This is a genomic window from Streptomyces sp. NPDC020807 (genome assembly GCF_040641575.1).
Lineage (GTDB): Bacteria > Actinomycetota > Actinomycetes > Streptomycetales > Streptomycetaceae > Streptomyces.
The window spans coordinates 1-110,325 of the sequence record NZ_JBFADU010000002.1 but is presented as its reverse complement, the minus strand read 5'-3'; the positions used below and the strand labels follow the sequence as shown (position 1 = coordinate 110,325).

At 71.7% G+C, this 110,325-nt stretch carries 116 protein-coding genes, 1 tRNA gene and 1 rRNA gene (1 of these 118 only partly in view); 64 read left to right on the top strand and 54 right to left on the bottom strand.

The genetic code is table 11. The features are described from left to right. From AB0G79_RS03555 to AB0G79_RS03545, 3 genes are all read left to right on the top strand, one after another. On the top strand, positions 1-533 hold the 3' portion of the coding sequence (locus AB0G79_RS03555; protein ID WP_360799490.1) for an ROK family protein. 490 nt of this gene lie to the left of the window's left edge; the window shows 533 of its 1,023 coding nt (coding positions 491-1,023); the start codon falls outside the window, past its left edge; its stop codon occupies positions 531-533. Next, entirely contained in the window at positions 533-1,678 is a 1,146-nt protein-coding gene (gene nagA / locus AB0G79_RS03550; RefSeq protein WP_360799487.1) for an N-acetylglucosamine-6-phosphate deacetylase, read from the top strand. The genes AB0G79_RS03555 and nagA overlap by 1 nt, the downstream gene beginning before the upstream one ends. 101 nt (positions 1,679-1,779) lie before the next feature. Continuing rightward, positions 1,780-2,706, top strand: coding sequence for a 1-phosphofructokinase family hexose kinase (locus AB0G79_RS03545; RefSeq protein WP_360799484.1), 927 nt, complete (start codon positions 1,780-1,782; stop codon positions 2,704-2,706). Positions 2,707-3,317: 611 nt separating this feature from the next. On the opposite strand, the gene AB0G79_RS03540 is transcribed toward AB0G79_RS03545, so the two are convergent. After that, positions 3,318-4,316 carry a CBM35 domain-containing protein gene (locus AB0G79_RS03540; protein ID WP_360799481.1) on the bottom strand — a complete coding sequence of 333 codons (999 nt, stop codon included), beginning with the start codon at positions 4,314-4,316 and terminating at the stop codon, positions 3,318-3,320. A 108-nt stretch (positions 4,317-4,424) separates the two neighbouring features. Beyond that, positions 4,425-6,227, bottom strand: a complete 1,803-nt coding sequence (gene cdgB / locus AB0G79_RS03535) for a diguanylate cyclase CdgB (protein WP_360799478.1) — start codon at positions 6,225-6,227, stop codon at positions 4,425-4,427. A gap of 313 nt (positions 6,228-6,540) precedes the next feature. Between cdgB and AB0G79_RS03530 the strand changes: the two genes are divergently transcribed. Then, positions 6,541-7,119 carry a flavin reductase family protein gene (locus tag AB0G79_RS03530; protein WP_360799475.1) on the top strand — a complete coding sequence of 193 codons (579 nt, stop codon included), beginning with the start codon at positions 6,541-6,543 and terminating at the stop codon, positions 7,117-7,119. Positions 7,120-7,202: 83 nt separating this feature from the next. Here the strand turns inward: AB0G79_RS03530 and arfB are convergent, their stop codons facing one another. Beyond that, positions 7,203-7,649, bottom strand: a complete 447-nt coding sequence (arfB, locus tag AB0G79_RS03525) for an alternative ribosome rescue aminoacyl-tRNA hydrolase ArfB (RefSeq protein ID WP_360799472.1) — start codon at positions 7,647-7,649, stop codon at positions 7,203-7,205. Positions 7,650-7,774: 125 nt separating this feature from the next. On the opposite strand from arfB, the gene AB0G79_RS03520 reads away from it, so the two are divergent. After that, complete coding sequence (locus AB0G79_RS03520) at positions 7,775-8,350, top strand: TerD family protein (protein ID WP_360799469.1); 576 nt, start codon at positions 7,775-7,777, stop codon at positions 8,348-8,350. Positions 8,351-8,416: 66 nt separating this feature from the next. Continuing rightward, the gene (locus AB0G79_RS03515) at positions 8,417-8,941 is read left to right on the top strand and encodes a GNAT family N-acetyltransferase (protein WP_360799466.1); all 525 of its coding nucleotides are present in this window, start codon (positions 8,417-8,419) and stop codon (positions 8,939-8,941) included. 30 nt (positions 8,942-8,971) lie between these two features. Here the strand turns inward: AB0G79_RS03515 and AB0G79_RS03510 are convergent, their stop codons facing one another. Both AB0G79_RS03510 and AB0G79_RS03505 read right to left on the bottom strand, forming a co-directional pair. Next, positions 8,972-10,366: a M1 family metallopeptidase gene (locus tag AB0G79_RS03510; protein ID WP_360799463.1), complete on the bottom strand. Its 1,395-nt coding sequence runs from the start codon at positions 10,364-10,366 to the stop codon at positions 8,972-8,974. 125 nt (positions 10,367-10,491) lie between these two features. Further along, entirely contained in the window at positions 10,492-11,031 is a 540-nt protein-coding gene (locus tag AB0G79_RS03505; RefSeq protein WP_360799460.1) for a heme-binding protein, read from the bottom strand. A gap of 345 nt (positions 11,032-11,376) precedes the next feature. Between AB0G79_RS03505 and AB0G79_RS03500 the strand changes: the two genes are divergently transcribed. The 4 genes from AB0G79_RS03500 to AB0G79_RS03485 all read left to right on the top strand — a co-directional run bounded on the left by AB0G79_RS03500 (position 11,377) and on the right by AB0G79_RS03485 (position 14,960). Then, a complete protein-coding gene (locus AB0G79_RS03500; protein WP_360800557.1) occupies positions 11,377-12,525 on the top strand; it encodes a sensor histidine kinase in 1,149 nt (382 codons plus the stop codon). Beyond that, a complete protein-coding gene (locus AB0G79_RS03495) occupies positions 12,525-13,145 on the top strand; it encodes a response regulator transcription factor (protein WP_015035223.1) in 621 nt (206 codons plus the stop codon). The genes AB0G79_RS03500 and AB0G79_RS03495 overlap by 1 nt, the downstream gene beginning before the upstream one ends. Positions 13,146-13,216: 71 nt before the next feature. Beyond that, complete coding sequence (locus tag AB0G79_RS03490) at positions 13,217-14,425, top strand: FAD-dependent monooxygenase (protein ID WP_360799457.1); 1,209 nt, start codon at positions 13,217-13,219, stop codon at positions 14,423-14,425. A 34-nt stretch (positions 14,426-14,459) separates the two neighbouring features. Beyond that, positions 14,460-14,960, top strand: a complete 501-nt coding sequence (locus AB0G79_RS03485) for a hypothetical protein (RefSeq protein ID WP_360799454.1) — start codon at positions 14,460-14,462, stop codon at positions 14,958-14,960. 75 nt (positions 14,961-15,035) lie between these two features. On the opposite strand, the gene AB0G79_RS03480 is transcribed toward AB0G79_RS03485, so the two are convergent. Next, positions 15,036-15,698 carry a pentapeptide repeat-containing protein gene (locus AB0G79_RS03480; protein ID WP_360799451.1) on the bottom strand — a complete coding sequence of 221 codons (663 nt, stop codon included), beginning with the start codon at positions 15,696-15,698 and terminating at the stop codon, positions 15,036-15,038. Between the two features lie 116 nt (positions 15,699-15,814). On the opposite strand from AB0G79_RS03480, the gene AB0G79_RS03475 reads away from it, so the two are divergent. Continuing rightward, positions 15,815-16,987 (top strand): NAD(P)-binding protein, encoded by a 1,173-nt coding sequence (locus AB0G79_RS03475; protein WP_360799448.1) that lies wholly within the window; start codon positions 15,815-15,817, stop codon positions 16,985-16,987. A gap of 105 nt (positions 16,988-17,092) precedes the next feature. Next, positions 17,093-18,106: a zinc-binding dehydrogenase gene (locus AB0G79_RS03470; protein ID WP_360799445.1), complete on the top strand. Its 1,014-nt coding sequence runs from the start codon at positions 17,093-17,095 to the stop codon at positions 18,104-18,106. 32 nt (positions 18,107-18,138) lie between these two features. Here AB0G79_RS03470 and AB0G79_RS03465 read toward each other — a convergent pair whose 3' ends face one another. From AB0G79_RS03465 to AB0G79_RS03455, 3 genes are all read right to left on the bottom strand, one after another. Continuing rightward, a complete protein-coding gene (locus AB0G79_RS03465; RefSeq protein WP_360799442.1) occupies positions 18,139-18,468 on the bottom strand; it encodes a hypothetical protein in 330 nt (109 codons plus the stop codon). A gap of 23 nt (positions 18,469-18,491) precedes the next feature. Beyond that, positions 18,492-18,977 carry a GNAT family N-acetyltransferase gene (locus AB0G79_RS03460; protein ID WP_360799439.1) on the bottom strand — a complete coding sequence of 162 codons (486 nt, stop codon included), beginning with the start codon at positions 18,975-18,977 and terminating at the stop codon, positions 18,492-18,494. Between the two features lie 108 nt (positions 18,978-19,085). Then, positions 19,086-19,811: a thioredoxin domain-containing protein gene (locus tag AB0G79_RS03455; protein WP_360799436.1), complete on the bottom strand. Its 726-nt coding sequence runs from the start codon at positions 19,809-19,811 to the stop codon at positions 19,086-19,088. 175 nt (positions 19,812-19,986) lie between these two features. On the opposite strand from AB0G79_RS03455, the gene AB0G79_RS03450 reads away from it, so the two are divergent. Beyond that, positions 19,987-21,378 (top strand): FAD-binding oxidoreductase, encoded by a 1,392-nt coding sequence (locus tag AB0G79_RS03450; RefSeq protein WP_360799433.1) that lies wholly within the window; start codon positions 19,987-19,989, stop codon positions 21,376-21,378. 58 nt (positions 21,379-21,436) lie between these two features. On the opposite strand, the gene AB0G79_RS03445 is transcribed toward AB0G79_RS03450, so the two are convergent. Continuing rightward, positions 21,437-21,510, bottom strand: a tRNA-Thr gene (locus tag AB0G79_RS03445). A gap of 196 nt (positions 21,511-21,706) precedes the next feature. Between AB0G79_RS03445 and ugpC the strand changes: the two genes are divergently transcribed. The 3 genes from ugpC to AB0G79_RS03430 all read left to right on the top strand — a co-directional run bounded on the left by ugpC (position 21,707) and on the right by AB0G79_RS03430 (position 24,241). Next, a complete protein-coding gene (gene ugpC / locus AB0G79_RS03440) occupies positions 21,707-22,804 on the top strand; it encodes a sn-glycerol-3-phosphate ABC transporter ATP-binding protein UgpC (protein WP_360799430.1) in 1,098 nt (365 codons plus the stop codon). Between the two features lie 257 nt (positions 22,805-23,061). Continuing rightward, positions 23,062-23,472 (top strand): hypothetical protein, encoded by a 411-nt coding sequence (locus AB0G79_RS03435; protein WP_360799428.1) that lies wholly within the window; start codon positions 23,062-23,064, stop codon positions 23,470-23,472. A gap of 52 nt (positions 23,473-23,524) precedes the next feature. After that, on the top strand, positions 23,525-24,241 hold the full coding sequence (locus tag AB0G79_RS03430; protein WP_360799425.1) for a nucleotidyltransferase family protein: 717 nt from the start codon (positions 23,525-23,527) through the stop codon (positions 24,239-24,241). Positions 24,242-24,318: 77 nt separating this feature from the next. Here the strand turns inward: AB0G79_RS03430 and AB0G79_RS03425 are convergent, their stop codons facing one another. The 6 genes from AB0G79_RS03425 to AB0G79_RS03400 all read right to left on the bottom strand — a co-directional run bounded on the left by AB0G79_RS03425 (position 24,319) and on the right by AB0G79_RS03400 (position 30,657). Further along, a complete protein-coding gene (locus tag AB0G79_RS03425; RefSeq protein WP_360799422.1) occupies positions 24,319-25,974 on the bottom strand; it encodes a DoxX family membrane protein in 1,656 nt (551 codons plus the stop codon). Between the two features lie 95 nt (positions 25,975-26,069). Then, on the bottom strand, positions 26,070-27,026 hold the full coding sequence (rlmB, locus tag AB0G79_RS03420) for a 23S rRNA (guanosine(2251)-2'-O)-methyltransferase RlmB (protein WP_360799419.1): 957 nt from the start codon (positions 27,024-27,026) through the stop codon (positions 26,070-26,072). Positions 27,027-27,113: 87 nt separating this feature from the next. Continuing rightward, entirely contained in the window at positions 27,114-28,517 is a 1,404-nt protein-coding gene (gene cysS / locus AB0G79_RS03415) for a cysteine--tRNA ligase (protein ID WP_360799416.1), read from the bottom strand. Positions 28,518-28,632: 115 nt separating this feature from the next. Beyond that, a complete protein-coding gene (gene ispF, locus AB0G79_RS03410) occupies positions 28,633-29,133 on the bottom strand; it encodes a 2-C-methyl-D-erythritol 2,4-cyclodiphosphate synthase (RefSeq protein WP_360799413.1) in 501 nt (166 codons plus the stop codon). Then, positions 29,123-29,872 (bottom strand): 2-C-methyl-D-erythritol 4-phosphate cytidylyltransferase, encoded by a 750-nt coding sequence (gene ispD, locus AB0G79_RS03405; protein WP_360799410.1) that lies wholly within the window; start codon positions 29,870-29,872, stop codon positions 29,123-29,125. The genes ispF and ispD overlap by 11 nt, the downstream gene beginning before the upstream one ends. Before the next feature lie 302 nt (positions 29,873-30,174). Beyond that, positions 30,175-30,657 carry a CarD family transcriptional regulator gene (locus AB0G79_RS03400; RefSeq protein WP_003953493.1) on the bottom strand — a complete coding sequence of 161 codons (483 nt, stop codon included), beginning with the start codon at positions 30,655-30,657 and terminating at the stop codon, positions 30,175-30,177. 676 nt (positions 30,658-31,333) lie between these two features. Here AB0G79_RS03400 and AB0G79_RS03395 point away from each other — a divergent pair. Then, on the top strand, positions 31,334-31,978 hold the full coding sequence (locus tag AB0G79_RS03395) for a DUF461 domain-containing protein (RefSeq protein WP_360799407.1): 645 nt from the start codon (positions 31,334-31,336) through the stop codon (positions 31,976-31,978). A 78-nt stretch (positions 31,979-32,056) separates the two neighbouring features. Here the strand turns inward: AB0G79_RS03395 and AB0G79_RS03390 are convergent, their stop codons facing one another. Together AB0G79_RS03390 and AB0G79_RS03385 are read right to left on the bottom strand one after the other, a co-directional pair. Continuing rightward, positions 32,057-32,737, bottom strand: coding sequence for a response regulator transcription factor (locus tag AB0G79_RS03390; RefSeq protein ID WP_017242433.1), 681 nt, complete (start codon positions 32,735-32,737; stop codon positions 32,057-32,059). Then, positions 32,734-33,966: an ATP-binding protein gene (locus AB0G79_RS03385; protein WP_360799404.1), complete on the bottom strand. Its 1,233-nt coding sequence runs from the start codon at positions 33,964-33,966 to the stop codon at positions 32,734-32,736. The genes AB0G79_RS03390 and AB0G79_RS03385 overlap by 4 nt, the downstream gene beginning before the upstream one ends. 300 nt (positions 33,967-34,266) lie before the next feature. Here AB0G79_RS03385 and phoU point away from each other — a divergent pair, with 300 nt between their 5' ends. Continuing rightward, complete coding sequence (phoU, locus tag AB0G79_RS03380; RefSeq protein WP_360799401.1) at positions 34,267-34,947, top strand: phosphate signaling complex protein PhoU; 681 nt, start codon at positions 34,267-34,269, stop codon at positions 34,945-34,947. 125 nt (positions 34,948-35,072) lie between these two features. Beyond that, positions 35,073-35,216, top strand: a complete 144-nt coding sequence (locus AB0G79_RS03375; RefSeq protein ID WP_360799398.1) for a hypothetical protein — start codon at positions 35,073-35,075, stop codon at positions 35,214-35,216. Between the two features lie 119 nt (positions 35,217-35,335). On the opposite strand, the gene AB0G79_RS03370 is transcribed toward AB0G79_RS03375, so the two are convergent. Further along, a complete protein-coding gene (locus AB0G79_RS03370; protein WP_360800554.1) occupies positions 35,336-35,806 on the bottom strand; it encodes a GNAT family N-acetyltransferase in 471 nt (156 codons plus the stop codon). Positions 35,807-35,902: 96 nt separating this feature from the next. On the opposite strand from AB0G79_RS03370, the gene AB0G79_RS03365 reads away from it, so the two are divergent. Continuing rightward, a complete protein-coding gene (locus AB0G79_RS03365) occupies positions 35,903-36,427 on the top strand; it encodes a hypothetical protein (RefSeq protein WP_360799395.1) in 525 nt (174 codons plus the stop codon). Positions 36,428-36,451: 24 nt separating this feature from the next. Here the strand turns inward: AB0G79_RS03365 and AB0G79_RS03360 are convergent, their stop codons facing one another. The 3 genes from AB0G79_RS03360 to AB0G79_RS03350 all read right to left on the bottom strand — a co-directional run bounded on the left by AB0G79_RS03360 (position 36,452) and on the right by AB0G79_RS03350 (position 38,402). Beyond that, complete coding sequence (locus AB0G79_RS03360) at positions 36,452-36,805, bottom strand: hypothetical protein (RefSeq protein WP_360799392.1); 354 nt, start codon at positions 36,803-36,805, stop codon at positions 36,452-36,454. Between the two features lie 218 nt (positions 36,806-37,023). Next, the gene (locus AB0G79_RS03355; protein ID WP_360799389.1) at positions 37,024-37,512 is read right to left on the bottom strand and encodes a hypothetical protein; all 489 of its coding nucleotides are present in this window, start codon (positions 37,510-37,512) and stop codon (positions 37,024-37,026) included. A 131-nt stretch (positions 37,513-37,643) separates the two neighbouring features. Further along, positions 37,644-38,402: a phosphoglyceromutase gene (locus AB0G79_RS03350; RefSeq protein WP_360799386.1), complete on the bottom strand. Its 759-nt coding sequence runs from the start codon at positions 38,400-38,402 to the stop codon at positions 37,644-37,646. Positions 38,403-38,529: 127 nt separating this feature from the next. On the opposite strand from AB0G79_RS03350, the gene AB0G79_RS03345 reads away from it, so the two are divergent. Further along, complete coding sequence (locus AB0G79_RS03345; protein WP_360799383.1) at positions 38,530-39,975, top strand: MFS transporter; 1,446 nt, start codon at positions 38,530-38,532, stop codon at positions 39,973-39,975. On the opposite strand, the gene AB0G79_RS03340 is transcribed toward AB0G79_RS03345, so the two are convergent. Next, the gene (locus tag AB0G79_RS03340; RefSeq protein WP_360799380.1) at positions 39,965-40,906 is read right to left on the bottom strand and encodes an MBL fold metallo-hydrolase; all 942 of its coding nucleotides are present in this window, start codon (positions 40,904-40,906) and stop codon (positions 39,965-39,967) included. The two genes, AB0G79_RS03345 and AB0G79_RS03340, sit on opposite strands and share 11 nt — an antisense overlap. 77 nt (positions 40,907-40,983) lie before the next feature. On the opposite strand from AB0G79_RS03340, the gene AB0G79_RS03335 reads away from it, so the two are divergent. Next, positions 40,984-41,925: an AraC family transcriptional regulator gene (locus AB0G79_RS03335; protein WP_360800551.1), complete on the top strand. Its 942-nt coding sequence runs from the start codon at positions 40,984-40,986 to the stop codon at positions 41,923-41,925. 1 nt (position 41,926) lies between these two features. On the opposite strand, the gene AB0G79_RS03330 is transcribed toward AB0G79_RS03335, so the two are convergent. Next, entirely contained in the window at positions 41,927-42,418 is a 492-nt protein-coding gene (locus tag AB0G79_RS03330) for a YbjN domain-containing protein (RefSeq protein ID WP_360800548.1), read from the bottom strand. A 157-nt stretch (positions 42,419-42,575) separates the two neighbouring features. Then, positions 42,576-43,943: a D-inositol-3-phosphate glycosyltransferase gene (mshA, locus tag AB0G79_RS03325; RefSeq protein WP_360799377.1), complete on the bottom strand. Its 1,368-nt coding sequence runs from the start codon at positions 43,941-43,943 to the stop codon at positions 42,576-42,578. 327 nt (positions 43,944-44,270) lie between these two features. On the opposite strand from mshA, the gene AB0G79_RS03320 reads away from it, so the two are divergent. The 3 genes from AB0G79_RS03320 to AB0G79_RS03310 all read left to right on the top strand — a co-directional run bounded on the left by AB0G79_RS03320 (position 44,271) and on the right by AB0G79_RS03310 (position 48,024). Continuing rightward, positions 44,271-45,065 carry a class I SAM-dependent methyltransferase gene (locus AB0G79_RS03320; protein ID WP_360799374.1) on the top strand — a complete coding sequence of 265 codons (795 nt, stop codon included), beginning with the start codon at positions 44,271-44,273 and terminating at the stop codon, positions 45,063-45,065. A gap of 229 nt (positions 45,066-45,294) precedes the next feature. Then, entirely contained in the window at positions 45,295-46,344 is a 1,050-nt protein-coding gene (locus tag AB0G79_RS03315) for a C40 family peptidase (RefSeq protein WP_360799371.1), read from the top strand. A 438-nt stretch (positions 46,345-46,782) separates the two neighbouring features. Continuing rightward, on the top strand, positions 46,783-48,024 hold the full coding sequence (locus AB0G79_RS03310; RefSeq protein WP_360799368.1) for a fused response regulator/phosphatase: 1,242 nt from the start codon (positions 46,783-46,785) through the stop codon (positions 48,022-48,024). Between the two features lie 62 nt (positions 48,025-48,086). On the opposite strand, the gene AB0G79_RS03305 is transcribed toward AB0G79_RS03310, so the two are convergent. The 3 genes from AB0G79_RS03305 to AB0G79_RS03295 all read right to left on the bottom strand — a co-directional run bounded on the left by AB0G79_RS03305 (position 48,087) and on the right by AB0G79_RS03295 (position 49,548). Continuing rightward, a complete protein-coding gene (locus AB0G79_RS03305; RefSeq protein WP_360799365.1) occupies positions 48,087-48,434 on the bottom strand; it encodes a DUF2516 family protein in 348 nt (115 codons plus the stop codon). Positions 48,435-48,542: 108 nt separating this feature from the next. After that, a complete protein-coding gene (locus AB0G79_RS03300; protein ID WP_360799362.1) occupies positions 48,543-49,097 on the bottom strand; it encodes a hypothetical protein in 555 nt (184 codons plus the stop codon). A 34-nt stretch (positions 49,098-49,131) separates the two neighbouring features. Continuing rightward, on the bottom strand, positions 49,132-49,548 hold the full coding sequence (locus tag AB0G79_RS03295; RefSeq protein WP_360799359.1) for a helix-turn-helix transcriptional regulator: 417 nt from the start codon (positions 49,546-49,548) through the stop codon (positions 49,132-49,134). Between the two features lie 139 nt (positions 49,549-49,687). Between AB0G79_RS03295 and AB0G79_RS03290 the strand changes: the two genes are divergently transcribed. Next, positions 49,688-50,329 (top strand): zeta toxin family protein, encoded by a 642-nt coding sequence (locus tag AB0G79_RS03290; protein ID WP_360799356.1) that lies wholly within the window; start codon positions 49,688-49,690, stop codon positions 50,327-50,329. Between the two features lie 808 nt (positions 50,330-51,137). Then, a complete protein-coding gene (locus tag AB0G79_RS03285; RefSeq protein WP_360799353.1) occupies positions 51,138-52,541 on the top strand; it encodes a VanZ family protein in 1,404 nt (467 codons plus the stop codon). A gap of 535 nt (positions 52,542-53,076) precedes the next feature. Here the strand turns inward: AB0G79_RS03285 and AB0G79_RS03280 are convergent. Further along, on the bottom strand, positions 53,077-53,406 hold the full coding sequence (locus tag AB0G79_RS03280; protein WP_360799350.1) for a hypothetical protein: 330 nt from the start codon (positions 53,404-53,406) through the stop codon (positions 53,077-53,079). A 428-nt stretch (positions 53,407-53,834) separates the two neighbouring features. Between AB0G79_RS03280 and AB0G79_RS03275 the strand changes: the two genes are divergently transcribed. The 7 genes from AB0G79_RS03275 to AB0G79_RS03245 all read left to right on the top strand — a co-directional run bounded on the left by AB0G79_RS03275 (position 53,835) and on the right by AB0G79_RS03245 (position 58,993). Further along, positions 53,835-54,311 (top strand): hypothetical protein, encoded by a 477-nt coding sequence (locus tag AB0G79_RS03275; protein ID WP_360799347.1) that lies wholly within the window; start codon positions 53,835-53,837, stop codon positions 54,309-54,311. Positions 54,312-54,548: 237 nt separating this feature from the next. Then, positions 54,549-54,905 (top strand): helix-turn-helix transcriptional regulator, encoded by a 357-nt coding sequence (locus AB0G79_RS03270; protein WP_360800545.1) that lies wholly within the window; start codon positions 54,549-54,551, stop codon positions 54,903-54,905. 72 nt (positions 54,906-54,977) lie between these two features. Continuing rightward, positions 54,978-55,391 carry a VOC family protein gene (locus AB0G79_RS03265; protein WP_360800542.1) on the top strand — a complete coding sequence of 138 codons (414 nt, stop codon included), beginning with the start codon at positions 54,978-54,980 and terminating at the stop codon, positions 55,389-55,391. Between the two features lie 102 nt (positions 55,392-55,493). Continuing rightward, positions 55,494-56,225 carry a DUF5710 domain-containing protein gene (locus AB0G79_RS03260; RefSeq protein ID WP_360799344.1) on the top strand — a complete coding sequence of 244 codons (732 nt, stop codon included), beginning with the start codon at positions 55,494-55,496 and terminating at the stop codon, positions 56,223-56,225. Between the two features lie 122 nt (positions 56,226-56,347). After that, positions 56,348-56,812, top strand: a complete 465-nt coding sequence (locus tag AB0G79_RS03255; protein WP_360800540.1) for a DinB family protein — start codon at positions 56,348-56,350, stop codon at positions 56,810-56,812. A gap of 106 nt (positions 56,813-56,918) precedes the next feature. Continuing rightward, positions 56,919-57,404, top strand: a complete 486-nt coding sequence (locus AB0G79_RS03250) for a MarR family winged helix-turn-helix transcriptional regulator (RefSeq protein WP_360799341.1) — start codon at positions 56,919-56,921, stop codon at positions 57,402-57,404. 98 nt (positions 57,405-57,502) lie between these two features. Further along, positions 57,503-58,993, top strand: coding sequence for an MFS transporter (locus tag AB0G79_RS03245; RefSeq protein WP_360799338.1), 1,491 nt, complete (start codon positions 57,503-57,505; stop codon positions 58,991-58,993). Positions 58,994-59,021: 28 nt separating this feature from the next. On the opposite strand, the gene AB0G79_RS03240 is transcribed toward AB0G79_RS03245, so the two are convergent. Both AB0G79_RS03240 and AB0G79_RS03235 read right to left on the bottom strand, forming a co-directional pair. After that, the gene (locus AB0G79_RS03240) at positions 59,022-60,269 is read right to left on the bottom strand and encodes a GNAT family N-acetyltransferase (RefSeq protein ID WP_360799335.1); all 1,248 of its coding nucleotides are present in this window, start codon (positions 60,267-60,269) and stop codon (positions 59,022-59,024) included. A 180-nt stretch (positions 60,270-60,449) separates the two neighbouring features. Continuing rightward, a complete protein-coding gene (locus AB0G79_RS03235; protein WP_360799332.1) occupies positions 60,450-61,067 on the bottom strand; it encodes an ABC transporter substrate-binding protein in 618 nt (205 codons plus the stop codon). 129 nt (positions 61,068-61,196) lie between these two features. Here AB0G79_RS03235 and dtd point away from each other — a divergent pair, with 129 nt between their 5' ends. Beyond that, complete coding sequence (gene dtd, locus AB0G79_RS03230; RefSeq protein WP_360799329.1) at positions 61,197-61,622, top strand: D-aminoacyl-tRNA deacylase; 426 nt, start codon at positions 61,197-61,199, stop codon at positions 61,620-61,622. 14 nt (positions 61,623-61,636) lie between these two features. On the opposite strand, the gene AB0G79_RS03225 is transcribed toward dtd, so the two are convergent. The 6 genes from AB0G79_RS03225 to AB0G79_RS03200 all read right to left on the bottom strand — a co-directional run bounded on the left by AB0G79_RS03225 (position 61,637) and on the right by AB0G79_RS03200 (position 66,478). Continuing rightward, positions 61,637-62,602 (bottom strand): folate-binding protein, encoded by a 966-nt coding sequence (locus AB0G79_RS03225; protein ID WP_360799326.1) that lies wholly within the window; start codon positions 62,600-62,602, stop codon positions 61,637-61,639. A 10-nt stretch (positions 62,603-62,612) separates the two neighbouring features. Then, positions 62,613-63,074: a Fur family transcriptional regulator gene (locus AB0G79_RS03220; RefSeq protein WP_360799323.1), complete on the bottom strand. Its 462-nt coding sequence runs from the start codon at positions 63,072-63,074 to the stop codon at positions 62,613-62,615. A gap of 57 nt (positions 63,075-63,131) precedes the next feature. Continuing rightward, a complete protein-coding gene (locus tag AB0G79_RS03215; protein ID WP_360799320.1) occupies positions 63,132-63,704 on the bottom strand; it encodes an FABP family protein in 573 nt (190 codons plus the stop codon). Between the two features lie 253 nt (positions 63,705-63,957). Further along, on the bottom strand, positions 63,958-64,839 hold the full coding sequence (locus tag AB0G79_RS03210) for a hypothetical protein (RefSeq protein WP_360799317.1): 882 nt from the start codon (positions 64,837-64,839) through the stop codon (positions 63,958-63,960). Further along, positions 64,836-65,633 carry a hypothetical protein gene (locus AB0G79_RS03205; RefSeq protein ID WP_360799314.1) on the bottom strand — a complete coding sequence of 266 codons (798 nt, stop codon included), beginning with the start codon at positions 65,631-65,633 and terminating at the stop codon, positions 64,836-64,838. Before AB0G79_RS03205 ends, AB0G79_RS03210 begins: the two co-directional genes overlap by 4 nt. Then, complete coding sequence (locus AB0G79_RS03200) at positions 65,630-66,478, bottom strand: hypothetical protein (protein WP_360799311.1); 849 nt, start codon at positions 66,476-66,478, stop codon at positions 65,630-65,632. Before AB0G79_RS03200 ends, AB0G79_RS03205 begins: the two co-directional genes overlap by 4 nt. Positions 66,479-66,583: 105 nt before the next feature. Here AB0G79_RS03200 and AB0G79_RS03195 point away from each other — a divergent pair, with 105 nt between their 5' ends. Next, on the top strand, positions 66,584-66,946 hold the full coding sequence (locus tag AB0G79_RS03195) for a DsrE family protein (RefSeq protein WP_360799308.1): 363 nt from the start codon (positions 66,584-66,586) through the stop codon (positions 66,944-66,946). A 46-nt stretch (positions 66,947-66,992) separates the two neighbouring features. Here the strand turns inward: AB0G79_RS03195 and AB0G79_RS03190 are convergent, their stop codons facing one another. The 8 genes from AB0G79_RS03190 to AB0G79_RS03155 form a co-directional block, all read right to left on the bottom strand. Then, positions 66,993-67,262: a DUF3099 domain-containing protein gene (locus tag AB0G79_RS03190; RefSeq protein WP_360799305.1), complete on the bottom strand. Its 270-nt coding sequence runs from the start codon at positions 67,260-67,262 to the stop codon at positions 66,993-66,995. 123 nt (positions 67,263-67,385) lie between these two features. Continuing rightward, entirely contained in the window at positions 67,386-67,676 is a 291-nt protein-coding gene (locus AB0G79_RS03185; RefSeq protein ID WP_360799302.1) for a DUF1416 domain-containing protein, read from the bottom strand. Positions 67,677-67,708: 32 nt separating this feature from the next. Further along, positions 67,709-68,548, bottom strand: coding sequence for a sulfurtransferase (locus AB0G79_RS03180; protein ID WP_360799300.1), 840 nt, complete (start codon positions 68,546-68,548; stop codon positions 67,709-67,711). 181 nt (positions 68,549-68,729) lie between these two features. Next, complete coding sequence (locus AB0G79_RS03175) at positions 68,730-68,810, bottom strand: putative leader peptide (protein ID WP_352029015.1); 81 nt, start codon at positions 68,808-68,810, stop codon at positions 68,730-68,732. Between the two features lie 251 nt (positions 68,811-69,061). After that, on the bottom strand, positions 69,062-69,751 hold the full coding sequence (locus AB0G79_RS03170) for a DUF2993 domain-containing protein (RefSeq protein WP_360799298.1): 690 nt from the start codon (positions 69,749-69,751) through the stop codon (positions 69,062-69,064). A 103-nt stretch (positions 69,752-69,854) separates the two neighbouring features. Beyond that, a complete protein-coding gene (locus AB0G79_RS03165) occupies positions 69,855-71,045 on the bottom strand; it encodes a hypothetical protein (protein ID WP_360799296.1) in 1,191 nt (396 codons plus the stop codon). Positions 71,046-71,055: 10 nt separating this feature from the next. Continuing rightward, a complete protein-coding gene (locus AB0G79_RS03160; RefSeq protein ID WP_360799293.1) occupies positions 71,056-71,310 on the bottom strand; it encodes a MoaD/ThiS family protein in 255 nt (84 codons plus the stop codon). Positions 71,311-71,355: 45 nt separating this feature from the next. After that, on the bottom strand, positions 71,356-72,171 hold the full coding sequence (locus AB0G79_RS03155) for an alpha/beta fold hydrolase (RefSeq protein ID WP_360799290.1): 816 nt from the start codon (positions 72,169-72,171) through the stop codon (positions 71,356-71,358). A gap of 231 nt (positions 72,172-72,402) precedes the next feature. On the opposite strand from AB0G79_RS03155, the gene AB0G79_RS03150 reads away from it, so the two are divergent. From AB0G79_RS03150 to AB0G79_RS03125, 6 genes are all read left to right on the top strand, one after another. Beyond that, positions 72,403-73,227, top strand: coding sequence for a response regulator transcription factor (locus tag AB0G79_RS03150; protein ID WP_360799287.1), 825 nt, complete (start codon positions 72,403-72,405; stop codon positions 73,225-73,227). A 61-nt stretch (positions 73,228-73,288) separates the two neighbouring features. Further along, complete coding sequence (locus AB0G79_RS03145; protein WP_360799284.1) at positions 73,289-74,314, top strand: LacI family DNA-binding transcriptional regulator; 1,026 nt, start codon at positions 73,289-73,291, stop codon at positions 74,312-74,314. A 151-nt stretch (positions 74,315-74,465) separates the two neighbouring features. Further along, a complete protein-coding gene (locus tag AB0G79_RS03140) occupies positions 74,466-75,650 on the top strand; it encodes a trypsin-like peptidase domain-containing protein (RefSeq protein ID WP_360799281.1) in 1,185 nt (394 codons plus the stop codon). 32 nt (positions 75,651-75,682) lie between these two features. Then, positions 75,683-76,417, top strand: a complete 735-nt coding sequence (locus tag AB0G79_RS03135) for a response regulator transcription factor (protein ID WP_360799278.1) — start codon at positions 75,683-75,685, stop codon at positions 76,415-76,417. After that, positions 76,414-77,850 (top strand): HAMP domain-containing sensor histidine kinase, encoded by a 1,437-nt coding sequence (locus AB0G79_RS03130; protein WP_360799275.1) that lies wholly within the window; start codon positions 76,414-76,416, stop codon positions 77,848-77,850. Before AB0G79_RS03135 ends, AB0G79_RS03130 begins: the two co-directional genes overlap by 4 nt. Beyond that, positions 77,850-78,644, top strand: a complete 795-nt coding sequence (locus AB0G79_RS03125; protein ID WP_360799272.1) for a nucleotidyltransferase domain-containing protein — start codon at positions 77,850-77,852, stop codon at positions 78,642-78,644. Before AB0G79_RS03130 ends, AB0G79_RS03125 begins: the two co-directional genes overlap by 1 nt. A gap of 132 nt (positions 78,645-78,776) precedes the next feature. Here the strand turns inward: AB0G79_RS03125 and AB0G79_RS03120 are convergent, their stop codons facing one another. Next, the gene (locus tag AB0G79_RS03120) at positions 78,777-80,606 is read right to left on the bottom strand and encodes a bifunctional metallophosphatase/5'-nucleotidase (RefSeq protein ID WP_360799269.1); all 1,830 of its coding nucleotides are present in this window, start codon (positions 80,604-80,606) and stop codon (positions 78,777-78,779) included. A gap of 181 nt (positions 80,607-80,787) precedes the next feature. Between AB0G79_RS03120 and mshD the strand changes: the two genes are divergently transcribed. The 11 genes from mshD to pstB all read left to right on the top strand — a co-directional run bounded on the left by mshD (position 80,788) and on the right by pstB (position 92,497). After that, positions 80,788-81,714 (top strand): mycothiol synthase, encoded by a 927-nt coding sequence (mshD, locus tag AB0G79_RS03115; RefSeq protein WP_360799266.1) that lies wholly within the window; start codon positions 80,788-80,790, stop codon positions 81,712-81,714. Between the two features lie 105 nt (positions 81,715-81,819). Further along, positions 81,820-82,209 carry a GntR family transcriptional regulator gene (locus tag AB0G79_RS03110; protein ID WP_360799263.1) on the top strand — a complete coding sequence of 130 codons (390 nt, stop codon included), beginning with the start codon at positions 81,820-81,822 and terminating at the stop codon, positions 82,207-82,209. Then, positions 82,206-83,045: an ABC transporter ATP-binding protein gene (locus AB0G79_RS03105; protein ID WP_360799261.1), complete on the top strand. Its 840-nt coding sequence runs from the start codon at positions 82,206-82,208 to the stop codon at positions 83,043-83,045. The genes AB0G79_RS03110 and AB0G79_RS03105 overlap by 4 nt, the downstream gene beginning before the upstream one ends. Further along, on the top strand, positions 83,042-83,995 hold the full coding sequence (locus AB0G79_RS03100; protein WP_360799259.1) for an ABC transporter permease: 954 nt from the start codon (positions 83,042-83,044) through the stop codon (positions 83,993-83,995). Before AB0G79_RS03105 ends, AB0G79_RS03100 begins: the two co-directional genes overlap by 4 nt. Before the next feature lie 251 nt (positions 83,996-84,246). Continuing rightward, positions 84,247-86,664, top strand: coding sequence for an RNA degradosome polyphosphate kinase (locus AB0G79_RS03095; RefSeq protein ID WP_360799256.1), 2,418 nt, complete (start codon positions 84,247-84,249; stop codon positions 86,662-86,664). Next, positions 86,651-87,646 (top strand): CHAD domain-containing protein, encoded by a 996-nt coding sequence (locus tag AB0G79_RS03090; RefSeq protein WP_360799253.1) that lies wholly within the window; start codon positions 86,651-86,653, stop codon positions 87,644-87,646. The genes AB0G79_RS03095 and AB0G79_RS03090 overlap by 14 nt, the downstream gene beginning before the upstream one ends. Beyond that, positions 87,643-88,071, top strand: a complete 429-nt coding sequence (locus tag AB0G79_RS03085; protein WP_360799250.1) for an NUDIX hydrolase — start codon at positions 87,643-87,645, stop codon at positions 88,069-88,071. The genes AB0G79_RS03090 and AB0G79_RS03085 overlap by 4 nt, the downstream gene beginning before the upstream one ends. A 305-nt stretch (positions 88,072-88,376) precedes the next feature. Beyond that, the gene (gene pstS / locus AB0G79_RS03080; RefSeq protein WP_360799247.1) at positions 88,377-89,528 is read left to right on the top strand and encodes a phosphate ABC transporter substrate-binding protein PstS; all 1,152 of its coding nucleotides are present in this window, start codon (positions 88,377-88,379) and stop codon (positions 89,526-89,528) included. A 122-nt stretch (positions 89,529-89,650) separates the two neighbouring features. Then, a complete protein-coding gene (gene pstC / locus AB0G79_RS03075) occupies positions 89,651-90,625 on the top strand; it encodes a phosphate ABC transporter permease subunit PstC (RefSeq protein WP_360799244.1) in 975 nt (324 codons plus the stop codon). Then, positions 90,622-91,695: a phosphate ABC transporter permease PstA gene (gene pstA / locus AB0G79_RS03070; RefSeq protein ID WP_360799241.1), complete on the top strand. Its 1,074-nt coding sequence runs from the start codon at positions 90,622-90,624 to the stop codon at positions 91,693-91,695. Before pstC ends, pstA begins: the two co-directional genes overlap by 4 nt. A gap of 25 nt (positions 91,696-91,720) precedes the next feature. After that, positions 91,721-92,497: a phosphate ABC transporter ATP-binding protein PstB gene (gene pstB / locus AB0G79_RS03065; protein ID WP_360799238.1), complete on the top strand. Its 777-nt coding sequence runs from the start codon at positions 91,721-91,723 to the stop codon at positions 92,495-92,497. Positions 92,498-92,624: 127 nt separating this feature from the next. On the opposite strand, the gene AB0G79_RS03060 is transcribed toward pstB, so the two are convergent. Further along, positions 92,625-93,623 (bottom strand): inorganic phosphate transporter, encoded by a 999-nt coding sequence (locus AB0G79_RS03060; protein WP_360799235.1) that lies wholly within the window; start codon positions 93,621-93,623, stop codon positions 92,625-92,627. 5 nt (positions 93,624-93,628) lie between these two features. Beyond that, entirely contained in the window at positions 93,629-94,249 is a 621-nt protein-coding gene (locus AB0G79_RS03055; RefSeq protein WP_030495503.1) for a DUF47 family protein, read from the bottom strand. Between the two features lie 195 nt (positions 94,250-94,444). On the opposite strand from AB0G79_RS03055, the gene AB0G79_RS03050 reads away from it, so the two are divergent. Further along, entirely contained in the window at positions 94,445-94,834 is a 390-nt protein-coding gene (locus AB0G79_RS03050) for a metal-sensitive transcriptional regulator (protein ID WP_360799232.1), read from the top strand. A 58-nt stretch (positions 94,835-94,892) separates the two neighbouring features. Here the strand turns inward: AB0G79_RS03050 and AB0G79_RS03045 are convergent, their stop codons facing one another. From AB0G79_RS03045 to AB0G79_RS03030, 4 genes are all read right to left on the bottom strand, one after another. Then, a complete protein-coding gene (locus AB0G79_RS03045; protein WP_360799229.1) occupies positions 94,893-95,075 on the bottom strand; it encodes a hypothetical protein in 183 nt (60 codons plus the stop codon). 117 nt (positions 95,076-95,192) lie between these two features. Continuing rightward, positions 95,193-96,035 carry a hypothetical protein gene (locus AB0G79_RS03040; protein WP_360799227.1) on the bottom strand — a complete coding sequence of 281 codons (843 nt, stop codon included), beginning with the start codon at positions 96,033-96,035 and terminating at the stop codon, positions 95,193-95,195. 395 nt (positions 96,036-96,430) lie between these two features. After that, positions 96,431-97,153, bottom strand: coding sequence for a phosphatase PAP2 family protein (locus tag AB0G79_RS03035; RefSeq protein WP_360799224.1), 723 nt, complete (start codon positions 97,151-97,153; stop codon positions 96,431-96,433). Positions 97,154-97,367: 214 nt separating this feature from the next. Beyond that, positions 97,368-98,402, bottom strand: a complete 1,035-nt coding sequence (locus AB0G79_RS03030; protein WP_360799221.1) for a bifunctional lytic transglycosylase/C40 family peptidase — start codon at positions 98,400-98,402, stop codon at positions 97,368-97,370. 322 nt (positions 98,403-98,724) lie between these two features. Here AB0G79_RS03030 and AB0G79_RS03025 point away from each other — a divergent pair, with 322 nt between their 5' ends. From AB0G79_RS03025 to AB0G79_RS03000, 6 genes are all read left to right on the top strand, one after another. After that, on the top strand, positions 98,725-99,033 hold the full coding sequence (locus AB0G79_RS03025) for a hypothetical protein (RefSeq protein WP_024757447.1): 309 nt from the start codon (positions 98,725-98,727) through the stop codon (positions 99,031-99,033). Positions 99,034-99,145: 112 nt separating this feature from the next. Beyond that, the gene (locus tag AB0G79_RS03020) at positions 99,146-99,979 is read left to right on the top strand and encodes a hypothetical protein (RefSeq protein WP_360799217.1); all 834 of its coding nucleotides are present in this window, start codon (positions 99,146-99,148) and stop codon (positions 99,977-99,979) included. 25 nt (positions 99,980-100,004) lie between these two features. Next, on the top strand, positions 100,005-101,303 hold the full coding sequence (locus tag AB0G79_RS03015; RefSeq protein ID WP_360800537.1) for a hypothetical protein: 1,299 nt from the start codon (positions 100,005-100,007) through the stop codon (positions 101,301-101,303). Next, positions 101,300-102,853 carry an SCO6880 family protein gene (locus AB0G79_RS03010; protein WP_360799214.1) on the top strand — a complete coding sequence of 518 codons (1,554 nt, stop codon included), beginning with the start codon at positions 101,300-101,302 and terminating at the stop codon, positions 102,851-102,853. The genes AB0G79_RS03015 and AB0G79_RS03010 overlap by 4 nt, the downstream gene beginning before the upstream one ends. A gap of 20 nt (positions 102,854-102,873) precedes the next feature. Further along, positions 102,874-104,271, top strand: coding sequence for an ATP-binding protein (locus tag AB0G79_RS03005; protein WP_360799211.1), 1,398 nt, complete (start codon positions 102,874-102,876; stop codon positions 104,269-104,271). Further along, the gene (locus AB0G79_RS03000) at positions 104,272-105,738 is read left to right on the top strand and encodes a type VI secretion protein (protein ID WP_360799209.1); all 1,467 of its coding nucleotides are present in this window, start codon (positions 104,272-104,274) and stop codon (positions 105,736-105,738) included. It begins immediately after the preceding gene. Between the two features lie 6 nt (positions 105,739-105,744). On the opposite strand, the gene AB0G79_RS02995 is transcribed toward AB0G79_RS03000, so the two are convergent. After that, on the bottom strand, positions 105,745-106,311 hold the full coding sequence (locus AB0G79_RS02995) for a GNAT family N-acetyltransferase (RefSeq protein WP_360799206.1): 567 nt from the start codon (positions 106,309-106,311) through the stop codon (positions 105,745-105,747). 153 nt (positions 106,312-106,464) lie between these two features. Here AB0G79_RS02995 and AB0G79_RS02990 point away from each other — a divergent pair, with 153 nt between their 5' ends. Genes AB0G79_RS02990 through AB0G79_RS02975 form a run of 4 tightly spaced genes read left to right on the top strand, consistent with a single transcriptional unit; the run spans position 106,465 to position 110,027 of the window. Then, positions 106,465-107,367: an ATP-binding cassette domain-containing protein gene (locus AB0G79_RS02990; protein WP_360799203.1), complete on the top strand. Its 903-nt coding sequence runs from the start codon at positions 106,465-106,467 to the stop codon at positions 107,365-107,367. After that, on the top strand, positions 107,364-108,137 hold the full coding sequence (locus AB0G79_RS02985; RefSeq protein WP_360799200.1) for an ABC transporter permease: 774 nt from the start codon (positions 107,364-107,366) through the stop codon (positions 108,135-108,137). Before AB0G79_RS02990 ends, AB0G79_RS02985 begins: the two co-directional genes overlap by 4 nt. 13 nt (positions 108,138-108,150) lie before the next feature. Beyond that, complete coding sequence (locus AB0G79_RS02980; RefSeq protein WP_360799197.1) at positions 108,151-109,347, top strand: histidine kinase; 1,197 nt, start codon at positions 108,151-108,153, stop codon at positions 109,345-109,347. Then, complete coding sequence (locus AB0G79_RS02975; RefSeq protein ID WP_360799194.1) at positions 109,344-110,027, top strand: response regulator transcription factor; 684 nt, start codon at positions 109,344-109,346, stop codon at positions 110,025-110,027. Before AB0G79_RS02980 ends, AB0G79_RS02975 begins: the two co-directional genes overlap by 4 nt. 49 nt (positions 110,028-110,076) lie before the next feature. Here the strand turns inward: AB0G79_RS02975 and rrf are convergent. Then, positions 110,077-110,193 (bottom strand): 5S ribosomal RNA (rrf, locus tag AB0G79_RS02970). Positions 110,194-110,325 lie beyond the last annotated feature (132 nt).

Genomic DNA, 110,325 nt, shown 5'->3' with positions numbered 1-110,325 from the left:
TCGGCCACATCGTGGTCCGCCCCGGCGGCATCGAGTGCAGCTGCGGCCAGCGCGGCTGCCTGGAGCGGTACGCCTCCGCCTCCGCGGTCTCCCTCGCCTGGGCCACCGCCTGCGGCGACCCCGAGGCCGACGCCGCCGACTGCGCGAAGGCCGTCGTCTCCGGCGACCCGCTCGCCACCCGCATCTGGCAGGAGGCCGTCGACGCGCTCGCCGACGGGCTCGTCACCGCGCTCACCCTCCTCGACCCCCGCACCCTCATCATCGGTGGCGGACTGGCCGAAGCCGGGGAAACCTTGTTCACACCACTTCGGGCCGCGGTGGAGGAACGGGTCACGTTCCAGAAGCTGCCCGCCATCGTCCCGGCGGCCCTCGGGGACACCGCCGGATGCCTGGGAGCCGGCCTCCTCGCCTGGGACCTGCTCGCAGCCCGGCAAGGCGAGCACGACCGGCACGACCAGGCCGGTCAGCACGACCAGGCCGCCCGGGCCGACCAGCACGCCCAGCGCCCCACCGACTCGGAGGTTTCCGCCTGATGGCCGATCACAAGGTTCTCGCCGGCGCACACGTCGTGCTGCCCACAGGGATCGTCGAGAACGGACGCGTGATCGTCGACGGCGACCGCATCGCGGGCGCGGCACCCGAGAGCGCCGAGACGATCGACCTCACCGGCCACTGGCTCGTCCCCGGCTTCGTCGACATGCACAACCACGGCGGTGGCGGCGGCTCCTTCACCTCCGGCACGGTCGAGGACGTCCTCAAGGGCGTCCACACCCACCGCCTGCACGGCACCACCACCGTCGTCGCCTCCTTCGTCACCGGCGACATGGACTTCCTCGTCCAGCGCGCCGGGCTCCTCTCCGAGCTCGCCGAGCAGGGCGACATCGCCGGCCTCCACTTCGAGGGCCCGTTCATCTCCCCCTGCCGCAAGGGCGCCCACGACGAGACGCTGCTGCGCGACCCGCACCCCGCCGACGTCCGCAAGCTCGTCGAGGCCGGCCGCGGCCAGGCCAAGATGGTCACCCTCGCCACCGAGCTGCCGGGCGGCATCGACTCCGTGCGGCTCCTCGCCGAGCACGGCGTGATCGCCGCGATCGGACACACCGACGCGACGTACGAGCAGACGGTCGCCGCGATCGACGCGGGCGCCACCGTCGCCACCCACCTCTTCAACGCGATGCCCGGCCTCGGGCACCGCGCGCCCGGCCCCATCGCCGCGCTCCTGGAAGACCCGCGGATCACCGTCGAGCTCATCAACGACGGCACGCACCTCCACCCCGCCGCCCTGGAGCTCGCCTTCCACCACGCGGGCGCCGAGCGGGTCGCCTTCATCACCGACGCGATGGACGCGGCCGGCTTCGGCGACGGCACCTACATGCTCGGCCCGATGGAGGTCGAGGTGAAGGACAGCGTCGCCCGCCTCGTCGAGGGCGGCTCCATCGCGGGCTCGACCCTCACCCTCGACCGCGCCTTCAAGCGCGCCGCGACGATCGACGGCCTCCCCGTCGAGTCGGTCGTCCAGGCGATCTCCGCCAACCCGGCGCGGCTGCTCGGCGTGTACGACCGGGTCGGCTCCCTGGAGCCCGGCAAGGACGCGGACGTCGTCGTCCTGGACGCGGAGTTCACCCTGAAGGGCGTCATGCGCAAGGGCGAGTGGATCGTCGACCCGACGAAGGCGTGAACAGCGCGGGAACGGCAGGCGGTCACAGGTCTGGGCCGCCCGCCGTTCCTTTGGCATGATCGGTGCCCGTCACGTATCGGCACACGGAGGGTGGACAGCCCGTGATCCTCACCGTCACCCTCAACACGGCACTCGACCTGACCTACCGGGTCCCCGCCCTCACCCCGCACGCCTCCCACCGCGTCACCCAGGTGATCGAGCGCCCCGGCGGCAAGGGCCTCAACGTCGCCCGCGTCCTCGCCACCCTCGGGTACGAGACGGTCGCCACCGGCTTCGCGGGCGGCGCGACGGGCGCGACCCTCCGCGAGGCCCTCGCGGCCACCCCCGTACGCGACGAACTCGTGGAAACCGCGGGCGCCACCCGCCGTACGGTCGCGGTCGTCGACAACGCGACCGGCGACACGACCCAGCTGAACGAGCCGGGCCCGAGCATCACCCCCACGGAGTGGACGGCCTTCCGCACCCGCTTCGAGTCGCTCCTCGACGGAGCCGCGGCGGTCGCCCTCTGCGGCAGCCTCCCGCCGGGCGTCCACGTCGGCGCGTACGCGGAGCTGATCCGCCTCGCCCGGACGGCCCGGGTCCCCGTCCTCCTCGACACCAGCGGTGAACCGCTCCGCCGGGGCATCGCCGCCCGCCCCGACCTGGTCAAGCCGAACGCCGACGAACTGGCCCAGCTCACCGGCTCCCGCGAACCCCACCGCGCCACCCGCGACGCCCGCCGCCGCGGCGCCCACGCCGTGATCTCGTCCCTCGGCCCGGAGGGCCTCCTCGCCGCCACCCCCGAAGGCCTGTGGCGCGCGACCCCGCCGACGGCGGTGAAGGGCAACCCGACGGGAGCGGGCGACTCGGCCGTGGCCGGCCTCCTCGCGGGCCTCGTCGACAAAACCCCCTGGCCCGACCGCCTGGCCCGAGCCGTCGCCCTCGCAACGGCGACGGTCCTCTCCCCGGTGGCCGGAGAATTCGACGCGGTGGCTTACGAGAAGCTACTGCCGAAGGTGAGAGTGAGGGAAGAATTCGCCTCTCCGTAGATCATTGGAACTCTGCGATCCAATCCCCCCTCGCAAGCCCCTCACCGCCCACACAGAATCAATTTCAGCCATCCCCCGCACGCGCCCTGGACGACCCGCGAACGGGAAGGCGATAATCCAGGAACTCCACAATTCGATCAGGGGGAAATGCGCATGCGGCGAAACATCGCATCCATCGCGTCCATCATCACGGCATAGCTCGCTCTCGCCGTCTCGATGACCGGGTCCGCCCAAGCCACCGAGTCCGCTATAGACTACGGAATAAAAGGGTGCGGCACTACCGGCGCCTATGGGGACATGTCCTGGACCAACTACTGGGGACCTGGCTCCACGATCAACCTCAAATTCTCGGTGACCGATACCCAGTCCGATGGGTACGGCGCCGCCGTGCGTTTCCTCTCAAAGGACACCTGGGGCAAGGTTCACTACTGGACTTGGCGCAAGAACACCCAAGGTTATGGAAAGACAAGCTACTGGGAGACCACGGCTTCACACGAAAACGGGCTCTTCTATATCGGAATCCAGGTAGCCCGAATAAACAGCAGCACCGGGGCCGTCATTAGCTCCTGCACCAAGTGGTAATTAACGCGAGAGCCGAATCTGCGTGAGGGTCAGCGACCGGTCTCCCCCGCCTCCAGGTAGACCTGGTCGAGGATCGCCTCGCAGGCGTTGCCCGCCTCGCAGGAGAGCTTGAGGGCGTTGGCGCCCTTGTTCAGGTTCACGTAGGCGTACGTGTACGTCCAGCCCTTCTCCCAGTCGCCCTCGGCGGCCTTCGCGAAGTTGGACATGTTCACGTCGCGCGGCGCGGCGCCGTTCACCGTCAGGGACGTCTTGGCGTCCTTGCCGGGAACGCTGTACGTGATGCGGAGGGTGTACGCGCCGGAGTTCGGCACGTCGACCGACCAGCTCGCGGAACCGCCCTCGCCGTTGAACGCCACATAGGCGCCGTTCGTGCCCTTCGCGCCCTTGACGGCGTTGGCCGTGGTGGCCGGCCCGCCCAGCTTCAGCGTCGCCGCGTCCTGCTTCGGGAGTTCGAGTGGGGTCGGTTCCGTGCTCGGCTGGGTGCTGGGCTGGTCGGAGGGCTGCTGGGACGGGGCCGCCGAGGTGGGGCCGCCGGTCTGGCCGCCCGCGTCCGCCTTGTCGTCCTTGTTGCCCGAGTTGCTGATCACGGCCGCGGCGATGCCGACGACCACGACCGCGACGACCGCGACCGCGCCGATCAGCAGACCCCGGGTGTTGGGGCCGCGGCCGCCGCGCTGCGGCGGCAGGGGCTGCGGCGGGACGGGGCGCGTCGGCGGGCCGCCGTAGGTCTCGGGGGCCGCGTACTGCGCGTTCGGCTGGCCGTACGGGGGCTGCTGCTGGTTGCCGTACGGGGACTGCTGCGGCAGGTAGCCCTGCTGCTGCGCCGCGCCGCCGTACTGGCGCTCGCCGACCGTTCTGACCTGGTTGTACGAGGTCCGGGGCACCCCCGGCCGCGCGGGCGCGGGGCCTGGGTAGCCGTAGCCGCCGCCCTGCGGCGCCTGGGCGCCCGCTGCCTGACCATCCGCGTACAGGTAACCGAACGGATCGTCGTCCTCGGGCTTGTTCGCGCCGTCGTTACCGGCAGCCATCCGGGCCATCCTCTCCATGCTCGCCAGCCGTCGCCGACCGGGCCGAGCCTACCTCGAACGGATCAACGCACGGCGCGACCCTTGACAGGAGAGGGGCTGCGGAGCGCCTCAGCCGGCCCTGCGGTGGACCTTCGCGCGGGACCGCTTCTCGACGTACATGCGCTGGTCGGCGGAGTTCAGGACCTCTTCCACGGTCATCCCGCACTCGGCCCAGCCGATGCCGAAACTCGCCCCGACACGGACCGCCCGCCCGTCCACCCGGATCGGCGGAATGATCGCGTTCCGGAGCCGTACGGCCAGGTCGGCGGCGTCCGCCGAACCGAGCCCGTCGGCGAGGACGACGAACTCGTCACCGCCCAGCCGCGCCACCGTGTCCCCGTCCCGCACGCCGGTGGTGAGCCGCCGCGCGACCTCGACGAGGACCGCGTCGCCCGTGTGGTGCCCGAAGCGGTCGTTGATCGACTTGAAGCCGTCGAGGTCACAGAAGAGGACCGCGAGCCCCTTCGTCCCGTCGTCCGTCTCACCGCCCGTGGCGGGCGCGACGGTGTGGACGTGGTGGTCGTACGGCCCCGCGCCGTGCCCCGCGTCGAATCCGAAGCCGTGCTCGTGTTCGTGCTCGTACGGGGACTCGTAGCCCGCCTCGTACCCGGCGGAGTCGTAGCCGGAGGAGTCGTACCCGGAGGAGCCGTACCCGGAGCCGTAACCGGAGTCGTGACCCGGCTCGTAGCCCCCCTCGGGGACCTCCTCGCGCCGGGAGCCGTAGCCCCCGTCGTGGCCGCCGCCCTCGTACCCCGCGTACGCCCCGCCCGCGCCGACCGTCTGGGAGGCCGGGCGCTCGCAGAGCCGGGAGGAGAGCCGGGAGCGCAGCTCGGCGCTGTTGGGGAGGCCGGTGAGGGCGTCGTGCGAGGCCCGGTGGGCGAGCTGGAGCTCGTGGCGCTTGCGCTCCTCGATGTCCTCGACGTGGGTGAGGAGGAAGCGCGGGCCGTCGGCGGTGTCCGCGACGACCGAGTTCCGCAGGGAGACCCAGACGTACGTGCCGTCGCGCCGCCCGAGCCTCAGCTCGGCGCGCCCGCCCTCGGCGGAGGTCCGGAGCAGGGTGCCTATGTCCTCGGGGTGGACGAGGTCGGCGAAGGAGTACCGCCGCATGACGGACGCGGGCCGGCCGAGGAGGCGGCAGAGCGCGTCGTTGGTGCGGAGCAGCCGGCCGTGCTGGTCGCCGCCCATCTCGGCGATGGCCATGCCGGAGGGCGCGTACTCGAAGGCCTGGCGGAAGGACTCCTCGGAGGCCCTGAGGGCCTGCTGCTCGCGCTCCAGGCGGACGAGGGCGCGCTGCATGTTGGAGCGGAGCCGGGCGTTGCTGATGGCGATGGCGGACTGCGAGGCGTACATCTGGAGCGCCTCCTGCCCCCACGGGCCGGGGTGGCGGCCGTTGCGCGGGCGGTCGACGGATATGACGCCGAGCAGCTCGCGGCCGGAGCCGGAGGCGTACATGGGGGCGTAGAGGCGGTCGTGGGGGTGCCACTCGTCCTCGAAGCGCGGAGCGGGGCCGTCGGTGTGCCACTGGGGGACGTCGTCCTCCATGAGGACCCAGCCCTCGGTGTGCGGGATGAACCGCAGGTCGCCCCAGGCGTCACCCATGGCGAGGCGGCGGTCCCAGGAGGCGCGGGAGCCGACGCGGCCGGTGATCAGGGCCTCGGCGGCGGAGCTGCCGGCGAAGGCGGCGACGACGAGGTCACCGTCGGGGCGTACGAGGTTGACGCAGGCCAGCTCGTAGTTGAGGCCGCTCACGACACCGTCGGCGACGGTCTGCAGGGTGTCCGCAAGGCTGCGGGCTGTGTTGAGGTCCGCCACGACCTGATGCAGCTGCCGCAGGGTCGAGAGACGGACGTACGGCTCCGACTCGGTCTCCATCGCTCGCTCTCCCCGAGACCTCGACAGCAACTCCAGGGTTCTCATCGGCTTCGTGCTCACTGTCCCTGCCACTGAATCACAGTGAGCTGTGCACCCGGTACACAGGGTCAGCAAATACTGCCCTCTGTGACTCAAGTCACAGCAGGTCATGGCGGGTCGCGTGCAACCCCCGGGAGAGGTCTGGGCCTAGGGGGTGCCGGTCGCGCCCGGCTCGGGGGCGTCGCGGCCCCGGGGTCCTAGGACCGGCGGGGGATGCCGGACCTGGTCCCGGGGCCCGATGCGGCGCCCGCCGCGCTCGGACTAGCGTGCGGGTGTGCTCCAGACGACCCCTCACCCGCACCTCACCGCTCCGCCGGTCACCGACCTGGCCATCCCTCATGCTGAGGGGGTGAGCAACGACGAGTTCCGCGCGGCGATGTCCCGCCTCGCCGCGGGCGTGGTCCTGGTGACCGCGCACGCGCCCGACGAGGGCCCGCGCGGCGAGGACGTCGGCATGACGGCCACGGCCTTCATGTCGGTCTCGCTCGACCCCCCGCTCGTCCTGGTGAGCCTCCGCAACGGCTCCCGCATGGACGACCTGCTCGCCGAGGTGCCCGTCTGGGCGGTCTCGGTGCTCGCGGAGAGCCAGCGGCAGGTCGCCGGGTGGTTCTCCATGAAGAACCGCGTCAGCGACCGGCTGCTCTTCGACGGCGTGCCGCACACGCGGGGCGCGGCGAGCGGGGCGCCGCTGCTCGACGGGGCGCTGTCGGTCCTGGAGTGCCGGACGGAGAGCCGGGTCGTGGCCGGCGACCACACGCTGGTCGTGGGACGGGTCCTGACGGCCGGTCTGCCGGCGGCGGACGGCAGCGGCCCGCTCACGTACTTCCAGGGCAAGTACCGCCACCTCAGCTGACGGTCTCCCACGGCGGGCATCCACTACCCGAGCTGACGGACTCCCAGGGCGGACTCCCTGAGCCGGGCCGCCGCGCGGGCTCCTCAGCCCCAGTCCCCGCCACCGCGCGACTGGCGCGTGCGCTTCGTCTCCGAGCGCTGCTTCTTCTCCCGCAGCCGCCGCTCGTTGATCCCGCGCGGGATCTTCGTCGCCCTGCGGGGCTTCGGCGGCGGCGCCGTCGCCTCGGCGAGGAGCGCGGCGAGCCGGACGGCCGCCGTCTCGCGGTTGCGCCACTGGGAGCGGTGCTCCGAGGCCCGTACGGAGACGACGCCGTCGACCAGGCGGTCGGCGAGCCGCTCCAGGGCGCGGGCCTTCCACACCTCGGGGAGGGCCGTCGTGGCGGCGAGGTCGAAGCGGAGCTCCACCTTCGAGTCACTCGTGTTGACGTGCTGCCCGCCGGGCCCCGACGACCGCGAGAAACGCCACTGGAGCTCGGCCTCGGGAAGCGAGACGGAGCCGCGGATGGGATACGGACCGGACATGTCATCCATGTTCCCCGGAGGGGCCCCGGGGAGTCATCCTGTTTTCGCGACGCCGCATCCGGGAACCGTGGGCGGCGGAAGCGCGTTTCTCCAGGCGAGCGACGACATCACGTTCACGATGAAAGGGACTTTCCATGGCTGTGAGCCTGTCCAAGGGCGGCAACGTCTCCCTGACCAAGGAGGCCCCCGGCCTCACCGCCGTCACCGTGGGCCTCGGCTGGGACGTCCGCACCACCACCGGCACGGACTTCGACCTCGACGCCTCGGCGATCGGCGTGGACGCGGCCGGCAAGGTCGTCTCCGACGGCCACTTCGTCTTCTTCAACAACAAGTCGACGCCGGACCAGACCATCGTCCACACCGGTGACAACCGCACCGGCGAGGGCGGCGGCGACGACGAGCAGATCAACGTCAACCTCGCGGGCCTCCCGGCGAACGTCGACAAGATCGTCTTCCCGGTCTCCATCTACGACGCGGTCAGCCGCTCGCAGAACTTCGGCCAGGTGCGCAACGCGTACATCCGCATCGTGAACCAGGCCGGCGGCGCCGAGATCGCCCGCTACGACCTCTCCGAGGACGCGGCCGTCGAGACCGCCATGGTCTTCGGCGAGCTCTACCGCAACGGCGCCGAGTGGAAGTTCCGCGCGGTCGGCCAGGGCTACGCCTCGGGCCTGGAGGGCATCGCCCGCGACTTCGGCGTGAACCTGTAACACCCGCGGTCCCGCACCGTGTCGAGCCCCGGCCGGGTTTCCCGGCCGGGGCTCTACGCTGCCCGCGTGATCGTCGAAACGCTCGCCCCCAAGACCCGGGAGGACGGCGCCGCCCTCCCCGGCCCGCTGCTCACCGAACTCACCGCGCTCTACGCGTCGAACGTGGAGTTCCACGAACTCGGCGGCGACTTCCCCGACCCCGCCGACGTCCGCCCCGAGCAGGTCGCCGCCGCCCTCGCCGACGACCTCGCCGACCCGACCGCCGAGGTCCTGCTCGCCCGCTCCGAGGGCCGCCTCGTCGCCCTCGCCGTGACCCTCGGCCGCCACCCGGACCCGGCCGACCCGGACCCCTGGCTCGGCCTGCTCCTCGTCCACGCCGCCGAACACCGCGCGGGCCACGGCCGCCGCCTCGCCGCGTACGTCGAGGACCGCTTCCGCGGACGGGGCCGCACGGGCCTGCGCCTCGCGGTCCTGGAGAACAACCCGAAGGCGCTGGCCTTCTGGACGTCCCTGGGCTACGAGGAGATCGCCCGCCGACCGGACCTGGACCGCGGCCGCCCGTGCGTGGTGCTGCGGAAGGACCTCGCCTGACCGGCGCGGCACGCGCCGGGGCGCCTCCCCCTACGACTCGGCCGGTCGCCCGTCCCCGTACAGCCAGGTCTTCCACAGGGGCGCGAGGTCCTTCCCGGCCACGCTCTCCGCGTACGCCGTGAAGTCCTCCGTCGACGCGTTCGCGTGGCGGTACTTCGCGGGCCAGCCGCGGAGGATCTCGTCGAAGACCTCGTCCCCGACCGTCTCGCGCAGCTTGTGGAGGACCATCGCACCGCGCTGGTAGACGGGCGGGTCGAAGAGGTTCGCGGCCGCGGGCGGGGCGGCGGGCGGGAAGGCCCAGTTGGCGTCCTGGGCGTAGGCGCGGTCGAAGTGCGTCCGGGCGGGGACGTCCTCGTACTCCTCCGTGTACAGCCATTCGGCGTACGTGGCGAAGCCCTCGTTCAGCCACAGGTCCTGCCAGGTCTCCGGCGTGACCGAGTTGCCGAACCACTGGTGGGCCAGCTCGTGGACGAGGGTCGTGCGGTCGAAGGAGGCTGCCGGGAAGACGGGCCGGGTCTGGGTCTCCAGGGCGTACCCGAGGGTGCCGTCCTCGGTGACGATCGCCCCGGCGGCCGAGAACGGGTAGGCGCCGAAACGCTTCACCTGCCGGGAGACGATCTCCGGGATCTCGCCCCGCAGCGCCGCGCTGGCCGCGGCGACCGGCCGTTCGGCGGCGGTGAGGACGGGCAGCGCACCGGGGCCGGTCGCCGACGCCGTGTCGTACCGGCCGATGGCGACGGTCGCGAGATAGCTCGCCATCGGCTCGGCGGTGTGCCACACGGACGTCACCCGGCCGTCCGGGTCCTTCCGCAGCTCGCTCCGCACGCCGTTCGACAGCGCTTCGAGACCGGCGGGGACGGTGAGCCGGATGTCGTACGCGGCCTTGTCGGAAGGGTGGTGGTTGCCGGGGAACCAGGTCATCGACCCCTCGGGTTCGCCGACCGCGACCGCGCCGCCGTCGGTGCGCAGCCAGCCCTCCGTCGAGCCGTCCGCGTCGGTGATCGGCTCCGGTACACCCGAATAGGTGATGCCGACGGTGAACTCGTCGCCTTCGCGGAGGTCGTCGTGGGGACGGAGCGTCAGCTCGTCGCCCGCCCTGTTCCACGCGGCGGTGGCGCCGTCCACCTGCGCGCCGGTGACGGTGAGCCCGGCGAGGTCGAGGTTGAAGGCGCTCAGGTCCTGGGTGGCGCGCGCGGTGATCTCGGCGCTGCCGTCGAGCCGCCCGCTCGCCGGGTCGTAGGCGAGGGTCAGGTCGTAGTGGCGCACGTCGTAGCCGCCGTTGCCGAGCTTCGGGAAGTACGGGTCCCGCACCCCGGCGGACCCGGGAGTGCCCCGTACGCCGGTGGCCGCTTCGGCGCAGCCGCCCGCGAGGACGGCGAGGGCGAGGACGGCCGCCGCGGCGGCGGTGCGGTGGCTCTGGATCACGTACCGAATCCTAGGCAGTGCTCCCATCCCGTACGAAAACGGGCATGCGGAAACGGTGATGGCGCCCGACGGGGGAACCGGACGCCATCACCAGCTGTGAGGTGTTACCGCGGGAACGGGGCCGTTCAGTTGGCGAGGGCCGCGACGCCCGCCTGGGCGAACTTCTCGTCCAGGTCGCCCGACGGGGCACCCGCGACACCGATGCCCGCGATCGGCGCGCCCTTGGCGGTCACCGGGGCGCCACCGGCGAGGAAGAGGGTGCCGGGGATGTCCTTCAGGGTCGGCGCGCCCGCGAGACGGCCCGCGAGGACGGAGGTGGGGGCGTTCCAGGAGACGGCGGTGTACGCCTTGCGCTCGGCCGACTCGTAGGACTGCGGGCCGGCGCCGTCGCCGCGCAGGGTGACGATGGTGTTGCCGTTGCGGTCGACGACGGCGACGGAGACCCGCTGGTTCTCCTTCTCGGCGGCGTCCAGCGTGGCCTGCGCGGCCTTCGTGGCGGCCTCGATCGTGAGGTGCGTCGACTGCTGGAGGTTGTCGTTGCCGGCGTCGGCGCGGACGACGGCGGCGGGGGCGGCGGCCGGGGCGGAGGCGTTCGCGGAGACGGCGCCGAAGGTACCGGCGGCGACGACAGCGGCAGCGGTGGCACCGAAGAGGATCTTCTTCATGGGAGAACTCCGTGATGTTCCGTGAGGTGAGGGAGGAGGTGGAGGCGGGTGCCCCGTTCGCTCTGGTATCCATCCTGTGGCCGCGCCCGGGGCCATCCGGTCCACGGTCCGGCTGCCCTCCTCACGCACACTGGAGGACGGGCGGGTCAGCCGATCGGTTGATGCCGGTCTGGTCCCCTTGGGTCAGGATGGAGAGATAGCCCCAGGTCAGAGACGTACAGCAGGCACACCAGGGGCACACCGGAGCGAAGGGAAGGCCGGCAGGTGACCGTGACCCAGCCGCCCGCCGGCACCGCCGAGGGAACCGCCGACCAGGACCCCGACGCCCCCTGGCTCGCCCGCGTCATGCACATCGCGTTCTTCCTCCTCCTCGGCGCCTCCCTCGCCCGCTTCCTCCTCCGGCACCCCTGGGAAGCCCGCAGCCCCTGGATCATCGCCCTCTCCGGCGCGCTCGCCTCCCTCTACGTCCTCGGCCCCGTCCTCGGCACCCGCGCCGCCCCGCGCCGGATCGCCTGGCTCGGCACGGTCGTCGCCGTCTGGATCGTCCTCGTCGTCCTCGCGCCCAGCTTCGCCTGGTGCGCGGTGCCGCTCTTCTACACCGGCCTGCGCACCCTCCCGCCGCGCGCCGCACTCGGCCTCGTCGTCCTGCTCACCGCCTTCGTGGTCTTCGCGCAGGTGCAGCTCGCGCACGGCGGCTGGGACCCGAACCTGGTCGTCGCGCCGCCGGCCGTCGCCGCCATCGCGACGGGCGTGTTCGTGTACTCGGACCGGCAGGCCGCCCGGCAGCGGGCGCTCATCGACGACCTCATCCGCACCCGCCGCGAACTCGCCGCCATCGAGCGCCGCGAGGGCACGCTCGCCGAGCGCCAGCGCCTCTCCATGGAGATCCACGACACCCTCGCGCAGGGCCTGTCCAGCCAGCAGATGCTGCTCCAGGCGGCCGACCGCACGTGGGACAGCGACCCGGGGACCGCACGCCGCCACGTCCGTACGGCCGAGTCGATCGCCGAACGGAACCTCGCCGAGGCCCGCCGCTTCGTCCACGACCTCGCCCCCGCCGACCTCGCCGAGGGCGGCGGCCTCGAGGAGGCGCTGCGGGGCCTCGCGGCGCGGGAGTCCGCCGAGTTCCGGGTCGACGGGTCGCCGGTGCCGCTGCCCGACCGCGCGCAGTCGGCGCTCCTGCGGATCGCGCAGGGCGCCCTCGCGAACATCCGCGAGCACGCGGGCGCGACCTCCGCCGCCCTGACCCTGACCTACCTCGACGACCTCGTCGTCCTCGACATCGCCGACGACGGCCACGGCTTCGACCCTGCGCTCGCCCGCCCCGACCGGAGCGACCGCGGCCACGGGCTGCCCGCGATGCGGGTCCGCGCGCAGCAGCTCGGCGGCACGCTCACCGTCGAGTCCGCCCCCGGCGAGGGCACGGTCCTCTCGGCGTCCATCCCCCTGACCCCCGCCTCCGACCCCGCCTCCACCCCCACCCTGGAGTCCTGATGTCCGTACGGATCCTCCTCTGCGACGACCACGTCGTCGTCCGCGCCGGCCTGCTCGCCCTCCTCGGCAGCACCCCCGACATCGAGGTCGTCGGCGAGGCCGGCAGCGGCGAGGAGGCCGTCGCGATGGCCGCGAAGCTGAAGCCCGACGTCGTCCTGATGGACCTCCAGCTCGGGGCGGGCATCGACGGGGTGGAGGCCACCCGCAGGATCGCGCCCACCGGCGTCCACGTCCTCGTCCTCACCACGTACGACACGGACGCGGACATCACGCGCGCGATCGAGGCGGGCGCGACCGGCTACCTCCTCAAGGCCGAGCGGCCCGAGGAGCTGTTCGCCGCCATCCACTCCGCCGCACAGGGCCGCACCGCGCTGTCGCCGCCGGTCGCGAGCCGCGTCATGGACCGGATGCGGGGCGCGGCGGGCCCCTCGCTCACCGACCGGGAGCGGGACATCCTCGGCCAGCTCGGGCGCGGGCTCGGCAACCGGGAGATCGCGCGGGCGCTGTTCATCAGCGAGGCGACGGTGAAGACGCACCTGGGCCGGATCTACGCGAAGCTCGGCGTCGACACCCGGGCGGGCGCCGTGGCCGTGGCGAAGGAGCGCCGTCTCCTCCCGTAACTCCTGCTACCGTGCGTGGCCATCCGACCGCACCATGTGACGTGGCGGTCTCAGTCTCCGTGGGAGCGCACGTGAAGCTCGCCATCGTCGGCGGTGGCCCCGCCGGCCTGTACCTCTCGATCCTGCTGAAGCGGCAGGACCCGTCGCACGACATCACCGTGTACGAGCGGAACCCGGAGGGTTCCACGTACGGCTGGGGCGTCACCTACTGGGCCGGGCTCCTCGACAAGCTGCGCGCGGGCGACCCCGAGTCCGCGGCGGCCGTCGCGGAGGCGTCGGTGACGTGGAACGACGGGGTCGCGATCGTCCGCGACGAACGGACGGTGCACCGGGGCGACGCGGGCTTCGGCATCGGCCGCCGCAAGATGCTCATGCTGCTCGCCGACCGGGCCGAGGAGCTCGGGGTCACGGTCACCTTCGAGCACGACATCACCGGGCCCGACGCCCCGGAACTGGCCGACGCCGACCTGGTCGTGGCCGCCGACGGAGTGAACAGCGTGCTGCGGGAGGCGTACGCGGAACACTTCGGCAGCACGACGACGGCGGGCCGGAACCAGTACATCTGGCTCGGCACGACGAAGGTCTTCGACTCGTTCAGCTTCGCGTTCAAGGAGACGGAGCACGGCTGGATCTGGTGCTACGCGTACGGGTTCAGCGGCGAGCGGTCCACGTGCGTCGTCGAGTGCTCCCCCGCCACCTGGAAGGGCCTCGGCCTGGACACGGCCGACGAGCCCGACACCCTCACCCTCCTGGAGAAGCTCTTCCACGACCTCCTCGACGGCCACGAGCTGATCGGCCGGGCACAGGCGGACGGGGCCCCGCAGTGGCTCACCTTCCGCACGCTCACCAACCGGGTCTGGCACCGCGGCAACCTCGTCCTCCTCGGCGACGCCGCCCACACCACCCACTACTCGATCGGCGCGGGCACGACACTCGCCCTGGAGGACGCGCTCGCCCTGGCGGCGGCGCTCCGCGACCCCGCCGACGGCCTGGACGCGGCGCTCACCACGTACGGGAAGCGGCGCCGCGCCGAACTCGTCTCGGCGCAGAGCGCGGCCCGGTACAGCGCGCAGTGGTACGAGAACCTCCCCCGCTACATGCGTCTGGAGCCGTCCCGGATGTTCGCCCTCCTGGGCCAGCGCCACTCGCCGCTGCTGCCGCACATCCCGCCGCAGCTGTACTACCGCATCGACAGGGCGGCCGAGCAGCTGGAACCCCTGCGGCGCCTGAAGCGGTGGCTGGGCCCGCGGGTCGCGAAGGCGGTCCACGGCCGCCGCTGACGTCGGGCGGCCCCCGCCATGACACCATCGACAGGTGCTCGACATCGGCTACTCCCTCTCCCGACGCTTCCCCGACCCGCCGCAGACCGACTACCGGCGGGCGGACGTCCACGCGCTGCGGCACGACCTCTTCTGCGGGGACGTGTACCTCGCGGACACCGAGACGGACCGCGAGGTGTCCACAGCCTGGGGATGGGTGCCGGTGCTCGACTTCGCGTGGGCGCTGTGCGACATCGTCGAGCAGCTCGACAAGGACCCGCGCGGCAGCCGGGCGGCGCAGCCGCAGTACGCGGAGCTCGACTTCACCGAGTCCTCGGACCGGATGCTCTTCGAGCGGCGGTTCGGGTGGGTGGACGTCGAGGCGGACTGGATGCCGGGGGAGGAACCGCCGGTCACCTTCAACCACGCGGAGCTGCGCCGGGAGGCGCGGGACTTCCTCCACGACCTGATCGCCGACCTCACGGACATGCACGAGGGCCTGGCCGACAACCCCGCCGTCTGGACCCTCCAGTCCCGCTTCCCCCGAGTCGCCTAGACCGCCACCGGACGCGCCCGCCCACCTGCCCGCCCGCGCCCGTGGGCGGGCGCCCGGGTCCCCGGCGACGCGCCCTCAGTCCTCCACGTGGAGGCCGAAGTGGGCGGCCAACGTCGGCGCCAGGTCCAGAAGTTGCGTCGTGGAGATGCGCGCGCCCGCCAGCGCGTCGACCCCCCGCGCGACATCCAGCCGCCGCACCCCCCGCAGATCGACGTCCTTCATCCGCACCCCCGAGAAGTCCGCGCCCACCATCACGCAGTCCACGAACTCCACCCGCTCCAGCACCGCACCCCCGAAGTCCGGCTCACCCAGCACGCACCCCTCGAACACGACGTCCTTGAGCCGCGCCGCCCGCAGGTTCAGGTAGTCGCTCTTCCCTCCCCGCACCACCACCCGCTCCAGCACCGCCCCGTGCAGCTGCGCCCCGCCGAGCCGCGCCTCCACGAGCTCCACGTCCCGGAACTGCGCCCCCGACAGGTCGGTCCCCACTCCCCGTACCCCCGTGAGCGTCGAGTCGAGGAACCGCGCTCTCGTCAGCCGCGCCTCGTCGAGCCCGCAGTCGCGCAGCGCGCAGTCCAGGAAGCGGGCGCCTTCGCCGGACTGCCCGGTCAGGTCGAGGCCGGCCAGTTCCAGGCCGTCGTAGTCGCCGTCCGGTTCGAGACCGCCGACGTACTCCCGCAGCGGGGGCAGCCGCAGCTCCGGCCGTCGCGCACGCGTCGTCGTCTTCTTCTTCGCCATGCCCCCATCGTCGGGGACGGCACTGACACCCACCCGATGTCACAAACCCGGCCGTCCGATCCGTCCACTCCCTGACGACCGCGACCGCGGCCTCGACCGCGACCTCAGGAGACGACATGCGCAAGCTCACGATCATCGGCGCCGGCTTCGCCGGGCTCACCGCCGCCATCACGGCCGCCGAGGCCGGCGCCAGGGTGACCGTGTACGAGGCCCACCGGGCCCCCGGCGGCCGCGCCCGCACCGCCGAGGGCCCGTACCGCACCAACGAGGGCCCCCACGCCCTCTACAACGGCGGCCCCCACTGGACCTGGCTCACCCGGCGCGGACTGGTCCGCAAGGAGGACATCGCCACCCTCCCGCCCGCCGAACTCCTCCGCTTCCGCCTCCACCAGGACGGCGCCCTCCGCCGCGTCCCCCCGCTCGGCCTCCTCCGGCTCGCCCGCCGCGCCCCCGAGCAGGCCCCCGTGGACGTCGACTTCCACACCTGGGCCCGCGGCCTCGTCGGCGAGCGGGCGGCCCGTCAGGCCGCCGCGTACAGCGCCGTCGCGCTGTTCCACCACGACCCGGGCGCCCTCTCCGCCCGCTTCGTGCAGGAGCGCCTGCACCGCGCCGCCGCCCTCCCGCCCGAGGCGCAGTACCTCCGCGGCGGCTGGGGCGCGCTCATCGAGCGGATGGTGGCCCGCGCGTGGGAGGCGGGCGTGCGGATCGAGACCTCGGCCCGGGTCGACACGCTGCCGGCCGACGGCGGCGGCCCCGTCGTCGTCGCCACCGCCCTGCCCGCCGCCGCGCGTCTCCTCGGCGACCCGTCCCTGACCTGGGAGAGCGGTCGTACGGTCCTGTTCGACCTGGCCCTGCGCACCCGCAAGGGCGATCCCTTCGTCGTCTCCGACCTGGACGCGCCCGGCTGGATCGAGCGGTTCACGGCCCAGGACCCGTCCCTCGCCCCCGCCGGTCAGCAGTTGATCCAGGCGCAGCTGCCGGTCGGGCCGGACGCGGCCAAGGCGGACGGCGTCGCCCACGCCGAACGCCTCCTCGACCTCGCGTTCCCCGGCTGGCGCGAGCGGACCGTCTGGCGGCGCGAGGCCGTCTCCCAGGGCCGTACGGGCGCGGTCGACCGCCCCGGCACCACCTGGCGCGACCGGCCGGCCGTGGACCGGGGCGACGGGGTCTACCTGGTGGGCGACCAGGTGGCGGCGCCCGGGGTGCTGTCGGAGGTGTCGTTCACGAGCGCGATCGAGGCCGTCTCCCTGGCCATGAAGAGCGAGACGCTTGACCTCAAGCGCGCTTGAGGTCGCACGCTCGGCATCACGGGATCACGGGATCACGGGAGCACCGCCGGCCGTCCCACCGCCCACCGCCCACCGCCCACCGCCCACGAAAGCGAGTGTGCCCCCATGCACGCCATCCGGCTCCACGCCTTCGGCCCCGCCGAGAACCTCACCTACGAGCGGGCTCCCGACCCCGCCCCGGCCCCCGGCCAGGTCCGCGTCCGCGTCGCCGCGGCCGGCGTGCACCTCCTCGACACCGCGCTCCGCCAGGGCGCGCCGGGGCCCTTCCCGGCCCCCGCCGAACTCCCCACGATCCCCGGCCGCGAGGTCGCGGGCACGGTCGACGCCCTCGGCGAGGGCACCGACCCGTCCTGGCTGGGGAAACGGGTCGTCGCCCACCTCGGCATGAACCCGGGCGGGTACGCCGAACTCGCCGTCACCGACGCCGCCCGCCTCCACGAACTCCCCGACCACCTCGGCGAGGCGGAGGCCGTCGCGATGATCGGCACGGGCCGTACGACGTTCGGGATCCTCCAGTTCACCGAGCTGGGCCCCGGCTCGACGGCGATCGTCCCGGCCGCCGCGGGCGGCATCGGCACGCTCCTCGTCCAGTACGCGAAGAACGCGGGCGCCACCGTCATCGGCCTCGCGGGCGGCCCCGCCAAGGTCGCCCTCGTCGAGGCGAACGGCGCCGACCTCGCCGTCGACTACACGCTCCCCGGCTGGCCGGAGAAGGTCCGCGCCCACCTCGACGAGACGGGCCGCGGCGCCGCCACCGTCGTCTTCGACTCGGTCGGCGGCGACACCGGCCGCGCCGCCGTCGACCTCCTCGGCGCGGGCGGACAGCACGTCGTCTTCGGCTGGTCGGGCTCCGGCGGCGGACTCCACGACGGCGAGCCGCTGACCTTCACGCCCGAGGAGCTCGCCGGACGCGGCATCACCTCCGAGTCCGTCCTCGGACCCGTCATGCTCCAGAAGGCGGGCGGCGACATCCGTACGCTCGAACTCGCCGCCCTCGCCGCCGCGGCCGACGGCACCCTCCGCCCGGCGGTCCACCGCTTCCCGCTCGCGAAGGCGGCGGAGGCCCATCGCGCCCTGGAGAACCGGGGCACGACGGGCAAGGTCGTCCTGATCCCCTAGAGGGGCGCGGGCTCAGCCCGGGGCGCGCGGGCTCAGACCCCGACGACGTCCCACGAGTGCGCCTTGAACTCCTTCTGGAACTCCTCGTGGTCCTCCCACATCCGCGCCGCCGACCGCAGCACGTCCCAGTTGTGCTCAAGGGCCTGGTCCACGACGGGCCGCAGCTCCGGCGACGACTCCCGCTTCTCGACGAGGCCCTTCACCGCCGACGCGGCCTGCACGGTGTAGCGGAGGGCGCGCAGGGCGCGGGAGGTGTCGTCCATCCCGAAGCCGTGGTCCTTGCCGTTGGCCGGGTCGAAGAGGGGCGTGAGGCGTGCCTCGATGAAGTCGGTGATCCGCTGAAAACGCTGCTCGATATCCATGGCACCTTCCTACCGCACCCGCCCTACAGCACCCCCGCCCCGCCCCCGAGCTCCGCGAGCGCCTTGTCCGTCAGGCGGTAGACGGTCCACTCGTCCTGAGGGCGGGCGCCGAGGGACTCGTAGAAGTCGATCGCCGGCGTGTTCCAGTCGAGGACGGACCACTCCAGGCGCTCGTACCCCCGGTCGACGCAGATCCGGGCGAGCTCGCGCAGCAGCGCCTTGCCGTGGCCGCCGCCGCGCGCCTCCGGACGGACGTACAGGTCCTCCAGGTAGATGCCGTGGACTCCGCGCCAGGTCGAGAAGTTGAGGAACCAGAGCGCGAAGCCGGCGATCTCGCCGTCGTCGGTCTCGGCGATGTGCGCGAACGCGGCGGGGTGGGGCCCGAAGAGCGCCTCGTGGAGCTGGTCCGTGGTGGTGCGGACCTCGTGGAGCGCCTTCTCGTACGCGGCGAGGTCGCGGACCATGGCGAAGATGACGGGCACGTCGGCGGGGGTGGCGGTACGAATCATGGGGCCACTGTCCCACCTGGCATCCGCCGGCCCCCGCCCGAGCACGACCGAGCGCGACCGAGCACGCCCGAGCACGACGGAGCGCGACCAGGCCGGCCGGCGCCGGGATCAGACCCCGGCGTCCCGCAGCGCCGCCGCGAACCCGTCCGCGTCGTACAGCGCGTTCCCGGCCGGCAGCGCCGTCCCGTCGACCAGGACCGTCGGGGTGCCGCCCACGCCCGCGTCCTCGAAGGCCTTCCCGGCGTCCGCGACCCACTGCCTGTACGTGTCGTCCCGCACGGCCTTGTCGAAGGCGTCGCTCCGCAGCCCCTCCACCTGGTCGGCGATCCGGAGCAGGTGGTCGACGGAGAAGCCGTCCTCGGACTCGCCGGCCGGCTGGGAGGCGAACAGGGCCGCCTGGAACGCGGCGAACCCGCCGGTCCCCGCGTCCGCCGCCGCGCGCAGCGCGTTCGCGGCGCGCGCCGAGGCCGTGCCGCCGGTGCGGGCGTCCAGGAAGGAGGCGATGACGTACTCGACGCGCACGTTCCCCGCCGCCGCCTCGTCGGCGAGGACCGTCCCGGCGCTCGCCTCGAACTTCGCGCAGTAGCCGCACCGGGGGTCGACGTAGACGGTGACGGTGTGCGGGGCCTTCGCCCGCCCGACGACGATCTTCGTACCCTCCACGGCCGCCGGGAGCTTCGCGAGCACCTCCGCGTGGTCGTCGGGGACCACGGTCACGGCCGCCGCGGCCGCCGCCCCGCTCTCCGTACCGCCCGAACAGCCCACGGCCGCAAGCCCGATGAGCCCGGCCGCGAGGGCGGCGGCGACGACGCGGCGGGTCCTGCGTGCGGGCATGGCGGAGTCCTTCCGGAACAACGAAATCCGTGCGCGCCCACACGACGGAACGGACGCGGCACTCACCCCCGAACCTAGGCCGCCACCAGCCGCGGAGCCCTCGCCGAAAGCCCTGTATCCAGGGGACCAAGGCCCCCGGTAACGTCCCGCCCACGCACCCGGAAGAGGGATACACATGAGTACGGTCAACGGCGGCATTTCGTTCTGGTACGCGCAGGAGGGCGCCCCCGCACCCCGCGAACCGCTCCCCGGAGACACCACGGCCGACGTCTGCATCGTGGGCGGCGGCTACACAGGCCTGTGGACCGCCTACTACCTGAAGAAGGCCGTCCCCTTCCTGAACATCACGGTCCTGGAGGCCAAGTTCTGCGGGTACGGGGCCTCCGGCCGCAACGGCGGCTGGCTCTACAACGGCATCGCGGGCCGCGCCCGCTACGCCAAGCTCCACGGCCACGAGGCCGCCCTCCGCCTCCAGCAGGCGATGAACGCGACCGTCACCGAGGTCGTCGAGGTCTGCGAGGCGGAGAAGATCGACGCCGACCTCCACCGGGGCGGCGTCCTGGAGGTCGCCCTCTCCCCCGCGCAGCTCGCCCGCCTGAAGGAGTTCCACGAGACCGAGCTGTCGTACGGCGAGACCGACCGCACCTTCCACGGCGCCCGCGAGACCGCCGAACGCATCCGCGTCACCGGCGCCGTCGGCTCCTCCTGGACCCCGCACGGCGCCCGCCTGCACCCGGTCAAGCTGGTCAAGGGCCTCGCGGACGCCGTCGAGGCGCTCGGCGTCACCATCCACGAGTCGACCCCGGTCACCGAGATCAAGCCGAAGCACGCCATCACCCCGTACGGCACGGTCCGGGCCCCGTACGTACTGCGCTGCACCGAGGGCTTCACGGCCTCCCTGGCGGGCCAGCGCCGCACGTGGCTCCCCATGAACTCCTCGATGATCACCACCGAGCCGCTGACCGACGCCCAGTGGGAGTCGATCGGCTGGGAGGGCCGCGAGACCCTCGGCGACATGGCCCACGCCTACATGTACGCCCAGCGCACCGCCGACGGCCGCATCGCACTCGGCGGCCGGGGCGTCCCGTACCGCTACGGCTCGAAGACCGACAACGACGGCCGCACCCAGCCGCAGACCGTCGAGGCCCTCCGCGAGATCCTGATCCGCTTCTTCCCCCAGCTGGCGGGCGTACGGGTCGACCACGCCTGGTCCGGCGTCCTCGGCGTCCCCCGCGACTGGTGCGCCACCGTCACCCTCGACCGCTCCACGGGCCTCGGCTGGGCCGGCGGCTACGTCGGCTCGGGCGTCGCCACCGCCAACCTCGCGGCCCGCACCCTGCGCGACCTGATCCAGCAGGACTCGGGCCAGTCCGGCCCCACCGACCTGACGTCCCTCCCCTGGGTCAACCACAAGGTCCGCAAGTGGGAACCCGAGCCCCTGCGCTGGCTCGCCGTCCAGACGATGTACGCGGCCTTCCGCGGCGCCGACCGCCGAGAACTGACCAGCCACACGGCGACGACCGACCCGGTCGCGACGATCGCCGACAGGATCTCGGGCCGCCACTGACCGGGAAAGCCCGAGGGCCCCGGACGCATCCCGCGTCCGGGGCCCTCGGCACGTACAGAGCCGCCTGTCGGAATCGAACCGACGACCTCAAGATTACAAGTCAAGCGCTCTAGCCAACTGAGCTAAGGCGGCAGCGGAAGCAGTCTAACCAACCCGGCACGACCTGCGGTCGGAAATCTCACGCACCACGAATTCCCGGGCTTCGAACTACTGACAGAACGCGGCCCGCCGGGTAGCGTCGCCCGGAGTCCGCTTCGGTGGACTGGACCACATCCTTCCTTTACTCGGATCGTCCGGCACGTTCCTGCCGGTGAAGGGATACACCACCATGGCTTCCGTCACGTTCGACAAGGCGACCCGGATCTACCCCGGCGCCACCAAGCCGTCCGTCGACCAGCTCGACATCGAGATCGCCGACGGCGAGTTCCTCGTCCTCGTCGGCCCCTCCGGCTGCGGCAAGTCGACCTCGCTCCGCATGCTCGCGGGCCTCGAGGACGTCAACGCCGGCGCCATCCGCATCGGTGACCGCGACGTCACGCACCTGCCGCCGAAGGACCGGGACATCGCGATGGTGTTCCAGAACTACGCGCTGTACCCGCACATGACCGTCGCCGACAACATGGGCTTCGCGCTCAAGATCGCCGGCGTCAACAAGTCGGAGATCCGCGCCAAGGTCGAAGAGGCCGCGAAGATCCTCGACCTCACCGAGTACCTCGACCGCAAGCCGAAGGCGCTCTCCGGCGGTCAGCGCCAGCGTGTCGCCATGGGCCGCGCGATCGTCCGCGAGCCGCAGGTCTTCCTCATGGACGAGCCGCTGTCGAACCTCGACGCCAAGCTCCGCGTCTCGACCCGTACGCAGATCGCCGGTCTCCAGCGCCGTCTGGGCATCACCACGGTCTACGTCACCCACGACCAGACCGAGGCCCTCACGATGGGCGACCGCGTCGCCGTCCTGAAGGACGGTCTGCTCCAGCAGGTCGACACCCCGCGCAACATGTACGACAGGCCCGCGAACCTCTTCGTCGCCGGCTTCATCGGCTCCCCCGCCATGAACCTCGTCGAGGTCCCGATCACCGACGGCGGCGTGAAGTTCGGCAACAGCGTCGTCCCGGTCTCCCGTGACGCCATCGCCGCCGCCTCCGCCAAGGGCGACACCACCGTCACCGTCGGCGTCCGCCCCGAGCACTTCGACGTCGCCGGCGCCGACAGCGACCAGGGCCTCGCCGTCACGGTCAACGTCGTCGAGGAGCTCGGCTCCGACGGCTTCATCTACGGCTCCACCCGCGTCGGCGGCGAGGACAAGGACCTGGTCGTCCGCGTCGGCGGCCGTGACGTCCCCGCCAAGGGCTCCACGCTCCACGTCGTCCCGCGCGCGGCCGAGCTGCACGTCTTCTCGACGTCCACGGGCGCCCGCCTCAGCGACTGACGTCCCGCACCGGACCCACTCGCACCAAGGTCTGACTGAACGGCCCCGCATCCCTTGCAGATGCGGGGCCGTTGGCCTAAGTGGCGGCAAGCCGGGGTTTACCCCGGAAAACCCCGGCATTCAGGGCCCTCCACCTGGTCGTTCGCGGCCGGCCGAGGCCCCCGCGTCAACACGTAATTCGAAAAGCCGCCTCGAACCATCCCCCGCGAGAGTGACTAAATGTCGCCATATCACTACCGGCCGCTACGCTCGCCTGCGTGACGCACACTGCCCGCCGTATCGGCCGCTCTCTCGCCCTCGTCCTGCCCGTCGTCCTGGTGCTCTCGGGAACGCTCGCGGTGTCCGCCGTCCCGTGGGCCGGACAGGACTCCACGACCCAGCTGACGGCGTCCTCCTCCGAGGTCTCCACCCGCGCCAAGTCCCGCGCCCCGCAGGACGTCCTCCGCGACCAGCTCCTCGCCGAGCTCCAGGAGAAGGACCCCGGCACGGCCCTGACGCACCTCCAGCGCGAGGTCGAGAACCGGCCGTCGCTCGCCAAGCACTGCATCTCCATCGCCCGCGCCCTCGGCCGCGCCGCCGTCGAGCACTACGGCCCCTCCCGCGCCCAGTCCTTCTCCCGCCCGGTCTGCGACACCTCGTACGCGACCGGCGTCATGCGCGCGAGCTGACGGCCCGCGAGCTGAGCGGCCCGACGCATACGGGGCGCCTATCGTTCCCCGTATGCACACCACTCCGACGCAGGCCGTGGTCCTGGCAGGCGGCCAGGGCTCACGGCTCCGCCCGTACACCGACGACCGCCCGAAGCCGATGGTCGAGATCCCGGGAACCGGGACCCCGATCATCGGCCATCAGCTTTCCTGGCTCGCCGCCGAAGGCGTGACCGACGCCGTCGTCTCCTGCGGCCACCTCGCCGAGGTCCTCCAGGAGTGGCTGGAAACCGCCGACCTCCCCCTCAAGGTGACCACGGTCGTCGAGACCGAGCCCCTCGGCCGCGGTGGCGGCCTCAAGTACGCCGCCGCCCACCTCCCCGCGCCCGACCAGCCCTGGTACGCGACCAACGGCGACATCTGGACCCGCTTCTCGCTGCGCGAGATGGCCGAGTTCCACGCCGAGCGCGACGCCACCGCCACCCTCGCCCTGGCCCGCCCCCGCATCCCCTGGGGCGCCGTCGAGACCGACACCTTCGGCCACATCACCGACTTCGTCGAGGCCCCGCCGTCGCCGTTCCTCATCAACGCCGGCGTGTACGTCTTCTCCGCCGCCTTCACCGGGCTCCTCCCCGACCTCGGCGACCACGAGCGGACCACCTTCCCCCGCCTCGCCCGCGAACGGCGCCTGGCGGGCTTCCCGCTGCCCCAGGGCGCCTACTGGAGGGCCATCGACACCGCCAAGGACCTCACCGAGGCGGCGAAGGAGCTCGCCGCCCAGCGGGGCTGAGCCGGCCCCCCGGACGTACGGGAAGGGCGGTACCGCTTCGGAAAGCGGTACCGCCCTTCTCGTGTACGCGGGCGGGCTCAGCCCAGCAGGCCGCCGATCGGGTTCCGCGCCCCGCCGTCCGAGGTCGAGCCGCCGTCCGTCGGCGTGCTCCCCGTCGAACCGGTGGTGCCGGTCGAACCCGTCGTCCCCGTCGGGCTCTTCGGGGTGTCGCTGGTCGACGGCGGCGCCGCCGGCTTCGACTCGGCCGGCGGCCGGGTCGTCGTCGAGGAGGACGAGGACGAGGACGAGGAGGACGACGAGGACGAGCCCGTGCTCTCCTGCGTGGCCGAGGGACGCTGCTCCTGCGTCCGGGGCGCCTCCTGGGTCGTCTCCGACGGCCGGGTCGCCTCCTCGGTCTCCTCGCGCTCGGCCGGGGCCTCGCTCGTCGTGCTGCTCGCCGCGGGCTCGGGCGCCGTCGAGGCGCTCGACGAGGGGGCCCTGCGGGTCGGCTCGGCCGGGAGCGGCCGGCCGGGGAGGTGGTTGATCGGGTCGTCGTTCGGGCCCGGGACGGTGACCATCTCGGTGGAGCGGACCGCGCCGCCGAGGACGGAGCCGATGAGGAGGGTGAGGCCGACGACGACGGACGCGAGGAGCGTGCTGCGGCGCATGACGCGGCGGCGGAGGTCCCACAGCTCGGCGCGCGGCCCGAGGGTCCGCCAGGCCTCGCCCGCGAGGCGGGCGTCGAGGGAGTAGACCGGGGCGCCCGCGATGATCAGCGGCGACCAGGCGGCGAGGTAGATGATGTCGGCGGAGTCGTAGACCGGGACGGTCTTCCAGCTGACGGTCAGCAGCAGCGCGGCGGAGAGCAGCGCACCGATGACCGCGGCGACCCGCTGCCAGAGGCCGAGCACGGTCAGGACGCCGACGACGACCTGGAGGAAGGCGACGGTGAGTCCGGCGCCGACCGGGTGCTGGAGGGCGAAGTCCCGGAGCGGCTCGGCGAGCGCCCACGGGTGCAGCGAGTTGAGCCACTTCACCATGGAGCCGCGCTCGCCGCCGTCGAAGTAGACGGGGTCGCAGAGCTTGCCCATGCCCGCGTAGATGGAGATGAAGCCGAGGAAGACGCGCAGCGGGAGCAGCACGACGCCGAGGTTCATCCGGCGGCCCGGGTAGTAGGCGTGCCGGACCGGGTCGTGGGCGCCGCGCCGGGCGGCCCGGCCGTCCGCCGGGTCGGCGGGGTCGTCGTACGGGCCCGGGGCGTCGGGCCTGAGCTCGTACACCTCGTCGTACGCGCCCTCGGCGCGGCGCATCGGCGGCAGCAGCGGCGGCGGTGCGGGCTGGTCGGGCACGACGGGGGTGGGCATGGTGTCGTCGATGCGCGGGATGGCCTGGGTGGCGCCGGCGTCGAGTCCGGCGTGTCCCACCGCCGGGTCGAGCGTGGCGACGGAGGATTCCCGTACGGCCTGGAGCAGTCCGGTCGCGCCCGGCGCGGACTTGCCCGTCCACACGACGGGGCGTCGCCGCGCGCCCGCGGCGCCTGCCGCTCCGGCCGCCGCGACGGCGCCCGCGCCCGCACCGGCGAGCGCGGCGAGACGGGGATGGGCGGCCGACGTCGGCGCCTTGGCCGGCGCGAGCCGCACACGGAAGCTGGCGTGGTTCACGATCACCTGAGCGGGATCGGAATCCACTTTGACCATGCTCAGCGCGGGCTGGTCGTCGAACCCCGGCCGGGGCGTTCTGGTGTCCACACTCATCTAACCGAGTGATCTGGGTTTAGGACACTGCCTTGACGGCTCGCAAATGTCCGAGACCCGTCAAGATCACGCCACGGCCGGGGATGGCCCTTCGGTCAGGCCATGCGGCGGCGGGCCGCCTCGTACAGGACGACACCGGCGGCGACACCGGCGTTCAGCGACTCGGCGCCACCCGGCATGGGGATGCGGACGCGGAAGTCGCAGGTCTCGCCGACGAGGCGGGACAGGCCCTTGCCCTCGGAGCCGACGACGATGACGACCGGGCCGGAGAGCGCCTCCAGCTCGTGCACCTCGTGGTCGCCGTCGGCGGCCAGACCGACGACCGTGATGCCGGCCTTCTGGTACGCCTCCAGGCAGCGGGTCAGGTTGGTCGCGCGGGCGACCGGGGTGCGGGCGGCGGTGCCGGCCGAGGTCTTCCAGGCGCCGGCGGTCATGCCGGCCGCGCGGCGCTCGGGGATGACGACGCCGTGGCCGCCGAAGGCGGCGACGGAGCGGACGACGGCGCCGAGGTTGCGCGGGTCGGTGATGCCGTCGAGGGCGACGATCAGCGGGTCCTCGTGGTCGTCGTACGCGGCGGCGGCGAGGTCCTCCGGGTGCGCGTACTCGTACGGCGGGACCTGGAGGACGAGGCCCTGGTGGTTCAGGCCGTTCGTCATCCGGTCCAGCTCGGGGCGCGGCGCCTCCATGATGTTGATGTTGCCGCGGCCGGTGGCGAGGTTGAGGGCCTCGCGCACGCGCTCGTCGTTGTCGATGAACTGCTGCACGTACAGCGTCGTGGCGGGCACGCCGTCGCGCAGGGCCTCGAAGACCGGGTTGCGGCCGACGACCATCTCCGACAGGCCCTTGCCGCCGCGGCGGGCGACGGGCTTGCGCTTGGCCGCGTTGCGGGCCATCGCGTTGGAGACGCGGAATGCCTTGTGGCCCTTGCGGTCCTCGGCCTTGGGGGTCGGGCCCTTGCCTTCGAGGCCCTTGCGCCGCTGGCCACCGCTGCCGACCGTCGCACCCTTCTTGTTGGACGTGCGACGGTTCCTGCGCTGGCTGTTCCCGGCCATGACTACCTGTTTCCTCTGCTGCCTGCGTACACAAGTCTGTAAGTGAAGTGTGCCGCCCGGGGGCCCGGGCGGCACATCATCGGCGTTCTAGCGGTTGTTGCCCAGCGACCACCGGGGGCCGTCGGGGCTGTCCTCGATCACGAGGCCGGACTGCGCGAGCTGGTCGCGGATCGCGTCCGCCGTCGCCCAGTCCTTCCGCTCGCGGGCCGACTCGCGCTGCTGGAGCACGAGCCGTACGAGGGTGTCGACGACGCCGTGGAGCTCCTCGCCGCCGCCGGACTCCGCGGCCCACTGCGGGTCGAGCGGGTCCAGGCCGAGGACGCCGAGCATGGCGCGGACCTCGGCGAGGCGGGCGATGGCCTCGTCCTTGTCGTCCGCGGCGAGGGCGCTGTTGCCCTGGCGGACGGTGGTGTGGATGATCGCCAGCGCGTGCGGGACGCCCAGGTCGTCGTCCATGGCCTCGGCGAAGGCCGGCGGCACCTCGGCGGCGGGGGCGACGGTCGTCCCGGCCTTCTCGGTGGCCCGCTGGACGAAGCCCTCGATGCGGGCGAAGGCCGACTCGGCCTCGCGCAGGGCCTCCTCGCTGTACTCGATCATCGACCGGTAGTGCGGGGTGCCGAGGTAGTAGCGCAGGACGATCGGGCGCCAGTTCTTCACCATCTCGGACACGAGCACGCTGTTGCCGAGCGACTTCGACATCTTCTCGCCGCTCATGGTGACCCAGGCGTTGTGCACCCAGTACTGGGCGAACGCGTCGCCGAAGGCCTTGGCCTGGGCGATCTCGTTCTCGTGGTGCGGGAAGATCAGGTCGAGGCCGCCGCCGTGGATGTCGAAGGCGGAGCCCAGGTACTTGTGGGCCATCGCCGAGCACTCCAGGTGCCAGCCGGGACGGCCGCGGCCCCACGGCGTCTCCCAGTCGGGCTCGCCCGGCTTGGTCGCCTTCCACATCGCGAAGTCGCGGGGGTCGCGCTTGCCGGTGATGCCGTCCTCGGAGGGCTGGCGGAGGTCGTCGATGTCCTGGTTGGACAGCTCCAGGTAGCCCGGGAACGAGCGCACGTCGAAGTAGACGCTGCCGTCCGCCTCGTAGGCGTGGCCGCGCTCGATGAGACCGCGCATCATCTCGATCATCTCGGGGACGTGCCCGGTGGCGCGCGGCTCGTACGTGGGCGGGAGGCAGCCGAGGGCCTGGTAGCCGTCGTTGAACGCCCGCTCGTTCTCGTACCCGATGGACCACCAGTCGCGGCCCTGGTCCGCGCCCTTGGCGATGATCTTGTCGTCGATGTCGGTGACGTTCCGGATGAACGTGACGTCGTAGCCGCGGTACGCGAACCAGCGGCGCATGATGTCGAAGTTCAGCCCCGACCGGATGTGGCCGATGTGCGGGGCGGCCTGCACGGTGGCACCACAGAGGTAGATCGAGACACAGCCCGGTGTGAGCGGGGTGAAGTCACGGATCTGCCGGGCGCTGGTGTCGTACAGGCGAATAGTCACGCCTCCAGGGTAGTGGGCGTGTGGTAGTGCCCCGCGACCGTTCGGGGGTCGCGGGGCACGTTTTTCCGCACGCGCGGCGCGCTCACGGCGTACGCGCGCCGCGCCCGCTCCGTACTTACGGGGCGGGTACGGGGTAGACGAGGGCGGTCGCCAGGGCGGCGAGGCCCTCGGCGCGGCCGGTCAGGCCGAGCCCGTCGGTCGTCGTGCCGGAGACGGAGACGGGCGCGCCGGCCGCCTCGCTCAGGGCCTTCTGCGCCTCGTCGCGGCGCTTGCCGACCTTGGGGCGGACACCGACGACCTGCACGGCGATGTTGCCGATCTCGTACCCCGCGGCGCGGACGATCCGGGCGGCCTCGGCGAGGAGGGTGACGCCGGAGGCGCCGGAGTACTCGGGGCGCGAGGTGCCGAAGTGGGCGCCGAGGTCGCCGATTCCGGCCGCGGAGAAGAGCGCGTCGCAGGCGGCGTGGGCGGCGACGTCCCCGTCGGAGTGCCCGGCGAGCCCGTACTCCTCCCCTTCCCAGAGGAGGCCGGCGCACCACAGCTCACGCCCCTTCTCGAAGGCGTGGACGTCGGTGCCGATGCCGACGAGGGGGACGATCGGTCGCTCAGAAGCCATCGTTGGCCCTCCTGCGGGCGAGTACGGCCTCGGCGAGGACGAGGTCGAGGGGGCGGGTCACCTTGAAGGCCTCTTCGTGGCCGGGCACCACGACGACGGGCGCGCCGAGCCGCTCGACCATGCCGGCGTCGTCGGTGGCGCCCTCGCCGGCGAGGGCGATAGTGGCGTGGGCGTTGACCAGCGTGTCGTGGTCGAAGCCCTGCGGGGTCTGGACGGCGCGGAGGCGGGCGCGGACCGGGGTCGCGACGACCTGCTCGGGGTCGCCGGGCCTCCCGGCCGGCTCGACCTCCTTGACGGTGTCCGCGAGGGGCATCGCCGGGACGACGGCGACGGCCCCGTCCCGTACGGCCTCGATGACGGCGTCGACGGTGTCGACGGGGACCAGGGGGCGGGCCGCGTCGTGGACGAGGACGGTGGTGACGCCCTCGGGCAGGGCCTTCAGGCCGAGGTGCACGGACTCCTGGCGGGTCGCGCCGCCGGGCACGACGAGGTAGTCCGTCCGCTCCGGGAGGGCGTGCGCGTCGAGGAGGTTCTTGACCTCGGTGGCGCCCTCGGGCGGCGCGACCACGACGACGAGCGAGACCGCGCGGGAGGCGGCCATCGCGCGGACGGCGTGGATGAGCATGGGGGTGCCGCTCAGCGTGCGGAGCGCCTTGGGGGCGCCCGGGCCGAGGCGTACGCCCCGCCCTGCCGCCGGGATCACCACGGCGGTACGAGAAGGACGCGCTTCGTCTGACATCGGTTGCACTCCGACAGGTTTGTTTCCGCGGCCGACATGGGTATGGCCTCAGCGTGCCGGACGCACCGCCTTGACCGGGCCCTTTCCGTGACGACGGTCGAGGCGTGGGCCGCGTGGGCACTGGGGTTCGGACAGCAGGGGGTGCGGGTTTACTTCAGCGGCGCGCGGGCGTGACCGCACGCGGACATGTCCCCGCACGCGGACATGCCGCAGCGCCCGGCGACAGCGCTGTGTGGTTCACAGCGCGCCATCGGGCACCGCGGCATCGCTTCACTTGGAGACTCGCCCGTTTCCGAGCGTGCTCAGGACGCGAGGACCTCGTCGAGGAGAGCCTCGGCCTTGTCCTCGTTCGTGTTCTCCGCGAGGGCCAGCTCGCTGACCAGGATCTGCCGCGCCTTGGCGAGCATGCGCTTCTCACCTGCGGAGAGACCGCGCTCGCGCTCCCGGCGCCACAGGTCGCGCACTACTTCGGCGACCTTGATGACATCGCCGGAGGCGAGCTTCTCGAGGTTCGCCTTGTAGCGGCGGGACCAGTTCGTGGGCTCTTCGGCGTACGGTGCACGAAGCACCTCGAAGACCCGGTCCAGCCCGTCCTGACCGACCACGTCGCGAACACCGACGAACTCCGCATTGTCCGCCGGTACACGAACCGTCAGGTCGCCCTGCGCGACCTTGAGCACCAAGTAGGTCTTGTCCACGCCTTTGATCTGGCGAGTTTCGATGGCCTCGATCAGCGCGGCCCCGTGATGGGGATAGACCACGGTGTCGCCAACCTTGAACGTCATGTGACAGGTACCCCTTCCGTGGCTATCCAGGGTAACACGGATTCAGCTTCTTCTGAATGGCGTTTTCGCAGGTCAGGGCATATCTCGGGGCTTGACAACGGCATCGCGGACGTGCTGCGGAGGGCTTCCGGAAGGCGGTATTCGCAGGTCGGAGCGGCTGTGTCGACAGAGAGAAACGCGCACGTTACACGCGCCCGGAGGACCTCCAGAGGCCGTCGATGCCCCGATATGTCCGGTTCGGAGTGGCCTTCTTCACGTACTCCGTTCGAGGATCGTCCACTCGTACGGATGCACGTCGGGGTGATTCCGAAATTGATCAGGTCGACGACCGTGTGTGATTTCCCGGAGACGGCCGCGTGGAATGCGCGACGATCACGGAATTGATCAAGGCGGTTATGTGAACGGCGGGTCAATGGGGCGAGATCCGGCCACGACGACGTGATGACGGCGCCCCGAGAAGGTGGCGGCACTCCCCGCCCCCGTACCCCTCCGCGGCCGCCCGGGCGCGCGTCCGCACGTCCCCGCGCGCCGCCCTCCGGAGACGGCGGTGGCTCGTTAGGGGCGGGTCGGGTGCGGGACGGAGAGTGCGGCTCGGTAACCTAAGCGCGCTGACACACCTTTAGCTCGTCCTTAGTTTTTTCCCGCCTGTCCGTTCGTCCAAGGAGATGCCGCCGCCGTGAGCCGCAGCCTTCGACGCGGCGCCCTCGCCGCCACCGCCATCGTGTTCTCGATCGCCGCGCTGTCCGCCTGTGGTGCGGGCAACGACGCCCAGACGCTCGGCATCAAGCCGGACAACGCTGCCGTCTCGGTGGACGACGTCAAGATCCAGAACGCGCTCGTCATCACGCAGCCGTACGAGCGCGTGAAGGGCCCGGCCGCCGTCTCGGCCACGGTCTTCAACAACGGCCGCACCCCGCAGACCGTCGACGCGATCACCCTGCCGGGCACGACCGCGACGGTGAAGCTGACCTCGGCCGAGGGCACCGGGCCGATCACCGTCCCGCCGCTCGGCTACGTCGTCATCGGCGGCGAGGGCAACGCCTCCGCCGTCATCGAGAACGGCGCCGAGGCCGCCAAGGACGGCGACCAGCAGAAGGTCGTCTTCAAGCTCAGCAAGACCGGCGACGTGAGCATCGGCGCCTTCGTCGTCCCGGCGAAGAGCTACTTCAAGGACTTCGGTCCGTCGATCGTCCCGGCGCCCCCGGGCTCCTCCCCGACCGCCGAGGCCACCGAGGGCGGCGAGCACGGCGAGGCCGACGGCGGCGCCGAGCACGGCTCCGAGCACGGCGAGTCCACCGAGGCCCCGGCCGCGGGCCACTGACACCGGCGGCGAAGCGCTGACACGGAGAAGGGGCGCCCCCCGTCGGGGGGGCGCCCCTTCTCCGTACCGCATGTCCCTTTACGGCTCGAACTTGTAGCCCAGGCCCCGGACCGTCACCAGGTAGCGCGGGGCACCCGGGTCGGGCTCGATCTTGGCGCGGAGGCGCTTCACGTGGACGTCGAGGGTCTTCGTGTCGCCGACGTAGTCCGCGCCCCAGACCCGGTCGATGAGCTGCATGCGGGTCAGCACGCGGCCCGCGTTGCGCAGGAGCATCTCCAGGAGGTCGAACTCCTTCAGCGGCAGGTCGACCTTGCCGCCCGAGACCGTCACCACGTGGCGGTCGACGTCCATGCGGACCGGGCCGGCCTCCAGGGCCGCCGGGGTGACCTCCTCCGGCTCGCCGCGGCGGCGGAGCACCGCGCGGATGCGGGCGACGAGCTCCCGCGAGGAGAAGGGCTTCGTCACGTAGTCGTCGGCTCCTATTTCCAGGCCGACGACCTTGTCGATCTCGCTGTCCTTGGCGGTCACCATGATCACCGGGACGTTGGAGCGGCCGCGCAGCTGGCGGCAGACCTCGGTGCCGGGCAGGCCCGGCAGCATCAGGTCGAGGAGGACGAGGTCGGCTCCGTTGCGCTCGAACTCGTCGAGGCCGTCGGGCCCGGTCGCCGCCACGGCGACCTCGAAGCCTTCCTTGCGGAGCATGTACGACAGGGCGTCGCTGAAGGATTCCTCATCCTCGACGACGAGCACTCGGGTCACGGAAGGACCTCCGGGGCGGGAAGCGGTTCGGTCATGAGATCGGGGGTGGGGGAGGTCACGGGCGACCGGCGGTCGCGCGAGGCGCCCGCCTCGGGAAGCCGCAGGGTGAAGGTGGAGCCCTGTCCCTCGGTGCTCCAGACGGTGACCTCCCCGCCGTGCGAGGCGGCCACGTGCTTCACGATGGCCAGGCCGAGGCCCGTGCCTCCGGTGGCCCGCGAACGGGCCGGGTCGACGCGGTAGAAGCGCTCGAAGACGCGCTCCTTGTCCTTGTCGGGGATGCCGATGCCCTGGTCGGTGACGGCTATCTCGATGAGGTCGCCGCCGGGCGCGGCGACCTTCCGGGCCGCGATGCCGACGCGGGTGTGGGCGGGTGAGTAGTTGACGGCGTTCTCGACGAGGTTGCCGAGGGCGGCGGCGAGCTGGCCGCGGCTCCCCCAGACCCGCAGGTCCGCCGCGCCTCCGGAGACCATGGAGATCTGCTTGGTGGAGGCCGTGTGCCGGGAGCGGTCGATCGCCTCGGCGACGAGCTCGTCCACGGAGACGGGCTCGGAGTCCTCCAACGGGTCGTCGTTCTGCACGCGGGAGAGGTCGATGAGCTCCTGTACGAGGTTGGTGAGCCGGGTCGCCTCGATCTGCATGCGGCCGGCGAAGCGGGTGACCGCCTCGGGGTCGTCCGAGGCGTCCATGACGGCCTCGGAGAGCAGGGAGAGCGCACCGACGGGAGTCTTGAGCTCGTGGCTCACGTTGGCGACGAAGTCGCGCCGTACCGCTTCGATGCGGCGGGCCTCGGTGAGGTCCTCGACCAGGAGCAGCACGAGCCGCGAGCCGAGCGGGGCGACCCGGGCGGAGACGGCGAGGGCCTCGCCGCGCCCGGTGCCGCGCCGCGCCAGGTCCAGCTCGACCTGGCGTATCTCCCCGTCGCGGCGCGTGTCACGGGCCATGTTGAGCATGGGCTCGACGGCCAGCTTGCCGCCCCGCACCAGGCCGAGGGCGTACGCCGCCGAGCTGGCCTTCACCACGGAGTCGCTCTCGTCGAGCACGACCGCGGAGGAGCGCAGGACGGACAGCACCGTGTCGACGCCGGGCGGGAGGACGGCGTCGGTGTGCAGGGAGGTCCGGGTGGGCCGGGCCTGGTCCCGCTCGCTCCAGCGGAACGCCAGCATGGCGATCACGCCGGTGCACACGCCGGCGATCGCTGCCAATGCGGCGACCGCCGCGTTCACGTCCATGTCCACCAGGTTATGCGGGGCGACGGACACTCTCCCAGCCGTCCGAGTGGCTGCTCGAACAGTCGTCGCCCAGAGTTCACCGTGGAGACGGTAGTGGTTCATTTGCCCCGAAGGCCGCAGCGACGCGGGTCGCCCAGAGTTCACCTAGGGGAAAGTGCCGGTTCATTTCAGGGGACAGAACCCGACGCACGGGGGGCCGAACGTGGGAGCGTGGGAGTCCGAGGATCAGTGGACCGGACCCCTGAGCTTGTGCAGATGAGCTTGCAGAGAGCTTTGCCGTAGGCAGGAGAGAGGGACCCCATGCGGGACGCGTACCACGAGGAACTGGACTCGATCGGTGAAGGGCTGGTCGAGATGGCCCGGCTCGTCGGGTCGGCGATCGGGCGTGCCACGACGGCCATGCTCGACGCGGACCTGAAGCTCGCGGAGAGCGTGATCGCGGCGGACCAGAAGGTCGACGACCTCCAGCACGACCTGGAGGCCCGGGCCATAGCGCTGCTCGCGCGACAGCAGCCGGTGGCGACGGACCTGCGGATCGTCGTGACCTCGCTGCGCATGAGCGCCGACCTGGAGCGCTCGGGCGACCTGGCCCAGCACGTGGCCAAGCTGGCCCGGCTGCGGTTCCCGGCCACGGCGGTGCCGCGTGACCTGCACGCCACCATCCTGGAGATGGGACAGCTGGCGCAGCGCCTGATGGCGAAGGCGGCGGAGGTCATCATCACGAAGGACGTCGACCTGGCGCTCCAGCTGGAGCAGGACGACGACGAGATGGACCTGCTGCACCGGACGCTCTTCCAGCACCTGATGGACGACCGCTGGAAGCACGGCATCGAGACGGCCGTCGACGTGACGCTGCTCGGCCGGTACTACGAGCGGTTCGCCGACCACGCGGTGTCCGTGGCGAAGCGCGTCGTCTACCTGGTGACGGGCGAGCACGCGGACGAGCTCCAGGCCGGGGACGCTCCGGTGGAAGGCGCGTAACACCGTCGCGAACGCCGCCCGGGGGGGCTCGGGCGCCTGTGCGCCGTCGATGCGCCGTTGTCGTGCCGGTCGGAGTGGGCATGCAATGGGGGGAGGCGATGTGCGCCTCGAAAGGGAGGGACCCCATGGCCGAATCCCCTATGCCGATCGACCCGCAGCAGGAGGCGCCCCGCGAGCCGACGCTGCTGCCCGTGCTCGGCGCCTGCGGCTGCGGGTCGGGCTGCGGCTGCGGCTGCCAGTCGGGCGCGCCGTGCCAGTGCGGGGGCTGACCTGCGGGAGCTAGGGGGAGGGAAGGGACGGGACGGACGGGACGGGCCACAGCCCGCCGTCCCTCCCTTCCCTCCTCACGCGTGTCTCGTCACACCGTGTCCTGTCGCACCGTGTGACGTCACACGTCGAGCACGCCCACGATCTGATGGCCGGCCAGCTCGCCCGTCGTACGGAAACCGAGCCGTTCGTAGAAGACGGCGGGGCCGTTCTCGCCGGGCTCCCAGGTGACGTACATCTTCGGGACACCACGACGGCGGAGCTCGTCGCGTACGGCTTCGACGGCGAAGCGGCCGTAGCCCCTGCCCTGGGCGTCGGCGGCGATGTTGAGGCGCCAGAGGCCGCTGCGGACGTCGGTGGGGTCCACCTCCTCCTCGCCCCAGGTGATGTCGAGGAAGGCCATCAGGAAGCCGACGAGCTCGTCGCCGTCGAAGATCAGCCGCGGCCAGGCGGTGTCGCCGCGGACGTAGGCCTCGGCGAGGGAGTGCGCGACCGGTGCGACGTTGTCCTCCTGGTGGGGATGGACGCGCAGGGCGATGGCGGCGTCGACGGTGGCCGCGGTCACCGGCTCCAGACGAAGTGACGTGCTCATGGTGCTCGTGCTGCTCATGCGCAGGACGGTAACCATTCACCGCGATGTCCGCCCGGCAATATCCGGCGGCCGCGCGGGTGGCCCAGGATGCCGACCATGATCGCCACCTGGGTCCGCCACGCCCTGCTCGCCGCCGCCGTCCTGCCGCTCGTCCCCGCGCTCGCCGGCTGCGGGGTGCCGCCGGCGGGTTTCACGGGCGTCTCGGTCACGGTGGACGGGAAGCCGCTGGGCGTGGTGCTCGTCTGCCACGACCGGATAGACGAGGTGCTCCTGTACCCGACCCCGCCGGAACCGGAGGCGGGGGCGGACGCCGCGCAGCCCGAGTACACGGACGCCTGGTACGCGGCGGAGCCGGTCGGCGGGTTCGCGACCTGGCCGCTGACCGACCCGGCCGGCGGGAACGGCTGGACCCCCGACACGGCCCCGCACGACCTGAAGCAGAACCAGCGCTACACGGTGTACGGGGCGACCGAGGACAACTCCTGGTCGACGCTTCACCACTCCTTCACCCTCGCGGACCTGGAGAAGCTCACGCCGGACCAGGTCTCGTACACGCGCGAGGACAAGGTCCGGACGACGACCGTGGCGGAGTTCCGCGCGCACGCGTGCGAGGGCTTCTGACCGCTCGGCCGAACCGGGCCGGTCTCATCCGTCGAGGAACATCACCGAACGCAGCAGGAGCCGGTCCGAGGCCGGTCGGCCGTGCGGCCGCAGGGTCCACGAATCGCCGTCGCAGTGGCTGCCGGTGAAGACGACGGCGTACGCGTCGGTGTCGTTGTGCGGCGCGAAGGCGGGCGCCGAGGAGTCCGGGTCGGCGGCCTCGGGGATCTGCGTGCACTCGCCGCTCGGCGGGTCGTACAGGGTGCCGGTCTGCGGGTCGCCGCTGATGCCGACGAAGGTGTAGTGGAACTCGCCGGTGGCCGCGTGGGCGGGCGCGGCGAGGGCTGCGGTCAGGGCAAGCGCGCCGCAGACGGCGGCGAAGGAGGACCGGAGACGCACGGGACTCTCGTTTCGTGAGCGGGGAGGATCGGGGATCGCGGACGCGGATCCCGGGGACACCCGCAGACCTACCGCGCCCCGCGACCGCCATGCGCCCCTCCCGGCGCCGTAAGGTTTCGCCCTCACCCGTACGGACCAGGCCCCGTCCCGCCCCTGCGTCGTGCCCCGGCGTCCCGGCCCCTGCGTCGCGCCCCCTCCCCCGACCGCCCGGCGCGGATTCACCTCTCGCCTGCGGCCAGTACCTCGCGCGCGCTGACGGCGAACGCCTCGCAGGCGTGCTCCGCGACCTCGCCCCGGGCGAGCATGTCGGCCTTGTCGGCCGCGAAGAGGACCTCTCGCGTCATCACCTGTATCTCGGCCGCACGCGCGGCGAGCCGCTGCGCCTGCGGGCCCAGCGTGACCAGGCGGAGCCTGAGGACGCTGCTCCGGACCTCGACGTAGAGCCGGTAGGACTCCGCACGCGCCGCGAGGGCCGCCTCCGACTCAGGGGCCGCGTTCTGGCTCGTCCACCGGTCGCACTGCGCCCGCCGGTAGTCCTCCGCCAGGGCGATGAAGTCGACACAGGCGTCGAGGAGCCGTTGGTGGCCTCGCTCGCGGTCGTTCCTGGCCGCGGCCCGCAGCGCGGTCTTCTCCTGGTACCGGTGCGCGACGACAGCGCCCAACAGCGTTCCGATGACGGCGATGGCGGCGGCGATGATCCCTGACACGGTGACAAGCCCAGCACCTGACCCCGTGCGCCGGACAGAGCGCGAACCGGCCACCGGCCGTCCCCACGGGCACGAAGAAGCCCCCTACCGGCGGGGAAACCGCGGGCAGGGGGCTCTCTCGTGCGTCAGGGCTACTTCTTGCCCTGGTTCTTGACGGCCTCGATGGCGGCCGCGGCGGCCTCCGGGTCGAGGTAGGTGCCGCCCGGGTTGAGGGGCTTGAAGTTCTCGTCGAGCTCGTACGAGAGGGGGATGCCGGTCGGGATGTTGAGGCCCGCGATGTCGGCGTCCGAGATGCCGTCCAGGTGCTTCACCAGGGCGCGGAGGCTGTTGCCGTGGGCCGCGACCAGGACCGTGCGGCCGGCGAGGAGGTCCGGGACGATGGCGTCGTACCAGTACGGGAGCATCCGCTCGACGACGTCCTTGAGGCACTCGGTCTGCGGGCGCAGCTCCGGCGGGATCGTCGCGTAGCGGGCGTCGTGGGCCTGCGAGTACTCGTTGTCGTCCGCGAGGGCCGGCGGCGGGGTGTCGTAGGAGCGGCGCCACAGCATGAACTGCTCCTCGCCGAACTCGGCGAGGGTCTGGGCCTTGTCCTTGCCCTGGAGGGCGCCGTAGTGGCGCTCGTTGAGCCGCCAGGAGCGGTTGACCGGGATCCAGTGGCGGTCAGCCGACTCCAGCGCGAGCTGCGCCGTGCGGATGGCGCGCTTCTGGAGGGAGGTGTGCAGCACGTCGGGCAGCAGGCCGGCGTCCTTGAGCAGCTCGCCGCCGCGCGTCGCCTCCTTCTCGCCCTTCGCGGTGAGGTTCACGTCCACCCAACCGGTGAACAGATTCTTCTCGTTCCACTCGCTCTCGCCGTGGCGGAGGAGGATCAGCTTGTACGGTGCGTCGGCCATGTGTCCGAGCCTAATCGACCCCTGACGATTGACGCGCACCGTCAATTCGCTGGCGTCCACCATAAGAGATACGTAAGTTACGAGGGCCGAGGTAGGGGCTTACACACAGCAAGGGGTCGGCCGCCACATGTCCATCGAATCGCTCAAACGATCAGCACTCACCACCGTTTCGGGACTTCCGCAGGGCTTCTGGTGGCTCTGGCTGTCGACTTTGGTCAACCGCACCGGGGCCTTCGTCACGACTTTCCTCTCCCTCTACCTGACCCAGGAGCTCGGGCACTCCGCCTGGTTCGCCGGACTCGTCGTCGCCCTCCACGGCCTCGGCGGCGTCGCCGGCTCGCCGCTCGGCGGTCTGCTCACCGACCGCTGGGGCCGCCGCCCCACCATGGTCACGATGCACCTGGCCGCCGCGAGCTGCGCCGCCGCCCTCGCCGTCGTCACCAGCGCCTGGGGCGTCGCCACGATCGTCCTGCTCATGGGTGTCGCCATGCAGGCCGTCCGGCCGTCCATCAACGCCACCATCGCCGACATGGTCCCCGCGGGCGAGGTCCGCCGCGCGTACGCCCTCAACTACTGGGCCCTCAACCTCGGCTTCGCCATCGCTGCCATCGGCGGCGGCGCCGCGATGGTCCTCGGCTACCGCACCCTCTTCGTCGCCGACGCCGTCGCCACCGCCCTCTGCGCCCTCATCGTCTTCCTCCGCCTCCCCGAGACCCGCCCCGAGGTCCCCGTCGACAAGGCCGGCGAGCCCGAGGCCGAGGCCAAGGTCAGCATGCTCACCGTGCTGCGCGACGCGCCCTTCCGGACCCTCGTCCTGCTCAACCTCCTCGTCTGCCTCGTCTTCCTCGCCCCCTGGATCGGCCTCCCGCTGACCATGAGCGAGCAGGGCCTCGCCCCCTCCGCGTACGGCATGGTCATCGCCGTCAACGGCGTCGTGATCGTCGCCTTCCAGCTGCTCGTCAACAAGCTCACCGACAAGCGCTCCCCCGTCGTCCTGCTCGCCTTCTCCTCCCTCCTCTTCGCCTTCGGCACCGGCGCCACCGCCCTCGCCGGCTCCCCCGTCGCCTTCGCCGCGACCGTCGTCGTCTGGACGGTCGGCGAGATGATCCACGTGCCGACGAACTCCGCCGCCACCGCCCGTCTCGCCCCCGAGCACGCGCGCGGCCGCTACCAGGGCGTCATGGGCATGTCGTGGGCCATCGGCGGGTTCGTCGCCCCCGTCGCGGCCGGTGCGATCGTCGACGGGCCCGGGTCGGACGTGCTGTGGGCGGCGACCGCCGCGATCGGCCTCGCCGCCGCCGTCGGGTACTACACCCGGCTGCGGAAGGCCCTCGCGGACACCGACACCGACACCGACACCGACACCGACACCGACACCGACACGGACGCGGGTGGGGATGCGGGCACGGACGCGGACGCGAGTACGCACGCGGGTGCGGGCACGGACGCGGGTACGCACGCGGACGCGGGTACGCACGCGAATCCGGGTACGCGCGCGGTCGACGTGACCCCCGTCGTCGGGACGGCCAGGGTTACGGACGCCCCCGAGGCCGCCCCCTCCGTCAGCGCCTGAGCCCCTCCCCGTACCCCTCCCCGTACTCCGCCCACCCCACCAGCCCGAACCCCTCCCCCTCCCTGCGCACTTCGGCGGCGCCCGCCCCGCCGAAGTGCGCGGGCACGACCAGCTCGCGTTCGTCCGCCGCCCGGCCGAGCACCCGTCGCCGGCTCTCCGCCGCGCCCGCCGGGTCCAGACAGAAGCAGCTCGCGCAGGACGGCCGCAGGATCTGTACGGGGCTGTGGACGAGGTCCCCGACGAAGACCGCCCGCTCGCCCCGGGACGCGAGCCGCAGCACCGCCGAACCCGGCGTGTGCCCCGGTGCCGGTTCGAGCGTCAGGTTCTCGTCGACGCGGTGGACGCCCTCCCACAGCACCGCCTGCCCGGCGCGGTGCACCGGCGCCACGCTGTCCTCGTAGACCAGCCGGTCGTCCTCGCTCCTCCCCCCGCCGTACCCGTTCCCCGGGCCGAAGTAGGCGTCGTCCGCCGCCGGCAGCAGGTACTCGGCGTTCGGGAACGCCGGGGCCCACTCGCCGTTCACCGCGTGCGTGTTCCAGCCGACGTGGTCCGCGTGCAGGTGGGTGTTGACCACGACGTCGACGTCCTCCGGCCGGATCCCCGCCCGCGCGAGCAGGCCGAGGAAGTCCCCCTGCCGCCGGTGGAACTGCGGCGACTCCGGCCGCTCGCGCCCGTCCCCCACCCCCGTGTCGACCAGGACCGTCCGGCCCGCGCTCCGCAGCACCCAGCTCTGCAGCGCCATGACCGCGCTGTCGCCCTCCGGCGCCCAGTGGTCCGGCGCGAGCCACTCCTCGTTCTCCCGCCACACCTCGGCCCCCGCCCCGGGGACGAGCCCGCGCGCCGGGCCGAACGGGCCCCGCCACTCGACGATCCGGATGATCTCGACGTCTCCCAGGACGATCCTGTCCCCGCCACTCGTGTCTGCGTTCATGGGGTCGAATCTAGGGAGCCCGCCCGAGCGTTCCGATGGTCCACACACTCCCGTCGATACGCGAGACTCTCACCATGGTGGACGTGGTCAGCGACGCGATCTCGGCCGTACGGGTCGGGCGGCCCTCCTTCGACCGCGTGCGCGTCGGCGGCGACTGGTGCGCCCGGCTCGACTCCTACGACGGGGCCGGGTTCCACGTCGTCCTCAAGGGCACCTGCTGGCTCCTGCCCGACGGCGGCGCGCCCGTCGCGCTCGGGCCCGGGGACGTGGTGCTGCTGCCGCACGGCACCGGGCACGTCATCGCCGACTCGCCCGCCGACGCGGCCGCGGTGGCGCGGGCCGTGCCGTTCAGCCTGTGGAGCGAGCCCGCCCCGCCGCCCATCCCGTCCGTCGCCGAGCGCGAGGTCGAGATGGTGTGCGGCAAGTACCGGCTCGACCGCAGCCACGCCCACCCGCTCCTCGCCGAGCTGCCCGCCCTCGTGCACCTGCCGGACCGCGCCTGCCGCCGCCCCGAACTCCGTTCCGCCGTCGACCTGTTGCGCGTCGAGATCGACGAGCGGGGGCCCGGTTCGGCGGTCGCGCTGACCGGCCTGCTCGACCTGCTGCTCGTCTACATGATCCGGGGCTGGCTCGCGCGGGACACCGGCGGCGTCTGGTCCGCCGTCCTCGGCGACCCGGTCACCTCCGCCGCCCTGCGGGCACTGCACTCGGACCCCGCCGCCGCCTGGACCGTCGACCGGCTCGCCGCCGAGGCGGGCGTCTCGCGCCCGACCCTGGCCCGCCGCTTCTCCGCGCTCGTCGGCAAGTCCCCGATGGCGTACGTGACGTGGTGGCGGCTGACGCGGGCCGCCGCGCTGCTCCGGGACACCGGCGACCCGCTCGCGGCGGTCGCCCGCCGGGTCGGGTACGGCACGCCGTACGCGCTGTCGCACGCGTTCCGGCGGGAGTTCGGGACGACCCCGGGGCGCTACCGCGCGGCAGCGGCTACCGCCGCGAACGCCAACCCACGTACGCAGTAGGTCAGTTACCGGACTTCTGGAGCAGGTGACTGAAGGCGTCGAGGTTACGAGTCGACTCGCCGCGCGAGACCCGCCACTCGTACTCCCGACGGATCGCCGACGCGAAACCGAGCTCCAGGAGCGTGTTGAAGTCGCCGTCGGACGCTTCGAGGACCGAGCCGAGGAGACGGTCGAGCTCCTCGGGCGTGACGGCGGCGAGCGGGAGCTTGCCGGCCAGGTAGATGTCGCCGAGGCCGTCGATCGCGTACCCGACCCCGTACAGCTTCAGGTTCCGTTCGAGCAGCCAGCGGTGGACGCCCGCCTCGTTCTCGTCGGGGTGGCGGATGACGAAGGCGTTGAGGGAGAGGGAGTGGCGGCCGGCGCGGAGCGAGAGCGTCGTGAAGAGCTTGCGCGTGCCGGGGAGCTTGACGACGTAGTCGCCGGGGCCCGTGGACTCCCACTCCAGTTCCGCGTCCTGGAGCGTGGACTCGATCGTCCGGTGGACCTCGTCGATCCCGCGCGCCTCGCGTACCTCGCGCGTCACGCCGCCTACTTCGCGGGCCTCGCCGCGGGGGGCCTCGCCGGGCGCCTCGCCGCGTACTTCGCGTGCCTCGTCGCGTGCCTCGTCGCGCGCCTCGCCTGCCTCGCGTACCCCGTGAGCCTCGTGTTCCTCAGCCATGGTGGGAGCGTACGCGACGGCGGTTCTCGCGCACCCGGTGGTCGTGCATCGCCGCCGTGTACACGTCCGCCGTGCCCGAGGCCGCCGTGTCCCAGCCGAACGAGCCCGCGTGCAGCGCCGCCGCCTCGCCCATCCGGGCCGACAGCGACGGGTCCGCGACGAAGCGGCCGAGCGCGCGGGCGTAGTCCGCCGGGTCGTGCCCCTGCACGAGGAAGCCGGTCACCTCGTCCCGTACGGCCACGGGCAGACCGCCCACCGCCGCCGCGACGACCGGCGTGCCCGCCGCCTGCGCCTCGATCGCGACGAGCCCGAAGGACTCGCTGTACGAGGGCATGACGAGGACGCTCGCCGCGCGGAACCAGTCCGCGAGCGTCTCCTGCCCCACCGGCGGGTGGAAGCGCACGAGGTCCGCGATCCCCAGCCGGGCGGCGAGCTTCTGGAGCCCCTCCGGCTTGGCGAGGCCGCTGCCGCTCGGGCCGCCGACGACCGGGACGATCATGCGGGTCCGCAGCGTCGGGTCCTGCTCCAGGAGCCGAGCGGCGGCGTGCAGCAGGATGTCCGGGGCCTTGAGCGGCTGTATCCGCCCGGCGAAGACCGGAACGAAGGCGTCCTGCGGGAGACCGAGGCGCGCGCGGGCGGCGGCGCGGCCGTCGGCGGGGCGGAAGCGGTCGAGGTTCACGCCCGGGTGGACGACGGCGATCTTGCCGGGGTCGGCGTCGTAGAAGCGGGCGAGCTCGTCGGCCTCCTCGGCCGTGTTCGCGATCAGCCGGTCGGCGGCGGAGACGATCTGCGTCTCGCCGATCACCCGGGCGGCGGGCTCGGGGGTGTCGCCCTCGGCGAGCGCCGCGTTCTTGACCTTCGCCATGGTGTGCATGGCGTGGACGAGCGGCACGCCCCAGCGCTCGGCGGCGAGCCAGCCGACGTGGCCGGAGAGCCAGTAGTGGGAGTGGACGAGGTCGTAGTGGCCGGGGCGGTGGCCCGCCCAGGCCTGCATGACGCCGTGGGTGAAGGCGCAGAGCTGCGCCGGGAGCTCCTCCTTCGCCAGTCCCTCGTACGGGCCCGCGTCGACGTGCCGGACGAGGACGCCGGGGGCGAGCTCGACGACGGGGGCGAGGCCGCCGGTGGTGGCGCGGGTGAAGATCTCGACCTCGATGTCGATCGCGGCGAGGCGCTTGGCCAGCTCGACGATGTAGACGTTCATGCCGCCCGCGTCGCCGGTGCCCGGCTGGTGCAGCGGGGAGGTGTGGACGCTGAGCATGGCGACGCGGCGCGGGACGCGGTTGCGGCCGGGAAGCCGGAGCCGGGGCGGCGCGGGGTGCCGGTGCCGGGTGCCGGCGAACCGGGACACGTACTGGCTCACGTCGGCGGTCCTTCCGCTCGGGGGCTGGCCGGGCCCTGGCGGGGCCTGGCCCGGTGGAGCTGGGCGTGGCGAACCGGGCATGGCGAGGAGAGGACGCGACGCCCTTTCGGTGCGGACAACAGCGGAATGCCCCCTTTCATTTCCGATGACCTTGGGAAACGCGCCACTTTGCCAATTCATTACGGTCAAGGGCCGGCGGGTCCCACGCGTTTCACCCTGCGGCCACGACCCACGCCGGGCCGGGCCGGGCGGACCGGCGACGCCCGGGACCCCGCGCGGCCCGGGTCCCCGGTGAGGGCCCGCTCCGCGGGGTCGTACGCTCGTGGCATGGCCCCGCGCACCACCCGCCCCGTCGGCAACCCGACCCGCGGGACCACCAACCCCAATCGGCTGCGCCGCATGGACCGCTGGATCGCCGCCGTCCACGGGCCGGCGCTGCGCCGCTCGCCCGAGCCGCCCGTCGCCGTCGACCTCGGGTACGGGGCCGCCCCCTGGACCGCCGTCGAGCTCCTGGCGCGGCTGCGCACCGCCGAGCCCCGCACCCGCCTGTACGGGATCGAGATCGAGCCCGCGCGCGTCGAGGCCGCGAAGCCGTACGAGCACGAGGGCCTCGGCTTCCTGCACGGCGGCTTCGAGGTGCCGGTGCCCGGCCGGGTCGACCTCATCCGGGCGGCGAACGTGCTCCGCCAGTACGACGAGGAGCAGGTCGCGGCCGTGTGGGCCCGGCTGTGCGGCCGGCTCGCGCCCGGCGGGCTGCTCGTCGAGGGCACCTGCGACGAGATCGGGCGGCGGCACGTGTGGGTGGCGCTGGACGGCGCGGGCCCGCGGACGGTGACCTTCGCGACCCGGCTCGGCTCGCTCGACCGGCCCTCGGACCTCGCCGAGCGGCTGCCGAAGGCGCTCATCCACCGGAACGTGCCGGGCGAGCCGGTCCACGCCTTCCTCCGGGACTTCGACCGGGCGTGGGCGGCGGCGGCCCCGTACGCCTCGCTCGGCGCCCGGCAGCGGTGGATCCGCTCCGTGCGCGACCTCGCGGCGGACTGGCCGCTCGCGGACGGGCCGCGTCGGTGGCGGCAGGGCGAGGTGACGGTGCGCTGGGAGGCGCTGGCGCCCCGGTCCTGAGCGGCCCACCGGCACCGGTCTCCCCCCTGTTTCCCCCAACACACGCTGAATTTCCGGCGCGTCGGGAACGCCACTCGCACCTCACTCGTCCCCCCGGAGGAGGGTCGGCCCGACAGGCCCCGGTTTCCCCTGTTGCTTTCCGGTTTCGCATGGCACTATCGCGAAGGCCGCCGACAAGTTACTGACGGTAAATCAGATTCGGCCGGGGCTGTTCAACGAGGGGGAGCTTGTGAACCGACGTCGCCACACCACCGCCGCGATCACCGTGATCTGCGCCCTGGCGGTGCTGGCCTCACCCGCGCTGACCCTCCAGGCCTCCGCGGCCCCCCTCCCGCCGCCCCCGCCGAAGAAGAGCCTGGAGCAGGTCCGGGCCGAGATCGACGCCCTCTACCGCCAGGCCGCCGTCGCCACCGACGCGTACAACCTCGCCGAGGAGAAGACCGACGAGCAGTCCAGCGAGATCGTCAAGCTCGCCCGGATGATCGTCGAGGGCCGCGAGAAGATCGACGACCTCAAGGCCAAGGCGGGCGCCGCCGCCCGCGCCCAGTACCGAAACGGCGGGCTCCCCGACGGCGCGCAGCTCGTCCTCACCGACGACCCCCAGATCTTCCTCGACACCGCGGGCCGGCTCCAGGCCGGTGCCAAGGCGACCACCGACCTCCTCGGCGAGATGACCCGCACGCAGGCCGAGTTGGGGACGTACGCGAAGGACGCCGGCGACAACTGGACCAAGCTGGAGGCCCACCGGGTCAAGCAGGCCCAGGCGAAGAAGGAGATCAACGAGAAGATCGCCGCCGCGAAGAAGCTGGAGTCCGAGCTCGCCGCCGAGGAGCGCGAGCGGCTGCGCCGTCTGGAGGAGCAGGAGCAGTACCGCGCGCAGACGACCTGGCTCGACACCGGCATCCTCGACGAGCTCACGGCCTCGGCGACCCCGGAGGGCCGGAAGGCGGTCGCGTTCGCGACGGCGCAGATCGGCAAGCCGTACGTGTGGGGGGCCGAGGGCCCCGCCTCGTACGACTGCTCGGGGCTGACCCAGAGCGCGTGGAGCGCGGCCGGCCGGAACATCCCGCGCACCTCGCAGGAGCAGTGGCGGCTGCTGCCGCGCGTGGCCATGAAGGACATGCGGCCGGGCGACCTGATCGTCTACTTCAAGGACGCCAGCCACATCGGGATGTACATCGGCAAGGGCGCGATGGTGCACGCCCCGCGGCCCGGGCGGAACGTGACGATCGCGGGGGCGGGCTCGATGGAGATCCTCGGGGTCGTGCGGCCCGGGTGAGCCGCCCGGCCGCACCCGGCGGGTGACAGGAGTCACCCGCCTGCGGACCCGCCTACCGGACACACCGGCGGAATCCGACCCTCCGACCTGACGGACGCCTTCCCTCCCGGCGTGACCTTTCTCATTGCCGCCGGCCCGGTCCGCCGCCCTCGGACCCCCTTGGGGGCGACAACTACCTCCCCTTCCGGGGCATATGCCGATCCCGCCGGGCCCGCCCACCGGGTGATCGCCATTCCGCTGCGCACCGACCTACCGCTAGGGTCCGGGACGGGCGGAACGCCACCCGGCGCCCCGCGCACCCTCAGGGGGAGGGAAGGAAGCCCCGGACCGATGCCCGTATTCGTACCGCGCCAGCGCCAGAGTCAGGCTCGGACCCCAAGCCGGAGTCAGAGCCAGAGAAACGTCTCTGCGCACGCGGGACCCGGCGACGCCACCGCTATGGATGCCACCGTGATGACCGGCACAGGAACAGGAACAGCAACCGACCGCACCGACCTCACCCTCCTGGTCGTCGAGGACGACCCGGCGGGTGCCCTCGCCGTACCCGAACTGCTCGACGCGGCCGGAGCCGCCGGCACCCGCGTGCGCATCCGCACCGCCCGCAACCTCACCGAGGCCGAGCGGCTCCTCACCGACGACGTCCACTGCGTCCTCGTCGACCTCTCCCTGCCCGCGCCGCGCGTGGCCGCCGGCGAGGACCCCCTCGCCCCGCTCCGCCACATCCTCCGCCTCGCCCCGCGCCACGCCGTCCTCGCCCTCGCCGCCTCGGCCGACGCCGAGCTCGCCGCCGAGGCCGTACGGGTCGGGGCCCAGGACCACCTCTTCCGCGAGGAGCTCGACGGGCGCCTCCTGAGCCGGGCCATCCGGTACGCCGTCGAGCGCAAGCGCGCCGACGCCGTCCAGGTGAAGCTCGCCGAGTCCCGGCTCCGCGCCCAGGAGAACGCCCGCCTCGAACGCGGCCTGCTCCCCACCCCGCTCCTGGACGGCTCCGACCTCCGCTTCGCCGCGCACTACCGCCCCGGACGCTCCCGCGCCCTGCTCGGCGGCGACTTCTACGACGTCGTCCGCACCCCCGACGGCACCGTCCACGCCATGATCGGCGACGTCTGCGGCCACGGCCCCGACGAGGCCGCGCTCGGCGTCGAGCTGCGGATCGCCTGGCGCGCCCTGACCTTCGCGGGCCTCTGCGGCGACGAACTGCTCTCCACGATGCAGCAGGTCCTGGAGCACGAGCGGGAGAGCGACGAGATCTTCGCGACCCTCTGCACCGTCGACATCGCGCCCGACGGCCGCCGGGCGGCCCTCGCCCTCGCCGGCCACCCGTCGCCGCTGATCGCCCGGCAGGGACGTGCCGCACGGCTCCTCCCGTACGAGGACGGGGGCCCCGCCCTCGGCCTGCTGCCGCGCGCCCGCTGGCCGCGCCGCCAGGTGGAGCTGGGCGGGGCGTGGAGCCTGCTCATGTACACGGACGGGCTCATCGAGGGCCGCTCGGCGGGCCCCGGCTCGCCGCGCCTCGGCCAGGACGGCATGGTCGAGATGATCGACCGGCAGCTGGCGGCCGGCCTGCGGGGCGAGGAGCTCCTGCAGGCGGCGGTGACCGAGGTCCGCTCGCTGAACGGCGGCGAGCTCACGGACGACGTCGCCGTCCTGGCCCTGGAACGCGAAAGGACCCGGGGATGACCCCCGGGCCCTGCGCCGGTCCTCCGTTGGTGCGGCGGGTGCCGCTCGGCTAGGACAAGGCCCTAGCGGCCCCCGTTGTACGGCCCGTACGGGCCGTCGCTGCTGGAGCCTCCGCCTCGGCGCCCGCCACGGCCCCCGCCGGACACCTGGGCGAGCGCGGGGCGTACGTCCACCATGAAGACGATGGCGGCGATCAGGCCCGCGATCTGCAGGAACAGCATCGGCAGCAGCAGGTTCAGGACGAGGTTGATGCCGAGGATGATCAGCCAGAACTTCTTCGTCTGCTTCTCGGCGGCGCGGTAGGCGTCCTCGCGGGCCATGGCGGCGAAGACGATCGCGGTGACGGCGAAGCCGGTGAAGATCAGGAAGAGCATGAAGTTGAGGAGGGAGTCGAATCCCGCTGCCAGCATGCTGAGCACCGCCTAGTGGTGATGTGGAGAGAGCGCCTCGCGGTCAAGGTACCCGGTACAACGCTCCGAGCACCCGCATTGGTGCCCGAGCCCGTCCGAGCTCGTCCGTTACTCCTTGGTCCCAGTGTCCGTCCCGGTGGCGGCGGCCGCCTCCGGCTCGCCCTCGGCCTCGGCCTTGAGCTCGGCGTCGGCCTTGACCTCGGCGTCGGCGTCGGCCTCCGTCTCGCTCTCCGGCTCGACGGCCACGGCGATCTCGACGATCTCCTCGGCGGCCTCGCCGCGCCACGTCTTCACGGCCTCCTCGCCGCGCGCCGCGACCTCCTCGTACTTCTCGCGCGCCTTCACGGCGTACGCGACGCCGACGCCGACACCGCGCAGCGCGAGGTCCTGGGCGGACTCGCCGAGCTTCTTGAGGTCCGTGTCGAGGCCGCCGACGACCTCGGCGAACTTCGCCTGCACGGTGGCCTGGGCCCCCTTGGCCTGCGCGGTCACCTTCTCCTGCACGGCCTTCGGGTCGGTCTTCCGGACGGCCTCGATCCTGGCGGGCGCCTCGGCGGCCAGCTGCTCGATCAGGCCGGGGACCTTCTTGGCGCCCTGCACGGCGAGGTCGGCGGTGCCGGCGGCGAAGAAGAGAGGGGTACGCAGTTCGTCGATGATGGCCATGCTGGTGGTCCTCCCGGATGTGGCGTACTGACTCTTAGCTCTGCGGCTTCTCGGCATCGTGCTCGGCTGCGGCCGCCTGAGCCGCGGCGTCCGCGTTCGCGGCGTCCGCGGCGTTCTCCTTGCGGAACGAGTCGTAGATCTGGAGCAGCACCTGCTTCTGCCGCTCGTTGATCGAGGGATCGGCCACGATGACGGCCCTCGTCTCCAGCTCGTCCAGTTCCCGCTCGTCGAGGATCCCGGCCCGCACGTACAGCGTCTCGGCCGAGATCCGCAGCGCCTTGGCGACCTGCTGGAGCACCTCGGCGCTCGGCTTGCGCAGCCCGCGCTCGATCTGGCTCAGGTACGGGTTCGACACCCCCGCCGCCTCGGCGAGCTGCCGCAGGGACAACTGCGCGGTCCGCCGCTGCTCGCGGAGGTACTCGCCGAGATTGCCGACGTTGAGCGATGCCATGCCCCGACCATGCCAGCCCGCGCTAACTATTGCAAGCAGCTGCTTGCAACAGGCTTCCCCGGGCGTGTCGCAGGCGTGGAGGGCCCGTTGGAATCGCATGTCACCTCGGCAGCCCTGAGTGAGGAGCAGTCACCAGGACGTGCTGCGCCGATTGACCCTTCCGGCGGCCACGAAGGGCGCCGTGCCGCAGGAGAAGCCGGTGGTGGTGGTCGTCAGCGGTCCGTCCGGGGCCGGGAAGACCGAGGTCGGCGACCTGGTCCAGGCGGCCCTAGACCGCCGGGGCGGCGCCGTGCGCGTCGGCCGCGACCTCTACAAGCCCGTCCATCGCTACTACCCCGCCCTCCCGAAGGAGGACGTCCGCACCGCTGGCGCGCGAGTCCGCCCGGACACCATCAGGTGGCCGGCCGAGGTCGAGGAGCATGTCCGGGCGCACCGGTTCGACGCGGTGGTCGATTCCGCGCTCGCCTCCGTGGGCGAGTTCCGCACCCTGTCGGCCGCCTATTGCGGCTCAGGCCACCGGATCGAGGTCGTGGCGGTCGCGACCGCCGAGGCGCTCGCCCAGCTCGGCGTCCTGGACCGCTTCCTCACCGGCGGCCTCCGGTACGTCTCGTGGGAGAACCAGGCCAACTGCACCCAGGGGATGCTCGCCACGCTCGGGGTGATCGAGGCGGAGCAGCTGGCGGACCGGGTGGCCGTGGTCCGGCGGGGCATGGAGCCGCTGTACGACAACGAGCTCACCCTCGAGGGCGCCTGGCGCCTGCCGGCGGCGACGGTTATCTAGGGTTGTCAACCATTCCTCCTGAACGCCCTAGAAGACATGCAGGCACATCAGGCATGTTGAGAATTGCCTGCCGAAGCCGTGGCCTACGACAGGGCATAGTCCGTCAGGTTCTTGATCATATTCAGGCCAACGAGACAGGCGCAGGGTTTAGATCCAGCCACTTGGGCAAGAGGCGATGGCTCTTTGAGTGCATCATGCGTTCGATAGCCACTCGGGCCCTCGCGGGAGGGCCCGCCAAGCGCGATCTGTAGATCCAGCCTCCAGAATCCAACGGAGGCGCTTGGCGTGTTCAGAGATGAGGGAAAGAATGCGTTCCAAGACCAGAGCCACGCTCCTCGCGGGTGTTATGGCGGCGAGTTCGGTCATGATCGGAGGGCCTACTGCCTCCGCCAACAGCTCCTGCGACTCCTCCGGGTGGATGCCTGGCGGGGCACCCAACGGACGGTGCACGACACTGACCAACGGGGTCCTGAGCCACACCAAGTTGAATAGCAATCCCTACACGAGCATCAACACGATCTACTACAAGTCAGGGGGATCTGCTGTCAGTGTCCGCCTCGGCTACACCATGAGTGGCACCACGACGTATTCCTCGTACTTCACTATCAGCTCTGGCCAGACTGTTAAGAAGTCTTGGAGCAAGCTCGGCGACTTCCTCTGCTACAACAGTGTCGGAATCCTCAACTACAGCGGCGGAAGCTACCAAACGCCTGCTGCCCACTGCTGAATCATCAATGCTTCAAGGCCTCGCCTCGTGAAGGCGAGGCCTTGCACTGCCGTGTTGCCATGACTCCACCGAGGAACATCCGTGTTTTCCGCAATCTTTCAAGACCACTACGGCTATCTGGCCTTCTGTGTGGTCGTTGCCCTTGCCTTCGGGAGCACGGCTTGGCTGCTCTCACGCCGTATCGGGAACCCCTACGGCGTCTGGATTGCCGGCCTGACCGCCGTGGCCACGGGAGTACTCGGTGTCACGTTCATGGGCAGCGGTCCAGCCAGCGGCCAATGCGTTATTAATCACGACTTGGTTGAACCGTTCCGGACTACCCAGGGACTGTGGAACCTGGCAATGACGGTCCCTCTGGGATTCTTCGCACTGATGGCCGTGCGGCGCCCGCTCCCGACCCTGGTCGGGGTCATCACTTTTCCCCTGGTCATTGAGTTTACTCAGGCCGAAGTCGATGGCCTCGGAAGGGTTTGCGACAGCGCCGACGCGCAGATGAACATCCTTGGCGGTCTCATCGGACTAGCTGTCGCCGCGCTGATACTCGTTAAACGCAGCACAATCGAGTGGCAGGGAGCAGTCAAGGCATCTCTCATTGCGTCCGCAGTGATCCTGCTACTGGGTGCCGGGGTTGCGCGACCTGCAGTGACTTTTGCCCATGTGGACGGCACAGGCTTGGCAGACGCGAACACGGGGCAGCGGCAAGCCGTGGAACAAGCAGTGCGGGAGGCATTCGGAAACCACTACGAGCTGGGACGCATATACGACCAGCCCTGCGTCGGAGCCCCTTGCAGAAACGTCCTCTTCACGCTCTTGAGTCGTGACAAAGCGCATCCGGAGGCGTTTGGAAACGGCACGCTCTCCTGGCCGGACAAGAACCACCTCAACGTGCTACTGGAAGACAATGACCGTCCTAGCGTCATGGGCTACCCCGTCGCCGGCGCCAAGGCGCCAGCCAGCGACAAGGAGGCGTTCCAGGTCGCACGAACATACATGGGCAAGCACTATCCGTGGGGAGCGGATGCCGTCGCTCACAAGACATACCCCATCGGCGAGAAGGCCGAACTTGGATGGATCACCAGCTGGCGGTGGGTCGATCAAGGCGTGCTCATGCCCAGGATGCTGGATGTGCAGGTCGACAGGGCAGGACGTGTTTCACAGGTGGACGTGACGCTTGGCCCCAAGCGCCTGCACCTTGAGAAGGCGAAGCTCGACGCCAAGCAGGCGGAGTCGCTGGTGCGGGAGGCTATGGCCATTCAACTCGCTGATCAGGGCGGTCTTCTGGACGGTCTCCAGGTCAAGGCATTCACGCTCAAGGCGGTGGAGAGAGATGGCGCATGGCGGCCCACGTGGCTCGTGAGCGTCTCAACGGGCGCGGAAGGCCAAGAGCTCACCCCAGATGCGGCCCGGACGTCGGACGTCTGGCGCGTGGATGCGGTGAGTGGACAGGTCTACGACAGCGTGGACCGGCCTATCAAGCTGAGGTGACAAGAACCTCGACTGCGAGTTGAGTTCGGCCAGGGAAGCCCCTCTTGCTGTCTCACACCGCAGCGGCCCGGAGACTACCCAGGTCCAATAGACCCCTCGCTATCGCCGACGTGGGTACACCTGCGGCACAACTTCACGCTACAACAGCGCTGTTCAGGGCCGATGCCCGTCAATGCAGCTCCCCACAGAGCCTGCATGAAGATCCAACATTACGCATTCAGGTGATTACTCTGTGCGCTCATTCGATCGGTTCGACGAGGAATCCGTATGAGCTACACAGAGCAGGACGTGCACGAGGGTCGCCGGCTGATGGACGACGGCCCCCATCGCCCGCCACATGGCTGGCCTGGCCCTGGCCGCACCGACGTCGGTGCGATGGTCCGGTGACGCGGACGCGGTGCCCGCCCGCTGGCGAGACCTGGTCACCGCACGCCGCTGACCTGCCCTCATGACCGAGAGAAGGAACTAGACGGACACCAGCCGGATCTGGTTTCCCGCGTGAAACAGCACGACGGCCGGGCCTGAAGGAGACGATCTATGGCCCGGCCTGCTGCTCCAGACGCCGCACCTCCCGGCTGGCCTGCTCGGCAGTCCGGCGCGCCTCGCGCACGGCGCTCTCCGCGGTCTTCACCGCCGTACCCGCCTTCGTCGCAGTCGCCGTCGTCTTGAGCTTGGCCTTCTGGGCTTCCTGCAACTCGTGCTCCAGGCGGCGGACCTGTTCAGCCGCTTCCTCAGCCTCCGTCGCGGCGATCCGCTGCTCCTGCTGTGCCTCGTCGAGCTCGCGCTCGCGCCGGGCGACCTCGGCGTCGGCCTCCTCCGCTGCCGTACGGGCCCGCTCGAGGTCGCGTGAGCGCTGCTCATCCACGCAGCCCCGCTTCTCCTTCGGCGAGGGCTTCTACGCCGGGGCCGTACGGGAGGGCGCCGTCTGCGGGGCGATGACGGCGAAGCCGACTTCGAGCTCGGGGACCTTCACCAGCCGGCCATTCGCCCACAGCTCGGCGACTTGAGCCGTGCACGGGCGCCTTGATGCCGTTGAGTCCTGCTGCAGTCGAGTCACCGGGACGAAGTCGGACGGATCCGCAGGCTTGGGGCGGGCCGTACTCGCTGAGGCCGGCGTTCTTTTATAGGAGGCCCCAGACAAAATAGGCCCCTGACCTGCGGCTCTGTCCGCAGCTTCGTGAATTCGCAGGTCAGCGGCACCCGGCTGTTCCTGGAGATCCAGACCCGCATCCTCGAAAACGGTCCGTGAGACAGTCGGGCACGGCTCACTGATCGTCACTGAGGAGAAGGTCCATGAGTGCGTTGCCCGCCGTCACCGGCCGTGATGAGTTCGACGTCCTGGTCGTCAGGACCTACTACCAGGACGACCAGGCATGGCAGGACGTGACGGCGGCGCTGATGGAGCCCTGGGGGGACATGCAGTACGAGGCACACGTCCACTTCATAGACGACCCGGCGTGGGCCGGAGCGACCGTTGACGAGGCGCTGAATGCGGCCTGCGCCGACGAGAACCTGGCCGTTGTCTTCCTCGCCGACCGGACAACCATGCAGGCCGAGAGCCACGCGTTGCTGGCGGTCACCACACTGACACGGGAGGAGTGCGTGGACGACGAGGACTGCGAGCAGCTGACCGAGTTCGGCCGTGAATTCCGCACCGTCCCCGCAGGGGTTCATGACGTCCACGCAAACCTGAGCATCGGCAACCTGGGCTTCGAGGAGTACGCCGCATGGGCTCACGATGATCCCGAGAGGATCTACCGGTCCTTCTGAACAGGGCTCACGGAGCTGCGGACAGAGCCAAAATCGAAGATCCTCATCAACGCCAAGATGCCCGGACTCAACTGAGACATTCGGAAGTCCACACGTCTCACTCAAGTCCGGGCACCCCAGGTCAACAGCCCGCACTACCCGGGCCTACCTGAGACAGGACACCACCGCCGTGCCACCCTGGAGTACGTGCCCCTCGACCTCGACGACCTCGTCCGCCTCCGCCGCGCGCGGGACGCGATGGACCGCGATTACGCGCTGCCGCTCGACGTGCCCGCGCTCGCGCGCGTCGCCCTCATGTCCACCGGGCACTTCTCGCGCAGCTTCCGCGCCGCCTACGGCGAGACCCCGTACGGATACCTCATGACCCGCCGCGTCGAGCGGGCCAAGGCCCTGCTCCGGCGGGGCGACCTCAGCGTGACCGAGGTGTGCTTCGCGGTGGGGTGCACGTCGCTCGGCTCGTTCAGCTCGCGGTTCACGGAGCTGGTGGGCGAGAGCCCGAGCGCGTACCGGGCGCGGCGGCACGAGCCGGGGGCGGCGGTGGTCCCGGCGTGCGTGGCGAAGGTCCACACGCGCCCGACGCGGAACACCGGCTGACCCCCCTCGCCGGATCGATCAGGATCGGAGAAGCGCCCTCCGCTTCACCGCCGTAGCGTCGGTCCCATGAGCATCAACGTCACCCTCTCCCAGTGCTTCATCGCCGTCGACGACCACGACAAGGCCCTCGCCTTCTACCGTGACGCCCTCGGCCTGGAAGTCCGCAACGACGTCGGCTTCGAGGGCATGCGGTGGGTCACCGTCGGCTCCCCCGCCCAGCCCGGCGTCGAGATCGTCCTCGAACCGCCACTGGCCGACCCGAACGCCTCCGCCGCCGACCGGCAGGCCATGGCCGAACTGCTCGCCAAGGGCCTGCTGCGGGGCGTGATCTTCTCCACCGACGACGTCGACGCCACCTTCGAGCACATCCGCGCGGCCGGCGGCGAGGTGCTCCAGGAGCCGGTCGACCAGCCGTACGGCGTGCGGGACTGCGCGTTCCGCGACCCGGCGGGCAACATGCTCCGCTTCTCCCAGCCCCGCACCTGACGACCCGGCAGCCCTGCCCGGCAACCCGGCACCCGTACCTGACAACCCGCCACCGAATGTCGTACCCCCGTGCCAGCATGTGAACAACAGGGGAGGTACGACATGGCAGTTGAACGCATCTGGCTGGATGTCCCGTACGCGGAGAAGGACGAGGCCAAGCGCGGCGGCGCGCGCTGGGACCCGACCGCCCGACGGTGGTACGCGCCCCGCCCCGGAATCGCCGAACTGGCGCGGTGGGTCGCCGCCGCGGACGTACCGGACCTGCTTCCCGGCGAGGACCGGACGCTCGGCGACGGCCTCTTCGTCGACCTCGTGCCGCGCACCTGCTGGTTCACCAACGTCCGCTCGTGCGTGGCACCGGCGGACTGGGAGCGGCTTCGCCGGATGATCACCGGCCGCGCGGGCCTGCGCTGCGAGGCCTGCGGCGCCGCCGAGGACCGGGCGTCCCGCCGCTGGCTGGAGGCCCACGAGCGGTGGACGTACGACGAGGGGTCCCGCACCCAGGCCCTCAGGCGGCTGATCTGCCTCTGCACGGACTGCCACGAGGTGACCCACTTCGGCCTGGCCCAGGTGAGGGGCGTGGAGGACCGGGCCTTCGCCCATCTCGTACGGGTGACCGGGTTGAGCGAGCAGGACGCGCGCGAGCACGTCCGGTCGGCCTTCGCCCTGTGGGAGCGGCGTTCCCGTCACGACTGGGAGCTGGACCTCGGCATCCTCACCGACGCGGGCATCACCCTCGCCCGGCCCCCGGCCGCCGCCGAGCGCGCCCGCACGGCGAGCGACCTGCTGCCCCGGCCCCGCCAGGCCGGCCCGGGAGAGAGGCGCCCGTGGTGAACCCGAACCCGGCACCCCTGCCGCCCAGCCGCCGCGGGGACGTCCTCCCCGAACCCGAACCGGTCGACGGGGCCGCCCGAAGCCCCCGCTTCACGGGCCCGGCGACCGGCGAGGAGCGCGCGATGCTGGTCCGCTTCCTCGCGGACCAGCGCCGCACGCTGGTCCTGAAGTGCGAGGGCCTCACCGACGGGCTGGCGGCCCGGTCCGCCGCGCCGTCCACCCTCTCGCTCATCGGCCTCGTCCGGCACCTCGCCGACGTCGAACGCCACTGGTTCCGCGAGATCCTCGCCGGCGAACCCGGCACGACCCCGCTCTTCTCCTCCCCCGCCTCCCCGGACGGCGACTTCGACGGGGCGACGGCCGACCCGGCCGCCGTGGCGGAGGCCTGGGAGGCCTGGCACGCGGCGGTCGCCCACGCCGAGGACTTCACGGAGCGGGCACCCGACCTCGACGTGACCGGCGAGGACGGCTGGCGCGGGACGGTCTCGCTCCGCTGGGTGCTGATCCACATGATCGAGGAGTACGCGCGCCACAACGGCCACGCGGACCTCCTGAGAGAGCGCCTGGACGGCTCGATCGGCGTGTAGGGCCCCTTCGACAGGCGCGTGCGGGCCCCTTCGGCCGGCCCCCCGCAGGCCCTTCGTCCACTTCCAAACCATCCGCGACGGATCGACTTTCGTTACCCTGGCGGGCATGACAGCCATGACGCCCGCCCGCACGGAGCCCGACCTCTCCTACCTCCTCGACCACACCAGCCACGTCCTGCGGACGCGCATGACGGCCGAGCTCGGCGAGATCGGGCTCACCCCGCGGATGCACTGCGTCCTCGTCCACGCCCTGGAGGAGGAGCGCACCCAGGCGCAGCTCGCCGAGATCGGGGACATGGACAAGACCACCATGGTGGTCACGGTCGACGCCCTGGAGAAGGCGGGGCTCGCGGAGCGGAAGCCGTCGAGCACGGACCGGCGGGCGCGGATCATCGCGGTGACCGAAGAGGGCGCGAAGCTGGCGCGGGAGAGCCAGCGGATCGTCGACGGCGTGCACGAGAACGCCCTCGCCTCGCTGCCCGGGACCGAGCGCGAGGCGCTCCTGCGCGCCCTGAACCACCTGGTCACGGGCCATCTGGAGAGTCCGGCGGAGGGCCCGTCGACCGCCCGCCGACCGCGCCAGCGCGGCTGAGCCGACCCGGGACCCGGCAACTCCTCCCGTAAAAAATAGTCTGCAACAAAACCATCTGCTAGCGTCTCTCCTGTCGCCTCCACCGACAGGAGAGATCCATGCGCACCCCTGCCCCCGCACCCGTCCCCGCCCCGGCCCCGACCCGTGCCCCCCGCTCCCCCTGGCTCGCCCTCGGCGTCCTCGCCACCAGCCTCCTCATGACCGTCCTCGACGGCAGCATCGTCACCGTCGCGATGCCCGCCATGCAGGCCGACCTCGGCTTCACCCCCGCCGGCCTCAGCTGGATCGTCAACGCCTACCTGATCGCCTTCGGCTCGCTGCTGCTCCTCGCCGGCCGGCTCGGCGACCTCATCGGCCGCAAGCGGATGTTCCTCCTCGGCACCGCCCTCTTCACCGCCGCCTCGCTCCTCGCCGGAATCGCCGCCTCCCCGACCGTCCTGATCGCGGCCCGCTTCCTCCAGGGCGTCGGCAGCGCGATGTCCTCGGCCGTCGGCCTCGGCATCCTCGTCACCCTCTTCACCGAACCCCGCGAACGCGCCCGCGCCATCGCCGTGTTCAGCTTCACCGGCGCCGCGGGCGCCTCCCTCGGCCAGGTGCTCGGCGGCCTCCTCACCGACGCCCTCGCCTGGAACTGGATCTTCTTCATCAACCTCCCCATCGGCGTCGCCGCGCTCCTCCTCGCGCTCCCCGCCCTGCCCGCCGACCGCGGCCTCGGCCTCAGGGCCGGCGCGGACGTCCTCGGCGCGGTCCTCGTCACGGCGGGCCTGATGCTCGGGATCTACGCGGTCGTCACCATCGAGGAGTACGGGGCCGGTTCGGCCCACACCCTCGGCCTCGGCGCCCTCTCCCTCGCCCTCCTCGCCGGCTTCCTCGTGCGCCAGGCCAAGGCCGCCCACCCTCTGATGCCGCTGCGGATCCTCCGCTCGCGGAGCGTCGCCGGGGCCAACCTCGTCCAGATGCTGATGGTCGCCGCGCTCTTCTCCTTCCAGATCCTCGTCGCCCTCTACCTCCAGAAGGTCCTCGGCTACGGCGCCGCCGAGACCGGCCTCGCGATGCTGCCCGCCGCCGTCGTCATCGGCGTCGTCTCCCTCGGCGTCTCGGCCCGCCTCATCGCCCGCTTCGGCGAACGGACCGTCCTCCTCGCCGGGATCGTCCTGCTCGTCGGCGTCCTCGGCTGGCTCACCCGGCTGCCCGTCCGCGCCGACTACGTCACCGACCTGCTCCCCGTGATGCTCCTCGCCGCGGGCTTCGGCCTCGCGCTCCCCGCCCTCACCTCGCTCGCCATGTCCGGCACCGAGGAGTCCGACGCGGGCCTCGCCTCCGGCCTCTTCAACACGACCCAGCAGATCGGCATGGCCCTCGGCATCGCGGTCCTCTCCACCCTGGCCGCCGCCCGCACCGAATCCCTCACCGCGGCCGGCCGCCCCACCGCCGAGGCCCTGACCAGCGGCTACCACCTGGCCTTCGCCGTCGGCACGGCCCTGGTCCTGGCCGCCCTGGCCGTCGCCTTCACGACCCTCCGCCGCCCGGCCGCGGCCGAGGAGTCCGAGAGCCCCGCGGCGGAGAAGGTCCTGCTCCCCGCCGCCTGACGGACCGGGGAGGGATCTCCGGCCCGGATCAGAAGATGTCGGGCGAGAAGGCCCGCAGGGACGTACGGAACAGGAGGTCGGCGCGGGTTCCCGCGCCGGCCTTCAGTTCGTCGACACGGCCCAGGCGGGCCAGACGGACCGCGGACTCGTCACCGAAGGCGAGGGTGCCCAGGTCGGCGACGTCGAGGGCGAGGTCGGCGGAGTCGGTGGTGCGGACGCAGGTCGCGCCCCGCGGGGACGCGTCGAGGCGGTAGCGGCCGCCGGCCAGCCCGTCCTTGTCGCGGACGTCGAGGACGAGCGAGTCCGCCAGCGGGTACGTCCGGGTCTCCAGGACCTTCGCGACGTCCAGGACACGGACCCACAGCATGTCCACGTGCGTCACCGTCCGCGCGGCGCGCGGGTCCGGGAGCAGCAGGGGCAGCGGGTCGTCGGGGGCGCGGTAGCCGGAGCGGACCGTGGTGATCCAGTCGAGCGAGCAGAGGTAGTGCCAGAGGGCGCGCTCGGCGGCGGGGGTGGCGGCGACCATGTCCCGTACGGACGCGGTGTTGCCCGGCTGCTTGGTGTCGTCCCACCTGTCGTCGGCGGTGTAGGCGACGTACCCCTCGACCTCGCCGGACTCGGAGCGGTAGACCGCGTAGAAGGGCTCCTTCCACGGGTCGAGCTGGTAGCCGAGGCCCGTGCCCTGCTCCCACATGCGCGGGCTCCGGTCCGTGATCCCGGCGCGGAGGCCGGCGAGCCGGCGGTGGACGTCCGGGCCGATCGCGCGGATCTCCGCGCCGTCGCCCAGGTCGATGCGGCCGCCGTCCTCCGGCCGGCCCGTGCGGCGCGGGTCGAGCCCGGTGCGCCGGAGGTCGACGGACCACACGGTGGACCAGCTCGCCGGGCCGAAGCCGAAGCGCCCGTAGATCGGGTACTCGGCGGCGATCAGCGTCGCGACCGCGTCGCCCCGCTCCTTCGCCGCGGCCAGGTCGACGGCCATCATGCGGCTGAGCAGACCCTGCCTGCGGTGCGTCGGCGCGACGGTCACCTGGGTGATCGCGTCGGCGGCGAGACCGCCGCCGCCGACCGCGCTCACCTCCTGCCGGAACGAACGGAAGGTCGCGACGATCCGCCCCCGGTCGTCGAAGGCGCCCTGCGTCCGCGCGAGGTCGGCGTGGGCCAGCCGGTCGGCGACCAGCTCGTCGGGGATGTGGGGCGGTCGCAGGAAACCGGTCTGGAGGGCCCGGATCCAGCCGGGGAACTCGGACTCCGTCACCGTGCGGACGTCGGCACTCATCCCTCGACCCTACGCAGCGCCCGTCCGGGGCCGCACCCGGGTTTCGGCCCCGCCGCCCACCGGGCGGCAGGACCGCCAGACCACCGTCCCCGCCGCGCAGACCACCGTCCCCGCCGCTCAGACCGCCGTCCCCATCGCGCAGACCACCGTCCCCGCCGCGCAGACCACCGTCCCCGCCGCTCAGGCCAGCAGGTCGTCGACCTGCGCCTCGCCCTCCCGGTAGCGGCGGGCGATCTCGCCGCTGCAGTCGTCCGCCGTCCGCTGGAGGTGGTGTCGGCGCCGGGAGATCTGCTGCTCGTACCCCGCCAGGCGGCCCATCGCCGCGTGCAGTTCCTCGTCCGTACGGGCCGTCAGGTCCGACAGCTCGACCTCCGACAGCATCTCGGACGCCAGCCGCCGGTACTCGTCGCCGCGCGGCGTCGACAGCGTCACGTGCCGCGCCGAGCTGCGGTGCGCCGGAGGCGCGTCCGCGAGGATCTCCGAGAGCCGGTCGAGCACCGGCGCCTCCGGATCGGTCCGCCGCGCCAGCTCCGCCCGCAGGATGTCGATACGGCCCTGGAGCATGCGCCGTACGTAACTCAGATCGGCCTCGTCGCTCTGCGCCTCGCGCCGCAGCGCGCGCAGCTCGGGCAGCCGCAGCGCCCCGAGGTCGGGCCGCGCCGGCCCGTCGGCCAGGGCGGTGGAGTCGGCGGTCCGCTGCACGGGTGGGCGCGCGATCGGACTTCCGCCGACGCCCGCGACGGCGCGGAACAGCGGTACGGGGCCGGACGGCGTCGGCCCGGTGCCAGGTGCACTCATGAGAATCGTCCCCTCGACCGGTGCGGAGCCGCACCGCCTGACAGGCATCGTGCCACTCCCACCCGTGCACGTGCAGGCGCTCTGCACCCGTTCGGCCCCGCGCAATTCCGGGCCGGTACGTTGGGACCCATGCGAGCTGTGGTGCAGAGAGTGGACGGCGCGAGCGTCGTCGTCGCAGGGGAGACCGTCGGAGAGATCACCGGCGAGGGGCTGTGCGTCCTGGTCGGGGTGACCCACGACGACACCCCCGAGAAGGCCGCCCAATTGGCCAGAAAGCTCTGGTCCGTCCGGGTGCTGAACGACGAGAAGTCCTGCTCCGACGTGAACGCGCCGCTCCTCGTCGTCTCCCAGTTCACCCTCTACGGAGACGCCCGCAAGGGCCGCCGCCCCACCTGGAACGCGGCCGCCCCCGGCCCCGTCGCCGAACCGCTCGTCGACGAGGTCGTCGCCCGGCTCCGCGCCCTCGGCGCGCACGTGGAGACGGGCCGCTTCGGAGCGAAGATGCGCGTCTCGCTCACGAACGACGGCCCGTTCACGGTCCTCCTGGAGGTCTGAGCCCCGAAGAGGAGCTACGGCTCGACCACCGTCTCCTGCGCCGCCGCCGTGTTCCCCGCGATCAGGGGCGCGTCCACCGGGACGTTCCGCTTCACCAGGGCCAGGGCGATCGGGCCCAGCTCGTGGTGGCGTACCGCCGTCGTCACGAAGCCGAGCTGGCGGCCCTCCTCGCCGTCGGCGGCGAGGCGGACGGGGGTGCCGTGGGCCGGCAGCAGGACCTCGCTGCCGTCGAGGTGCAGGAAGACCAGCCGACGCGGCGGCTTCCCCAGGTTCTGGACGCGGGCGACGGTCTCCTGCCCCCGGTAGCAGCCCTTCTGGAGGTGGACCGCGCTGCCGATGAGGCCGACCTCGTGCGGGATGGTCCGGTGGTCGGTCTCGAAGCCGAGCCGCGGCCGGTGCCCCTCGACGCGCAGTGCCTCGTACGCGAGGACGCCCGCCGCCGGGCCGTGCGCGGCCGCGAAGGACTCCAGCTCCGCGCGGGGCAGGAAGACGTCCCGGCCGTGCGCGGTCTCCCGGACGACCGCGCCCTCGGGCGCCTCCGCGATGGAGCCCGCCGGAAGGTGGACGACGGCGACGTCCTCCGTGCGGTCGGCGACCTCGACCCGGTAGAAGAACTTCATCGACTCCAGGTACGCGACCAGCTCCTCCCGCGTCCCCGGCTCGACGTGCGCCCACACCGTCTCGCCGTCGTCGACGAGGTACAGCGCGTGCTCGATGTGCCCGTTCGCGGAGAGGATCAGCGCCTCGGTCGCCCGCCCCGGCGGCAGGTCCGTCATGTGCTGCGTGAGCAGCAGGTGCAGCCAGCTCAGCCGGTCGTCGCCGGAGACGGCGACGACGCCGCGGTGCGAGAGGTCGACGAATCCGGTGCCGGCGGCGAGGGCGCGCTGCTCGCGGAACAGATCGCCGTAGTGGGCGGCGACGCCTTCGTCACGGCCTTCGGCGGGGACGGCGCCGGGCAGGGACAACAGAGGGCTCTTCATACCCCAGAGCCTACGACCCGGCGGACACGTCCTCGCCGGGCGCAGGTCTGTTCGAGCAGTCCTCGCAGCGCCCGAAGATCGCGAAGTGCTTCATGTCCGTCTCGAAGCCGAAGGTCGCGCGCAGCTTCCCGGTGAACTCGGCGGCCACCTCGACGTCCGCCTCGATGACCTTCTCGCAGTCCCGGCACACCAGGTGCAGGTGGTGGTGCCGGTCGGCGAGGTGGTAGGTCGGGGCGCCGTGCCCCAGATGCGCGTGGCTCACGAGCCCGAGCTCCTCCAGGAGCTCCAGGGTCCGGTACACGGTGGAGATGTTCACCCCGGAGGCCGTCTTGCGGACCTCGACGAGGATGGCGTCGGGCGTCGCGTGCTCCAGCGCGTCGACGGCCTCCAGGACGAGCTGGCGCTGCGGCGTCAGCCGGTAGCCGCGCTGCCGCAGATCGCTCTTCCAGTCGGTGCTATCAGTGGTCACCACGCCCTCCAGTGTAGGAGGGCGTGGCCCTCTGGCCTCCGGCTGACCTGTCAGGCAGGCCTAGCGGAAGAAGGCGATGCCGTCGTCCGGCAGGTCGCCGAGGTTGCGCGCCATCTCGGCGACCTCCTCGGGCGTCACGACCTTCTTCAGGTGCGCCGACATGTAGGGGCGGAGCGGGACCTCGGGGGTCGCCTTCTCGCCGACCCACATGAGGTCGCTCTTCACGTAGCCGTAGAGGCGCTTGCCACCGCTGTACGGGCCCGAGGCCGCGGTCCGGGCGACGGCGTCCGTCGCCAGGTCGATCTGCGGCTTCTGGTCGGCGAGCTCGCCGTACCAGACCTCGACGACACCGTCGTCGCGGACCATGACGACCTCGACCTTGCGGTCCTCGTCGATCCGCCAGAAGCCGCTCTCGCTCTCCAGCGGGCGGACCTTGTTGCCGTCGTTGTCCAGGACCCACGCGTGCGAGTGGTATTCGAGGAAGTCACGGCCGTCGTGGCTGAACGTCACGGACTGGCCGAAGTTGCACTTCTCGGAGCCGGGGAAGTCGGCGACGCCCGCGCCCTCCCACGTACCGAGGAGGAACGCGAGGGGGACGAGGCCCGGGTTGAGGTCGGACGGGATCTCGATCATGAGCAGCTCTGGCGTTCTCTAGAGGTGGTTACCGCTGGTTACCGCTGGCCCTGGTACAGCTTCTTCACGGCCAGACCGGTGAAGGCGAGAACGCCGACACAGACCAGGACCAGCAGAGCTTCGAAGAAAACGATCACGGGGTGCTCCTCGACTGAGCGATGAAGGCTGAACGGGCCGGACCCCAGCTTAGTGGGCGGGGGCCCGGCCCACTCTGTGAGGTGGGTCTACGACTCCGGCGGGTGCCTCCCGCCGGTCAGCCGAGCAGCTGGTTCTGCAGCGTGACCGTCTGCCGGAACGGCACCTCCAGCGCCTCGCCCGCCCGCGTCTGGGTGATCAGCGCGAGGGTGTCGCCCGCCTGCACGTACGCCCAGCGGACCTGCTCCGGGCCGTGGGGCTTCTTCTCTCGGAAAGCGACGGCCTTCGTCTCGGGGACCTCGATGTCGTCCGGGAAGTCCTCGGGGACGACGTACTCCACCCCGTCGGGCAGCGCCTTGGGCCCCGACGCGCTGTGCACGTCCAGCATCTCGTCCGCGTACGACTCCGCGTACGCCACGGAGCTGAACCGGAGGAGGTGGATGCTGGTGCGCGTGCCGTCCGGGGTCGTCCATCCACGGGCGGCGACGTGCCGCAGGGTGGAGTCCGCGAGGCCCCTGCGGAGCTCGTCGCGGGACTCCTTCGCGTAGAGGGAGAGGTACGCGTCCGTGGACACGAACCCGCCGGTCAGCTTCGGATCGGGCGTCGCACCGGTCGGCGCGGGCAGCAGCAGCTCGCGCACGTCGGCGTGGTGGACCTCCCCGTCGTTGCCCTCGGTGAAGGGGCGCGGCCGGTCCGCCGGCAGCGCCGGCAGGCTGAGCCGCGGGTACTCCCAGCGTCCGTCGGACTCGGTCGCGAGACCGGGTACGTCCTCCCGGTCGGCCGCGGTGATCCCCATGGCGGCACCGGCACCCGCCCCGCCGCACACGACGAGGGCGGCCGTCCAGCGGGCGACGGCCCACAGGACCCGGCGGGAACAACGGGGGCGGGCGGGGGCGCCGTCGAGGGACGCCTGCGCGGTCGACTCCCCGGCCTGCGCGGTCGACTCCTCGGACTTCCCCACCGCCTCGTCCACCGGCCGGTCGCTCAACTGCTCGGTCATACGTACTCCCCCGGGGACTCGATGTGGCGGAGCTGCTTCTCCAGGAGGTCCGCCACGGCCTTCCCGTCGAAGGGCGCGGCGCCGTACGACCGTACGGTGATCAGGGTCTCGCCGTCGTACGCCGAGCAGACCATGTCCTGGAGGTCGGGCGTCTCCTTCTCGCCGCCCTTCCTCGGCTCCTCCGGCTGGGGCCCGAGGAAGCAGGAGGTGTTCCCCGCGTACTTCTTGATCTTCGGCCCCTTGCGCAGTCCCAGGGCCTCGAACAGTTCCCTGCGGACCTCGAAGAACGCGCGGACCGACTTCCTGTCCTTCATCCGCAGGAGGGTCACCTCGGCCTGGAGGCTGTAGTCCTCCCTGGCGTACGAGCGCATCGCCATCCCCTGGATGCCGAGCCGGTCGACCTCCTTCTCGTACGCACGGCGCTTCTTGCCGTACAGCCCCCTGCTCGTCTCCTTGAACAGGGCCGCGGCCTCCTTCGCCGGCACCTCGACGTCGTTGCCGTATCCCGCGATGTCCGCGCCCAGCGCGTAGCTCTCGGGCACCGGCAGGAGGAGCTTGCTCAGCGGGGTGGACGCCCGGCCCCGCAGGACACCGGCGGCGGCCGGGTCCTCGGCGGTCACGGACGGTTCGGGGTCCGCCCAGGTGACCGTGGGAGCGCTCCGGTCGGCCCGGTCGGCGGTGACGAGGGTGTACGCGACACCGCCGCCGACGAGTCCCAGCACGGCCGCGGAGACCAGGACGTTCTTCAGGATCCGGCGCGTGCGGCGCACCGGCTTCTCACTCTGCTCGGTCACAGACGCCCCAGCTGCCGCTCGGCCAGAGAACGGATCTCGCTCTCGGCGATCTCGTGCGTGTCGTAGATGATGATCGTGACGGCGATGTCACCGCGCTGGATGAAGGCGCGGGCGTCGTACGCGTCCAGGAAGCCCGCCTCGCGGCGGACCGGGTAGACGAAGTACCGGCCGTTCGTGGAACCTGCCACCGGCTGCCCGAGGGAGGAGTCCTCCTTGCTGATGGCGAGTCCCTGCTGCGACCGCATCGCCTCGTACGCACTGAGCTGGGACGTGGAGCGGTACTGCACGAGGCTGATCCCGACCCGCTTGTGCTCGCCGACCAGCCACTCGCGCGTGGCGATCCGACGGATGCCCCAGTCGAGCTGGTGCTCCAGCGCCACTTCGGGCCTGGTGAAGCCGTCGACGTAGTGGTCCAGCGGCTCCCAGCCGTCCACTTCGCCGGCGCGCGCGCCCGCCGGCCTCGGCAGCAGCAGCTTCCGCAGGTCGCCCTGCGCCTTCGCCTGGTGGTCCTCCTCCGGCGACAGCGGCTCGGGTTCCCCGCCCTTCGGGAGCGGCTTCGCCGGGTACGCGAGGCCGGGCTGGTTCAGCGGCGGCAGTGCGGTCGGTTCGCGGTCCGCCTGGACGCGGTAGCCGACGGCGGTGCCGCCCACGGCGCCGATGACGGCGGCGACGGCGAGGAGGCCGACCGTCCGGAGACCGCGGCGGCGGCGCGGACGGGTGGCCGACGGCACGGCCTCCGCGCCCGGAGCGGGGCCCGCGTCCGGAGCGGGGCCCGCGTCCGGAGCGGGGTCCGGCGGCCGTTGCGCCGGTACGCCCGTGTCCGGGATGGTTTCTTCGATGCTCAAAAGTCCCCCCACGAGACCTGAAGCACGGATTCCGATTCATCCGCGCCACCAGGTGACACGTGAGGCAGACGAGAGGTTGCAGGGCCGCGCATTACAGTTCGGCATATGGCGAAGAAGCTCGTGATCAAGGTGACCGCAGGGGCCGACGCCCCCGAACGCTGCTCGCAGGCCTTCACGGTGGCCGCCGTCGCCGTCGCCAGCGGCGTCGACGTCTCGCTCTGGCTGACCGGCGAGTCCTCGTGGTTCGCGCTCCCCGGCCGCGCGGCGGAGTTCGAGCTTCCGCACGCCGCGCCGCTGCCGGACCTGATCGACTCGATCCTGGCGGCCGGACGGGTGACCCTGTGCACGCAGTGCGCGACCCGCCGCGAGATCACGGAGAAGGACGTCCTGGACGGCATCCGCATCGCGGGCGCGCAGGTCTTCGTCCAGGAGGTCATGGGCGAGGAGACCCAGGCGCTCGTCTACTAGGGGGTGTCTTTCCGACCCTGATCCGCCGGACAGGCTCTGGCCCGGACTACTGGTCTTCCCTGCGGCGTTTCTTCCCGTCCAGCTCGTCCCACCACTCGTCCGACTGCGGGTCCCCGGACGGATCGTCCCACCAGCGATCCTCCGGCCCCCTGCGGTTCGCGACCATCGCGGCGACCGGGGGGATGACCATGGCGACGACGCACATGCCGACGGCCACCGGGATCGAGAAGAGGCGCACGACGGCCCAGGCGCCCACGAAGAGGACCAGGCAGGCGCCCATCAACCAGAAGTAGACGTGCCGACGCCGCGCGTACACACCTTCAGCGTACGCGCGGCGTCGGCCCGCAGGAAGCGGAGAGCCGGAGGGCCGTGCCTCGGGTCCTGGTGTGGCGTCCAACCCCCCAGGAGGCACGGCCCTCCGGCCGTCAGAAGTCGCGGATCAGACCGCGATGGCGACGTCCGTCAGGCTGCCGGCCTCGGTGACGACGACCTTGCGGTCGGCCTGGGCACCGGGGACCAGCGCACGGAGGGTCCACTCGCCGGTGGCCGCGTAGAAGCGGAACTGGCCGGTCGCCGAGGTCGGGACCTCGGCGGTGAACTCGCCGGAGCCGTCGAGGAGGCGCACGTAACCGGTGACGGGCTGGCCGTCCTTGGTCACCTGGCCCTGGATGGCCGTCTCACCGGGCTTGAGCGTGCTGACGTCGGGGCCGCCGACCTGGGCTCCACACATGTTCGCTGTCCTGTCCTGGGGAAGAAGTGGGGTTACTTGTTGGCGCCGAGCTCGATCGGCACGCCGACGAGGGAGCCGTACTCGGTCCACGAACCGTCGTAGTTCTTGACGTTCGTGACCTCGAGGAGCTCGTGCAGCACGAACCAGGTCAGCGCGGAGCGCTCACCGATGCGGCAGTAGGCGATGGTGTCCTTCGCCAGGTCGACCTGCTCGGCCTCGTAGAGGGCCTTGAGCTCGTCGTCCGACTTGAAGGTGCCGTCGTCGTTGGCGTTCTTCGACCACGGGATGTTGCGGGCGCTCGGCACGTGGCCGGGGCGCTGCGACTGCTCCTGCGGGAGGTGCGCCGGGGCGAGCAGCTTGCCGGAGAACTCGTCGGGCGAACGCACGTCGACCAGGTTCTGGGAGCCGATCGCGGCCACGACGTCGTCGCGGAAGGCGCGGATGGAGGAGTCCTGGGCCTTGGCCTTGTACTCGGTGGCCGGGCGGGCCGGGACCTCGGCGACGAGGTCGCGGGAGTCGAGCTCCCACTTCTTGCGGCCGCCGTCGAGGAGCTTGACGTCCTGGTGGCCGTAGAGCTTGAAGTACCAGTAGGCGTAGGAGGCGAACCAGTTGTTGTTGCCGCCGTAGAGGACGACCGTCGTGTCGTTGCCGATGCCCTTCGCCGACAGGAGCTTCTCGAAGCCCTCCTGGTCGATGAAGTCGCGGCGGACCGGGTCCTGGAGGTCCTTCGTCCAGTCGATCCGGATGGCGTTGCGGATGTGGTTCTTCTCGTAGGCCGAGGTGTCCTCGTCGACCTCGACGATGGCGACCTGCGGGTTGTCGAGGTTGGCCTCGACCCAGTCCGCGTCGACCAGGACGTCGCTGCGAGCCATGCTGTTCTCCTCCGGGGCAGTGTGCGGGGGCGTGGTGCGGTGTGGTGCGCTTCGGTGCGATTGGTGCGGGTTTGTGCCGCGGTACGCGTCGTCGCGTGCGTACGGACATGCGTACGGCTGCACAGGTCGGCCCCGACCGCGGTCGAAGGGCCTGAAGGAATACGGGAGTCGGTGCTCCCGCTCAGACCGAAGGACAGAGCATGGCGGCGACGCGGCACAGGTCTACTGCCCGCCGCTTCGTGAGATCCGCCTGTCGCTTCATGCCCTCGATCGTAGGGACGGACAGGCGGCCGTGTCACCGGCGTGTCGTATTTTGAGACGCGATCGTCCGAGATGCGGGACGAGAGCGTCGTTCGGGCCGGCTCCGGACGGCTCCGCCCCGGGTGTCCCGGTTCCGTATCTGCGGATCGGACGGGGGCGTCTCACCATGTGGCCGACGCCGGTTCTCCCGGGGCTCCACGGGGTGGGACGCGGCGCCGCGGGACGCCTCAGGACGCGGCGGGACGCGCGCGCTCAGCCCGCCAGCGACACGTTCGCGCCGCTCACCGCCACCGCCAGGCCCTCCGGCCTGACCTCGACCTTCTCCACCTTCATGCCGGCCATCAGGCCGATCGACCGCTCGAAGTCCGTCTTCTCGCGGATCTTGTCCTCCACGAGCGGGATCCCCTCGCCCGGCACCTCGTCCGCGCGGACCTTGAACGCGTCGCCGTTCACGACGGTCACCGTCGACAGCACCGAACGCGTCAGCTTCCGGCCCAGGATCTGGACGCTGCCGGTGACCTTCACCTTGCCGTCACCGCCGTACGCCACGGTCACGCCCGGGTCGGCGGCGGCCGTGAGGTCCGCGTACGAGATGAGGGCCGTGCCGCTCGCCGACCCGGCGCGCGCACCCGACCAGTCACCCGTGACCGTCACGTCCCTGAGCGCGGCCGTCAGCTCCTGGACCCGGATGCGGCGGTCGCCCGCCGTCGTCTCGACCCCCCGCGCGACCACGTCGACCTCGTCGAACCGCTTGTCCAGGACCTGCGTGAGGAACGGGAAGCCCTGGATGTCGATCTCGATCGCATCGCTCTTCGTGCCGGACGAGAGCTTCACCCGGCTCGCCGCCTCCGACTCCGCGTACGCCAGGGCGAGCCGGTCGACGCCGACGAGCACCCCGCCCAGCACGAGGGCCACGATCAACAGAATCCGCAGTGCTCGCATGGGTGGTACTTCTCCCCGTAGATACGCGTGACATTCGAACGTTCGCAAAAAGAATCGGCCCCCCGACACGAAGATCGACGTGTCGGGGGGCCGCTTGGTTCCCTCAGCCCAGCGCGCGGCCGAGCAGGTAGACGGCCGGCGCCGCCGCCGTCAGCGGCAGCGCGATCCCGGCGGTCATGTGCACGAAGCGCGAGGGGTAGTCGTAGCTCGCGACCCGCAGACCGACCAGCGCGCAGACCCCGGCCGCGAGGCCGACGAGCGCGCCCGCGCTCCCCAGGTCGGTGAAGCCGCCCGCCGCGATCCCCGCGCCCGCGCCCGCGAGCAGCGCGACGACCAGCGAGACCGGGCCGGGCAGCGGCAGCGCCCGCGCGACGGCCGCGGCGGCGACCGCGACCCCGCCGACGACGACCGCGTCCGGCTCGGCCCCGAGGTACCCGGCGGCCACGACCGCGAGCGCGGCCGAGACGACGCCGGCCATCAGGCCGTACATCCGCTCGTCCGGGTCGGCGTGGCTGCGCAGCTGGAGCACGAGGCAGAGCAGCACCCAGACGCCGAGCGTGCCCAGGATCGCGCCGGCCGCGTGCTCGCGGCCGACCGCGAGGAGGGCCCCGTCGGCGACGAGGCCCCCGAGGAAGGCGAGGGCGATGCCCTGCCGGGCGGGCCACATGCCGTTGAGCCGGAACCAGCCGGCGGCGGTGAGCCCCTGGAGCAGGACGAGCGGGACGAGGAGCCCGTACGGGCCGAGAGCGGCGCCGCCCGCGAGCAGCAGGCCGAGCACGGCGGTCAGCAGCGCCGGCTGGATCCCGGGCTCGATGACGGGCGACCGGCCCTCGGCACGCGCGCGCTGGGCGTCGGTGACGCGGGTGTTCCCCGAGGTGGTGGGCGAGGAGTACGCGGGTGCGGGCGCCGCCACCGCCACCGCCTCGGCCACCGGGGCGGGAGCGGGAGCCTCGTACTGCTGCGGCGGCAGGTACGCCGTCTCGTCGAACGCCGGCTGCTGCGGGTGCGGCTGCGCGTACGGCTGCTCCTGGTGCGGCTGCGCGTACGGCTGCTCCTGGTGCGGCTGCGCGTACGGCTGCTCCTGGTACTCCTGCTGGTACTCCTGCTGGTACTGCTGCCGGTGCCGCGCGTACTGCTCCTGCGAGACGGCCGGCTGGAACGTCGTGTCCCAGGTCTGGCCCTCCCACGTCTGCGCGACGTCGGCCGGACCCTGCTGCTGCCCGTACTGCTGCCCGTGCTCGTACCCGTGCCCGTGCCCGTTCGCGTACGGGTCGTACTGCTGGTCGTTGCTCATGCTGCGGGGTTCACCCTCCTGCGAACGGGGGGAGCACCTCGACCGTGCCGCCCTCGGCAAGCCGTACCGTCTCATGACCGCGCGTCCCGACGGGATCGCCGTCGATCAGGAACGAGCACCGCTGGAGGACCCGGACGAGCTCGCCCGGGTGCTTCGCGCGGGCCTCGTCCAGCGCCTCGGCGAGGGTCTCCGCGGTGTACGGCTCCTCGGCGACACCGGCGGCGGCCTTGGCCGCGGCCCAGTAGCGGATGGTTCCCGCTGCCATAGCGGCGCTCCCTTCGTTCGTGTGCGCGCCGCCCCCCATGATGGGCTATCCGCCGACCAGCCAGTCGCCGAGCCGGGCGAGCAGCTCCGCGTCCGCCGCGTTCTCCGCGTGGCCCATGCCCGGCTCCAGCCACAGCTCGGCCGCGTCCCCGCCGGCCGCCGCGAGCGAGCGCGGGTGGTCGAGCGGGAAGTACGCGTCCCGGTCCCCGTGCACGATCAGCAGCGGTACGGGGGCGATCAGCGGGACCGCCTCCACGGGCGACAGGGGTACGGGGTCCCAGGCGCGCCGGTCGATGCGGGTGCGGAGCCCGTAGCGGCCGACGAGGCGGCCCCCGGGGCGGGTGACCACCCAGTGGAGGCGGCGCATCGGGGCCGTACCCCGGTAGTACCAGCGTGCGGGGGCGGAGACGGCCGCGACCGCGTCCACGGTCCCGGCCTCCAGGGCCGCGTGCCGCAGGACCACCGACCCGCCCATCGAGAAGCCGACCGTCGCCACGCGCGCGTGGCCGAGCTCACGCGCCCAGCGGACGGCGGCGGAGAGGTCGAGGACCTCGCGGTCCCCGACCGTGGACAGGCCGCCGGAGCCGCCGTGCCCGCGGAACGAGAAGGTGACGACCGAGGCCCCGCGCTCGGCGAAGGCCCGCGCGGCGCGCCGGACGGCCGGCCGGTCGACCGACCCGGTGAACCCGTGCGCGAGGACGACGGCCGTATCGGTGACACTTGCCCGGGAGGGTTCGTAAACCGCCTCGATACGGACACCGTCATCGGTGCGCAACGTCACGCGCCGTGGCATCCGGCGGTGGACGGAAGTGAGCGAGGAAACATCCACGATGTGAAATCGACCCTCTGCCTCGGAACTCATGTGAGCTATTCTGCTTGGCGGAGGATCCGGGCAACGCAGCCCCCGGGTCCTTTTGTGTTTTCCGACCGTTGTTACGGACGGATGAACAAAAGCTCTCAGGGCGCGAGAGAGCCGATGTGAGCACCACGTGAGCACACATAGACGTCCTCGCAGGGACCGAGGAGGAACCGACGTCATGGACGAGCGAACGACGCACGACGGATCGACGACGACCCGGGCAGGTGGGGAGCGATGAGCTCACTGCTGCTCCTGACCAACGCCCTCCAGCCGTCGACCGAGGTGCTCCCCGCCCTCGGCCTGCTGCTGCACAACGTCCGGGTCGCCCCGGCCGAGGGCCCCGCCCTCGTGGACACCCCCGGCGCGGACGTGATCCTCGTCGACGGCCGGCGCGACCTCCCGCAGGTCCGCTCGCTCTGCCAGCTGCTCCGCTCCACGGGCCCCGGCTGTCCGCTGATCCTCGTCGTCACCGAGGGCGGCCTCGCGGCCGTCACCGCCGACTGGGGCATCGACGACGTGCTCCTCGACACCGCCGGCCCGGCCGAGGTCGAGGCGCGCCTGCGGCTCGCGATGGGCCGCCAGCAGATCGGCGCCGACGACTCCCCCATGGAGATCCGCAACGGCGACCTGTCGGTCGACGAGGCCACGTACAGCGCGAAGCTCAAGGGCCGGGTCCTCGACCTGACCTTCAAGGAGTTCGAGCTCCTCAAGTACCTCGCCCAGCACCCGGGCCGCGTCTTCACGCGCGCCCAGCTGCTCCAGGAGGTGTGGGGGTACGACTACTTCGGCGGCACCCGCACGGTCGACGTCCACGTTCGGCGGCTCCGGGCGAAACTCGGTCCCGAGCACGAGTCGCTGATCGGCACCGTCCGCAACGTCGGCTACCGCTTCGTCACCCCCGAGAAGGTCGAACGGGCGGCGGAAGAGGCGCGCGCCAAGGAGACGGCACGCTCCCAGGAGGCCGCCCGCGCCCAGGGCGCGGCCCGTGCCGAGGCCGGCCGCGCGGCCGACCGTGTCAAGGAGGCGGACCGGGAAGTCACCCCGGTGGCGGACAGGTAACGTGGCGCACACCACAAGGCGACCTGCCGGTAGCTAGGTCCCCCCGCGTAGACTGCCGCGCGTGGCCAAGGTGACGAGGGATGACGTAGCGAGACTTGCGGGTACTTCCACCGCCGTCGTGAGCTACGTCATCAACAACGGACCCCGGCCGGTCGCCCCGGCCACGCGCGAGCGTGTCCTCGCCGCCATCAAGGAGCTGGGCTACCGCCCCGACCGGGTGGCCCAGGCGATGGCGTCCCGCCGCACGGACCTCATAGGCATGATCGTCCCGGACGCCCGGCAGCCGTTCTTCGCGGAGCTCGCGCACTCGGTCGAGCAGGCCGCCGCCGAGCGCGGGAAGATGGTCCTCGTCGGCAACTCCGACTACCGCACCGAGCGCGAGATCCACTACCTGCGCGCCTTCCTCGGAATGCGGGTCTCCGGTCTGATCCTCGTCAGCCAGGGCATGAGCGAGCAGGCCGCGAGCGAGATCGAGGCCTGGGACGCGCGCGTGGTCCTGCTCCACGAGCGGCCCGAGGCGATCGACGACGTGGCCGTCGTGACGGACGACATCGACGGCGCCAAGCTCGCCACCCGCCACCTCCTGGAGCACGGCTACCCGTACGTGGCCTGCCTGGGCGGCAACCCGAACACCCCGGCCGTCGGCGACCCCGTCGCCGACCACGTCGAGGGCTGGCGGCAGGCCATGGCGGAGGCGGGCCTCCCGACCGAGGGCCGGCTCTTCGAGGCCCCGTACAACCGCTACGACGCCTACCAGGTCGCCCTGAAGCTCCTCGCGGGCCCCGACAGGCCGCCGGCGATCTTCTGCTCCACCGACGACCAGGCCTTCGGCGTCCTGCGGGCCGCGCGCGAGCTGCGCATCGAGGTGCCGACGGAACTCGCGGTCGCGGGCTACGACGACGTGAAGGAAGCGGCGCTGACCGATCCGCCGCTGACGACGGTCTCCTCGGACCGTCCGGCGATGGCCCGGGCGGCGGTCGACCTGGTCCTGGACGACTCGCTGCGGGTCGCGGGCTCGCGCCGCGAGCGCGTGAAGCTCTTCCCGTCGACGCTGGTGGTCCGCCGCTCCTGCGGCTGCGAGCAGTAGGCCCGCCGGGGCCTGAGAGGGCCACCCGGGCCTTGAGGACCACCCGGGCCTTGACGACCACCCGGGTCTTTATTTCGGGCATACAGGGTTCTGTCGGGCTTCTCACCCGGTCCTCAGACGGCTCTCATCTACGGATCCGAGAGTCGGAGCCATGACGGACTTCCAGGAGCAGCCGAAGCAGCAGCAGCCGTACGACCCCACGTACCCCCCGAGGCCGCAGTACGCCCCGGACGGCCGGTCGTACGAGGCCCCGCACGGGCCCGACGCCCCGCACGGCTACGAGGCCACGCGCGGCTACGAGGCCACGCAGCCGATCACCACCGAGCCCGGCACCACCATCTGGCCCTCCGGCGGCGGGAACGTCCCGCCCGTGGAGCCGCCCCTCGCGAACCCGTCCCCGTACCCCACCGGCTCCCCGGCCTCCTCCCCCGTCCCCCGCCGCCGCGCCAAGCGCGGTGTCGGCCTCGTCGCGGCCGTGGCCATCGCCGCCGCGGCGGTCGGCGGCGGTGCGGCGACGCTCGTCCAGCAGTGGACCTCCGACTCCCCCGCCACCGCCTCCTCGGCCGTGAGCGGCACGAACGTCTCCGCGAGCAGCGCGGGCACGGTCGCGGGCGTCGCCCAGGCCGTCTCGCCCTCGATCGTCGAGATCTCGGCGAGCTCGAACTCCGGGAAGTCGACCGGCTCGGGCGTGATCATCACCTCCGACGGCGAGATCGTCACCAACAACCACGTCATCTCGGGCGCCTCCGAGATCACCGTGCAGCTCAGCGACGGCAAGAAGTACCGGGCCGAGGTCGTCGGCACCGACGCCGACAAGGACCTCGCGCTCATCAAGCTCCAGGGCGCCTCGGGCCTCAAGGCGGCCACGCTCGGCGACTCCTCGAAGGTGAAGGTCGGCGAGGAGGTCGTGGCGATCGGTTCCCCGGAGGGCCTGACCGGCACGGTCACGAGCGGCATCGTCTCGGCGCTCGACCGGGACGTGACCGTCGCGAAGGACGAGAACAGCGGCGGCGACGGCCAGGGGCAGGACCAGGGCCAGCAGTGGGACCCCCGTCAGGGCTGGCCGTTCGAGTTCGGCGGCCAGCAGTTCAACGGCGACACCGGCTCGTCGAAGACGACGTACAAGGCGATCCAGACCGACGCCTCGCTGAACCCCGGTAATTCCGGCGGCGCCTTGATCAATATGAACGGCGAGATCATCGGAATCAATTCGGCCATGTATTCGCCCAGCTCTTCCAGCAGTTCGACGGCCGGAAGTGTCGGACTCGGATTCGCCATTCCGGTCGACACCGTGAAGGCCGACCTCGACAGCCTGCGCGCGGGCGGCGCGAACTGACCGGCGCGGCGGCCTCGTGCGAGGCTGATCCCATGACAGGACAGCAGTCGAGCGAAGCCGAACGCATCCTCATCGTCGAGGACGAGCCCGCCGTCCGCGAGGCCCTGCGCCGCAGCCTCGCCTTCGAGGGGTACGAGACGCAGGACGCCGTCGACGGCCTCGACGCGCTCGACCGGCTCCAGACGTACGCCCCCGACCTCGTCGTCCTCGACGTGCAGATGCCCCGCATGGACGGGCTCACCGCGGCCCGCCGCATCAGGGCCTCCGGCTCGACCGTGCCGATCCTCATGCTGACCGCCCGCGACACCGTCGGCGACCGGGTCACCGGCCTCGACGCGGGCGCGGACGACTACCTCGTGAAGCCCTTCGAGCTCGACGAGCTCTTCGCCCGCATCCGGGCCCTGCTCCGGCGCAGCTCGTACGCCCCCGCCGGGGCGCCCCCGGCCGCCGACGAGGACGTCCTGTCCTTCGAGGACCTGCGCATGGACCTGGCGACCCGCGAGGTCACCCGGAACGGGCGGACGGTCGAGCTGACCCGCACCGAGTACACGCTCCTGGAGATGTTCCTCGCCCACCCCCGGCAGGTCCTGACCCGCGAGCAGATCCTGAAGGCCGTCTGGGGCTTCGACTTCGAGCCGAGTTCGAACTCGCTCGACGTGTACGTGATGTACCTGCGGCGCAAGACCGAGGCCGGCGGCGAGCCGCGCCTCGTGCACACGGTGCGCGGCGTCGGCTACGTCCTGCGCGGAGGAGGAGGAACCGAGTGAAGGGTTTCCGTCCCCTGACCTGGTTCCGCTCCCGACCCCTGCGGTCCCGCCTCGCCCTGCTCACCGCCTTCGCGGTGGCCGTCGCCGTGGCGGCGGTCTCCACGGCCTGCTGGTTCGTCACCCGGGCGCAGCTGGAGGCGGAGATGGACAACGCGCTCCGCAACAGCCGGCTCGACCCGTCGTCCGTGCAGAGCCTCCTGACGATGTGCCGCCAGGGCACCACGCCCCCGCCCGTCGGCGGCTCGTACACCGTCCAGGTCATCGTCTCCAACGGCGGCGTCTGCACCTCGGGGCAGGCCCCCATCCCGGCGAGCGCGACCGACCTCGCCGTGGCGCAGGGCCGTCTCGCGTACGCGCTGCACACGACGAAGGACGGGGACGGCCGGGAGATGCGGGTCTACACCTACCCGCAGGAGGGCCCGATCAGCGGGATCGCCGTCTCCGTCGCCCGCCCGCTCTCCGAGATCGACAACTCGATGTCCACCCTGCGCTGGGTGCTGCTCCTGGTCTCGGGAATCGGCGTCGTCGGCGCGGGCGCGGCCGGCCTGTGGGTCGCGCGGACCGGACTCGAACCCGTGGACCGGCTGACCGGCGCGGTCGAGCACGTCGCCGCGACCGAGGACCTGACCGTCCGCATCCCCGTCGAGGGCGAGGACGAGATCGCCCGCCTCTCGCGCTCCTTCAACGCGATGACGGCGGCGCTCGCGACCTCCCGCGACCGGCAGTCCCAGCTCATCGCCGACGCCGGCCACGAACTCCGCACCCCGCTCACCTCCCTGCGCACCAACATCGAACTCCTCGCCCGCATCGAGGAGACCGGCCGGACGATCCCGGCGGACGACCGGCGCGCCCTGATGGCCTCGGTGAAGGCGCAGATGACCGAGCTGGCGTCACTGATCGGCGACCTCCAGGAACTGGCCCGCCCCGACACGGCCCGGCCCGGCGTCCTGGAGGTCGTACCGCTGCACGGCATCCTGCGGACGGCCCTGGACCGGGCGAAGCTGCGCGGCCCGGAGCTGACCTTCGTGACGGACCTCGCCCCCTGGTACGTACGGGGAGAGGCGGCGGCGCTCGAACGCGCGCTCGTCAACGTCCTCGACAACGCGGTGAAGTTCTCGCCGCCCCGGGGCACGGTCGAGGTCACCCTGATGAGGGGCGAACTGACCGTACGGGACCACGGCCCCGGCATCCCCGCCGACGAGCTCCCGCACGTCTTCGACCGCTTCTGGCGCTCCCCGTCGGCCCGCAGCCTGCCGGGCTCGGGCCTCGGCCTGTCGATCGTGGCGCGCACGGTCCAGCAGGCGGGCGGCACGATCTCCCTCTCCCCGGCGGAGGGCGGCGGCACGGTCGCGAGGCTCGCGCTGCCGGGCGCGCCGACGCCGCCGCCGGAAATCGGCTCGACGGGGACACCCGCACCGACCACCCTTCCCTGATGAACGACCACGGCCTGAACCCCGACGGAACGATCGCCCGCGAAGGCTCCCTCGACCGCGTGCGCCCCGCCTTCGCCCCCGTCGTCGAGGCGGCGCGCGCGGGTATCGCCGAGGCGTTCGGCCCTGACCGGCTGCACAGCGCGTACGTGTACGGGAGCGTCCCCCGGGGCACGGCGACCGCCGGCGCCTCCGACCTGGACGTCCAGCTGGCCCTGCACGACGAGCCCACGGACGCGGACCGGGCGACGGCCCGCGCGCTGGAGGCCGCACTCGACCGCGCCCTCCCCCAGATCGACGGCGCGGGCATCCTCCTGTCCGGCCGGGCCACCCTCCTCAGCAACCTGGAACGCCACGACCTCGGCTTCTTCGTGGCCTGCCTCTGCACCCCGCTCCTCGGCCCCGACCTGGCCGACGACCTGCCCCCGTACCGCCCGACCTCGCTCCTCGCCCGCGAGACCAACGGCGACCTGGCCCGCGTCCTGCCCGGCTGGCGGACGAGGGCGGCGGAGGGCACGGACCCTCTGCTGGGCCGCCACGTGGGTCGCCGCCTGGTCCGCACGGGCTTCACTCTCGTCATGCCCCGCTGGGGCGGCTGGACGAGCGACCTGGACCGCTCGGCGGAGATCTTCGGCGACCACTACCCGGAGCGGGCGGAGCAGATGCGGCGCGCGGTCACGGCGGGCAGGTCGCGGACGGCCCCTGAGCCGAAGACCCTGGAGGAGCTCATCGAGGACCTGGGGCCGTGGCTGGCGGCGGAGTACACCTCCGTGCACGGCGAGAAGACCCCGCGTTGAGGCACGGGGTCGCTGAGCCGCGGGGACGTCGAGGCACGCGAACGCCGAGGCACAGGGACGCCGAGGCGCGCGAAAGGGGGCGAGCGGATCGCCGAAACGATTCCGCCCGCCCCCTCGGGGTACCGCCGGGTGTTACTTGACGACCGTGATGCGGTCCGCGGCCGGGACCGGCAGCGGGTTGGCCGCCGAGGTGTTGGCGGCGAGGTAGGCGTTGAACAGGTCCAGGTCGGACGCGCCGACCAGCTTGTTCGTACCGGTGGCGAGGGCGCCGAAGCCGTCGCCGCCGCCCGCGAGGAACTCGTTCATCGCGACGCGGTAGGTCTTCGACGGGTCGATCGGCTCACCGTTCAGCTTGATCGTGCCGTCGACGACGCGGTCCGCGCCCGTCTTCGTCATGTCGAGCGTGTAGGTGAGGCCCTTCGAGATCTGAAGGATCTTGATCGAGTTCAGGTTCGAGCCGCTGACCTGCTGCTTCAGCGCGGTGATGAGGTTGGCGCCGGTGAGGTCGACGACGTTCATCATGTTGGTGAAGGGCTGCACGGTGAAGGACTCGCCGTAGGTGACGACGCCGTCGCCCTCGGAGCCGGACTGCTTGTAGACGAGGTCGGCGCGGATGCCGCCCGGGTTCATGAGGGCGAGCTGCGCGCCGCCCTTGTCCGCCGGGGCGAGGCCCTCAAGCTGCGCGTCGGCGATGACGTCGCCGAGCGGCTTCTCGTACGCCGTGGAGCCGCGGCCGTTGATGTCGGCGGCGATGAAGCCCTGCGGGCGGTTGGCGATCGGCGCGGCGAGCGCGCGCCAGTCCTCGATCAGCTGGGTGAGGTCGCCGGCCTTCGGGACGTCACGGGTGACGACGTGGTTGGCCGAGTCGACGGCCGTGCGCACGATGTCCTTGGTGGCGCGGTCGTAGGTCAGCGTCGTGTCGGTGTACACCTTGCCGAAGGAGGACGCCGAGGTGACCAGGCGCGGCTTGCCGTTCGGGTCCGGGATCGAGCAGACGTACGCCTGGTGGGTGTGGCCCGTGACCATGGCGTCGACCTGCGGCGACACGTTCTTCGCGATGTCGACGATCGCGCCGGATACGCCCTCGCCGTCACCGTCGCCGTCACCGTCGCAGGTGTAGTTGACCGCGCCGGAGGCGGGCATGCCGCCCTCGTGGATCAGGGCGACGATGGACTTGACGCCCTTGCGCTCCAGGATCTTCGTGTACTTGTTGATCGTCTCGACCTCGTCGCCGAACTTGAGGCCCTTGACGCCCTCGGCGGTGACGACGTTCGGGGTGCCCTCCAGGGTCACGCCGATGAAGCCGATCCGGACGCCGTCCTTCTCCCAGATGAAGGTCGGGTCGAGCAGCGGCTTGCCGGTCTTCTCGTCCGTCACGTTGGCCGCGAGGTACGGGAAGTCGGCGCCGCCGAAGGGCTTGCCGTCGACGTAACAGCCGGCGGTCGGGTGGCAGCCGCCGTTCTGCATGCGGGCCAGCTCGCGCGCGCCCTCGTCGAACTCGTGGTTGCCGACCGAGGTGACGTCGAGGTCCAGGGCGTTGAGCGCGCCGATGGTGGGCTCGTCGTGGAAGAGACCGGACAGCATCGGCGAGGCGCCGATGAGGTCGCCGGCGCCGGCCGTGATGGAGTAACGATTCCCCTCACGGGCGTCGCGCAGGTGCGTGGCGAGGTACTCGACGCCGCCGGCGTCGACCTTCTCGGTGGTGCCGTCCTCCTTGAGGCGGGTGACCTGACCGGAGGAACCGCTCGGCGGCTCCAGGGTGCCGTGCAGGTCGTTGAAGGAGAGCAGCTGGACGTCGACCATCCGGCCCCAGCCCTTGCCGTTCGTGCTCTGGCTGACGAACTCGTCTCCCGCGGCACCCGCAGAAGGCATCGCGGCGACGAGCGCCCCGACGGTCACGAGCCCCGCCCCGGCGGCCAGCATCCGCCGCGCCGTCTTGTTCTTCCTCGGTGTAGCTGCCATCTCTCCCACTCGTCCGTTGCCCGGTGACCGACTCGCGCGCCTGATCGCGTGCCCGATTCGCGGCCTTGATCTACCCCCGTCCCGCGAGAGCCTAGAGTCAACGCGCGTAGCGCAACAGGGGTTGGCTGGTTACAAGACAGTTGCCTCTGCCTGACGACCTGTCGGCCGTAGGCTCGGACGCATGACTTCCGACGCGGCGCCGACCCTCGAACCGGGGCGGCAGATCCACACGTATGACGAGCTCTCCCCCGAGCAGGTCCAGGACGTCCTGGCCCTCCTGGAGGCCGCCGACGAGGCGGACGGGCTGCACGCGGTGTCCGAGCAGGGCCGCCTCTACCTCCGGAACGGGCGCCGCGAGGGCGTCCGGCACTTCCTCCTCACCGTCGGCCCGGACCTCTACGGCTACGCCCAGCTGGAGGAGACCGACCCCATCGAGGCGCCCGCCGCCGAGCTCGTCGTCCACCCGGCACAGCGGGGCCGCGGCCACGGCCGCGCCCTGGGCACGGCCCTGCTCACCGCCTCCGGCAAGCGGCTGCGGGTCTGGGCCCACGGCGGCAAGGCGGCGGCCCGGCACCTCGCCCAGGTCCTCGGCCTGACGCTCTTCCGCGAACTGCGGCAGATGCGCCGCCCGCTGACCCCGCTGGACGTCCCGGAGCCGACGCTCCCGGACGGCGTGACGATCCGCACCTTCGTCCCCGGCGCGGACGACACCGCCTGGCTCGCCGTCAACGCGACGGCCTTCGCCCACCACCCGGAGCAGGGCTCGCTCACCCAGCGGGACCTGGACGACCGGATGGCCGAACCGTGGTTCGACCCGAAGGGCTTCTTCCTCGCGGAGAAGGACGGCGAGCTCGTCGGCTACCACTGGACGAAGACGCACGCCGAGGAGCAGCTCGGCGAGGTGTACGTGGTCGGGATCCTGCCCCGCGCCCAGGGCGGCGGCCTCGGCAAGGCCCTCACGGCGATCGGCCTGCGGCACCTGGCGGCCCAGGGCCTGCCGACGGCGATGCTGTACGTGGACGCGGACAACACGGCGGCGGTACGGGTGTACGAGGGGCTCGGCTTCACGACGCACGAGGTGGACCTGATGTACCGAACCGAGTCGTAAGTCCGTTTTCCCGAGGGGCGGTTGTCAATGATCACCCATTGACACCGCCCCTTCCTTCCACCACCCTTTCACTACTTGATTAGTGAAAGGGTGGTGGAAGGGATCGTGGTCGAGTACCGCATCGACCGGCGCAGCGGCGTCGCCACCTACCTCCAGATCGTCCAGCAGACGAAGCAGGCCCTCCGGATGGGCCTCCTGGAACCCGGCGACAAACTGCCCACCGCACGCGAGGTCGTCGAAGCGACGGCCATCAACCCCAACACGGTCCTCAAGGCCTACCGCGAGCTCGAACGCGAAGGCCTCGTCGAGGCCCGCCGCGGCCTCGGCACCTTCGTCCGCGCCACCCTCGGCACCGCCCCCGCCGACTCCCCCCTGCGCGGCGAACTCGCCGACTGGGCACGGCGGGCCCGGGCGTCGGGGCTGGAGCGGGAGGACGTGGCCGCGCTCTTCACATCCGTACTGAAGGAACACTTCGAGGGGGACGACGACCGATGACGAAGGACACGGCCCTGGAGGCCGACCTCCTGGGCAAGCAGTACAGGGGGAGAGGGCGCGGCTGGGCCCTGAGGGAGTGCGACTTCGCCCTCCCCACCGGCCGGATCTGCGCCCTCGTCGGCCCGAACGGCGCCGGCAAGTCCACACTCCTCGCCCTCGCGGCCGGGCTCCTCCAGCCCACCGAGGGCACCATCAAGGCCCCGCCGCGCGAGCGGATCGCGTACGTCGCCCAGGACAAGCCGCTCCATCCCCGGCTCACCGTCGCCGACACCCTGCGTCTCGGACGCGAACTCAACCCCGGCAGCTGGGACGGCGCCGCCGCCGAACGGGTCATCGCCGACGAACTCGACCCGCGTTCCCTCATACGGAACCTCTCGGGCGGCCAGCGCACCCGCGTCGCCCTCGCGCTCGCCCTCGGCAAGCGGGCCGAACTGCTCCTCCTCGACGAGCCGATGGCCGACCTCGACCCACTCGCCCGCCACCAGCTCATGGGCCTCCTCATGGCCGACGCGGCCGAACACGGCACCACCGTCGTCATGTCCTCGCACATCCTCACCGAGCTGGAGGGCGCCTGCGACCACCTCCTCCTGCTCCACGGCGGCCGCATCCGCCTCGACGGCCCCGTCGACGAGCTCCTCGCAGCCCACACCCTCCTCACCGGCCCGGTCGCCGACCTCGCCCCGCACCAGGTCATCGAGGCCCGCACGACGGGCCGTCAACTCACCGCCCTGGTACGCCGTGAAGGCCCCATCGAAGGCCCCTGGGAAACCCAGGAACCCTCCCTGGAGGACCTCCTCCTCGCCCATCTCCGCACCCCCGAGGGAGCCCCGGCATGAGCAGCGCTTTCGCCCTGAAGGGCTCCTACTGGGTGACGGTCCGCCAGTACCGGCGGACGCTGTGGCTGGCGGCCGGGTTGGTGGCGGCGGCGCTGGCGGTGATCGGGGGGCTGCGGATCTGGGACGCGCAGTACCCGGACGTGCAGGCGGAAGGCGGCTACTGGCAAACAGCCCGTGACAACCACGCCTACGGTCTGCTCAGGTTCGCCCAGGGAGAACTGGCCATCGGCATGGTCTTCTTGCCCCTGCTCGTCGGCGCCTTCGTCGCGGGCCCGCTCATCGCGCGCGAGTTCGAGTCAGGGACGTACAAGCTCTCCCTCACCCAGTCGGTAAGCCCCACGACCTGGCTTCGCTCGAAGCTGCTCATCACCGGGACCGGGGCCCTCGTGACCACCCTCCTCCTGACAGCCGTCTACGCGCTCGGCTGGTCCCGGGTGGGTGGAGTCAGCCAGCTCCACTGGGCCGACCGGGGCTCGTACGAGATCCTCGGCACCGCTCTCTCCGCCTATGTTCTGTTCGCCCTCGCCGTCGGCGCTCTCACCGGCCTGCTGATCCACCGCACGGTCGTGGCCATGGCTGTCACCGGACTGGTCACCGGAACCGCCTTGTTCGTCCTCGGCCTGGTGCGCTGGGACTTCCTTCCGGTCGTCACGGTCACTGGTCCGGCCATCGAGAACGCTTCCATGCTCACGATGCCCGAGGACGGCCTCATCATGGGCCAAGGGCTGATCGGCGTCTCCGGTCGGCGCCTTCCGGGCTGGTTCTGCTCTCCGGAGACGATGCCCGGCGGCAGTTGCCGCCCGGACGAACCGATTGCTGCCCAGTACCTCGACTACCACCCCGAGTCCCATTTCTGGCCCACCCAGCTCATCGAGTCCGGCATCCTCCTCGCCCTCGCCGCGACAGCGATCCTCGTCGCCTTCCGCCTCCTCCGCGCCCGCCACGCCTAGAGAGGCCGAGGAGAGAACGCGCGTAGACCACCCCCAGGGGCGGAGCCCTCCCGGGGCCCCGCCCCTGATCAATCCCCGATTCCCGTACGACACGTCCCCGTTACCGGCCATTCAGACGCGCTTGCGACGCTCACGCAATGACGCGCTCCGTGCCCACGCCCCTCAGGGCGGTCCTCCCGAAGGGGAGACTCCCGGACCCCACGGGCCGCTCCGACGCGCCCGACCGCCCCTTCGCGCGGAAGAATGGGCCCATGAGCCAGCAGCCCGCCGAGGTCCCGGTCCAGTCCTCCGCCACGTCGTCCGCCAAGACCTCGTCCAAGACGTCGTCCAAGACGCCCGCCAAGGCCTCGACGAAGGTCCCAGCGAAGGTCCCGACGAAGACCCCGGCGAAGGCGCCGGCGAAGGCCCCGGCCACCAAGAACGCCCCCGCTGCCCCCGCCGCACCGGCCGCCGCCCCCTCCGCGCCCTCCGCCTTCGGTCCCATAACCGCCCGCCGCCCCCACGCCGACCCGCACGCCGAGACCGACCGTGCCGCCGAGCGGGCCACCGAGGCCGACATGGACGCCGACCCGGACACCTTCGTCAGCGACGGCGAGCTCGGCGCCGAGCTCCCGCAGGGCCGCTTCCTCGACCGCGAACGCAGCTGGCTCGCGTTCAACGAGCGCGTCCTCGAACTCGCCGAGGACCCGACGACCCCCCTCCTCGAACGAGCGAACTTCCTCGCGATCTTCGCCTCGAACCTCGACGAGTTCTTCATGGTCCGCGTCGCCGGCCTCAAGCGCCGCATCGCCACGGGCGTCGCCACCCGCTCCGCCTCCGGCCTCCAGCCCCGCGAGGTCCTCGACCTCATCTGGACCCGCTCCCGCGAACTCATGGCCCGGCACGCCGCCTGCTACCAGCAGGACGTCGCCCCCGCGCTCGCCGACGAGGGCATCCACCTCATCCGCTGGCCCGAGCTGACGGAGAAGGAGCAGGCGCGCCTCTTCACCCTCTTCCGCCAGCAGATCTTCCCCGTCCTCACCCCGCTCGCCGTGGACCCGGCGCACCCCTTCCCGTACATCTCCGGCCTGAGCCTCAACCTCGCCGTGGTCGTCCGCAACCCGGTCAGCGGCCACCGCCACTTCGCCCGCGTGAAGGTCCCTCCCCTCCTCTCCCGCTTCCTGGAGGCGTCCCCGCAGCGGTACGTCCCCCTGGAGGACGTGATCGCGGCGCACCTGGAGGAGCTGTTCCCCGGCATGGAGGTGCTGGCGCACCACATGTTCCGGGTGACGCGGAACGAGGACCTGGAGGTCGAGGAGGACGACGCCGAGAACCTGCTCCAGGCCCTGGAGAAGGAGCTCATGCGACGCCGCTTCGGCCCGCCGGTGCGGCTGGAGGTGGAGGAGTCGATCGACCCGTACGTCCTCGACCTCCTCGTCCGCGAGCTGAAGATCTCCGACGCCGAGGTGTACCCGCTGCCCGGTCCCCTCGACCTGACCGGCCTCTTCGGGATCGCCGGGCAGGACCGGCCGGAGCTGAAGTACCCGAAGTTCGTCGCGGGCACGCACCGCGACCTCGCCGAGGTCGAGTCGGCGTCCGCGCCCGACGTCTTCGCGGCGCTGCGCGAACGCGACGTCCTCCTCCACCACCCGTACGACAGCTTCTCCACCTCCGTACAGGCGTTCCTGGAGCAGGCGGCGGCCGATCCGGACGTCCTCGCGATCAAGCAGACGCTCTACCGGACGTCCGGCGACTCCCCGATAGTGGACGCCCTCATCGACGCCGCCGAGTCCGGCAAGCAGGTCCTCGTCCTCGTCGAGATCAAGGCCCGCTTCGACGAGCAGGCCAACATCAAGTGGGCGCGGAAGCTGGAGGAGGCCGGCTGCCACGTCGTGTACGGCCTCGTCGGCCTCAAGACGCACTGCAAGCTCTCCCTCGTCGTGCGCCAGGAGGGCGAGACGCTGCGCCGCTACTCGCACGTCGGCACCGGCAACTACCACCCGAAGACGGCCCGGCTGTACGAGGACCTCGGCCTCCTCACCGCGGACCCGCAGGTCGGCGCGGACCTCTCCGACCTCTTCAACCGGCTCTCCGGCTACTCGCGCCGCGAGACGTACCGCCGCCTGCTCACCGCCCCGAAGTCGCTGCGCGACGGGCTCGTCTCCCGCATCACCAAGGAGATCGCCCACCACCGCGCCGGCCGCCCGGCCTACGTCCGCATCAAGGTCAACTCCATGGTCGACGAGGCCGTCATCGACGCCTGCTACCAGGCCTCGCGGGCGGGCGTCCCGGTCGACATCTGGGTCCGCGGCATCTGCGCCGTACGCCCCGGCGTCACCGGCCTCTCGGAGAACATCCGGGTCCGCTCGATCCTCGGCCGCTTCCTCGAACACTCCCGGATCTTCGCCTTCGGCAACGGCGGCGAACCCGAGGTGTGGTTCGGCAGCGCCGACATGATGCACCGCAACCTGGACCGCCGGATCGAGGCCCTCGTACGGGTCTCCGACCCGGCGCACCGGGCCGCACTGACCCGGCTCCTGGAGACCGGGATGTCCGACACCACCTCCTCCTGGCACCTCGGACCCGACGGGAACTGGACGCGACACGCGACCGACCCCGAGGGCCGGCCGCTCCGGCACGTGCAGGAGATGCTCATCGACGCGCGGAGGCGCCGGCGTGCACAACCTTGACCCCCTGCGGGACGTCACGGCGGGGGAGGTCGTGGCCCCCTATCTCCACGCCCGGGCCGCGGACTTCCTCCGCGGCCTGCGGATCCACGGCGACAGCAGCGCCGCCTCGACCGGTACGGAGGAGGCCGCCCGTACGCTGCGGGGCGCCGCCCGGCGCATCGGCGGCACCCTCCACACCTTCCGGCCGCTGCTCGACACGGCCTGGGCTGACCAGCTGCGCACCGAGCTCGCCTGGCTCTCCGGCACGCTCGCCGTCGAGCACGCGTACACCTCCCGGCTGGTCCGCTTGGTGGACGCCCTGTCCCGCCTGTCGAACGGCGGGGCCCAGGTCCCGGCGGCCCGCGGAGAGGCCACGGGGGTGAGCGCCGCCGGCCTCACCGTCGGCGCGGCCCGCGCGGGCGCCCTCCTGGAACGCCAGCTGACCCTGGCCAGGACCCGGGCCCACTCGGCGGCGCTCCAGGCCCTCGGCTCCTCCCGCTTCCACGCGGTCGCGGACGCCGTGGCCCTGCTCGCCTCGGACGTCCCCCTCGGCCCGGCGGGCAGCGCCCCGGCCCTGGAGACGATCGACGCCCCGGCGGCCCTCGCGGAACGCCGCCTCCTGGACGCGGTGAACGCCCTCCCGCTCTCCCGGGCGGCCCACCCGTACAACGCGGACGCCCTGGCCCTGGCCACCGGCGAGGCCCAGGACGCCCCCTGGCACCGCACCCGCCACCTCCTCCGGCTGCACCGGTACGCCGCCGAGCTCCTCCACACGGGCGGCGAACCGGATCCCGTCCTGTACGAGTCGGCCCGTGCCCTGGACCGGCACCGCGACGCGGCGGAAGCCGCCGCCGCGGCGGCGGCGGCCGCCCGCACCCCGAGGATCGCCCCGGCGACGGCGTACGCCCTGGGCGTCCTCCACGCGGACCAGCGCCACGAGGTCGAAGCGGCCCGCTTCGCCTTCCAGCAGGCCTGGCACAGAACGAAGGCCCACGCCTCATGACCGCCCCCACCCCCGACCCGACCACCCCCATCCAGGCGGCGGGCTGCGTCCTCTGGCGCCCGGCACCCTCGGGCGAGGGCATCGAGATCGCGCTGGTCCACCGCCCGAAGTACGACGACTGGTCGCATCCGAAGGGCAAGCGGAAGCGCGGCGAGTCGGCGGAGGCCTGCGCGCTCCGGGAGGTCCTGGAGGAGACGGGCCGCCGCTGCGAACTGGGCGAGCGCCTCCCGACGGCCCACTACACGGTGGACGGCCGCCCCAAGGAGGTCGTCTACTGGTCGGCCCGTGCCCTGGACGGCGGCTTCATCCCCACCAAGGAGATCGACGCCCTCGTCTGGCTGCCGCCGAGAACGGCCCGGCACCGCCTCACCCAGCCCCGGGACCGCACCCTCCTGGACGCGGCGGTCCCCACCGCCCACGCGTAGCCGCGTCCCCTGCCCCACCCGCGCCCCCGCCCCACCCACGTTCCCCGCCCCCACCTCCGAGCCCGGCCGATGGCCGGGCTCAGCCCTTTCCCGGCCCAGGCCGGAGGCCCACCCCCGTCCTTCCGGCACGGTTCACTTTCCGTTCACCCTCCCCCGCCGACCGCTTCACCTGTTCTGCCTAATTTCGGACTCACACGGTGCACGGAGCACAGCGATGCACCTCCAACCGACACACGCCGCCGTACAACGACAGGGACCGGGGACACGCCCCACTCCCAGGCGGCTTCTGGAAGGAACACCCGAAAGTGAAGCTTTCGCGCAAGAACGGGCTTCGCGCCTCCGCGATCGGTGCCCTCGTCGTCTCCGGTGCGCTCGTCCTCTCGGCGTGTGGCTCGGACAACAACACGGAGACCCCCGCCAAGGAGGGTGGCGCCACCACCTCCGCCGCCGGTGCCACCGCGTCGAACATCGCGTGCGAGGGCGCCAAGGGCCAGATCCTCGCCGCCGGCTCCAGCGCGCAGAAGAACGCGATGGACCTGTGGGTCAAGAACTTCCAGGCGGCCTGCGACGGCGTCGAGATCAACTACCAGGCCATCGGCTCCGGCGGCGGCATCACCAAGTTCAACCAGGGCCAGGTCGCCTTCGCGGGCTCCGACTCCGCCCTGAAGGACGAAGAGGTCGCCGAGTCCCAGAAGATCTGCAAGGGCGGCAAGGGCGTCAACCTGCCCATGGTCGGCGGCCCCATCGCCATCGGCTACAAGCTGGACGGCGTGGACAACCTCGTCCTCGACGCCTCCACCATCGCCAAGATCTTCGACAACAAGATCACCAAGTGGAACGACCCGGCGATCGCCAAGCTGAACCCGGGCGCCAAGCTCCCCGACTCCACCATCCAGGCCTTCCACCGCTCGGACGAGTCGGGCACCACCCAGAACCTCGGCAAGTACCTCTCGAAGGCCGCCCCGGCCGACTGGAAGCACGACCCGAAGTCGAAGTCGTGGCCCGCCGAGGGCGGCCAGGCCGCCAACGGCTCCTCCGGTGTCGCCACCGCGGTCAAGGACACCGAGGGCGCCATCGGCTACTTCGAGCTCTCGTACGCCGCCGCGAACAAGATCTCCACGGTCGCGATCAACACCGGCGCCTCCGCCCCGGTCGCCGCCACCACCGAGAACGCCTCCAAGGCCATCGCGGCCGCCAAGGTCAAGGGCACGGGCAGCGACGTCGCCCTCTCCCTCGACTACGAGACCAAGGCCGAGGGCGCCTACCCGCTGGTCCTCGTCACGTACGAGATCGCCTGCGACAAGGGCAACAAGGCGGAGACCCTGCCGACCCTGAAGGCCTTCCTCAACTACACCGTCAGCGAGGAGGGCCAGAAGGTCCTCTCCGACGCCGGCTACGCCCCGCTCCCGGCCGAGATCGCCGCGAAGGTCCGCGCGATCGTCCCCACCCTGTCCTGACCCCCGGCCGGGCCCGGCCCTCCCCGAAAGCCACCAGGCCGACGGAGGGGCCGGCCCCGGCATCCGGTGCACCGCCGCCAGGGCCCGTACCCGTACGGGACCCGCAGACCGGAGAAGAACAGATGGCTACCACCACACCAGACATACAGAGGAAGCGTCGCGCCAAGAGCGCGTCGCGCCCCGGGGACCGCATCTTCAGCGGCCTCTCCCGAGGCTCCGGCATCACCCTCCTCGTGATCATGGCCGCGATCGCGGTCTTCCTCACCTACCGCACCGTCCTCGCCGTCTCGAAGGACAGCACCAACTTCTTCACCACCTTCGAGTGGAACCCGGCCGGTGACCCGCCGGTCTTCGGCATCGCCGTCCTCGCCTACGGCACGGTCGTCTCCTCGGTCATCGCGATGGTCATCGCCGTGCCCGTCGCGATCGGCATCGCGCTCTTCATCTCGCACTACGCCCCGCGCAAGCTGGCCAAGCCGCTCGCGTACGTGGTCGACCTGCTCGCCGCCGTCCCCAGCATCATCTACGGCCTCTGGGGCGCGATCTTCCTCGTCCCGTACCTCGACGGCCTCAACAAGTGGCTCGACCAGTACATGGGCTGGACGTACGTCTTCGACAAGTCCGCCGACGGCGTCGCCCGCAACCTCTTCACCGTGGGCATCCTGCTGGCGATCATGATCCTCCCGATCATCACCAACGTGACCCGCGAGGTGTTCCTCCAGGCCCCGAAGATGCACGAGGAAGCCGCCCTGGCCCTCGGCGCCACGCGCTGGGAGGTCATCCGCATGGCGGTGCTGCCCTTCGGCCGCTCCGGCATCATCTCCGCCTCGATGCTCGGCCTCGGCCGCGCCCTCGGCGAGACCATGGCCGTAGCCGTGGTCCTCTCCCCCAGCTTCCTCATCTCGGGCCACCTCCTCGACCCGGGCGGCGGCACCTTCGCGCAGAACATCGCCGCCAAGTTCAACGAGGCCAACGAGTACGGCCGCGACGCGCTGATCGCCTCCGGCCTCGTCCTCTTCGTCATCACCCTGCTGGTCAACGGCGCCGCCCGCTGGATCATCGGCCGCCGCAAGGAGTACTCGGGGGCAGCGGCATGAGCCACGCCATACAGGACCGCCCGATCACGATGGCCCCGCGCCGCGGATCGCTCTCCCACGCCCGCCTCCCGCGCTGGACCCCCGCCGCGGTCGCCGCCGGCTCCGTCGCCGCCGGAACCGGCATCGGCCTCGCCGCCGGCTGGCACAGCAAGGTCCAGTGGGGCATGATCGCCGCGCTGCTCTTCGTCCTCGCCACGTACGCCCTCACCACCAAGGTCGAGGGCAGCCGCCAGGCCAAGGACCGCGTCGCCACCAGCCTCGTCTGGGTCTGCTTCGTCCTCGCCGTCATCCCCCTGCTGTCCCTCGCGTGGGTGACGATCAGCAAGGGCATGGAGGTCCTCGACGGCTACTTCCTGACCCACTCGATGAACGGCGTCCTCGACGCCGAGGCCGGCGGCGGCGTCTACCACGCGCTGCTCGGCACGATCGAGCAGGTCGGCATCGCGACCCTGATCGCCGCGCCGATCGGCCTCCTCACCGCGGTCTACCTCGTCGAGTACGGCGGCGGGAAGCTCGCCCAGGCCGTCACCTTCTTCGTCGACGTCATGACGGGCATCCCGTCGATCGTCGCCGGCCTCTTCATCCTCTCCACCTGGACCCTGATGCTGGGCTTCGGCCCCTCCGGGTTCGCCGGAGCGATGGCCCTCGCCATCCTGATGATGCCGGTCGTCGTCCGCTCCACCGAGGAGATGCTCAAGCTCGTCCCGAACGAGCTCCGCGAGGCCTCCCTCGCCCTCGGCATCCCGAAGTGGCGCACGATCCTGAAGGTGGTCCTCCCCACCGCGATCGGCGGCATCACCACGGGCGTCATGCTCGCGATCGCCCGCATCACCGGCGAGACGGCCCCCGTCCTCCTCCTCGTGTTCGGTACGAAGCTCATCAACCCGAACCCCTTCGAAGGCGCCCAGTCCTCCCTGCCGCTCTACGTGTACGAGCAGTACGCGGTCGGCACCGACGCCGCAGTGGCCCGCGCCTGGGCCGCAGCGCTCGTCCTGATCGCCTTCGTCATGATCCTCAACCTGGTGGCCCGCGGCATCGCCCGCTGGAAGGCCCCGAAGACCGGCCGCTGACGCGGCACTCTGGAAGTGAATTGATATGGCCAAGCGAATCGACGTCAGCGGCCTCTCCGCCTACTACGGCGCCCACAAGGCGATCGACGACATCTCGATGACCGTCGAGCCCCGCTCCGTGACGGCCTTCATCGGCCCCTCCGGCTGCGGCAAGTCCACCTTCCTGCGCACCCTCAACCGCATGCACGAGGTCACCCCCGGCGGCCGCGTCGAGGGCAAGGTGCTCCTGGACGACGAGAACCTGTACGGGTCCCACGTCGACCCGGTCGCCGTGCGCCGCACGGTCGGCATGGTCTTCCAGCGCCCCAACCCCTTCCCCACCATGTCGATCTTCGACAACGTGGCGGCGGGCCTGCGCCTGAACGGCAAGTACAAGAAGTCCGAGCTCGGCGACATCGTCGAGCGCTCCCTCAAGGGCGCGAACCTCTGGAACGAGGTCAAGGACCGCCTCAACAAGCCCGGCTCCGGCCTCTCCGGCGGCCAGCAGCAGCGCCTGTGCATCGCCCGCGCCATCGCGGTCGAGCCCGACGTCCTGCTCATGGACGAGCCCTGCTCGGCCCTCGACCCGATCTCGACCCTCGCGATCGAGGACCTCATCGGCGAGCTGAAGGAGCGCTTCACGATCGTCATCGTGACGCACAACATGCAGCAGGCCGCCCGCGTCTCCGACCGCACGGCCTTCTTCAACCTGGCGGCCGTCGGCCAGCCCGGCAAGCTGATCGAGCTGGACGACACCGAGCGCATCTTCTCCAACCCGAGCGTCCAGGCGACCGAGGACTACATCTCCGGCCGCTTCGGATAAGCCCCTCCAAGACCCCTTGTGGTGCTGCATGGCGGTGCCACCACAAGGCGAAGGGCCCGGCTCCCCCACCAGGGGAGCCGGGCCCGTTTCCGTACCACCGACAGGCCAGCCGGCCGTCAGCCGGCCGTCAGCCGAAGAGCAGCGCCACGACGTAGTAGCTCAGCGCGGCGACGACGGCGGCGGCCGGCATCGTGATGAACCAGCCGAGGATGATGTTCTTGGCGACACCCCACCGCACCGCGTTGACCCGCTTGGTCGCGCCGACGCCCATGATGGCCGAGGTGATGACGTGGGTCGTCGAGATCGGCGCGTGGAAGAGGAACGCGGAGCCGAACATGATCGACGCACCCGTGGTCTCCGCCGCGAAGCCCTGCGGCGGGTCCAGCTCGATGATCTTGCGGCCGAGCGTCCGCATGATGCGCCAGCCACCCGCGTACGTACCGAGCGAGAGCATCACGGCACAGGCGATCTTCACCCACACCGGGATGTCGTCGCCCGCCTGCTGCACGTCGGCGATGACGAGGGCCATCACCACGATGCCCATCGTCTTCTGCGCGTCCTGGAGACCGTGACCGAGCGCCATGCCGGCCGCCGACACCGTCTGGGCGATGCGGAAGCCGCGCTTGGCCTTGTGCGGGTTGGCCTTGCGGAACATCCACAGGATCGCGCACATGACCAGGTAACCGGCGATCAGACCGACGACCGGCGAGATGAACATCGGGATGACGACCTTGTCCAGGACGCCGCCCCAGATGACCTCCGTGCCACCCGCGAGCGCCGCGCCCACCATGCCGCCGAACAGAGCGTGCGAGGAGGAGGACGGCAGTCCGAAGTACCAGGTGACGAGGTTCCAGATGATCGCGCCGACGAGCGCGGCGAAGAGGATGCCCATCCCCTTGTCGCCGTGCGGCGTCTCGATCAGGCCCTCACTGACGGTCTTGGCGACCCCGCTGCCCATGAAGGCACCCGCGAGGTTCATCACCGCGGCCATCGCGAGCGCCGCCCTGGGCGTCAGGGCCCGGGTCGACACCGAGGTGGCGATGGCGTTGGCGGAGTCGTGGAAGCCGTTCGTATACGTGAAGCCGAGCGCGACACCGATGGTCACGATCAGAGCGAAGGTGTCCACGAAGCTCAGGACTCCTTGACCGCGATGGTCTCCACCGTGTTGGCCACGTGCTCGAACGCGTCGGCCGCCTCCTCCAGCACGTCCACGACCTGCTTGAGCTTCAGCACCTCGATGGCGTCGTACTTGCCGTTGAAGAGGTGGGCGAGCAGCTTGCGGTGGATCTGGTCGGCCTGGTTCTCCAGACGGTTGACCTCGATCCAGTACTCGGTGAGGTTGTCCATCGTCCGCAGGTTCGGCATGGCCTCGGCGGTCAGCTCGGCCGCCCGGGCCAGGACCTCGATCTGCTGCTCGACACCCTTGGGGAGCTCTTCGATGTTGTAGAGGACGACCAGGTCGACGGCCTCTTCCATGAAGTCCATGATGTCGTCGAGGGACGACGCGAGGGAGTAGATGTCCTCGCGGTCGAACGGCGTGATGAACGAGGAGTTCAGCTGGTGGAAGATCGCGTGGGTGGCGTCGTCGCCGGCGTGCTCCGCTGCCCGCATCCGCTCCGCGATCTCGGCCCGGGCGGAGGGCTCCGCACCGAGCAGTTCCATCAGGAGCTTGGAGCCCGTGACGATGTTGTCCGCGGACGCGGCGAACATGTCGTAGAAGCTCGTCTCCCTGGGGGTCAGACGAAATCGCACGTGAGGTCCTCGGGGTGCTGGGTTTCGGTCAGGCTGATGCTAGGCGCATCATCCGGCCACGGCTAACCGGCGTCCTCTCAGTGTCGCCCATCAGGCACAGTGAACTGCACGAGGCCCCCGCCCGGAACGGCGAGGATCGGTACCATATACCCACGAGGGGTATACCCCCTCCAATCCGGACAACGGGAGGACGCGATGACCACCACCGAGGCGGCCCAGGCCACCCCCGCGCTCGCCGAGACGGCCGAGGCCGTCGCGCCCACGCCCACCGCGGCCGTGGAGCCCGCCGACCACGACCACGGCGTGCACGGCTACCACCACCAGAAGGACGAGCACCTCAAGCGGCTCCGCCGCATCGAGGGCCAGATCCGCGGCCTCCAGCGGATGGTCGACGAGGACGTCTACTGCATCGACATACTCACGCAGGTCTCGGCGTCCACGAAGGCGCTCCAGTCCTTCGCCCTCCAGCTCCTGGAGGAGCACCTGCGGCACTGCGTCGCGGACGCGGCCACCAAGGGCGGCGACGGCATCGACGCGAAGGTCGAGGAGGCCACGAAGGCCATCGCCCGCATGATGCGCACCTGAGGAGCGCACCGGAGTCCTCAGTCCCACGAGCGTGGGCCGTACGCGCACCGGACCGGAGTCAGAGGTCCCGTACGGCCCGCTCGTCGGTGAAGACCCGCAGGACCTCGTCGATCCGGTCGGCGCTGAGCCGCTCCCCGTCCGCGGCGGAGGCCGCGATGATCAGCTCGCCGCACAGTTCGATCTCGGCGAGGGCGACACCGTCCTGGTCTGCGGGAACGGTCGCTGTACCGGGCGAAGCCACGTGCGGTCACCTCTTCCTGCCGGTGTCGGTCCCCCAGAGGCCTCCCAGCGTAGGGAGGGCGCCCGGCGGGGCGCATGACACGTCTGGACCATTTGACGATGGTCCGAAGAACCACCCTCAGGCCTTGATCTTCCCGGCGTAGATGTCCCGCCGGTCCGGCAGCGTCACCTCGACGGCCGCGCCGAACCCGTACAGCAGCGTCGTCGACGCGACCGCGACCGTACGTCCCTGGTTGCTGAAGCTGAACTGGTGGCGGACCTTCCGCAGCCGCCCGTCCCCGTCGAGGTACGCGTCGAAGGGCACGGTGTCCTTGGCGAACCCTTTCGCCGCCGCGGCGAGCGCGCCCCGCACCTGCGGCGAGGCGACCCGGGCGGCCTCGGCGATGTCGGCGACACCCCGGTAGTGGGCGACCCTCACCCCGGCGAGCTCGACCTCGCCGACGTACGTGACCTGGCGGGCGCCCCGCAGCAGCTCGGCCGCGGCGGCCGGGTCGGTGGCGCCGCCCGTGACGAGGTTCCCGTCGTCGAGTGCGGTGGTGTCGACCCGCACCCACTTGTCGGCGGGGACCCCGGCGCCCCGGTTCTTCATGTAGAGCGCGCCCGGTGTGAGGAGCTCGGTGATCGGCCGGTGCTCGTCGGCGCCGGCCGCGTCCTTGGGCAGCAGCACCTGGAGCCGGCCGGTGCGGCGCCGGAAGTCGTACGTGCCCTCGCCGCGGATGGTGACCCGGGTCCCGCCGGCGGCCATCTCCATCGAGGTGCTCGCCTTGGAGCTGCCGGCCTTCGTGAGCGCGTCCGCCGCGTTCCGTACGGTCGGGAGGGGGTCGCCCGCCGCCTTCGGGTCCTCGGGTGCGGCGCACCCGGCGACCGCCGAGGCCCCCACGAGGGAGCCGACCAGGACGACGGTGACGGTCCACGCCCCGCTCCCGTGCCCGCGCGGACGCCCGTACCGCTGCACCACCATCGCTCCCCAACCCCCCACGCCGCACCGCCGCTTGCCCGGGACCCGCACGTCCCCGGCCCCCGCGGGTCCGGGGACACCCGTCCGGATAACGACGGTCGGGACGAGCCGTCACGCGCAGTACGGTGGAGGTGTGCACGCGCAGGCATCCCCCCACACGATCACCACGACGGAACGCGGCTCGTTCGCGCTGGCACGCTGCAGCTGCGGCTGGACCGGCCCGGCCCGCAGATCACGCGAGCGGGCTCGTACGGACGCCACGGAACACCTCCGCACGACGGCGCCCGACCCCGCGTAACCGCTCCGGATCCGACCCGCGTATCCGCTCAGGCGCCGACCCGCGTAACCGCGCAGGCGCCGACCCGCGTCAACGCCCAGGCGCCGGCCTCCGTCGCCGCTCAGGCGGCGAGGTCGTTCCGTCCCGCCCCCGCGTTCGGCCCGGCGAGCCGCGGCTCGGGGATTCCGACGGTCTCGGGCCGGCGCGGCCCCTCGGCGCTCCGCGAGCGGACGAGCCGGGCGGCCCGCCCCGAGCGGGCCACGGCGGAGACGACGGGCGTGAGCAGCGCGAGCGCGACGGGCGCGAGGAGCAGCGCGACCGCCGTGCCGAGGGCGAAGCCGCCGATGACGTCGGTCGGGTAGTGGACGCCCATGTAGACCCGGGCGAAGCCCTCGACGAGCGCGAGGCCGATGGCGACGAGGCCGATGCGGCGGTGGGCGACGAAGACGCCGACACCGAGGGCCATGGCCAGGGTGGCGTGGTCGCTGACGAACGAGAAGTCGGTCTTGCCGTCGACGAGGACTTCCAGCCCCTGGTGGTCCTTGAAGGGCCGGGGCCGCTCGACGAAGCCCCGGATCGGGATGTTCACGAGAAGGGCGATGCCGGCGGCCAGCGGGGCCCAGACGAGCCCGGCGACGGCCGAGACGGAGTCGGCGAGGGTGCCCTCGCGGCGGACGCTCCACCAGCACCACAGCACGACCAGGACCATCCCGAGCATGATCCCGTACTCGCCGACGAACCCCATGACGCGGTCGAACCACGCCGGGGCGTCCTTCGCCAGCCCGTTGATGTCGTAGAGCAGGCTGACATCGGGGTTGGCACCGTCCGATGCGAGTCCAGCCATCGCTTGCGGCCCCTTGCTTCTCGTGTCTGTCGTCCCACCCCCGTGGTCAGAGCGGTCGAGTCAGGGAACGAACTGCCTGAGGCGCTCGTTCCGCTCTCGACGGTGGATCATGACGACGTTATCGAAGAGTGACGGTTCACCGCAGCTCAGGGCCACGACATGACGGAGAGTTCCGGCCAATGTCGCCCGCCACCCGACGGTCCGTCTCCTTCCGTTACGCCTCCGGCAGATGGGTCGGCAGAGCCGCCGCCCCCTCCGCCGTGACCCGGGTCGCACCGAAGTAGTCCGGGGTGTCGATCCGGTCGAACCGGATCACCGCACCCGTCCGCGGAGCGTCGATCATGTAGCCGCCACCGACGTAGATCCCCACATGACGGATCGCCCGCGAGTTCGTCAGGTCGTCGGAGAAGAACACCAGATCCCCCGGCAGCAGCTCCTCCCGCGACGGATGCGGCCCGGCGTTGTACTGGTCGTTCGCCACCCGCGGCAGCCGGATCCCGACACTCTCGTACGCCGCCTGCGTCAGACCGGAGCAATCGAACCGGCCATTCTGCGCCGCCGTACCCGTACCGCCCCAGAGATACGGCGTACCGAGCTTCTGCTGCGCGTAGTGAATGGCCCCCGCCGCCTGCCGCGACGGATCGACCCGCCCCACCGGACGCGCGAAACTCGTCGCCAGCGACCGGATGATCCGCACGTAGCCCTGCGTCTCCTTGTACGGCGGAACACCCCCGTACTTGATGACGGCGTACGCCCCCGCGTTGTACGCGGCCAGCATGTTCGCCGTCCGGTCGCCCGGCGCGCCCTTCACGTACCCCGCCAGCTCGCAGTCGTACGAGGCCGCCGACGGAATCGCGTCGGCCGGATCCCAGATGTCCCGGTCCCCGTCCCCGTCCCCGTCGACCCCGTGCCCCGCCCACGTCCCCGGCATGAACTGCGCGATCCCCTTCGCGCCCACCGGCGACACGGCCCGCGGGTTCCAGCCGCTCTCCTGGTACAGCTGCGCGGCCAGCAACGCCGGATTGATCTCGGGACACAGATTGCCCCACCGCTGCACGAGCCCCTGGTACAACGCCGGCACCGCACCCTTGGCCAGCGCCACCGTGCCCCCCGCGGCGCTCCCCGCGCCCCCCAGGAGACCCGCGGCCGCCGAGTACGTGCCGACGACGAGCAGCGCGACGAAACTCAGACAGGCCCCGAGGGCCCCACCGGCGACGAGCCACGCCTTGCCAGCCCTACGCACCGTCAACCACCCCTCGGCTCATGGCAGTACGTCCCGGAACGCCAGTCTAGGCGGCGAGGAGTCCGCCGGGGAGACGCCCAAGAGTGGAACAACGATGATCGTTGCCCGGAGTCACCCCCCGTGATACACAGAGTGACCATACGCTTCTTCGCACGGAAACCGGCCACACCACCGCAGGTCAAGACGGTCAGACCGGTCATGTGTGCGGTGATCGGGTAAAGAGAGCCGTCAAGCCGTCACACACGAGCGGTTTCATCAGCGAAGATAGGACGATGACCCATGCCGTCCGGCAGGGGCGGTCAACAACCCAACAGGGGCGGTGAGTTACATGTACCTGGCGGCAGAAAAAGGCGACATCACCACCATCATCGGTGGAATCGCCCCGAACTGGGGGCCTTTCGGCAGCCTGGGCAACGAAGCCAAGGTGATGATCGAGGTCGTGATGGCGGTGGCCATCCTGCTCTGCCTCGGCATCGCCATCTGGGGCGCGGCCAAACAGCGCATCGGCGCGACCGCGCTCCGCGACACCTTCAGCGCCGAACAGGGCAAGGGCCTGATCGTGGCCGGCCTCACCGGCGTCTTCATCATCGGCTCCCTCGGCACCCTCTTCACCATCGTGTACGGGATGGCCGTCTGACCCCCCGTCGGACACCACCCACCACCCGAGGCCTGCCGATGTCGCGTTCCCCGATGCCCAGTCATGTTGCAGCACTGTCGTACCCGCGAACGAGTGGAGGGGCGTACCCGGCATGAGCCTCGGCGACGAGCACGACGGCTACGGCGGCGTCGGCGGCGCACGCCAGACCCGCACCCGCCTGCCCGAAGGCAACAGCGGCGACGTCTACGGCGGCGCCCGCCGCCCCACCCGCAGCTCCCGCTCCCTCATCACCGTCGTCGGCGTGGTGGTCCTCCTCATCGCCGCCATCGCCTTCGCCAACCGGGGCGAGGGCGACCCGGCGGACGCGGCCCCCACCACCGGCGCCGCCGGCAAACCCGCCCCCACCGCCGCCACCGGCACCCGCCCCGTCACCACCAGGAACGGCCCCCTCCCCACCGGCCACCCCCAAACCGAACAAGGCGCCCAAAGCGCCGCCACCAACTACGCGGTGGCCCTGGGCTCCGCCGACATGTTCAACACCGACCGCCGCCACGAGATCGTCGACGCGCTCGCCGACCCCAGCACGCTGGACAAACTGCGCTCCGACTTCGACGCGGACTACTCGCAGGACTTCCTGGAGCAGATCGGCCTGAAGCAGGACGGCACCGCCCCCGCCGGGGCGACGTTCGTCAGCAGGACGATCCCGGTGGGGTCGAAGGTCACGAGCTACTCCGACACTGCGGCAGAGATCGATGTCTGGTCCGTCGGCATGTTCGGCCTTACGGGAGCCTCGTCGACCAAGCCCGTCACCCACGGATGGTTCACCATCAGCGTCAAGCTGTCCTGGACCGGGTCGGACTGGAAGCTCCTCTCCACCACGCAGCGCACAGGACCCACTCCCGTCAGCGGAGACAACCCCGTCTCCGGCTCCGAGGAGATCGCCGACGCCGTCAAGGAATTCGGGGGGTTCACCTATGCCCGCTAGGGCAAGCACCCACGGCCGTACCGTCCTGTCCTTGCTGGTGACAGCACAGGTCACGGTGTTCTCCCTGGCGTCACGCGCGACCGCGGCTCCGACTCCCACGCCCTCGCCCAGCGCCAGCGACGACCCCTGCGCGCTGATCGCCGGCCCCGCAAGGGACTACTGCGACAAGGGCCAATCCGGCGGCGGCCGCACCCCCACCAACCCCGTCACCGACCCCGCCTCCGCCCTCGACCCCCTCTCCTCCCTCGCCCGAGGCTGCGCCGACGCCGCCATCAAAGTCATCGACGAACTCTCCCAGGCCGTCAAAACCACCGCCGACGTCGACTTCACCAACATGGCCTTCCTCGGCCGCTACGCCGTCGTCTTCGCCGCCGCCACCTTCCTCACCCTCCTCCTCTGGCTCCTCGCCGTGGCCAAGCGGGCCATCCGCGGCGTCCCCCTCACCACCGCCCTCTCCGAAGCCATCGGCTTCCTCTGGCTGACGGTCCTCGCCTCCGCCTTCACCCCCCTCATCCTCTACACCGTCGTCAACGCCACCGACGCCGTCACCGAGGTCATCGCCTCCGGCACCGGCCAGCAGACCGACACCTTCTTCGGCGGCTTCAAACAAGCCCTCCAACAGGGCGACAGCATGGGCGGCGGCCCCATCATGCTGATCATCGTCTCGCTCGTGACCGTCCTCGCCGCCGGCGTGCTCTTCCTCGAGCTCTTCCTCCGCGCCGTCATGCTCTACGTCGGCGCCCTCCTCGGCGTCGTCGTCTACTCCGGCCTCGTCGACAAGAACATGTGGGGCCACGTCCGCCGCTGGGCCGGCATCATGATCGCGATCATCCTGGTCAAACCCATCATCGTGATCGTCCTCGGCCTCGCCGGCGCCCTCTCCTCCGGCACCGGCCCCAACGCCTTCTCCGCCGTCGTCTCCGGCCTCGCCATCATCCTGCTCGCCATCTTCGCCTCCGCGATGATCTACCGCTTCGTCCCCGGCTTCGGCGACGAGATCGTCGCCTCCCGCAACAACCGTCTCCACCGCGCCGGCGAGAACACCGCCGCCGCCGTCATCTCCTCCCCCGCCTCCCTCGTCTCCCAGGGCATCAAGACCCACAGCACCCGGGACAACGGAACCGGCGGCGGAGGCGGAGCGGGCCAGTCCGCCCGCCCCGCCAACCCCCTCTCCGGCGGCATCGCCGCCCACAGCAGCCGCGGCGCGGGCACAGGCACCGGCGGCGGAGGCGGAGCCACGCCCCCGCCCCCGCCCCGTAGCAGCAGCCCCACCGCCGGCACCCCGCACAGCAACCGCAAGCACTCTGGAGGTGGAGGGCGTTGACGACCCAGTCCCAGCCGGTCGCGCCCCGCCGCACGTATCTCGTCGGCCGCGCCCGGCCCAACGCGATCGTCGGCAAGAACCGCGAGACGGGCGAGATCGCCCTGATCATCGTCGGCGCGTTCCTCGGCATGATGAGCGGACTCCTCGTCCCCCTCCTCCCCCTGCGGATCGCGCTCCTCGCCGGCCTCCCCATGCTCGGGATCGCCGCCGTGTACCTCCCGTACAAGGGCCGCACGTTCTACAAGTGGTTCGAGATCAACCGCAGCTACAAGCGCATGCTCAAGCGCGGCACCGCCTACCGCTCCCTCGCCACCGAAGCCGGCACCCGCCTCGACGGCCGCGAGGTCGAGATCGGCCCGCCCCCCGGCATCGGCCGCGTCAGCTGGCTCGCCGCCCCCTTCGGCCCCGACGAGATCGCCGTACTCCTCCACGCCGACCGCCGCACCGTCACCGCCGCCATCGAGATCGAGGGCCCCGGCGTCGGCCTCCGCGACAGCGAGGACCAGGAGGCCCTCGTCGACCGCTTCGGCACCCTCCTCAAGCACGTCGCCAACGGAGACGGCTTCGTCACCCGCCTCCAGATGCTCGCCCGCACCCTCCCCGCCGACCCCGACGCCCACGCCAAGGACGTCCTCCAGCGCGGCGACACCACCGCCCCCGCCTGGCTCAAGGAGTCCTACGACCAGCTCCAGTCGATGGTCTCCACCTCCAGCGAGCAGCACCGCGCCTACCTCGTCGCCTGCATGCACTACACCCGCGAACTCGCCGCCGAGGCCAACGCCATGGCCCAGGCCACCCGCCACGCCACCGGCGCCCGCAAACTCGACCGCGACGCCGGCCTCGCCGTCGTCATGGCCCGCGAGCTCACCGACATCTGCGCCCGCCTCGCCGAGGCCGACATCCGCGTCCGCCAGCCCCTCGGCCAGTCCCGCCTCGCCTCCCTCGTCCACTCCATGTACGACCCCGACCACCCCATCGACCACATCCAGGCCATGACGAAACGAAACGCTTGGCCCGCCGAACTCGACGCCATGGAACCCACCTACCTCCAGGCCAAGACCCGCGAGTCCTCCACCCGCGCCCCCTGGTGCCACGCCACCGCCTGGGTCAAGGAATGGCCCATGACCCCGGTCGGCGTGAACTTCCTCGCCCCCCTCCTCGTCCACACCCCCGACGTCATCCGCACCGTCGCCGTCACCATGGACCTGGAACCCACCGAGGTCGCCATCGAGCGCATGCTCACCGAGAAGACCAACGACGAGGCCGACGCCAGCCGCGCCGCCAAGATGAACCGCACCGTCGACCCCCGCGACATCGCCGCCCACGGCCGACTCGACCAGCGGGGTGAAGATCTCGCCAGCGGCGCTGCCGGAGTCAACCTCGTCGGGTACATCACGGTGTCGTCGCGTTCACCCGAGGCCCTCGCCCGGGACAAGCGCACGATCAGGGCCTCCGCCGGCAAGTCGTACCTCAAGCTGGAGTGGTGCGACCGCGAGCACCACCGGGCCTTTGTGAACACCCTGCCGTTCGCGACCGGCATCCGCCGCTAGGGCCGAAGGGGCACCGACCGATGCGAGATCCGCTGTCCGTCCTGACCGACGCCTTCACCTCCTTCGTCCTCGGCAAGGTGGAGACGACCCGCCTGCCCGTCCGCACCTCCACCGGACAGGCCCAGGCCGTCTACCTGCCGACCGCCGCCCCGGGCCTCGGCGACTCCGGCGTGATCATCGGCCGCGAGGTCTACAGCGGCAAGGGGTACATCTACGACCCCTTCCAGCTGTACGGCCAGCAGCTCCCCGCCCCCCACTGGCTCGTCCTCGGCGAATCCGGCAACGGAAAGTCCGCCCTCGAGAAGACCTACGTACTCCGCCAGCTCCGCTTCCGCGACCGCCAGGTCGTCGTCCTCGACGCCCAGGGCGAGGACGGCGTCGGCGAATGGAACCTCATCGCCCAGGAGCTGGGGATAACCCCCATCCGCCTGGACCCCATGGTCGCCAACGACTCCGGGATCCGCCTCAACCCCCTCGACCCGGCCATCACCACCACCGGGCAGCTGGCACTCCTCCGCACCATCATCGAGGTGGCGATGGGCCACGGCCTCGACGAACGCTCCGGCTTCGCCCTCAAGGTCGCCCACGCCCACGTCAACGACCACATCACCCACCGCCAGCCGATCCTCACCGACATCGTCGAACAACTCCGCCACCCCGAGGCCGAGTCCGCCGAGGCCATGAACGTCGACATAGACGATGTACGGGCCTGGGGCCTCGACGTCGCCCTCGTCCTCGACCGCCTCGTCGACGGCGACCTCCGCGGCATGTTCGACGGCCCCACCACCGTCGGCATCGACCTCGACGCGCCCCTGATCGTCTTCGACCTCTCCCACATCGACCGCAACTCCATCGCCATGCCCATCCTCATGGCGATCGTCGGCGTCTGGCTCGAACACACCTGGATCCGCCCCGACCGCAAGAAGCGCATCTTCCTCGTCGAAGAGGCCTGGCACATCATCAACAGCCCCTTCGTGGCCCAGCTGTTCCAGCGCCTCCTGAAGTTCGGCCGCCGCCTCGGCCTGTCCTTCGTCGCCGTCGTCCACCACCTCTCCGACGTCGTCGACGGAGCCGCCGCCAAGGAAGCCGCCGCCATCCTCAAGATGGCGAGCACCCGCACCATCTACGCCCAGAAAGCCGACGAGGCCCGCAACACCGGCCGCGTCCTCGGCCTGCCCCGCTGGGCCGTCGAGATCATCCCGACCCTCACCCCCGGCATCGCCGTCTGGGACGTCAACGGCAACGTCCAGGTCGTCAAACACCTCATCACCGAACGCGAACGCCCCCTCGTCTACACCGACCGCGCCATGACCGAGGCCTCCGTCGCCGACCCCGAACTCGAATGGGAGACGGAGCAGCGCGCGATCCTCATCGAGCAGCAGATGAACGACACGCCCTCGCAGTCGACGGTGGCGTAGATGAGCGACCCGGCACGCAAGGAAGGAGGCGTCTCCGACGGCCTCCTCCTGACCCTCTTCGCCCTCCTCCTCTGCGCCACCGTCCTCGTCTGGACGGCGACCGGCCTGGCCGCCCTCCTCGCCCACGGCGGCTGGCCCGACGGAGTCGCCTTCACCGGCACCCCGTCCGCCCTCCGCTCCCTCGCGACCGCCCCCACCGACCTCCCCGCCGCCTGGCCCGCCACCCCGCCGACCCAGCTCTCCGGCTACGGCCTCTTCTGGGGCCTCCTCATCGGCGAGGCGATGGTCCTCCTCGTCCTCGCCGTCTTCGCCCTCGGCACGATCACCCGCTGGCGAGCCGTACGGGCACACCGCAAGGCGGGCCTGTACGAGAAGCGGCCGGCCCCCGCGGACGACACCCCGGAACCCGTACAGCAAAGCCCGAACCCCGTACGGGAATCCCCCAGGGCCACCCCGAACCCCGTACGGGAAACCCCCGCCCCCATACGAGGCGACCACACCGCCCCGTCCCCCCGCCGCCCCACCGAAGAACCCGCGGCACACCCCCGCACCGAGAACCCCCTCTACGGCCCCCAGAACGCCCGTCGCCCCACGGCCATCCGCCGGATCCGCGAAGCCGAAGGCCCCGCCCTCGTCGTCACCTCCGACCCCACCGTCTGGTCCGCGACCAAGGACGCCCGCGCCAAACTCGGCCCGGTCCTCGTCTACGACCCCGACCACCTCTGCGACACCCCGGCCCGCCTCCACTGGTCCCCCGCCGAAGGCTGCGAGGACCCGGACACCGCCGAAAACCGCGCACGGGCCCTGCTCGCCCCCGTCCGCCCGCACTCCCGCCTCGACACGGCCGTCGCCGACACCGCCGAAACCCTCCTGCGCGGCTGGCTGCACGCCACCGCCGTCGACGGCCGCCCGTTCCGCCAGGTCCACCGCTGGGCCCAGGGCACCGAAGCCCACGAACCCGTCCGCATCCTCCGCGGCCACCCCAAAGCCGCCACCGGCCTCGCCGGCCATCTCGAAGCGGTCCTGACGGGCGACCCCGAAACCCGCCGCCGCGCCCAGGAACTGACGGCCCGTGCCCTCACGGCCCTCTCGTCGATCCACATCCGCGAGGCCTGCGTCCCGAATCGAACGGACTCCCTGACCCTCGCATCTTTCCTCGACGAAGGGGGCACCCTCTACGTGGTGGGCGAACCGATCGAAGACCCCCGAACCCACCCCGGCGCGACGCCACTCCTCACGGCCCTCGCCGCAAGCGTGGTCGAGCACGGCCGCCGCATGGCCGCACGGTCATCCGACGGTCGGCTCGACCCACCACTGACGCTCGTCCTCGACGACGTCGCCGCCGTCGCCCCGCTCCCCGACCTCCCGGAGCTCCTGGCCACCGGCGACCACCAGGGCCTCCCGACCCTGGCCCTCATGCGCTCCGAGGTACAGGCGCAGAGCCGCTGGCCGGACCGCGTCTCCTAGCGTCTCCTAGCCGACGGCAGCAGGTCGCAGCACCGCGAACTCCAGCTCGTACGTGCCCTCGTCCCCCAGCGGGATCTTCACACCCGTCTCCGCGAACCCGAGCCGCCGATAGGCGGCCTGCGCCCGCCCGTTCTCGCCGTGCACGATGAGCCGCACCCGCGCGATCTCCGGCTCGGCCAGCGACCAGCACCACTCCACGGCCGCCGCGAACAGCGCGTCGATCACCCCGGAGCCCCGCGCCTCGTCACGGACGAACACCCCGACGACATGCGCCTGCTCCACCTCCGGGACATCCCCGAAGAACGTCTCCGCCCCGGCCCGCTCGACCAGCACCGACACCGTGCCGACCCACCGCCCGTCCGCCGCCTCGGCGACGAACTGCCGCACCGCGCCGGCCCCGCTCTCCGACCCCCCGAGCGTCCGCTCCTGCCAGAAGGAATCCGGCCGCGCGACGGCGTCGTCATAGGTGTCGAGGAAGGCGAGGTGCGCGACCGGGTCCTGAAGAGCCGCGAGCCGAAGCTCCCGGTTCTTCTCCCACTCGTCGGCACGAAGCGTACGAATCGAATAGTCCATGCAGGCGATCCTGACGAGCCCCACACCCCCTGACAAGCAGTTTTCCCTCGCACCCCACCCCCACGACACCGTCGTACCCCGGTACTACGCCCCTGCCCCCACACCCACCCGCGGTCCGACGCCCCGCCCTCCCCCGCTCCCTACCGTCGAAGCATGATCCGAGCAGAGAACCTCACCAAGCGGTACGGGGACACCACCGTCGTCCAGGACCTCAGCTTCACCGTCCACCCCGGCACCGTCACCGGCTTCCTCGGCCCCAACGGCGCCGGAAAGTCCACGACCCTCCGCATGCTCCTCGGCCTCGACACCCCCACCCGCGGCCACGCGACCATCGACGGCCGCCCGTACGCCGCCCACCGCGCCCCCCTCACCCACGTCGGCGCCCTCCTCGAAGCCCGCTCCCTCCACCCCGGCCGCTCGGCCCTGGGCCACCTCACCGCCCTGGCCCACACCCACGGCATCCCCCGCTCCCGCGTCGACAAGGTCCTCGCCCTCACCGGCCTCACCCACGTCGCCGACCAACGCGTCAAAGGCTTCTCCCTCGGCATGGGCCAGCGCCTCGGCATCGCCGCCGCCCTCCTCGGCGACCCGTCCACCGTCGTCCTCGACGAACCGGTCAACGGCCTCGATCCCGAAGGCGTCCTCTGGATCCGCACGCTCCTCACCCGCCTCGCCGCCGAAGGCCGTACGGTCCTCGTCTCGTCCCACCTCATGAGCGAGATGGCCCTCACCGCCGACCACCTCATCGTCATCGGCAAGGGCCGCCTCCTCGCCGACACCACGGTCGAGGAGCTCGTACGGAACCACGGCGGCACCACGGTCAAGGTCGTCACCCCCGACCCCACCCGCCTCCGCGCCCTCCTCCCCCACGCCGACATCACCGAGGACTCCCCCGACACCCTCCTGATCGCCGGCCCGGACGCCCGCGAGATCGGCGAAACGGCCGCGGCCCACGGCCTCCCCCTCCACGAACTCACCCCCCAGGAAGCCTCCCTGGAACAGGCGTTCATGGCCCTCACCCACGACACGGTCGAATACCAGGGAGCAGCAGCGTGACCACGACCTACGGCATCACCCCCACCCGCCTCCTGACCTCCGAGTGGCACAAGCTCCGCACGGTCCGCTCCACCTGGATCACCGCCCTCACCGCGGCCGCCCTCGTCCTCGGCGTCGGCATCCTCATGGGCGCCACCTACACCTCCGGCGGAGGCGACGCCGACGTCGACACGGTCGTCCTCACCCTCTACGGCTCCCAGCTCGGCGCCATCGCCCTCGCCGTCCTCGGCATCCTCGTCACCGCGGGCGAGTACGCGACGGGCACGATCCGCGCGACCCTCACGGCCGTCCCCACCCGCACCCCCGTCCTCTGGGCGAAGGCCACCGTCTACACCGCAACCGTCTTCGCCCTCTCCCTCCTCACCGCCTTCGCCACCTTCCTCACCGCACAGGTCTTCCTCGACGACACCGACCAGGCGGCCTCCCTCACCGACGACGGCGTCCTCGCCGCCCTCGCCGGCAACGCCGCCGGGGTCACCCTCCTCGGCCTGATCGCCCTCGGCCTCGGCGCGGCCCTCCGCTCGGTCCCCGGCGCGACCGGCGCCTTCGTCGGCGGGGTCCTGATCCTCCCGGAGATCCTCCGGACGCTCCCGTACGAGACCACGGAGACGGCCCTCCGCTACTTCCCCACCCAGGCGGTCGGCGCCCTCGGCACGGCCACCCCGATCCCCGGGACGGCAAGCCCGGGAGCGGCCCTCCTGGCCCTCACCCTCTGGGCCGCCGCCGCCCTCGCGATCCCCGCGCTCTTGCTGAAGCACCGGGACGTATGAGGAAGATGATCAGGTGATCACGGAGGAGAACAGGCAGCCGACCGCCCCGAGCAGGCACGCCCAGGCCCTGCTCCGCCGCACCCGCGCGTTCGACACCCGCCACCCGCGCGTCTGGGACGCCGCCCTCACGAGCGGCTGGACGCTGGCGGCACTCGTGGACGCGAGCGGCGGCTGGCGGACCACCGCGGAGGACCCCTCCGTCCCGGTCAGGCTGGTCGTCGCCCTGAGCCTGGCCCTGACCCTCCCCCTGTACGAGCGCCGCCGCCACCCCCTGGCGGCCCTGACCGTGATGGCCGTGGCCACGACGGTCAGCGTGGTCTCGGGCGCCTTCCTGCAAGCCGCCTACCTCCAGGCGATCCCCCTCTTCCACATCGCCCTGACCCGCACCTCGCGCACCCTGCTCTGGTCCCTCCCCCTCCTCCTGACCCCCTTGCTCACGACCGCGTCGTCCCGGTCCCGCCACCTCCTCCCCACCCTCCTGGGGTACGCGCTCGTCGCCCTCATCGGCATCGTGGTCCGCTCCCGCAGGGACCACACGGCGATCCGCATCGAGCAGGAGACCCGTCTCGCCTCCGCGGCCGAACGCACCCGCATCGCGCGGGAGATGCACGACATCATCGGCCACAACCTCTCCGTCATCACGGGCCTCGCCGACGGCGGCCGCTACGCCGCCAGGAAGAACCCCGACCGCGCCGCCCAGGCCCTCGACGCCATCGCCACGACGAGCCGCCAGGCCCTCGACGACCTCCGCCGCCTCCTGGACGTCCTCAAGGACGACGACGAGGAAGCGACCCGCACCCCGCAACCCACCCTGGACGACCTGGAGCCCCTCCTGGCCGGCGTACGGGAAGCGGGCCTCCCGGTCACCCTCCGCACCACCGGCACCCCACCCGCCCAGCTCTCCGCGGGCGCCCACCTCACGGTCTACCGAGTGGTCCAGGAAGCCCTGACCAACACCCTCAAGCACGCCGGCCCGACCGCGCGGGCGACAGCCCATCTCGCCTACGCCCCAGGGGAACTGACAGCCACCGTCACCACCACCACCGCCACCACCGGCACGACACCCCCCGCACCCCGCCACGACGGCCGGGGCATCAGGGGCATGCGCGACCGCGCGGCCCTCTACGACGGCACCCTCGACAGCGGCCCGCTCCCCGACGGAGGCTGGCGGGTACGCCTCCGACTCCCCCTGAAGGACACCCCCACGTGACGACCGTACTGATCGCCGACGACCAGCCGATGCAGCGCTTCGGCTTCCGCATGCTCCTGGAGAGCCAGGACGACATGACGGTGGTCGGCGAGGCCGCCAACGGCACCGAGGCGATCCGCCTGGTCGACCGCCACCACCCGGACGTCGTCCTGATGGACATCCGCATGCCCGGACTCGACGGCATCGAGGCCACCCGCCGCGTCGTCGCCACCGGAGCCCGCACCCGCGTCCTGATCGTCACCACCTTCGACCTCGACGAGTACGCGTACGAGGGCCTCCGCGCCGGCGCCAGCGGCTTCCTGGTGAAGGACGCCCAGCCCGAGGAACTCCTCGCCGGCATCAGAGCCGTGGCCGGCGGCGACGCGGTCGTGGCCCCCAGCCTGACCCGCCGCCTCCTGGACGCCTACATCCACCACCTGCCGCGCACCGCCGGCACCACCCCGCCGCCCGAAGACCCCCGCCTGTCTCCCCTCACCGACCGGGAACGAGAGATCCTCACGGTCGTGGGCCAGGGCTGGACGAACACGGAGATCGCGGAACGCCTCCACCTGGCCGAATCCACGGTGAAAACGCACGTCGGCCGCATCCTTGCGAAAACAGGCGCAAGAGACCGCGTCCACGCGGTGATCCTGGCCTACGACACCGGCCTGGTCTTTACGAAGAACCGAACAGGGTCTTAAACGCAGGAAAGCCCCGCACCAGAAGGTGCGGGGCTTTCCCACAATGATTGTTCGGCGGTGTCCTACTCTCCCACAGGGTCCCCCCTGCAGTACCATCGGCGCTGAAAGGCTTAGCTTCCGGGTTCGGAATGTAACCGGGCGTTTCCCTAACGCTATGACCACCGAAACACTATGAAGTTGAACTCAACCGGCAAGGGAGTTCATTGCTTCAGAACTAACACAGTGGACGCGAGCAACTGAGGACAAGCCCTCGGCCTATTAGTACCGGTCAGCTCCACCCATTACTGGGCTTCCACAT

Bases quoted from the DNA above. Each gene is read 5' to 3' on its own strand.
- AB0G79_RS03165 (WP_360799296.1), bottom strand. From the start codon at position 71,045: ATGAGCAACGACCAGCAGTACGACCCGTACGCGAACGGGCACGGGCAC.
- AB0G79_RS03385 (WP_360799404.1), bottom strand. From the start codon at position 33,966: ATGGACGTGAACGCGGCGGTCGCCGCATTGGCAGCGATCGCCGGCGTG.
- AB0G79_RS03370 (WP_360800554.1), bottom strand. From the start codon at position 35,806: ATGAGCACGTCACTTCGTCTGGAGCCGGTGACCGCGGCCACCGTCGAC.
- AB0G79_RS03245 (WP_360799338.1), top strand. From the start codon at position 57,503: ATGCGCACCCCTGCCCCCGCACCCGTCCCCGCCCCGGCCCCGACCCGT.
- AB0G79_RS03160 (WP_360799293.1), bottom strand. From the start codon at position 71,310: ATGGCAGCGGGAACCATCCGCTACTGGGCCGCGGCCAAGGCCGCCGCC.
- AB0G79_RS03400 (WP_003953493.1), bottom strand. From the start codon at position 30,657: ATGACGTTCAAGGTTGGCGACACCGTGGTCTATCCCCATCACGGGGCC.
- AB0G79_RS03020 (WP_360799217.1), top strand. From the start codon at position 99,146: ATGAGCCTCGGCGACGAGCACGACGGCTACGGCGGCGTCGGCGGCGCA.
- cdgB (WP_360799478.1), bottom strand. From the start codon at position 6,227: ATGGAGACCGAGTCGGAGCCGTACGTCCGTCTCTCGACCCTGCGGCAG.
- AB0G79_RS03195 (WP_360799308.1), top strand. From the start codon at position 66,584: ATGGCGAAGAAGCTCGTGATCAAGGTGACCGCAGGGGCCGACGCCCCC.
- AB0G79_RS03250 (WP_360799341.1), top strand. From the start codon at position 56,919: ATGACAGCCATGACGCCCGCCCGCACGGAGCCCGACCTCTCCTACCTC.
- AB0G79_RS03455 (WP_360799436.1), bottom strand. From the start codon at position 19,811: ATGCCCGCACGCAGGACCCGCCGCGTCGTCGCCGCCGCCCTCGCGGCC.
- AB0G79_RS03340 (WP_360799380.1), bottom strand. From the start codon at position 40,906: ATGAACGCAGACACGAGTGGCGGGGACAGGATCGTCCTGGGAGACGTC.
- rlmB (WP_360799419.1), bottom strand. From the start codon at position 27,026: ATGGCCGGGAACAGCCAGCGCAGGAACCGTCGCACGTCCAACAAGAAG.
- AB0G79_RS03460 (WP_360799439.1), bottom strand. From the start codon at position 18,977: ATGATTCGTACCGCCACCCCCGCCGACGTGCCCGTCATCTTCGCCATG.
- AB0G79_RS03150 (WP_360799287.1), top strand. From the start codon at position 72,403: ATGAGCTCACTGCTGCTCCTGACCAACGCCCTCCAGCCGTCGACCGAG.
- AB0G79_RS03225 (WP_360799326.1), bottom strand. From the start codon at position 62,602: ATGAAGAGCCCTCTGTTGTCCCTGCCCGGCGCCGTCCCCGCCGAAGGC.
- AB0G79_RS02995 (WP_360799206.1), bottom strand. From the start codon at position 106,311: ATGGACTATTCGATTCGTACGCTTCGTGCCGACGAGTGGGAGAAGAAC.
- pstB (WP_360799238.1), top strand. From the start codon at position 91,721: ATGGCCAAGCGAATCGACGTCAGCGGCCTCTCCGCCTACTACGGCGCC.
- nagA (WP_360799487.1), top strand. From the start codon at position 533: ATGGCCGATCACAAGGTTCTCGCCGGCGCACACGTCGTGCTGCCCACA.
- AB0G79_RS03375 (WP_360799398.1), top strand. From the start codon at position 35,073: ATGGCCGAATCCCCTATGCCGATCGACCCGCAGCAGGAGGCGCCCCGC.
- AB0G79_RS03480 (WP_360799451.1), bottom strand. From the start codon at position 15,698: ATGGCGAAGAAGAAGACGACGACGCGTGCGCGACGGCCGGAGCTGCGG.
- AB0G79_RS03495 (WP_015035223.1), top strand. From the start codon at position 12,525: ATGTCCGTACGGATCCTCCTCTGCGACGACCACGTCGTCGTCCGCGCC.
- AB0G79_RS03430 (WP_360799425.1), top strand. From the start codon at position 23,525: ATGCACACCACTCCGACGCAGGCCGTGGTCCTGGCAGGCGGCCAGGGC.
- AB0G79_RS03140 (WP_360799281.1), top strand. From the start codon at position 74,466: ATGACGGACTTCCAGGAGCAGCCGAAGCAGCAGCAGCCGTACGACCCC.
- AB0G79_RS03135 (WP_360799278.1), top strand. From the start codon at position 75,683: ATGACAGGACAGCAGTCGAGCGAAGCCGAACGCATCCTCATCGTCGAG.
- AB0G79_RS03305 (WP_360799365.1), bottom strand. From the start codon at position 48,434: ATGCTGGCAGCGGGATTCGACTCCCTCCTCAACTTCATGCTCTTCCTG.
- ispD (WP_360799410.1), bottom strand. From the start codon at position 29,872: ATGTCAGACGAAGCGCGTCCTTCTCGTACCGCCGTGGTGATCCCGGCG.
- AB0G79_RS03270 (WP_360800545.1), top strand. From the start codon at position 54,549: ATGGACCGCGATTACGCGCTGCCGCTCGACGTGCCCGCGCTCGCGCGC.
- AB0G79_RS03520 (WP_360799469.1), top strand. From the start codon at position 7,775: ATGGCTGTGAGCCTGTCCAAGGGCGGCAACGTCTCCCTGACCAAGGAG.
- AB0G79_RS03005 (WP_360799211.1), top strand. From the start codon at position 102,874: ATGCGAGATCCGCTGTCCGTCCTGACCGACGCCTTCACCTCCTTCGTC.
- dtd (WP_360799329.1), top strand. From the start codon at position 61,197: ATGCGAGCTGTGGTGCAGAGAGTGGACGGCGCGAGCGTCGTCGTCGCA.
- AB0G79_RS03295 (WP_360799359.1), bottom strand. From the start codon at position 49,548: ATGGCATCGCTCAACGTCGGCAATCTCGGCGAGTACCTCCGCGAGCAG.
- ugpC (WP_360799430.1), top strand. From the start codon at position 21,707: ATGGCTTCCGTCACGTTCGACAAGGCGACCCGGATCTACCCCGGCGCC.
- AB0G79_RS03505 (WP_360799460.1), bottom strand. From the start codon at position 11,031: ATGAAGAAGATCCTCTTCGGTGCCACCGCTGCCGCTGTCGTCGCCGCC.
- AB0G79_RS03425 (WP_360799422.1), bottom strand. From the start codon at position 25,974: ATGAGTGTGGACACCAGAACGCCCCGGCCGGGGTTCGACGACCAGCCC.
- AB0G79_RS03120 (WP_360799269.1), bottom strand. From the start codon at position 80,606: ATGGCAGCTACACCGAGGAAGAACAAGACGGCGCGGCGGATGCTGGCC.
- AB0G79_RS03475 (WP_360799448.1), top strand. From the start codon at position 15,815: ATGCGCAAGCTCACGATCATCGGCGCCGGCTTCGCCGGGCTCACCGCC.
- AB0G79_RS03105 (WP_360799261.1), top strand. From the start codon at position 82,206: ATGACGAAGGACACGGCCCTGGAGGCCGACCTCCTGGGCAAGCAGTAC.
- AB0G79_RS03100 (WP_360799259.1), top strand. From the start codon at position 83,042: ATGAGCAGCGCTTTCGCCCTGAAGGGCTCCTACTGGGTGACGGTCCGC.
- AB0G79_RS03255 (WP_360800540.1), top strand. From the start codon at position 56,348: ATGCTGGTCCGCTTCCTCGCGGACCAGCGCCGCACGCTGGTCCTGAAG.
- AB0G79_RS03035 (WP_360799224.1), bottom strand. From the start codon at position 97,153: ATGGCTGGACTCGCATCGGACGGTGCCAACCCCGATGTCAGCCTGCTC.
- AB0G79_RS03125 (WP_360799272.1), top strand. From the start codon at position 77,850: ATGAACGACCACGGCCTGAACCCCGACGGAACGATCGCCCGCGAAGGC.
- AB0G79_RS03500 (WP_360800557.1), top strand. From the start codon at position 11,377: ATGCACATCGCGTTCTTCCTCCTCCTCGGCGCCTCCCTCGCCCGCTTC.
- AB0G79_RS03465 (WP_360799442.1), bottom strand. From the start codon at position 18,468: ATGGATATCGAGCAGCGTTTTCAGCGGATCACCGACTTCATCGAGGCA.
- AB0G79_RS03235 (WP_360799332.1), bottom strand. From the start codon at position 61,067: ATGAGTGCACCTGGCACCGGGCCGACGCCGTCCGGCCCCGTACCGCTG.
- AB0G79_RS03345 (WP_360799383.1), top strand. From the start codon at position 38,530: ATGTCCATCGAATCGCTCAAACGATCAGCACTCACCACCGTTTCGGGA.
- AB0G79_RS03450 (WP_360799433.1), top strand. From the start codon at position 19,987: ATGAGTACGGTCAACGGCGGCATTTCGTTCTGGTACGCGCAGGAGGGC.
- AB0G79_RS03470 (WP_360799445.1), top strand. From the start codon at position 17,093: ATGCACGCCATCCGGCTCCACGCCTTCGGCCCCGCCGAGAACCTCACC.
- AB0G79_RS02990 (WP_360799203.1), top strand. From the start codon at position 106,465: ATGATCCGAGCAGAGAACCTCACCAAGCGGTACGGGGACACCACCGTC.
- AB0G79_RS03095 (WP_360799256.1), top strand. From the start codon at position 84,247: ATGAGCCAGCAGCCCGCCGAGGTCCCGGTCCAGTCCTCCGCCACGTCG.
- AB0G79_RS03275 (WP_360799347.1), top strand. From the start codon at position 53,835: ATGAGTGCGTTGCCCGCCGTCACCGGCCGTGATGAGTTCGACGTCCTG.
- AB0G79_RS03025 (WP_024757447.1), top strand. From the start codon at position 98,725: ATGTACCTGGCGGCAGAAAAAGGCGACATCACCACCATCATCGGTGGA.
- AB0G79_RS03050 (WP_360799232.1), top strand. From the start codon at position 94,445: ATGACCACCACCGAGGCGGCCCAGGCCACCCCCGCGCTCGCCGAGACG.
- pstA (WP_360799241.1), top strand. From the start codon at position 90,622: ATGAGCCACGCCATACAGGACCGCCCGATCACGATGGCCCCGCGCCGC.
- AB0G79_RS03170 (WP_360799298.1), bottom strand. From the start codon at position 69,751: ATGCGAGCACTGCGGATTCTGTTGATCGTGGCCCTCGTGCTGGGCGGG.
- AB0G79_RS03260 (WP_360799344.1), top strand. From the start codon at position 55,494: ATGGCAGTTGAACGCATCTGGCTGGATGTCCCGTACGCGGAGAAGGAC.
- AB0G79_RS03310 (WP_360799368.1), top strand. From the start codon at position 46,783: ATGGATGCCACCGTGATGACCGGCACAGGAACAGGAACAGCAACCGAC.
- AB0G79_RS03040 (WP_360799227.1), bottom strand. From the start codon at position 96,035: ATGGTGGTGCAGCGGTACGGGCGTCCGCGCGGGCACGGGAGCGGGGCG.
- AB0G79_RS03085 (WP_360799250.1), top strand. From the start codon at position 87,643: ATGACCGCCCCCACCCCCGACCCGACCACCCCCATCCAGGCGGCGGGC.
- AB0G79_RS03350 (WP_360799386.1), bottom strand. From the start codon at position 38,402: ATGGCCGACGCACCGTACAAGCTGATCCTCCTCCGCCACGGCGAGAGC.
- ispF (WP_360799413.1), bottom strand. From the start codon at position 29,133: ATGGCTTCTGAGCGACCGATCGTCCCCCTCGTCGGCATCGGCACCGAC.
- phoU (WP_360799401.1), top strand. From the start codon at position 34,267: ATGCGGGACGCGTACCACGAGGAACTGGACTCGATCGGTGAAGGGCTG.
- pstC (WP_360799244.1), top strand. From the start codon at position 89,651: ATGGCTACCACCACACCAGACATACAGAGGAAGCGTCGCGCCAAGAGC.
- AB0G79_RS03365 (WP_360799395.1), top strand. From the start codon at position 35,903: ATGATCGCCACCTGGGTCCGCCACGCCCTGCTCGCCGCCGCCGTCCTG.
- AB0G79_RS03300 (WP_360799362.1), bottom strand. From the start codon at position 49,097: ATGGCCATCATCGACGAACTGCGTACCCCTCTCTTCTTCGCCGCCGGC.
- arfB (WP_360799472.1), bottom strand. From the start codon at position 7,649: ATGGATGACATGTCCGGTCCGTATCCCATCCGCGGCTCCGTCTCGCTT.
- AB0G79_RS03180 (WP_360799300.1), bottom strand. From the start codon at position 68,548: ATGGCTCGCAGCGACGTCCTGGTCGACGCGGACTGGGTCGAGGCCAAC.
- AB0G79_RS03320 (WP_360799374.1), top strand. From the start codon at position 44,271: ATGGCCCCGCGCACCACCCGCCCCGTCGGCAACCCGACCCGCGGGACC.
- AB0G79_RS03215 (WP_360799320.1), bottom strand. From the start codon at position 63,704: ATGATCGAGATCCCGTCCGACCTCAACCCGGGCCTCGTCCCCCTCGCG.
- AB0G79_RS03185 (WP_360799302.1), bottom strand. From the start codon at position 67,676: ATGTGTGGAGCCCAGGTCGGCGGCCCCGACGTCAGCACGCTCAAGCCC.
- AB0G79_RS03155 (WP_360799290.1), bottom strand. From the start codon at position 72,171: ATGAGTTCCGAGGCAGAGGGTCGATTTCACATCGTGGATGTTTCCTCG.
- mshD (WP_360799266.1), top strand. From the start codon at position 80,788: ATGACTTCCGACGCGGCGCCGACCCTCGAACCGGGGCGGCAGATCCAC.
- AB0G79_RS03540 (WP_360799481.1), bottom strand. From the start codon at position 4,316: ATGGCTGCCGGTAACGACGGCGCGAACAAGCCCGAGGACGACGATCCG.
- AB0G79_RS03240 (WP_360799335.1), bottom strand. From the start codon at position 60,269: ATGAGTGCCGACGTCCGCACGGTGACGGAGTCCGAGTTCCCCGGCTGG.
- AB0G79_RS03000 (WP_360799209.1), top strand. From the start codon at position 104,272: ATGAGCGACCCGGCACGCAAGGAAGGAGGCGTCTCCGACGGCCTCCTC.
- AB0G79_RS03210 (WP_360799317.1), bottom strand. From the start codon at position 64,839: ATGACCGAGCAGTTGAGCGACCGGCCGGTGGACGAGGCGGTGGGGAAG.
- AB0G79_RS03175 (WP_352029015.1), bottom strand. From the start codon at position 68,810: ATGAAGCGACAGGCGGATCTCACGAAGCGGCGGGCAGTAGACCTGTGC.